105 protein-coding genes, 2 tRNA genes, 3 rRNA genes and 3 pseudogenes (1 of these 113 running past the window's edge) are annotated in these 114542 nt (G+C 61.9%); 68 read left to right on the forward strand and 45 right to left on the reverse strand.

Translation table 11 applies throughout. The features are described 5' to 3' along the window. Nucleotides 1–44 precede the first annotated feature (44 nt). Nucleotides 45–302, forward strand: coding sequence for a hypothetical protein (locus V5B40_RS12395; RefSeq protein ID WP_332354780.1), 258 nt, complete (start codon nucleotides 45–47; stop codon nucleotides 300–302). Nucleotides 303–511: 209 nt separating this feature from the next. On the opposite strand, the gene rrf is transcribed toward V5B40_RS12395, so the two are convergent. The 5 genes from rrf to tyrS all read right to left on the reverse strand — a co-directional run bounded on the left by rrf (nucleotide 512) and on the right by tyrS (nucleotide 7364). Then, nucleotides 512–625, reverse strand: a 5S ribosomal RNA gene (gene rrf / locus V5B40_RS12400). Nucleotides 626–731: 106 nt separating this feature from the next. Next, nucleotides 732–3618: ribosomal RNA gene (locus V5B40_RS12405) — 23S ribosomal RNA — on the reverse strand. A 399-nt stretch (nucleotides 3619–4017) separates the two neighbouring features. Further along, nucleotides 4018–4094: transfer RNA gene (locus V5B40_RS12410), tRNA-Ile, on the reverse strand. 62 nt (nucleotides 4095–4156) lie between these two features. Beyond that, nucleotides 4157–5694: ribosomal RNA gene (locus tag V5B40_RS12415) — 16S ribosomal RNA — on the reverse strand. Together the 16S, 23S and 5S rRNA genes with 1 tRNA gene alongside form the textbook arrangement of a ribosomal RNA operon. 470 nt (nucleotides 5695–6164) lie before the next feature. Beyond that, nucleotides 6165–7364: a tyrosine--tRNA ligase gene (gene tyrS / locus V5B40_RS12420; protein ID WP_332354781.1), complete on the reverse strand. Its 1200-nt coding sequence runs from the start codon at nucleotides 7362–7364 to the stop codon at nucleotides 6165–6167. A gap of 49 nt (nucleotides 7365–7413) precedes the next feature. Here tyrS and V5B40_RS12425 point away from each other — a divergent pair, with 49 nt between their 5' ends. Beyond that, nucleotides 7414–7926: a hypothetical protein gene (locus V5B40_RS12425; protein WP_332354782.1), complete on the forward strand. Its 513-nt coding sequence runs from the start codon at nucleotides 7414–7416 to the stop codon at nucleotides 7924–7926. Here V5B40_RS12425 and V5B40_RS12430 read toward each other — a convergent pair. Beyond that, nucleotides 7865–8236, reverse strand: a complete 372-nt coding sequence (locus V5B40_RS12430) for a hypothetical protein (RefSeq protein ID WP_332354783.1) — start codon at nucleotides 8234–8236, stop codon at nucleotides 7865–7867. The genes V5B40_RS12425 and V5B40_RS12430 overlap by 62 nt on opposite strands. 208 nt (nucleotides 8237–8444) lie before the next feature. Here V5B40_RS12430 and V5B40_RS12435 point away from each other — a divergent pair, with 208 nt between their 5' ends. After that, entirely contained in the window at nucleotides 8445–8771 is a 327-nt protein-coding gene (locus V5B40_RS12435; RefSeq protein WP_332354784.1) for a M23 family metallopeptidase, read from the forward strand. 102 nt (nucleotides 8772–8873) lie between these two features. On the opposite strand, the gene V5B40_RS12440 is transcribed toward V5B40_RS12435, so the two are convergent. From V5B40_RS12440 to V5B40_RS12460, 5 genes are read right to left on the reverse strand one after another with little or no spacing between them, the layout of a single operon-like run. Then, nucleotides 8874–9134, reverse strand: coding sequence for a YfhL family 4Fe-4S dicluster ferredoxin (locus V5B40_RS12440; protein WP_332354785.1), 261 nt, complete (start codon nucleotides 9132–9134; stop codon nucleotides 8874–8876). Nucleotides 9135–9147: 13 nt separating this feature from the next. Beyond that, the gene (coaD, locus tag V5B40_RS12445) at nucleotides 9148–9651 is read right to left on the reverse strand and encodes a pantetheine-phosphate adenylyltransferase (RefSeq protein WP_434735869.1); all 504 of its coding nucleotides are present in this window, start codon (nucleotides 9649–9651) and stop codon (nucleotides 9148–9150) included. An 18-nt stretch (nucleotides 9652–9669) separates the two neighbouring features. Next, a complete protein-coding gene (gene rsmD / locus V5B40_RS12450) occupies nucleotides 9670–10191 on the reverse strand; it encodes a 16S rRNA (guanine(966)-N(2))-methyltransferase RsmD (RefSeq protein WP_332354786.1) in 522 nt (173 codons plus the stop codon). A gap of 11 nt (nucleotides 10192–10202) precedes the next feature. Further along, the gene (locus V5B40_RS12455) at nucleotides 10203–11498 is read right to left on the reverse strand and encodes a M16 family metallopeptidase (protein WP_332354787.1); all 1296 of its coding nucleotides are present in this window, start codon (nucleotides 11496–11498) and stop codon (nucleotides 10203–10205) included. 13 nt (nucleotides 11499–11511) lie between these two features. After that, the gene (locus V5B40_RS12460; RefSeq protein WP_332354788.1) at nucleotides 11512–12867 is read right to left on the reverse strand and encodes a M16 family metallopeptidase; all 1356 of its coding nucleotides are present in this window, start codon (nucleotides 12865–12867) and stop codon (nucleotides 11512–11514) included. A gap of 226 nt (nucleotides 12868–13093) precedes the next feature. On the opposite strand from V5B40_RS12460, the gene ftsY reads away from it, so the two are divergent. From ftsY to ftsX, 3 genes are read left to right on the forward strand one after another with little or no spacing between them, the layout of a single operon-like run. Further along, a complete protein-coding gene (gene ftsY / locus V5B40_RS12465; protein ID WP_332354789.1) occupies nucleotides 13094–14122 on the forward strand; it encodes a signal recognition particle-docking protein FtsY in 1029 nt (342 codons plus the stop codon). Further along, a complete protein-coding gene (ftsE, locus tag V5B40_RS12470) occupies nucleotides 14119–14808 on the forward strand; it encodes a cell division ATP-binding protein FtsE (protein WP_332354790.1) in 690 nt (229 codons plus the stop codon). The genes ftsY and ftsE overlap by 4 nt, the downstream gene beginning before the upstream one ends. Next, complete coding sequence (ftsX, locus tag V5B40_RS12475) at nucleotides 14805–15704, forward strand: permease-like cell division protein FtsX (protein ID WP_332354791.1); 900 nt, start codon at nucleotides 14805–14807, stop codon at nucleotides 15702–15704. The genes ftsE and ftsX overlap by 4 nt, the downstream gene beginning before the upstream one ends. 49 nt (nucleotides 15705–15753) lie before the next feature. Here ftsX and V5B40_RS12480 read toward each other — a convergent pair whose 3' ends face one another. Further along, nucleotides 15754–16128 (reverse strand): diacylglycerol kinase, encoded by a 375-nt coding sequence (locus tag V5B40_RS12480; RefSeq protein WP_332354792.1) that lies wholly within the window; start codon nucleotides 16126–16128, stop codon nucleotides 15754–15756. A gap of 195 nt (nucleotides 16129–16323) precedes the next feature. Between V5B40_RS12480 and rpiA the strand changes: the two genes are divergently transcribed. Continuing rightward, entirely contained in the window at nucleotides 16324–16989 is a 666-nt protein-coding gene (rpiA, locus tag V5B40_RS12485; RefSeq protein WP_332354793.1) for a ribose-5-phosphate isomerase RpiA, read from the forward strand. A gap of 163 nt (nucleotides 16990–17152) precedes the next feature. On the opposite strand, the gene V5B40_RS12490 is transcribed toward rpiA, so the two are convergent. From V5B40_RS12490 to V5B40_RS12505, 4 genes are all read right to left on the reverse strand, one after another. Further along, nucleotides 17153–17425: an oxidative damage protection protein gene (locus V5B40_RS12490; protein ID WP_169065550.1), complete on the reverse strand. Its 273-nt coding sequence runs from the start codon at nucleotides 17423–17425 to the stop codon at nucleotides 17153–17155. Between the two features lie 97 nt (nucleotides 17426–17522). Next, a complete protein-coding gene (gene argA, locus V5B40_RS12495) occupies nucleotides 17523–18842 on the reverse strand; it encodes an amino-acid N-acetyltransferase (protein WP_332354794.1) in 1320 nt (439 codons plus the stop codon). 1 nt (nucleotide 18843) lies between these two features. Continuing rightward, nucleotides 18844–20442, reverse strand: a complete 1599-nt coding sequence (pap, locus tag V5B40_RS12500; RefSeq protein ID WP_332354795.1) for a polyphosphate:AMP phosphotransferase — start codon at nucleotides 20440–20442, stop codon at nucleotides 18844–18846. Next, complete coding sequence (locus V5B40_RS12505; RefSeq protein WP_332354796.1) at nucleotides 20435–21199, reverse strand: 16S rRNA (uracil(1498)-N(3))-methyltransferase; 765 nt, start codon at nucleotides 21197–21199, stop codon at nucleotides 20435–20437. Before V5B40_RS12505 ends, pap begins: the two co-directional genes overlap by 8 nt. A gap of 53 nt (nucleotides 21200–21252) precedes the next feature. Between V5B40_RS12505 and V5B40_RS12510 the strand changes: the two genes are divergently transcribed. Together V5B40_RS12510 and V5B40_RS12515 are read left to right on the forward strand one after the other, a co-directional pair. Continuing rightward, nucleotides 21253–21804: a thioredoxin family protein gene (locus V5B40_RS12510; RefSeq protein WP_332354798.1), complete on the forward strand. Its 552-nt coding sequence runs from the start codon at nucleotides 21253–21255 to the stop codon at nucleotides 21802–21804. A gap of 63 nt (nucleotides 21805–21867) precedes the next feature. Next, complete coding sequence (locus V5B40_RS12515; protein WP_332354908.1) at nucleotides 21868–22695, forward strand: inositol monophosphatase family protein; 828 nt, start codon at nucleotides 21868–21870, stop codon at nucleotides 22693–22695. Nucleotides 22696–22754: 59 nt separating this feature from the next. Here V5B40_RS12515 and V5B40_RS12520 read toward each other — a convergent pair whose 3' ends face one another. Further along, nucleotides 22755–23897 carry a PLP-dependent cysteine synthase family protein gene (locus V5B40_RS12520; RefSeq protein ID WP_332354799.1) on the reverse strand — a complete coding sequence of 381 codons (1143 nt, stop codon included), beginning with the start codon at nucleotides 23895–23897 and terminating at the stop codon, nucleotides 22755–22757. A 151-nt stretch (nucleotides 23898–24048) separates the two neighbouring features. Between V5B40_RS12520 and apbC the strand changes: the two genes are divergently transcribed. From apbC to hisD, 5 genes are all read left to right on the forward strand, one after another. After that, on the forward strand, nucleotides 24049–25140 hold the full coding sequence (gene apbC / locus V5B40_RS12525; RefSeq protein ID WP_332354800.1) for an iron-sulfur cluster carrier protein ApbC: 1092 nt from the start codon (nucleotides 24049–24051) through the stop codon (nucleotides 25138–25140). 156 nt (nucleotides 25141–25296) lie between these two features. Beyond that, nucleotides 25297–25863: a dCTP deaminase gene (gene dcd / locus V5B40_RS12530; protein WP_332354801.1), complete on the forward strand. Its 567-nt coding sequence runs from the start codon at nucleotides 25297–25299 to the stop codon at nucleotides 25861–25863. A 112-nt stretch (nucleotides 25864–25975) separates the two neighbouring features. Continuing rightward, entirely contained in the window at nucleotides 25976–28222 is a 2247-nt protein-coding gene (locus tag V5B40_RS12535; RefSeq protein WP_332354802.1) for an arginine/lysine/ornithine decarboxylase, read from the forward strand. A 138-nt stretch (nucleotides 28223–28360) separates the two neighbouring features. Next, entirely contained in the window at nucleotides 28361–29005 is a 645-nt protein-coding gene (gene hisG, locus V5B40_RS12540) for an ATP phosphoribosyltransferase (protein ID WP_332354803.1), read from the forward strand. Beyond that, a complete protein-coding gene (gene hisD, locus V5B40_RS12545; protein WP_332354804.1) occupies nucleotides 29002–30315 on the forward strand; it encodes a histidinol dehydrogenase in 1314 nt (437 codons plus the stop codon). Before hisG ends, hisD begins: the two co-directional genes overlap by 4 nt. A 53-nt stretch (nucleotides 30316–30368) precedes the next feature. Here hisD and hisC read toward each other — a convergent pair whose 3' ends face one another. Next, entirely contained in the window at nucleotides 30369–31445 is a 1077-nt protein-coding gene (gene hisC / locus V5B40_RS12550; protein ID WP_332354805.1) for a histidinol-phosphate transaminase, read from the reverse strand. 167 nt (nucleotides 31446–31612) lie between these two features. Between hisC and hisB the strand changes: the two genes are divergently transcribed. From hisB to tatC, 10 genes are all read left to right on the forward strand, one after another. Then, the gene (gene hisB, locus V5B40_RS12555; protein WP_332354806.1) at nucleotides 31613–32200 is read left to right on the forward strand and encodes an imidazoleglycerol-phosphate dehydratase HisB; all 588 of its coding nucleotides are present in this window, start codon (nucleotides 31613–31615) and stop codon (nucleotides 32198–32200) included. Next, the gene (hisH, locus tag V5B40_RS12560) at nucleotides 32200–32859 is read left to right on the forward strand and encodes an imidazole glycerol phosphate synthase subunit HisH (RefSeq protein ID WP_332354807.1); all 660 of its coding nucleotides are present in this window, start codon (nucleotides 32200–32202) and stop codon (nucleotides 32857–32859) included. Before hisB ends, hisH begins: the two co-directional genes overlap by 1 nt. Before the next feature lie 71 nt (nucleotides 32860–32930). Next, on the forward strand, nucleotides 32931–33674 hold the full coding sequence (gene hisA / locus V5B40_RS12565; protein ID WP_332354808.1) for a 1-(5-phosphoribosyl)-5-[(5-phosphoribosylamino)methylideneamino]imidazole-4-carboxamide isomerase: 744 nt from the start codon (nucleotides 32931–32933) through the stop codon (nucleotides 33672–33674). A gap of 39 nt (nucleotides 33675–33713) precedes the next feature. Continuing rightward, nucleotides 33714–34475, forward strand: coding sequence for an imidazole glycerol phosphate synthase subunit HisF (hisF, locus tag V5B40_RS12570; protein ID WP_332354809.1), 762 nt, complete (start codon nucleotides 33714–33716; stop codon nucleotides 34473–34475). Continuing rightward, a complete protein-coding gene (gene hisI / locus V5B40_RS12575; protein ID WP_332354811.1) occupies nucleotides 34472–34876 on the forward strand; it encodes a phosphoribosyl-AMP cyclohydrolase in 405 nt (134 codons plus the stop codon). Before hisF ends, hisI begins: the two co-directional genes overlap by 4 nt. Beyond that, nucleotides 34873–35193, forward strand: coding sequence for a phosphoribosyl-ATP diphosphatase (locus V5B40_RS12580; protein ID WP_332354812.1), 321 nt, complete (start codon nucleotides 34873–34875; stop codon nucleotides 35191–35193). Before hisI ends, V5B40_RS12580 begins: the two co-directional genes overlap by 4 nt. A 3-nt stretch (nucleotides 35194–35196) precedes the next feature. Continuing rightward, nucleotides 35197–35547 carry a histidine triad nucleotide-binding protein gene (locus V5B40_RS12585; RefSeq protein WP_332354813.1) on the forward strand — a complete coding sequence of 117 codons (351 nt, stop codon included), beginning with the start codon at nucleotides 35197–35199 and terminating at the stop codon, nucleotides 35545–35547. Between the two features lie 79 nt (nucleotides 35548–35626). Further along, nucleotides 35627–35881, forward strand: coding sequence for a Sec-independent protein translocase subunit TatA (tatA, locus tag V5B40_RS12590; protein WP_332354814.1), 255 nt, complete (start codon nucleotides 35627–35629; stop codon nucleotides 35879–35881). 101 nt (nucleotides 35882–35982) lie between these two features. Then, the gene (gene tatB / locus V5B40_RS12595) at nucleotides 35983–36411 is read left to right on the forward strand and encodes a Sec-independent protein translocase protein TatB (RefSeq protein ID WP_332354815.1); all 429 of its coding nucleotides are present in this window, start codon (nucleotides 35983–35985) and stop codon (nucleotides 36409–36411) included. A gap of 7 nt (nucleotides 36412–36418) precedes the next feature. Next, entirely contained in the window at nucleotides 36419–37279 is an 861-nt protein-coding gene (tatC, locus tag V5B40_RS12600; RefSeq protein WP_332354816.1) for a twin-arginine translocase subunit TatC, read from the forward strand. Between the two features lie 40 nt (nucleotides 37280–37319). Here tatC and V5B40_RS12605 read toward each other — a convergent pair whose 3' ends face one another. Both V5B40_RS12605 and V5B40_RS12610 read right to left on the reverse strand, forming a co-directional pair. Beyond that, a complete protein-coding gene (locus tag V5B40_RS12605; RefSeq protein ID WP_332354817.1) occupies nucleotides 37320–38144 on the reverse strand; it encodes a class II glutamine amidotransferase in 825 nt (274 codons plus the stop codon). Nucleotides 38145–38158: 14 nt separating this feature from the next. Then, a complete protein-coding gene (locus V5B40_RS12610) occupies nucleotides 38159–39343 on the reverse strand; it encodes a trypsin-like peptidase domain-containing protein (protein WP_332354818.1) in 1185 nt (394 codons plus the stop codon). 21 nt (nucleotides 39344–39364) lie between these two features. Between V5B40_RS12610 and V5B40_RS12615 the strand changes: the two genes are divergently transcribed. The 4 genes from V5B40_RS12615 to V5B40_RS12630 are packed head-to-tail and all read left to right on the forward strand — an operon-like array spanning nucleotide 39365 to nucleotide 42036. Then, nucleotides 39365–40111 carry a Nif3-like dinuclear metal center hexameric protein gene (locus V5B40_RS12615; protein WP_332354819.1) on the forward strand — a complete coding sequence of 249 codons (747 nt, stop codon included), beginning with the start codon at nucleotides 39365–39367 and terminating at the stop codon, nucleotides 40109–40111. Between the two features lie 24 nt (nucleotides 40112–40135). Further along, entirely contained in the window at nucleotides 40136–40819 is a 684-nt protein-coding gene (locus V5B40_RS12620) for a fumarylacetoacetate hydrolase family protein (protein WP_332354820.1), read from the forward strand. Between the two features lie 46 nt (nucleotides 40820–40865). Further along, a complete protein-coding gene (locus tag V5B40_RS12625; RefSeq protein ID WP_332354821.1) occupies nucleotides 40866–41429 on the forward strand; it encodes a Gx transporter family protein in 564 nt (187 codons plus the stop codon). After that, the gene (locus V5B40_RS12630) at nucleotides 41422–42036 is read left to right on the forward strand and encodes a flavin prenyltransferase UbiX (RefSeq protein ID WP_332354822.1); all 615 of its coding nucleotides are present in this window, start codon (nucleotides 41422–41424) and stop codon (nucleotides 42034–42036) included. The genes V5B40_RS12625 and V5B40_RS12630 overlap by 8 nt, the downstream gene beginning before the upstream one ends. Nucleotides 42037–42244: 208 nt before the next feature. Here the strand turns inward: V5B40_RS12630 and V5B40_RS12635 are convergent, their stop codons facing one another. The 6 genes from V5B40_RS12635 to V5B40_RS12660 are packed head-to-tail and all read right to left on the reverse strand — an operon-like array spanning nucleotide 42245 to nucleotide 48729. After that, nucleotides 42245–42682: a hypothetical protein gene (locus tag V5B40_RS12635; protein WP_332354823.1), complete on the reverse strand. Its 438-nt coding sequence runs from the start codon at nucleotides 42680–42682 to the stop codon at nucleotides 42245–42247. Nucleotides 42683–42726: 44 nt separating this feature from the next. Further along, nucleotides 42727–45831 (reverse strand): efflux RND transporter permease subunit, encoded by a 3105-nt coding sequence (locus V5B40_RS12640; RefSeq protein WP_332354824.1) that lies wholly within the window; start codon nucleotides 45829–45831, stop codon nucleotides 42727–42729. Between the two features lies 1 nt (nucleotide 45832). Next, nucleotides 45833–46984, reverse strand: coding sequence for an efflux RND transporter periplasmic adaptor subunit (locus tag V5B40_RS12645; RefSeq protein WP_332354825.1), 1152 nt, complete (start codon nucleotides 46982–46984; stop codon nucleotides 45833–45835). Beyond that, a complete protein-coding gene (locus V5B40_RS12650) occupies nucleotides 46981–47523 on the reverse strand; it encodes an LPXTG cell wall anchor domain-containing protein (protein WP_332354826.1) in 543 nt (180 codons plus the stop codon). Before V5B40_RS12650 ends, V5B40_RS12645 begins: the two co-directional genes overlap by 4 nt. Then, entirely contained in the window at nucleotides 47520–47993 is a 474-nt protein-coding gene (locus V5B40_RS12655) for a TolC family protein (RefSeq protein ID WP_332354827.1), read from the reverse strand. The genes V5B40_RS12650 and V5B40_RS12655 overlap by 4 nt, the downstream gene beginning before the upstream one ends. Next, complete coding sequence (locus V5B40_RS12660) at nucleotides 47914–48729, reverse strand: TolC family protein (protein WP_332354828.1); 816 nt, start codon at nucleotides 48727–48729, stop codon at nucleotides 47914–47916. The genes V5B40_RS12655 and V5B40_RS12660 overlap by 80 nt, the downstream gene beginning before the upstream one ends. Nucleotides 48730–48818: 89 nt before the next feature. Here V5B40_RS12660 and V5B40_RS12665 point away from each other — a divergent pair, with 89 nt between their 5' ends. The 7 genes from V5B40_RS12665 to V5B40_RS12695 all read left to right on the forward strand — a co-directional run bounded on the left by V5B40_RS12665 (nucleotide 48819) and on the right by V5B40_RS12695 (nucleotide 60253). Then, on the forward strand, nucleotides 48819–49100 hold the full coding sequence (locus V5B40_RS12665; RefSeq protein WP_332354829.1) for a hypothetical protein: 282 nt from the start codon (nucleotides 48819–48821) through the stop codon (nucleotides 49098–49100). A gap of 359 nt (nucleotides 49101–49459) precedes the next feature. Continuing rightward, nucleotides 49460–50950 carry a sodium/proline symporter PutP gene (gene putP, locus V5B40_RS12670; protein WP_332354830.1) on the forward strand — a complete coding sequence of 497 codons (1491 nt, stop codon included), beginning with the start codon at nucleotides 49460–49462 and terminating at the stop codon, nucleotides 50948–50950. Between the two features lie 218 nt (nucleotides 50951–51168). Then, on the forward strand, nucleotides 51169–54834 hold the full coding sequence (putA, locus tag V5B40_RS12675) for a bifunctional proline dehydrogenase/L-glutamate gamma-semialdehyde dehydrogenase PutA (protein ID WP_332354831.1): 3666 nt from the start codon (nucleotides 51169–51171) through the stop codon (nucleotides 54832–54834). 273 nt (nucleotides 54835–55107) lie between these two features. Further along, nucleotides 55108–56142 (forward strand): efflux RND transporter periplasmic adaptor subunit, encoded by a 1035-nt coding sequence (locus V5B40_RS12680; protein ID WP_332354832.1) that lies wholly within the window; start codon nucleotides 55108–55110, stop codon nucleotides 56140–56142. Beyond that, nucleotides 56142–57983, forward strand: coding sequence for an ATP-binding cassette domain-containing protein (locus V5B40_RS12685; protein ID WP_332354833.1), 1842 nt, complete (start codon nucleotides 56142–56144; stop codon nucleotides 57981–57983). The genes V5B40_RS12680 and V5B40_RS12685 overlap by 1 nt, the downstream gene beginning before the upstream one ends. A gap of 47 nt (nucleotides 57984–58030) precedes the next feature. Beyond that, nucleotides 58031–59137, forward strand: a complete 1107-nt coding sequence (locus V5B40_RS12690; RefSeq protein ID WP_332354834.1) for an ABC transporter permease — start codon at nucleotides 58031–58033, stop codon at nucleotides 59135–59137. A 6-nt stretch (nucleotides 59138–59143) separates the two neighbouring features. After that, the gene (locus tag V5B40_RS12695; RefSeq protein WP_332354835.1) at nucleotides 59144–60253 is read left to right on the forward strand and encodes an ABC transporter permease; all 1110 of its coding nucleotides are present in this window, start codon (nucleotides 59144–59146) and stop codon (nucleotides 60251–60253) included. Nucleotides 60254–60362: 109 nt separating this feature from the next. Here the strand turns inward: V5B40_RS12695 and V5B40_RS12700 are convergent, their stop codons facing one another. After that, nucleotides 60363–61286, reverse strand: a complete 924-nt coding sequence (locus tag V5B40_RS12700) for a cation diffusion facilitator family transporter (RefSeq protein ID WP_332354836.1) — start codon at nucleotides 61284–61286, stop codon at nucleotides 60363–60365. Between the two features lie 57 nt (nucleotides 61287–61343). Then, nucleotides 61344–61895 (reverse strand): cytochrome b, encoded by a 552-nt coding sequence (locus V5B40_RS12705; RefSeq protein ID WP_332354837.1) that lies wholly within the window; start codon nucleotides 61893–61895, stop codon nucleotides 61344–61346. A gap of 469 nt (nucleotides 61896–62364) precedes the next feature. Here V5B40_RS12705 and V5B40_RS12710 point away from each other — a divergent pair, with 469 nt between their 5' ends. Beyond that, nucleotides 62365–62718, forward strand: coding sequence for a hypothetical protein (locus tag V5B40_RS12710; protein WP_332354838.1), 354 nt, complete (start codon nucleotides 62365–62367; stop codon nucleotides 62716–62718). 220 nt (nucleotides 62719–62938) lie between these two features. On the opposite strand, the gene V5B40_RS12715 is transcribed toward V5B40_RS12710, so the two are convergent. From V5B40_RS12715 to V5B40_RS12730, 4 genes are all read right to left on the reverse strand, one after another. Then, a complete protein-coding gene (locus tag V5B40_RS12715) occupies nucleotides 62939–63565 on the reverse strand; it encodes a ParA family protein (protein ID WP_332354839.1) in 627 nt (208 codons plus the stop codon). 127 nt (nucleotides 63566–63692) lie between these two features. Beyond that, nucleotides 63693–64667 (reverse strand): quinone oxidoreductase family protein, encoded by a 975-nt coding sequence (locus V5B40_RS12720; protein WP_332354840.1) that lies wholly within the window; start codon nucleotides 64665–64667, stop codon nucleotides 63693–63695. A 207-nt stretch (nucleotides 64668–64874) separates the two neighbouring features. Then, nucleotides 64875–67070 (reverse strand): UvrD-helicase domain-containing protein, encoded by a 2196-nt coding sequence (locus tag V5B40_RS12725; RefSeq protein ID WP_332354841.1) that lies wholly within the window; start codon nucleotides 67068–67070, stop codon nucleotides 64875–64877. A gap of 101 nt (nucleotides 67071–67171) precedes the next feature. Beyond that, entirely contained in the window at nucleotides 67172–67987 is an 816-nt protein-coding gene (locus V5B40_RS12730; protein ID WP_332354842.1) for a hypothetical protein, read from the reverse strand. Between the two features lie 238 nt (nucleotides 67988–68225). On the opposite strand from V5B40_RS12730, the gene V5B40_RS12735 reads away from it, so the two are divergent. From V5B40_RS12735 to rarD, 4 genes and pseudogenes are all read left to right on the forward strand, one after another. Continuing rightward, on the forward strand, nucleotides 68226–69038 hold the full coding sequence (locus V5B40_RS12735) for a FecR family protein (RefSeq protein WP_332354843.1): 813 nt from the start codon (nucleotides 68226–68228) through the stop codon (nucleotides 69036–69038). 88 nt (nucleotides 69039–69126) lie between these two features. After that, nucleotides 69127–70905, forward strand: coding sequence for a CHASE2 domain-containing protein (locus V5B40_RS12740; protein WP_332354844.1), 1779 nt, complete (start codon nucleotides 69127–69129; stop codon nucleotides 70903–70905). Nucleotides 70906–70973: 68 nt separating this feature from the next. Then, nucleotides 70974–71234, forward strand: a pseudogene (locus tag V5B40_RS12745) (DUF599 family protein); the annotation flags it as partial. A gap of 58 nt (nucleotides 71235–71292) precedes the next feature. Further along, complete coding sequence (gene rarD / locus V5B40_RS12750) at nucleotides 71293–72561, forward strand: EamA family transporter RarD (protein WP_332354845.1); 1269 nt, start codon at nucleotides 71293–71295, stop codon at nucleotides 72559–72561. Here the strand turns inward: rarD and V5B40_RS12755 are convergent. From V5B40_RS12755 to V5B40_RS12765, 3 genes are all read right to left on the reverse strand, one after another. Continuing rightward, complete coding sequence (locus V5B40_RS12755) at nucleotides 72521–73696, reverse strand: NAD(P)/FAD-dependent oxidoreductase (protein WP_332354846.1); 1176 nt, start codon at nucleotides 73694–73696, stop codon at nucleotides 72521–72523. The two genes, rarD and V5B40_RS12755, sit on opposite strands and share 41 nt — an antisense overlap. Before the next feature lie 148 nt (nucleotides 73697–73844). Beyond that, nucleotides 73845–74330 (reverse strand): single-stranded DNA-binding protein, encoded by a 486-nt coding sequence (gene ssb, locus V5B40_RS12760; RefSeq protein ID WP_332354847.1) that lies wholly within the window; start codon nucleotides 74328–74330, stop codon nucleotides 73845–73847. A 189-nt stretch (nucleotides 74331–74519) separates the two neighbouring features. Next, entirely contained in the window at nucleotides 74520–75725 is a 1206-nt protein-coding gene (locus V5B40_RS12765; protein WP_332354848.1) for an MFS transporter, read from the reverse strand. 80 nt (nucleotides 75726–75805) lie between these two features. On the opposite strand from V5B40_RS12765, the gene uvrA reads away from it, so the two are divergent. The 13 genes and pseudogenes from uvrA to V5B40_RS12830 all read left to right on the forward strand — a co-directional run bounded on the left by uvrA (nucleotide 75806) and on the right by V5B40_RS12830 (nucleotide 90755). Continuing rightward, nucleotides 75806–78664, forward strand: a complete 2859-nt coding sequence (uvrA, locus tag V5B40_RS12770) for an excinuclease ABC subunit UvrA (protein WP_332354909.1) — start codon at nucleotides 75806–75808, stop codon at nucleotides 78662–78664. A gap of 239 nt (nucleotides 78665–78903) precedes the next feature. Beyond that, complete coding sequence (locus V5B40_RS12775; RefSeq protein WP_332354849.1) at nucleotides 78904–79188, forward strand: HU family DNA-binding protein; 285 nt, start codon at nucleotides 78904–78906, stop codon at nucleotides 79186–79188. Between the two features lie 152 nt (nucleotides 79189–79340). Next, nucleotides 79341–79961 (forward strand): hypothetical protein, encoded by a 621-nt coding sequence (locus tag V5B40_RS12780; protein ID WP_332354850.1) that lies wholly within the window; start codon nucleotides 79341–79343, stop codon nucleotides 79959–79961. 115 nt (nucleotides 79962–80076) lie between these two features. Then, a tRNA-Ala gene (locus tag V5B40_RS12785) sits at nucleotides 80077–80152 on the forward strand. Between the two features lie 641 nt (nucleotides 80153–80793). After that, nucleotides 80794–83142, forward strand: coding sequence for an EcoAI/FtnUII family type I restriction enzme subunit R (hsdR, locus tag V5B40_RS12790; protein WP_332354851.1), 2349 nt, complete (start codon nucleotides 80794–80796; stop codon nucleotides 83140–83142). A gap of 49 nt (nucleotides 83143–83191) precedes the next feature. Beyond that, nucleotides 83192–84976, forward strand: coding sequence for an N-6 DNA methylase (locus V5B40_RS12795; protein WP_332354852.1), 1785 nt, complete (start codon nucleotides 83192–83194; stop codon nucleotides 84974–84976). Further along, nucleotides 84973–85782: a DUF1016 N-terminal domain-containing protein gene (locus tag V5B40_RS12800; RefSeq protein ID WP_332354853.1), complete on the forward strand. Its 810-nt coding sequence runs from the start codon at nucleotides 84973–84975 to the stop codon at nucleotides 85780–85782. Before V5B40_RS12795 ends, V5B40_RS12800 begins: the two co-directional genes overlap by 4 nt. Next, complete coding sequence (locus V5B40_RS12805; protein WP_332354854.1) at nucleotides 85782–87461, forward strand: restriction endonuclease subunit S; 1680 nt, start codon at nucleotides 85782–85784, stop codon at nucleotides 87459–87461. The genes V5B40_RS12800 and V5B40_RS12805 overlap by 1 nt, the downstream gene beginning before the upstream one ends. Further along, nucleotides 87461–87803: pseudogene (locus tag V5B40_RS12810) on the forward strand (ATP-binding protein); the annotation flags it as partial. The gene V5B40_RS12805 and the pseudogene V5B40_RS12810, both read left to right, overlap by 1 nt. Before the next feature lie 194 nt (nucleotides 87804–87997). Further along, nucleotides 87998–88216 carry a Fic family protein gene (locus V5B40_RS12815; RefSeq protein WP_332354855.1) on the forward strand — a complete coding sequence of 73 codons (219 nt, stop codon included), beginning with the start codon at nucleotides 87998–88000 and terminating at the stop codon, nucleotides 88214–88216. 226 nt (nucleotides 88217–88442) lie between these two features. After that, entirely contained in the window at nucleotides 88443–89483 is a 1041-nt protein-coding gene (locus V5B40_RS12820) for a virulence RhuM family protein (RefSeq protein WP_332354856.1), read from the forward strand. A gap of 459 nt (nucleotides 89484–89942) precedes the next feature. Next, nucleotides 89943–90386 carry an esterase/lipase family protein gene (locus V5B40_RS12825; RefSeq protein WP_332354857.1) on the forward strand — a complete coding sequence of 148 codons (444 nt, stop codon included), beginning with the start codon at nucleotides 89943–89945 and terminating at the stop codon, nucleotides 90384–90386. Between the two features lie 165 nt (nucleotides 90387–90551). Then, complete coding sequence (locus V5B40_RS12830) at nucleotides 90552–90755, forward strand: hypothetical protein (protein ID WP_332354858.1); 204 nt, start codon at nucleotides 90552–90554, stop codon at nucleotides 90753–90755. Between the two features lie 33 nt (nucleotides 90756–90788). Here V5B40_RS12830 and V5B40_RS12835 read toward each other — a convergent pair. From V5B40_RS12835 to V5B40_RS12850, 4 genes and pseudogenes are all read right to left on the reverse strand, one after another. After that, nucleotides 90789–91560 (reverse strand): annotated as a pseudogene (locus V5B40_RS12835) (ParA family protein). 129 nt (nucleotides 91561–91689) lie between these two features. Beyond that, the gene (locus V5B40_RS12840; RefSeq protein WP_332354859.1) at nucleotides 91690–92196 is read right to left on the reverse strand and encodes a M48 metallopeptidase family protein; all 507 of its coding nucleotides are present in this window, start codon (nucleotides 92194–92196) and stop codon (nucleotides 91690–91692) included. A 2-nt stretch (nucleotides 92197–92198) separates the two neighbouring features. After that, nucleotides 92199–92903 carry an alpha/beta hydrolase gene (locus V5B40_RS12845; RefSeq protein WP_332354860.1) on the reverse strand — a complete coding sequence of 235 codons (705 nt, stop codon included), beginning with the start codon at nucleotides 92901–92903 and terminating at the stop codon, nucleotides 92199–92201. A gap of 166 nt (nucleotides 92904–93069) precedes the next feature. Further along, on the reverse strand, nucleotides 93070–94158 hold the full coding sequence (locus tag V5B40_RS12850; RefSeq protein ID WP_332354861.1) for an isocitrate/isopropylmalate dehydrogenase family protein: 1089 nt from the start codon (nucleotides 94156–94158) through the stop codon (nucleotides 93070–93072). Between the two features lie 255 nt (nucleotides 94159–94413). On the opposite strand from V5B40_RS12850, the gene V5B40_RS12855 reads away from it, so the two are divergent. The 4 genes from V5B40_RS12855 to V5B40_RS12870 all read left to right on the forward strand — a co-directional run bounded on the left by V5B40_RS12855 (nucleotide 94414) and on the right by V5B40_RS12870 (nucleotide 100917). Continuing rightward, nucleotides 94414–95622: an aminotransferase class I/II-fold pyridoxal phosphate-dependent enzyme gene (locus tag V5B40_RS12855; RefSeq protein ID WP_332354862.1), complete on the forward strand. Its 1209-nt coding sequence runs from the start codon at nucleotides 94414–94416 to the stop codon at nucleotides 95620–95622. A 994-nt stretch (nucleotides 95623–96616) separates the two neighbouring features. Further along, nucleotides 96617–97684, forward strand: coding sequence for a hypothetical protein (locus V5B40_RS12860; RefSeq protein ID WP_332354863.1), 1068 nt, complete (start codon nucleotides 96617–96619; stop codon nucleotides 97682–97684). A 6-nt stretch (nucleotides 97685–97690) separates the two neighbouring features. Beyond that, nucleotides 97691–98584 carry a hypothetical protein gene (locus V5B40_RS12865; protein ID WP_332354864.1) on the forward strand — a complete coding sequence of 298 codons (894 nt, stop codon included), beginning with the start codon at nucleotides 97691–97693 and terminating at the stop codon, nucleotides 98582–98584. A 5-nt stretch (nucleotides 98585–98589) separates the two neighbouring features. Further along, the gene (locus V5B40_RS12870) at nucleotides 98590–100917 is read left to right on the forward strand and encodes a hypothetical protein (RefSeq protein WP_332354865.1); all 2328 of its coding nucleotides are present in this window, start codon (nucleotides 98590–98592) and stop codon (nucleotides 100915–100917) included. Between the two features lie 335 nt (nucleotides 100918–101252). Here V5B40_RS12870 and V5B40_RS12875 read toward each other — a convergent pair whose 3' ends face one another. The 6 genes from V5B40_RS12875 to V5B40_RS12900 form a co-directional block, all read right to left on the reverse strand. Further along, nucleotides 101253–101696, reverse strand: coding sequence for a LacI family transcriptional regulator (locus V5B40_RS12875; RefSeq protein ID WP_332354866.1), 444 nt, complete (start codon nucleotides 101694–101696; stop codon nucleotides 101253–101255). Continuing rightward, nucleotides 101693–103051, reverse strand: a complete 1359-nt coding sequence (locus V5B40_RS12880; RefSeq protein ID WP_332354867.1) for a recombinase family protein — start codon at nucleotides 103049–103051, stop codon at nucleotides 101693–101695. Before V5B40_RS12880 ends, V5B40_RS12875 begins: the two co-directional genes overlap by 4 nt. Continuing rightward, nucleotides 103048–103548 (reverse strand): DUF2924 domain-containing protein, encoded by a 501-nt coding sequence (locus V5B40_RS12885; RefSeq protein WP_332354868.1) that lies wholly within the window; start codon nucleotides 103546–103548, stop codon nucleotides 103048–103050. The genes V5B40_RS12880 and V5B40_RS12885 overlap by 4 nt, the downstream gene beginning before the upstream one ends. Nucleotides 103549–103560: 12 nt before the next feature. After that, entirely contained in the window at nucleotides 103561–103824 is a 264-nt protein-coding gene (locus V5B40_RS12890; protein ID WP_332354869.1) for a hypothetical protein, read from the reverse strand. A gap of 128 nt (nucleotides 103825–103952) precedes the next feature. Continuing rightward, nucleotides 103953–104885 (reverse strand): ImmA/IrrE family metallo-endopeptidase, encoded by a 933-nt coding sequence (locus V5B40_RS12895; RefSeq protein WP_332354870.1) that lies wholly within the window; start codon nucleotides 104883–104885, stop codon nucleotides 103953–103955. A 10-nt stretch (nucleotides 104886–104895) separates the two neighbouring features. Beyond that, nucleotides 104896–105219: a helix-turn-helix domain-containing protein gene (locus tag V5B40_RS12900; RefSeq protein WP_332354871.1), complete on the reverse strand. Its 324-nt coding sequence runs from the start codon at nucleotides 105217–105219 to the stop codon at nucleotides 104896–104898. A gap of 206 nt (nucleotides 105220–105425) precedes the next feature. Here V5B40_RS12900 and V5B40_RS12905 point away from each other — a divergent pair, with 206 nt between their 5' ends. From V5B40_RS12905 to V5B40_RS12955, 11 genes are all read left to right on the forward strand, one after another. Further along, the gene (locus V5B40_RS12905) at nucleotides 105426–106655 is read left to right on the forward strand and encodes a hypothetical protein (RefSeq protein WP_332354872.1); all 1230 of its coding nucleotides are present in this window, start codon (nucleotides 105426–105428) and stop codon (nucleotides 106653–106655) included. Further along, on the forward strand, nucleotides 106618–107622 hold the full coding sequence (locus tag V5B40_RS12910) for a hypothetical protein (protein ID WP_332354873.1): 1005 nt from the start codon (nucleotides 106618–106620) through the stop codon (nucleotides 107620–107622). Before V5B40_RS12905 ends, V5B40_RS12910 begins: the two co-directional genes overlap by 38 nt. Nucleotides 107623–107798: 176 nt before the next feature. Continuing rightward, nucleotides 107799–108011 (forward strand): helix-turn-helix domain-containing protein, encoded by a 213-nt coding sequence (locus V5B40_RS12915; RefSeq protein WP_332354874.1) that lies wholly within the window; start codon nucleotides 107799–107801, stop codon nucleotides 108009–108011. Further along, nucleotides 108008–108487 (forward strand): hypothetical protein, encoded by a 480-nt coding sequence (locus V5B40_RS12920; protein WP_332354875.1) that lies wholly within the window; start codon nucleotides 108008–108010, stop codon nucleotides 108485–108487. Before V5B40_RS12915 ends, V5B40_RS12920 begins: the two co-directional genes overlap by 4 nt. Next, nucleotides 108484–109350 carry an ATP-binding protein gene (locus tag V5B40_RS12925; RefSeq protein ID WP_332354876.1) on the forward strand — a complete coding sequence of 289 codons (867 nt, stop codon included), beginning with the start codon at nucleotides 108484–108486 and terminating at the stop codon, nucleotides 109348–109350. The genes V5B40_RS12920 and V5B40_RS12925 overlap by 4 nt, the downstream gene beginning before the upstream one ends. 2 nt (nucleotides 109351–109352) lie before the next feature. Beyond that, on the forward strand, nucleotides 109353–109979 hold the full coding sequence (locus V5B40_RS12930) for a hypothetical protein (protein ID WP_332354877.1): 627 nt from the start codon (nucleotides 109353–109355) through the stop codon (nucleotides 109977–109979). 12 nt (nucleotides 109980–109991) lie between these two features. Then, nucleotides 109992–111665, forward strand: a complete 1674-nt coding sequence (locus V5B40_RS12935) for a DEAD/DEAH box helicase (protein ID WP_332354878.1) — start codon at nucleotides 109992–109994, stop codon at nucleotides 111663–111665. Next, the gene (locus V5B40_RS12940; RefSeq protein ID WP_332354879.1) at nucleotides 111662–112105 is read left to right on the forward strand and encodes a DUF6511 domain-containing protein; all 444 of its coding nucleotides are present in this window, start codon (nucleotides 111662–111664) and stop codon (nucleotides 112103–112105) included. Before V5B40_RS12935 ends, V5B40_RS12940 begins: the two co-directional genes overlap by 4 nt. Next, nucleotides 112105–112860 carry a hypothetical protein gene (locus tag V5B40_RS12945; RefSeq protein WP_332354880.1) on the forward strand — a complete coding sequence of 252 codons (756 nt, stop codon included), beginning with the start codon at nucleotides 112105–112107 and terminating at the stop codon, nucleotides 112858–112860. The genes V5B40_RS12940 and V5B40_RS12945 overlap by 1 nt, the downstream gene beginning before the upstream one ends. Next, nucleotides 112857–113180, forward strand: coding sequence for a hypothetical protein (locus tag V5B40_RS12950; RefSeq protein ID WP_332354881.1), 324 nt, complete (start codon nucleotides 112857–112859; stop codon nucleotides 113178–113180). The genes V5B40_RS12945 and V5B40_RS12950 overlap by 4 nt, the downstream gene beginning before the upstream one ends. Further along, nucleotides 113173–114542: the 5' portion of a phage/plasmid primase, P4 family gene (locus V5B40_RS12955; RefSeq protein ID WP_332354882.1), read on the forward strand. The gene runs 910 nt beyond the window's last position; 1370 of the gene's 2280 nt are visible here — the first part of the coding sequence; the start codon lies at nucleotides 113173–113175; its stop codon lies beyond the right edge, outside the window. The genes V5B40_RS12950 and V5B40_RS12955 overlap by 8 nt, the downstream gene beginning before the upstream one ends.

Genomic DNA, 114542 nt, shown 5'->3' on the forward strand with positions numbered 1-114542 from the left:
CGACCCCAATCCGGGCGGTGTTACGCGGTAACGGGCGAGCGCTCATGGCGACGACTTCGGCAGAAAGACAACGGGCCTATCGCGCCAGGCAATCCTGCGCCGGCGAGAACGGCGAACGCCGTTTGCAGACCTGGGTCTCGACCGCAGCGGCCCTCGCCCTCGGTCGCTTGGCACGCCACGCCGGGATGACTCGACCGACCTTCCTCGAAAAACTCGTTCTCGACGCCGATCAGGTCATCACACGGGCGATGAGCGACGAGACCTTCGATAAGTACCTCGCGTTACCGCGTAACAAACGGTAGTTCGCCCCTCTTTGGCCAGATCCACCGTGCCGAAACCCCCGCATCAAAACCCCGATCTATCGCTCGAACGACCGCACTGAACCGCCAATTGCCGCTCTCACGGCCACTCCTCACGCCCGAATTTCAACTGCCCAATTTCACCGAAATTCACGCTGACGCGCACAACAAAGCCCCCGACGGTTGGCTGTCGGGGGCTTTGTCAATGGGGAGCCTGGCGGTGACCTACTTTCACACATGAAGTATGCACTATCATCGGCGTACCTTCGTTTCACGGTCCTGTTCGGGATGGGAAGGGGTGGGTCCAAAGGGCTATTGCCGCCAAGCATAACTGTTTCGCACACCGCGGTTGGCGGGGTACGCAAAATGGGAAGAAGGTTTTTGTGCAGCGTTGTGATTGCGCTTCGTTTCTGAGTTGCTGCTTAAGGTTATAGGATCAAGCCTCACGGGCAATTAGTACTGGTTAGCTTAACGCATTACTGCGCTTCCACACCCAGCCTATCAACGTGGTGGTCTACCACGACCCTTCAGGGGGATCAAGTCCCCAGGGAAATCTTATCTCAAGGCGAGTTTCACGCTTAGATGCTTTCAGCGTTTATCTCTTCCGAACTTAGCTACCCGGCAATACGACTGGCGTCATAACCGGTACACCAGAGGTTCGTCCACTCCGGTCCTCTCGTACTAGGAGCAGCCCCCTTCAAATTTCCAGCGCCCACGGCAGATAGGGACCAAACTGTCTCACGACGTTTTAAACCCAGCTCACGTACCACTTTAAATGGCGAACAGCCATACCCTTGGGACCGACTACAGCCCCAGGATGTGATGAGCCGACATCGAGGTGCCAAACACCGCCGTCGATATGAACTCTTGGGCGGTATTAGCCTGTTATCCCCAGAGTACCTTTTATCCGTTGAGCGATGGCCCTTCCATACAGAACCACCGGATCACTATGACCTACTTTCGTACCTGCTCGACGTGTGTGTCTCGCAGTCAAGCACGCTTATGCCATTGCACTATCAGCACGATGTCCGACCGTACCTAGCGTACCTTCGTACTCCTCCGTTACACTTTAGGAGGAGACCGCCCCAGTCAAACTGCCTACCATGCACGGTCCCAGACCCGGATTCACGGGCCATGGTTAGAACCTCAAACAAACCAGGGTGGTATTTCAAGGTTGGCTCCACCAGAACTAGCGTCCCAGTTTCACAGCCTCCCACCTATCCTACACAGATTGGTTCAAAGTCCAATGCAAAGCTACAGTAAAGGTTCATGGGGTCTTTCCGTCTAACCGCGGGGAGATTGCATCTTCACAATCATTTCAACTTCGCTGAGTCTCAGGAGGAGACAGTGTGGCCATCGTTACGCCATTCGTGCAGGTCGGAACTTACCCGACAAGGAATTTCGCTACCTTAGGACCGTTATAGTTACGGCCGCCGTTTACCGGGGCTTCGATCAAGAGCTTGCACCCCATCACTTAACCTTCCGGCACCGGGCAGGCGTCACACCCTATACGTCCACTTTCGTGTTTGCAGAGTGCTGTGTTTTTATTAAACAGTCGCAGCCACCATTTCACTGCAACCCTTTCAGCCTACACCCGCGAGGGGCTTCAACTTATCAGGGCGCACCTTATCCCGAAGTTACGGTGCTAATTTGCCGAGTTCCTTCTCCTGAGTTCTCTCAAGCGCCTTAGAATTCTCATCCTGCCCACCTGTGTCGGTTTGCGGTACGGTCTCTCTGTAACTGAAGCTTAGAGGCTTTTCTTGGAAGCATGGTATCAATCACTTCGCGGTCAAAGACCACTCGTTATCACGCCTCAGAATTGATCTTCCGGATTTGCCTAAAAGACCTTCCTACACGCTTGAACCGGGACGTCCAACACCCGGCTGACCTAACCTTCTCCGTCCCCCCATCGCATTACAAAGAGGTACAGGAATATTAACCTGTTTCCCATCGACTACGCTTTTCAGCCTCGCCTTAGGGGCCGACTCACCCTGCGCCGATGAACGTTGCGCAGGAAACCTTGGGCTTTCGGCGAGGGAGCTTTTCACTCCCTTTATCGCTACTCATGTCAGCATTCGCACTTCTGATACCTCCAGCATCCTTCTCAAGACACCTTCAACGGCTTACAGAACGCTCTCCTACCATATCCTTACGGATATCCGCGATTTCGGTGCATAGTTTGAGCCCCGTTATATCTTCCGCGCAGGACGACTCGACCAGTGAGCTATTACGCTTTCTTTAAAGGATGGCTGCTTCTAAGCCAACCTCCTGGCTGTCTAAGCCTTCCCACCTCGTTTCCCACTTAACTATGGCTTGGGGACCTTAATCGGCGGTCTGGGTTGTTTCCCTCTTGACACCGGACGTTAGCACCCGATGTCTGTCTCCCAAGCTCGCACTCAACGGTATTCTGAGTTTGCAATGGTTTGGTAAGTCGCGATGACCCCCTAGCCATAACAGTGCTTTACCCCCGTCGGTGATACTTGAGGCACTACCTAAATAGTTTTCGGAGAGAACCAGCTATTTCCAAGTTTGTTTAGCCTTTCACCCCTATCCACAGCTCATCCCCTAATTTTTCAACATTAGTGGGTTCGGACCTCCAGTGCGTGTTACCGCACCTTCATCCTGGCCATGGATAGATCACTTGGTTTCGGGTCTACGCCCAGCAACTAATCGCCCTTATCAGACTCGGTTTCCCTACGCCTCCCCTATTCGGTTAAGCTCGCTACTGAACGTAAGTCGCTGACCCATTATACAAAAGGTACGCAGTCACCCCACGAAGGGGCTCCCACTGTTTGTATGCATGCGGTTTCAGGATCTATTTCACTCCCCTCCCGGGGTTCTTTTCGCCTTTCCCTCACGGTACTGGTACGCTATCGGTCGATTACGAGTATTTAGCCTTGGAGGATGGTCCCCCCATGTTCAGACAGGATTTCTCGTGCCCCGCCCTACTTGTCGCAAACTTAGTACCACAATCATGTTTTCGCGTACGGGGCTTTCACCCACTACGGCTCCACTTTCCAGAGGCTTCCGCTAACACAACTGCTATCACTTGCAGGCTGTTCCCAGTTCGCTCGCCACTACTTTGGGAATCTCGGTTGATTTCTTTTCCTCCGGCTACTTAGATGTTTCAGTTCGCCGGGTTCGCTTCCTCACGCCTATATATTCAGCGTGGGATACTCCTTGCGGAGTGGGTTTCCCCATTCGGATATCTCTGGATCAAAGCTTCATTGCCAGCTCCCCAGAGCTTTTCGCAGGCTTGTACGTCCTTCATCGCCTGTAATCGCCAAGGCATCCACCACATGCACTTATTCACTTGATCCTATAACCTTAAGCTCTCTTGCGAGACCTCAAGCTACAGGCAACTTCTTGTGCTCTCCCAAATCAACAGGGAAATCGATGCAATCACAACCGTATCACCGGCCTCTCCACGCATCAAATCGACTGCGTTTAACCAGTGATACGAACCTTCTTCCATTTTGTTAAAGAGCACGAGCCCCGTAAGGGGTCAGGCCTGAAGACTCCTAAAACTCTTCAGGCCTGACATCTCACAAGTTGCGGGTGGTGGAGGATGACGGGATCGAACCGACGACCCCCTGCTTGCAAAGCAGGTGCTCTCCCAGCTGAGCTAATCCCCAATGTTCCGGGTGACCACACCTCCCAACATCCCGCCAGAAGGGCCTCAATGGTCTTGCTCACCGTTGCCTTCCGCCAGATACGCTGGTGGGTCTGGTTGGAATCGAACCAACGACCCTCGCCTTATCAAGACGATGCTCTAACCGACTGAGCTACAGACCCATCCGCTTGTGCCGCTTGTGACAACCGATAGGTTGTGAGCTCTCGATCCAGCTTTTCTCTAGAAAGGAGGTGATCCAGCCGCAGGTTCCCCTACGGCTACCTTGTTACGACTTCACCCCAGTCACGAACCCTGCCGTGGTAATCGCCCTCCTTGCGGTTAAGCTAACTACTTCTGGCAGAACCCGCTCCCATGGTGTGACGGGCGGTGTGTACAAGACCCGGGAACGTATTCACCGCGGCATGCTGATCCGCGATTACTAGCGATTCCGACTTCACGCAGTCGAGTTGCAGACTGCGATCCGGACTACGATCGGCTTTCTGAGATTGGCTCCCCCTCGCGGGTTGGCAACCCTCTGGACCGACCATTGTATGACGTGTGAAGCCCTACCCATAAGGGCCATGAGGACTTGACGTCATCCCCACCTTCCTCCGGTTTGTCACCGGCAGTCTCATTAAAGTGCCCAACTCAATGATGGCAATTAATGACAAGGGTTGCGCTCGTTGCGGGACTTAACCCAACATCTCACGACACGAGCTGACGACAGCCATGCAGCACCTGTGTTCAGGTTCTCTTGCGAGCACTCCCAAATCTCTCCAGGATTCCTGACATGTCAAGGGTAGGTAAGGTTTTTCGCGTTGCATCGAATTAATCCACATCATCCACCGCTTGTGCGGGTCCCCGTCAATTCCTTTGAGTTTTAGCCTTGCGGCCGTACTCCCCAGGCGGTCAACTTCACGCGTTAGCTACGGCACTAAAAGGTTTAACCCTCCCAACACCTAGTTGACATCGTTTAGGGCGTGGACTACCAGGGTATCTAATCCTGTTTGCTCCCCACGCTTTCGTGCATGAGCGTCAGTATTGGCCCAGGGGGCTGCCTTCGCCATCGGTGTTCCTCCACATCTCTACGCATTTCACTGCTACACGTGGAATTCCACCCCCCTCTGCCAAACTCCAGTCTTGCAGTCTCAAATGCAGTTCCCAGGTTGAGCCCGGGGATTTCACATCTGACTTACAAAACCGCCTGCGCACGCTTTACGCCCAGTAATTCCGATTAACGCTCGCACCCTACGTATTACCGCGGCTGCTGGCACGTAGTTAGCCGGTGCTTCTTATTCGGGTACCGTCATCTACTCAGGGTATTAACCCAAGCAATTTCTTCCCCGCCGAAAGAGCTTTACAACCCGAAGGCCTTCTTCACTCACGCGGCATGGCTGGATCAGGCTTCCGCCCATTGTCCAAAATTCCCCACTGCTGCCTCCCGTAGGAGTCTGGGCCGTGTCTCAGTCCCAGTGTGGCGGATCATCCTCTCAGACCCGCTACGGATCGTCGCCTTGGTAGGCCTTTACCCCACCAACTAGCTAATCCGACATCGGCCGCTCCCAGAGCGCAAGGTCTTGCGATCCCCTGCTTTCCTGCTCACAGAATATGCGGTATTAGCGTAACTTTCGCTACGTTATCCCCCACTCCAGGGCACGTTCCGATGTATTACTCACCCGTCCGCCACTCGCCACCAGGGTTGCCCCCGTGCTGCCGTTCGACTTGCATGTGTAAGGCATGCCGCCAGCGTTTAATCTGAGCCAGGATCAAACTCTTCAGTTCAAATCCTAAAACCCTCGCTCGACGTTCTTCCATCAGCCCAAGTTCCCCAGACCAACAGTCTTACTTCCGTGCGAGTTACTCCATCTTTTTGGCAATCCGCCTAAGCAGATCACCCCAGACCAAGAACCCACACCTATCGGTTGTCTCATTTTTAAAGAGCTGGCAGAACGACCATTTGGCCGAACCGCCGTGCTGCCTGAGCAGCGAGAGGGCGCATTATACAGTCGTTTCCGGCGGCGTCAACACTTGCTTCGTGAAACTCGCCAAACCCGCCAACAACTCTTTGCTACGGCCCCGAAAGGCCCCCTCAAACCGCGCCAATACGACATAAGAACTTGATTTCTAAAGTTTTTATTTGTCGTGTTCGGCAGCGAAGGGGCGAATTATACAGGCTCAAAAATGGGCGTCAACCCTCTACTCAAAACAATTCGTGAATCAATCACACACCACCCATCCACGCGACAGCAGGCTCAGGCGATGCTTACCCGCGCAAACTTGCGCTTGCCCACCTGCAGCACGTAGCTGCCCTGCGGCGCCAGGACGAGCTGCCTGTCGTCGACCCGGCAACCATCGACCTTGACGCCTCCCTGGTCGATCATGCGCAAGGCCTCGGAGGTACTGCCCGTCAGACCCGACTGCTTGAGGACCTGCGCGATGCTCAGCGCCGAGTCACTGCCTGACAAGCACAGCTCGGGAATGTCGTCGGGGATCGCACCGTGCCGGAAGCGTGCGTCGAAATCAGCAAGCGCCTGCACGGCAGCGGGAGCGCCATGAAAGCGCTCGACGATTTCCTGTGCCAGGAGAACTTTGGCGTCGCGCGGGTTGCGTCCGTCAAGCACGCTGCGCCTGAGCTCCTCGATCGCCTCGCTGGCGCGAAACGACAACAGCTCGAAGTAGCGCCACATCAGCTCGTCCGAGATTGACATCAGCTTGCCGAACATCTCGCCCGGCAGCTCGTTGATTCCGACGTAGTTGCCGAGGGACTTGGACATCTTGTTGACGCCGTCCAGGCCTTCGAGCAGGGGCATGGTCAAAATGACCTGTGGCGCCTGTCCGAAATGCTTCTGCAACTCCCGGCCTACCAGCAGGTTGAATTTCTGATCGGTGCCGCCAAGCTCGACGTCGGCCTTCATGGCCACCGAATCATAGCCCTGGCAAAGGGGATAGAGCAGTTCGTGAATGGCGATCGGCTGCCCACTGCGATAGCGTTTGGCAAAGTCGTCGCGTTCGAGCATGCGTGCGACGGTATGCAGCGCGGCCAGACGAATCATGCCGGAGGCACCAAATGGCTCGAACCAGGTGGAGTTGAAACAGACCTCGGTCTTTTCGGGATCGAGAATCTTGAACACCTGCTCCTGATAAGTCCTGGCGTTTTCGAGTATCTGCTCGCGTGATAGCGGTGGCCGCGTGATGTTCTTGCCCGTCGGATCACCGATCATGCCGGTGAAGTCGCCAATAAGGAACTGTACGTGGTGACCGAGATCCTGAAAATGGCGGAGCTTGTTGATCAGCACCGTGTGCCCGAGATGGAGATCGGGGGCGGTGGGATCGAAGCCGGCCTTGATCCGCAGGGGGCGGCCGCTTTTCAGCTTTTCGATCAGCTCGGTTTCAATCAACAACTCTTCGGACCCACGCTTGATCAGCGTGAGGTCGTGGTCAACAGCGCGCATGCAAACCTCTACGGTTTCTGCCCAGAGAGCTTCTGGAGAGAAGGGTTTTTTGCTAGACTGCAGCGGTTTTGTCGCCGACAGTATCAAGGAGAGCCGGATTTTAACGCATTCACACCCAAGGAACGACCGACAGCGTCGTCACCGCTGGGCAGCCGCCGCCATCGGTGGCGCCTCACTGCTCGGCATGGTCGCCGCATTCGCCATTGCCCCACCGGCCAAGGATCCTGGCGTCGAGCTGACGACAGTTATCCAGAAACTGCCGGCGCCAAGCATCACCCTGCTGGATACTGGCAAACCGGTATTTCTGCGCGAAGAGCGTGTTCGCCGCAGCGACACGATCGCCAGCCTGATGAGCCGCTTGGGCATCTACGACGGGGAAGCGCTACAGTTCATTCGCAGCAACCAGCAAGCACGCGATATGGCGCGGCACCTGCAAGCCGGCACTACCGTCAGCGCCGAGACGGGCGCCTGGGGCAACCTGCACAGCTTGTACTGTGGAGCTACCCGGCAAGGACGCAATGCTGGTCATCGAACGCAGCGGCGACGGCTTCGTCGCTCGTGAGCAGCCGCTGCAACTGGAGAGCCGCACGGTCATCAAGTCGGGCGAAATTCGCCACTCCTTGTTCGCCGCCACCGACGATGCCGACATTCCCGACGCCATCGCCATGCAAATGGTCGAGATTTTTGGCGGCGAGCTTGATTTCCATCGCGACCTGCGCAAGGGCGACCGCTTTTCGCTGGTGTACGAAAGCTTCACTGACCGCGGCCAGCCCGTGCGCAGCGGACGCATCCTGGCGGCCGAACTGGTCAATGACCAGACGGTCCTGCAGGCCTACTGGTTTCAGCCGGAACAGGGAGAGGGCGCTTATCACGCGGCCGACGGCAGCAGCCTGCGCAAGGCCTTTCTACGCTCGCCGATAGAATTTTCCCGCATCTCGTCGGGCTTTTCCGGCGCACGCTTGCATCCCATATTGCGCACCTGGCGAGCCCACAAGGGCGTGGACTACGCGGCACGCGCAGGGACCGGCGTGATTGCCGTTGCCGACGGTGTCGTCGAAACAGCGGCGCGCCAGAGTGGTTATGGAAAGTCTGATCGTGCTCAAGCATCAAGGCAGCTATTCAACGGCTTACGGCCACCTCCAGGGCTTCGCCAAGGGAATTCGCGAAGGAACGCGGGTGCGGCAGGGCGACACCATCGGCTACGTTGGCCAAACCGGCCTGGCGACCGGCCCGCATCTGCACTACGAGTTCCGGGTCAAGGAAGAGCCGGTCGACCCGCTGGCCATTGCCTTGCCCATTGCCATTCCACTCGACAAGGCGCATCTCGCCCGCTTCAAGGCAGCCAAGCAGAAACTACGCCAACAACTGGCGATGGCCGGAGAAATGACCCTGGCCACAGCCGAATAGCCGCCGCAGCCAGCGTCGGCGAGAGGCTCTCGGGCGCTCGAAAAAAAGCCGTCCCTGAGATAGGGACGGCTCGTCGGCAAACTTGCGGCGTTCGACCAGCGTTCAGGGCCGCCCAGGATTGCCGGTAAGCTTTTCGTATTTGACCCACAGCACGTCTTCGCTTTCCTGATTGGCCGGATCCTTGGGAATGCAATCGACCGGGCACACCTCGACGCACTGCGGCGTATCGTAGTGCCCGACACACTCTGTACACTTGTTGGGGTCGATCTCGTAGATTTCCTCCCCTTGCGTGATCGCCTCGTTCGGGCATTCGGGCTCGCACACGTCGCAGTTGATGCATTCATCGGTAATAATCAGAGACATTCTTGTGCTTCCTTCAGATCGTTGAAATTTCTTGTACTCGTTTGGCCAGCCGCTCACAGATGGCTGGCTGTACGAACTTGCTTACATCGCCACCGAGCATGGCGACTTCTCGCACCATCGTCGCCGAAATGAACATGTACTGCTCGCCCGGGGTCAGGAATAGTGTTTCGACCTCCGGGAAGAGGTTTCTGTTCATCCCTGCCATCTGGAATTCATAGTCAAAGTCAGAGACCGCGCGCAAGCCCCGGATGATCACTTTGGCGCCCTTGTCGTGCAAGAAATCCATCAGCAGGCCATTGAAGCCACAGACTTCGGCGTTCGGATAGGGGATCAACAGCTCGCTAGCCATCTCGACCCGCTCTTCAAGAGAAAAGAATGGCCTCTTCGGCTGGCTCTCGGCGATCCCCACGATCACCCGGTCAAAGAGGCAGCTCGCGCGCCGCACCAGATCCTCGTGGCCCCTGGTCATTGGATCGAAGGTCCCGGCATAGATTGCCATCCGCCTATTCAGTGCCATCCGCTTCGCCTCGTCTCATCAGTGATAGAAAACCTGGCCGGCCCGCCCACTGCGCACCGTGCGCCAGTCGCCACAATGCTCCACAAGTCTTTCGGCCTCGACGTAGATGACGCCATCCGGGGCGACAATGGCCGCCACGCTCGCCGCCAGGCGCTCGATCCAGCCCGCATTGAACGGTGGGTCGAGAAACAGAACATCAAAGCGCTGCTGGCTGGAAGTTGCGAATCTTACCGCATCCGAGCGCACAATTTCCAGGCGCCCAGCCATCCCCAAAGTTCTCGCATTGAGCTCGAGCGCCGCCAGAACCTTCGGTGAATTGTCGACCAGCACCACTCGCTCTGCGCCGCGCGAGGCGGCCTCGAAACCGAGAGCGCCGCTGCCAGCGAACAGATCCAGACAGGAAAGGCCGCGCAGATCGTTGCCGAGCCAGTTGAACAGGGTTTCGCGCACCCGATCCGGCGTCGGCCGCAGACCTGGGGAATCGGGAAAGCGCAACAAACGCCGCCGCCACTCCCCGCCGATGATGCGTACCGTATTCAAGGCCGAAGTCCTTAGTCTCCGGCGACGATCACGGTCACCAGATGCGCGGGCCGCACACGACGCGCAAACGCCGCCTTGATGTCGGCGAGAGTCACTTTTTCGATGTTGTCAGGATAGCGGTCAAGGTAATCGAGCGGCAGCCCATAAAAACCGATGACGGCGACGCTGCCCAGAATCTCGCTATTGCTATCCAGACGCAACGGAAAACTGCCGATCAAATTCTGCTTGGCGGCCAGCAGTTCTCCTCTGCTCGGGCCCTGTGCCAGGAAGCTGGCGAGCACTTCGCGAGTCAGCTTCAGTGCATCCTGCGCCTGCTCCTTCTTGGTCTGCAGACCGATCTGGAACGGCCCCAACTGCGCCAGGGGCTGGAAGTAGCTATGTACGCTATAGGCGAGGCCCCGCTGGTCGCGCACCGCCTTCATCAAGCGCGAGACGAAGCCCCCACCGCCCAGCGTGTAGTTGCCGACGAGCAGCGGAAAAAAATCCGGATCGCCACGCTTGAGTGCCGGCAATCCCAGCAACAAGTGCGCCTGTACCGCCGGATGGGCAATACGCTGCTCGCCGGATGACGGCAATTCCGGGACGGCAATCGTCGTCATGCCTGGGCTGGCTGGCAGTGCCGCGGTCAGATCCTCGGCCACCGCCTCCGCTTGCGCACGCGAGAGATCGCCAACGATGGCCAGCGTTGCCCGCGGCGCGGTGTAATGGGCGGCATGGAAAGCGAGCACGTTCGCCCGTTCAAGAGCCGCCACCGACTCCGCTGTCGTCTGTCGTCCGTAGGGGTGCGCGGCGTACATGGCCGACCACAACGCCCGGCTGGCGAGCGTCTCGGGGCGGGTCAGCGCTTCCTTGAGCGCAGCCACGGAACGTGCCTTCTCACGCTCGAAAACAGCTGCCGCAAACTGGGGCGTACTCAGCATCGCGCGCAGCAAGTCGAGGGCCACAGTTCGCTTGTCGGCCATCGACAAGGTGCGCAGAACAAGCGACGCACGATCCCGGTCAACCTCGCCCGACAGCTGCGCGCCGACATCGGCCAGCCGGCTGGCAATCTGCGTCTCGTCCATCCCGGCCACGCCGAGTTCGAGCAGTTCGCGCGTCAATGCAGCGACACCCGCCTGCGCTTCGTTTTCATAAGCCGTGCCGGCGGCAAAATCGACCTGGATGTCGACAATCGGCAGCGCATGGTTCTCGACGAAGAGGACACGCGCACCCGCTGTCGTCTGCCAACGCTCGATCCGCGGAGCCGCGTTGGAAAGTGGCGTGGCAAGAGAAAGCACCAGCAGCAGCAAGCATTTGCAGGAGTTCATCGAGCGGCACTCATCAATGGCGAGCCGGGGCCGGCGAGCGCGCCGCCGACGCCAAGGGCTGCGGCACGAGTTCGGCAATCGTCAGGGCTTGGTCAGTAAAGTACCGGCGGGCAACCGCCTGAACCTGCGCGGCAGTCACTTCCTGCAGTTTCTCGAGCAAACGCCGCTTCTGTGTGTACGGAATGCCGACCGCTTCCAGCTGGCCGATCTCCATGGCCTGCGCAAACATCGAGTCGAGCTTGTAGATCTGGCCAGCAATCAGTTGCGCCTTGGCGCGTGCAAGTTCATCCGCGCTAACGCCGCTCTCCTGAACAGCGGCGATTTCGGCGCGCAATCCGGCTTCGAGTTCGCTGACCGACTTTCCCTCGCTGGGAGAAGCGCGCAGATAGAAGATGCCCGGCCCGCGTGCGGTCGAATCGTAATCGGCCTCGGCCTCGACGGCCAGCTGTTGCCTGCGCACCAGGCTCGTCGAGAAGCGCGCCGCGTCGTGGCCGGCGAGCACTGCGGCCAGAATTTCCAGCGCATAGGGGTCGACGTCCTGCTCGACATGGCGAATGACCGGCACTTTGTAAGCCATCATCAGCAGCGGCAGGTCGGCGGGTGCCTTGACGGACAGCCGCCGCGTCCCGAGCTGCGGCGGTTCGTCCTGCGGTTTTCTGACTGGCAACTGGCGCGCCTGCAGCGGACCGTAGTGCTGCGCGGCAAGCGCGAACACCGCCTGATGATCGACGTCGCCGACAACCACCACGGTGGCATTGTTCGGCGCATACCAGTTGTCGTACCAGCTGCGCGCGTCGGCAGGAGCCAGATTCTCGAGATCGTTCATCCAGCCGATAATCGGTACGCGATACGGGTGGGCTTGAAAAGCAGTGGCCGTCAGCTGCTCGAAGAGCAAGGATTGTGCTTGATCTTCGGTGCGCAGGCGGCGCTCTTCCATGACCACGCGGACTTCTTGCGCAAATTCCGCCGGGTCCAGGGTCAGATGGCGCATGCGGTCGGCTTCCAGCTGCATCATCTCGGCGAGTTTGTGCTCCGGCACCTGTTGGAAATAGGCCGTGTAGTCGCGACTGGTAAAGGCGTTGTCACGACCGCCGGCAGCGGCGACGCGGCGGTTGAACTCACCGGGCCCGGCATTCGGGGTGCCCTTGAACATCATGTGTTCGAGGACATGTGCGACACCGGTGCGGCCATTCGTTTCGTCCATGCTGCCGGCGCGATACCAGACCATGTGCACCACTGTCGGCGCCCGCCGGTCCTCCCTGACAATGACGCGCAGACCATTCGGCAGCTGCTGCTCGAAAGTCTCGGCCAGTGCTGGCGCGGCCAGGGTCAGAGCCAGCAATAGAGGAATCAGTCTCGTCTGACGCATGAGGATGAATCGCTTCTGATAAAATCCCGGGATGTGTCGGATACTTGCGCCGGCATCTTACCACCGGCCCGGTTCCTGACCGCCTTAATGTGAAAGTCGCGTCTGCGACTCACGAAGCTCCCTTCTCCTCTCGTGGGAGAAGGCTTGGGGAAGAGGGGAAACGGTCATGACTTTCATGATCGGGGGTATCTCGACAAGTCATGACCGTTAGAGACACGAAAGTCCCATGTTTGGTTTCCCCAAGAAAGCCCCCGCGCCGACGCCCACCCGCAGCACGCCAGACGCCGGCGAAGCGACCGATGCAGTCGCCGACGTAGCGACAAAGGTGGTCGCCGACGTAGCGGCGAGGGCTTCCTGGCGCTACCGGCTGAAAAGCGGCCTGTCGCGCACGCGCGCGCAGTTTGGCGGCAAGCTGAAATCGCTGTTCTTGCGCGGCAAGGTCGATGACCAGCTGCTCGAAGAGCTGGAAAGCGTGCTGCTGACCAGCGACGTCGGCATGAACGCCACTCAGTACCTGCTCGAACAGCTGAAAGCGCGTGCCAAGCGCGACAAACTGGCCACCCCGGAAGCGATAGAGAAAGCGCTGGCAGACGCCATGTGCGAGCTACTGCAACCACTCGAGGAACCGCTTGACCTGCAAGCACACAAGCCCTTCGTGATCATGATTGCCGGCGTCAACGGGACCGGCAAGACGACCTCGATCGGCAAACTCGCCAAGCACTTCCAGGCGCAGGGCCTCTCGGTTCTGCTCGCCGCCGGCGACACTTTCCGGGCCGCCGCACGTGAGCAACTGCAGACCTGGGGCGAGCGCAACAGGGTGACGGTGATTGCCCAGGAGTCCGGCGATTCGGCGGCAGTCATTTTTGACGCCATCGCCGCCGCCAGGGCGCGCGGTATCGACATCGTGCTCGCCGATACGGCCGGTCGCCTGCCAACGCAGTTGCATCTGATGAACGAAATCGCCAAAGTGCGGCGCGTCATCCAGAAAGCGGACCCGTCGGCGCCACACGAAACCTTACTGGTCATCGACGCCACTTTTGGCCAGAATGCAGTGCAGCAGGTCATTGCCTTCGACAAGGCGATCGCGGTCACTGGCCTGGTGCTGACCAAACTTGACGGCTCTGCCAAGGGGGGAGTCGTCGCCGCCATCGCGCGCCAGTGTCCGAAACCGGTTCGTTACATCGGTGTCGGTGAAGGCATTGACGACCTGCGACCTTTCCATGCCCGTGACTTTGTCGATGCGCTCTTCGAGTGATTACTGCCAACGCCCTCACCAAGCGCTACCCTGAAGGTCACGAAGCGCTCAAGAACGTGAGCTTCGAGATCACAGCCGGGGAAATGGTCTTCCTGACCGGGCACTCGGGCGCCGGGAAATCGACGTTGTTCAAGCTACTGGCAGCCATCGAGCGGCCGACCTCGGGGAGCATCGTGATCAACGGCCAGAATCTGGCAGCCCTGCGCAGGAACGCCATTCCCTACCTGCGCCGCAAACTGGGCCTAATTTTTCAGGATCGCAAACTGCTCTTCGACCGTACCGTGCTCGACAACGTACTCTTGCCACTGTCGATCGTCGGCCACCCGGTCAAGGATGCGCCACGCCGCGCGCAGGCGGCACTCGCCAAGGTCGGCCTGCCGAACCGCGCGAAAGCGTTTCCGATCACCCTTTCCGGCGGCGAGCAGCAGCGCCTGGCGATTGCCCGCGCGGTGGTCAATCGCCCAGCGGTCATTCTCGCCGACGAGCCGACCGCCAACCTGGACACCGCTTCGGCGATCGAAATCCTCGAGATTTTTCGCGCTTTTCAGCAGGTCGGGGTCACCGTCGTCATCGCCAGCCACGACCCGCTGCTCATGGCTCGGCTCAATCCAAGGATTCTGCGCCTCGACCAGGGCCAGATGAGTGAGCCGCTGTGCATGCCCGCCACCGACGGGGTCACGCCGTGACCACCTGGCTGGTACAACACCTGACCGCCATGCGCGACGCACTGCGTCGCCTGTTCGGTGCACCGCTGAACACGCTGCTGTCCTTGCTGGTGATCGGCGTCGCGCTGACTCTGCCGACCGCCGGCTGGTTGGCCATCGAAAACCTCCGTGCCGTCGCCGGCGATACCCCGGGCGTGCAGCAAATCAGCATCTTCCTGACACTCGATGCCAACCAGCCCGCGGTCGCCGAAATCGAGTCGCGGCTGCAGCAGGCCAAGCCGGGAAGCTGGCGCTACGTTGCGCGCGGCGAGGCGCTCAAGCAGCTGCGAGAGTCCGCAGGAATGACCGAAATCATTGGCAGCCTGCCGAAAAACCCACTCCCGGATGCCTTTCTCGTCACCCCCGCAGACGCGCAACCAGAATCTCTCGAACTGCTTGCGAAGACTTTCGCCAGCTGGCCGAAAGTGGCGCACGTCCAGCTCGATTCGGCGTGGGTCAAACGCCTGGACGCACTGCTTCGCCTCGGAAAATTGATCGTCGTGCTGCTCGCCGTGCTCTTTGCCGGCGCCCTGGTGGCCATCACCTTCAACACCATTCGCCTGCAAATCCTTGCGCAGGCGGCCGAGATCGAAGTCGCCAAGCTGATCGGCGCGACGAATAGCTACATCCAGCGCCCGTTGCACTACTTCGGCATGCTGCAAGGAGCTCTCGGCGGCCTGTGCGCAGCACTGCTGATCGGCACCGGCAGCTATTTCCTGACCCCTCCGGTCGCCGAACTGGCACAGCTCTATGGGGGGTCTTTCACCTTGCAGGGCTTGTCGACCACCGATATCGTCGCCCTGACAGCGATCGGCGGTGGCCTCGGTTGGCTGGGAGCCAAGATCTCGGCGCTGATACATCTGCGGCGCATCAGTTAAATGCCGCGCTGGCGCCTCGCCAGGCAGCAGCAAGCCTTGGCAGGGCAACTCAGCCGATCAGCACGCAAGCCCAGACGGCGAGGACATTGAGCAAAGCCAGCAGGACCGCTGCACTGCCAATATCCTTGGCGCGCTTGGCCAAGGGATGACGGTCGAATGAAATCCGGTCCACGGTTGCCTCGATGGCCGAGTTGAGCAGTTCGACGATCAGCACCAGCAGCACGCTCCCGACCATCAGCGCTCGGCCGACGCCATCGGGTGCCACGAAACAAGCCAGCGGTATCAGCAGCGCGGCGAGCAGCACTTCCTGGCGAAAAGCGTCCTCGGCAAGATAGGCGGCGCGCAGCCCAGCCAACGAATAGTGGAGGGCGTTCCAGACCCGCTGCAAACCGGTTTTCCCCTTGAACGGACTTTCGTCAAGCACAGCTTTTTCCCCCTGCCCTTAGGCGATGAACGACCAGTATACCGGTGCCGCCGACGATTGCTGCCATCAATGCTCCGACCTTCACTTGTGCTCAGGCCGTAGCCGACACTGTCATCACCGGCGGCACTTCGCTACAATGCCGGCCAATTCAAGCATCCATCCATCGATGTACCCACTGAAAGGCGGAGCCTAGCCATGACCCAGGACGAACTGAAGAAAGCCGTCGCCCGCGCCGCCCTTGCCTACCTGGTCGACGGTGAAATCGTCGGCGTCGGAACGGGATCAACCGCCAATTGCTTCATCGATGAGCTGGCCCGGATTCAGCACCGAATCCGCGGTGCCGTGGCCAGTTCCGAAGCCAGCCGGCAGCGACTCGAGGGCCACGGCATCCCGGTCTTCGATCTCGACAAGGTGGACGCCATCCGGGTCTACGTGGACGGTGCCGACGAGATCAACGCTGCGCTACAGATGATCAAGGGCGGGGGCGGCGCACTGACCCGCGAAAAAATCGTCGCCGCGGTGGCAGCGAAATTCGTCTGTATTGCCGATGGCAGCAAACTGGTAGCGGTGCTCGGCCAGTTCCCGCTACCGGTTGAGGTGATTCCGATGGCCCTCGGCCACGTCCGACGCCAACTGGCAGCGATCGGCGGCGGTACGCCCGTGCTGCGCGAGGGCTTTGTCACCGACAACGGCAATCTGATCGTCGACGTCAAGGGACTTTCAATCACTGACGCCACGGCGCTCGAAGCGCGGATCAACCAGATCGTCGGCGTGGTGAGCAACGGCCTGTTCGCTCAGCGCCCGGCCGATGTCTGTCTGCTCGCTACGGCGGACGGGGTGCAGACGCTAACCGCCGACTGACGGTCATGACTGCCCCTCTCTTCACTTGCAGTGCGCATTCCGGCTTGCACGCCGGAATCGTTCGACGGGCTGGGCGTATGCGCCCAGAATTCCCCGTCTCACCCCGGCCCTTGTCCCGCACAGGGAGAAGAGAGGTTCGTGAGTCGCCTACGCCACTTTCACATTAGGGCTTGGGCGGTACGTAACCCTGAACGGCATCGGCCCCACTGCCAAAAAAATGCCTCTCCAACTGCTCCGCCAGGTACTTGCGGTGTGCAGCATCGGCAAGATTGAGGCGATTCTCGTTAATGATCATGGTCTGCATGCGAACCCATTGCTGCCACGCTTCCTGGGAAACCTGTTCATAAATGCGCTTGCCCAGCTCGCCCGGATAGGGGGGAAAATCAAGACCTTCAGCCTCACGACCGAGCTTGATGCAGTTAACCATTCTTGCCATGCAACCGACTCCTTGAACACGCTGCGGAAAATCCGCCGCGGCAAACGTTATGCGTCCCCGCCAGCCCCGCGGACCCGGCGGAAAACACGGGAAAAAGCTAGAGATATTTGATCAGCACCTTGGAACGACGCTGCAGGTTGTAGACCAGCCGCTTCTCGGCCGGCAATTGATCGATCTGGCGGAGGACGAAGCCACGCTCCCGGAACCACTGCGAAGTGACCGTCGTCAGCACAAACAGTCGCTTGACTCCCGAAGCCGACGCCCTGGCCTCGATCCGCTTGATCAGGAGCGCACCGTAGCCCCAGCGACGGTAATGCGGATGCACCGCTACACAAGCCAGTTCGGCCTCCTCGGCACCGTAAGGATACAGCGCAGCGCAGGCAACGATCACCCCGTCGTGCTCAACGACCGAGAAACGCGAGATCTCGCGCTCCAGCAACTCTCGGGAACGGCGGACCAGTGAGCCCTCTTCTTCGAGCGGCTCGATCAGCGCCACCAGACCACCAATATCGTCGGGGCGAGCGTCGCGCAATACTTCAAGCGATTCGCGACTGATGACCGTGCCCACGCCGTCACGCGTAAATAATTCGCGCAGCAGCGTGCCATCCTCGTCGTAGCCGATGAGGTGCACGCGGCGGACACCGGCACGGCCAGCGCGCACCGCGCAGGGAAGATAGCGCTTCAGATCGCTCGACAGCCACTCGCCAAGACTGACCAGCCGCTCAGCCGCGTCCACCGTCAGCTCGTCGAGCAGCGCGCCGTCGATGTCGGTCGCACCACGGCTGTCGGTAAGAAAGATGAGCTTGTCGACCGGCAAGGCGGTGGCGACCGCTTCGGCAACCTGTTCCATCGACAGGTTGAAGATCTCTCCGGTCGGACTCGAGCCGAGGCATGACAGGAGAACGATGTTGCCAAGACCCAACTGCGCACGAATTCCTTCACCATCGACCTTGCGCACCTGACCCGAGTGCTGCAGATCGACGCCGTCAACCACACCAACTGGCCGGGCGGTGACAAAGTTGCCCCCTACCACCCGGATCGTGCTGTTGGCCATCGGCGTATCGGCGAGGCCCTGTGACAACAGGGCCTCGATGCGGACGTAGATACTGCCCACCGCGTCAATCGCGCAATCGAGAGCCCTGTCGTCGGTCACCCGATAGTTACCGTGATAGACCGACTCCAGCCCTTTCTGACGGAGCAATTCCTCGATCTGAGGCCGTGCGCCGTGAACCAGAATCAGGCGGACGCCAAGCGCCGCCAGGAGGTTGACATCGTAGGCCAGGGTACGCGCCAGCGTTCCGGCAATCGCCTTGCCACCAAAGGCGATCAGAAAGGTCTTGCCGCGAAACAGATTGACGTACGGCGCAACCGAACGGAACCAGCTAACGAAGTGGGCAGAGCTCAAGTCGTCGGGCATATCACTCCGAGGGATCCGCCTTCTCGCTGCCCTGCTCGTCGTTTGCCTCTTTCGCTTCTTTCGCCTCCAAGGCTTCCTTGGCCTTCGAAGATTTCGAGACCTTCGATTCCTTCAGCGGCTCGACCTGCAACTCCGTCTCGAGGCGCTGGCAGATCGTCCGGATGATCTTGACGCGCGCAAAATACTTGTCATTGGCCTCGACCACCGTCCACGGAGCGGTTCCAGAGCTGGTGCGGTCGATCATGTCGCAGACCGCCTCATGGTACGGCCCAGCTTTCTCACGGTTACGCCAGTCTTCCTCGGTAATTTTGAAACGCTTGTGTTCGATCTCCGCACGCCCCTCGAAGCGCTTGAGTTGCTCCTCGTCGCTGATCTGCAGCCAGAACTTGATGACAATGCCCCCAGCATGATTGATATCATGCTCGAAATCGTTGATCTCGGCGTAAGCGCGTGACCAGTCGGCTTCGCTGCAGAAACCTTCGACCCGCTCCACCAGCACCCTACCGTACCAGGTACGGTCGAAAATGGTCACCCGCCCGAGGCGCGGCATATGTCGCCAGAAACGCCACAGGTAGGGATGGGCGAGATCTTCCTGGGTCGGTGCGGCGACCGGGATGATTCGATACTGGCGGGCATCCATGGCGGACATCACGCGGCGGATGGCTCCTCCCTTGCCGGCAGCATCCGAGCCTTCGAAAGCGAGAATCAAGGCGCGTTTGGCGAACTTCGGGTGGCGCATCAATTCGGCCAGGCGCCCCTGCCACCTGGCAAGTTCGGTCGAATAAACGTCCTTGGGCAGGCTCTGCGAGAGGTCAAGCGCGCTGAGGATATCCAGACTGTCGATCCGCGGCGACAAGGGCGACGCCACCGGCGAACTCGGCTCGCTCTTGTCGGCCAGGCGCTTCTGCATCGCTTCAAGTATGGTCTTGCCGACGGTCAGCGAGCGGTAACGGTCATCGGTGCCCTCGACGATGATCCACGGAGCGCCGGGAGTGCTCGTCGTACGCAGCAGGTGGCCAGCAACCTCCTGCAACTTGTCGTAGGTCTTCAGGCGATCCCAGCTGGCCTTGGTCACCCGCCACTTGGTCAGCGGATTCGCTTCGATTGATTTCAGACGCTCCTGCTGCGCATCCTTTGCAAGGTGTATCCAGAATTTGAGGACCAGGGCTCCCTCATTGACCAGCATGGCCTCGAAACGATTGAGCTGGTCCATTTTCTGGTCGAAGTCGGCGCTCGAGATTTCCTTGGCGATGCGCTCGGCGATCGGGTGCGAATACCAGGAGCCAGAAAAAATCCCGACGCGTCCTTTACGGGGCAGCGCCCGCCAGTAACGCCACATCGACGGGCGCGCCTTTTCTTCGGCCGTCGGCGCGTAGAAAGCATGCGTCGACAGGTAGCGCGGATCCATCCACTCGTAGAGTGCATTGATCGTGTCACCTTTGCCCGAACCATCGACGCCACTGATGAGGATGATTACCGGGAAGCTGCCATTGCCGCGCAACAGCTCCTGCGTTTCGAGCAGGGCCGCGCGTAGCGCGGGCACCTCCTCGCGATACGTTGCTTTGTCGATCTTGTGTCCCAGTTCGGCCGATTCAAACATCAGTCATCTCCTCCTTCAAGTCACCCCACAAAAACTGGATTGCCGCCAGAGCGGCCAAACCAGCGGTCTCGGTGCGCAGAATACGCGGTCCGAGGCGTAGTGACAAAAAACTGCAAGCTGACGCCAGTTGCATTTCTTCCGCCGCCAGCCCACCCTCGGCGCCGATCAGCAGTTCGACACGCACATCAGCGCGTGGTGCTGGCACGCTGCTCAGGGAGCGTCCGGCAGCCGGCGCCAGCAGCAGACGCAGAACATTCGACTCGCGCCGGCGCTGCAGCCAATCGTCAACACTCTCCGGTGCGGCGACTTCCGGCAGACGGTTTCGTCCGCACTGCTCACAAGCGGCAGCGACGACACCCCGCCAATGCTCGAGCCGACGCAAGGCACGTTGATCAGCGAGGCGCACCACACTGCGCCGCGAAATGACCGGCACGATACGCTGAACGCCAAGTTCGACGGCTTTCTGCACCGTCAGGTCCATTTTTTCGCCCGCCTGCAGCGCCTGCACCAAGGTGATCGAAAGCGGCGATTCGCGCTCGACGGGCAGCCAGCCGAGCACCTCGACACTGACTCGCGAACGCTCGACAAACACTATTCGCGCTGAATATTCGCCGCCCGCGCCAGTGAACAGCGTCAAGGCAGCGCCGCTGCGCAGGCGCAAGACCTTGCTCGCATGATGTGCGACGCGGTCGGGCAAGTCGGCGCTGCTGCCGACCGCCAGCGGGATCGGGCAATGAAAACGGGGATTATTCACCATGCTATTATAAAAGCTTAGCTTTTCGATGGTCGTTCTTTGGAGGCAGGTTTGTCATGGCGCTCAACGCACCGGTGTGTGACTTCGGCTGGCGAGCCGTCGACTTCGATCTCGAGGACACGACGGGCTCAAGACACACCCTTGACTCCCTGCGTGGCCCGAACGGCTTGCTGTTGATGTTCATCTGTAACCACTGCCCCTACGTCAAGGCAATCATCGATCGCATCTGTCGCGACGCGCGCGAAGTGCAGTCGCTGGGCATTGGCGTCGCCGCGATCATGAGCAACGACCCCAGCGAATACCCCGAGGATTCCTTTGAAAACATGCAGCAACTGGCGCGCCAGCTCAACTTTTCCTTCCCCTACCTCTACGACGCGACGCAAAACGTCGCCCGCAGCTACGCGGCCGTTTGTACCCCGGACTTCTTTGCTTTCAACGACCGACTGGAATTGCAGTACCGCGGCCGTCTCGACGCCAGCGGTCGCCTGCCGGCAGCAGCGGACGCTCGACGCGAACTGCTGGAAGCCATGCGCATGCTCGCCGAGACCGGACAAGGTCCGCGCGAACAGGTCGCCAGCATCGGTTGTTCGATCAAATGGCGCGCCTGATTGACGATGAACAGTATCGATAGCGCGGCCAGCCTGGCGGCCGCTGACAGCGAACTCAAACGGATGCTCGACGCGGTTGTCGCTCAGGTCCGCGAAGTGGCGCAGCGCGAGATCATGCCGCGCTTCCTGCGCGTTGTTCACGATCAGCGCAAGGACGACGGCTCCTTCTGTTCGGAAGCCGACCTGGCTGCCGAACACTTTCTGCATGGCCGCCTGCTGGAGATCCGCGACTGCCCGATCATCGGCGAAGAAATGACCGCAGCGACGCAACGCGAAGCTTGGCATGGTGGCAGCAAGGGCAACAATGGCTTGTGGTGCATCGACCCGATCGACGGTACCACCAACTTTATCAACGGCCTCCCCTTCTTCGCCGTATCGGTGGCCTGGATACGCGCACGACGGACGCGCCTGGCGGTGACCTACAACCCGATCACCGACGAAATGTTCTATGCCCGCGAAGGCAACGGCGCCTACCTCAATGGCCGCCGCCTGCCGCTGCGCGAAGTCACCACCGACATCGGGCGCGCCGTCGGCGGCGTGGACTTCAAGCGCATCCCGAAACAACTGGCAGATCGCATTGCCGTCAACCCGCCGTTCTATTCACAGCGCAACTTCGGCAGTTCGACCCTCGACTGGTGCAACCTCGCCGCCGGCCGTCTCGATCTCTATCTGCACGGCGGCCAGAAGCTTTGGGACTACGCGGCTGGCAGCCTCATCCTGCGCGAATCGGGCGGGCGGGTGTGCACCCTGACCAATGACGACTATGACGCTGAAGACGTCTGGCGCCGCTCGGTGATCGCCGCGCTCAACCCGACGGTGTTCGAGACCTGGCGGAACTGGGTACGAGCGAATAGTTGTCCGGCGGCGGCAGCGACAGCAGCGCAAAGGTGAGCGGCGGCAGAGCCCAGTGGCCGGGGTGCTGGGCTCTGCCGCGGAAACTGCGTGCGCGGCTAATCACCGTCCGATAGATCTCCTGCGGTCTGCCAACTGGCAGCGAGCGGCGTGGCAATCTCACCCGAATCGAGCGAGGCCGCCACCGCGATACGCTCACCAGCGCAATTCAGGCCGGCGCGCTGCAGCCAGCCTTCGCTGTAATAGGTATCCGCGTAGCGCTGCCCGGCATCACAAAGCAGGGTCACCACCGAGCCGCTTTCGCCGCTGGCGCGCATCGCGTCCATGCACGCCAGCGCGGCAATCAGATTGGTGCCCGTCGAAGGGCCGACACCACGTCCCAGGCGCGCCGACAGCTCGTACATTGCCGCCACTGACCACACATCCGGCACCTTGACCATGGCGTCTATCACTTCGGGCAAGAAGGACGCCTCGACGCGTGGCCGGCCAATACCCTCGATTCGTGAGCCTTCGTACAAACGCAGCTCCGGGTCGCGCGTGCGATAGTGCTCGAAAAAAACCGAGAACTCCGCATCTGCTGCACAGACACGCGTTGGCCGCGCGCGGTAGCGTACGTAGCGGCCAAGCGTGGCGACCGTGCCACCGGTACCCGCACTCGAGACCAGCCAGCTCGGGACAGGGTACTTTTCGAGCCGCATCTGCTCGAAAATAGACTCCGCGATATTATTGTTGGAACGCCAGTCGGTCGCCCGCTCGGCATAGGTAAACTGGTCCAGGTAGTGGCCGCCGAGTTTGTCTGCCATCCGCTGCGCCTCGTTGTAGATGCTCATCGGATCATCGATGAGATGGCAGCGACCGCCCTGGAACTCGATGGCCGTGATCTTTTCGCGCGAGGTCGAAGCGGGCATCACGGCGAGAAACGGCAAGCCGACGAGGCGGGAAAAATAGGCTTCGGAAACGGCCGTCGAGCCGCTGGACGCCTCGACGACCGTGCTGCCCTCGCGCAGCCAGCCATTGCACAAGGCGTAGAGAAACAGCGAGCGCGCCAGACGGTGCTTGAGGCTGCCCGTGGGGTGACTCGATTCATCTTTCAGATACAGATCAACCCCGGGAAAACCGGCCAGGGGCAGAGGGATCAGGTGGGTATCGCTGGAGCGCTGGAAGTCGGCTTCGATGCGGCGAATGGCAGCCAGCACCCACGCCTTGTCCGCGCGACGCGCGAGCTGAGCAGGTGTTTTCATGCCGGGAGCTTAACAGGCAGCGGGCATGAAACAAAGGCACACGTCACGTCGCCACAGCATGACGTCGACGCCACGGGGCGTGTGCTGCTGCGCTTTTTCGGGTAAACTTTACTAAATTACTCAGGTATACATCACAGGAGCTCTGGCAACCATGGCTGTAACGATAGAAGCCGTACAGGCGGCACTGAAGGATCTGATTGATCCGAACACGGAAAAAGACTACCTGTCGACGCGTTCGGCAAAAAACATAAAAGTCGCAGGGGCCGACGTTTCGCTCGACATCGAACTCGGCTACCCGGCAAAAACACAAATCGACGAAATCCGTCGGACGGTGATCGAAAAGCTGAAAACGATCCCGGGAATCGGCAATATCAGCGCCAACCTCAGCGTCAACATCGTCGCTCATACCGTGCAACGCGGCCTGAAGCCGCTGCCCGGCGTCAAGAACATCATCGCCGTGGCCTCGGGCAAGGGTGGCGTCGGCAAGAGCACGACGGCGGTGAACCTGGCTCTGGCCCTGGCTCAGGAAGGCGCCACGGTCGGTCTGCTCGACGCCGACATTTATGGTCCTTCGCAGCCGCAGATGCTCGGTCTGACAGGCCAGAAGCCCGAGTCCGAGGACGGCAAGACAATGGATCCGCTGCGCGCACACGGCCTGCAGGCGATGTCGATCGGCTTCATGATCGATATCGATTCGCCGATGGTCTGGCGCGGACCAATGGTCACTCAGGCTCTCGAACAGCTGCTCAAACAGACCAGCTGGGACGACGTCGATTACCTGATCGTGGATATGCCGCCGGGAACCGGCGACACGCAGCTGACCCTGGCGCAGAAGGTTCCCGTGACCGGCGCGGTGATCGTCACCACCCCGCAGGACATTGCGCTGATCGACGCCCGCAAGGGGCTCAAGATGTTCGAGAAAGTGGGCATCCCGATTCTCGGCCTGGTCGAGAACATGAGCATTCATATCTGTACGCAGTGTGGCCACGAAGAACATATTTTCGGCCAGGGCGGCGGTGCGCAGATGTGCAAGGACTACGACACCGAGTTCCTTGGCGCCCTGCCACTGGAACTTTCGATTCGCGAGCTGACCGATGCTGGCACGCCGACCGTCGTCGGCGCACCCGATTCCCGCGCCGCGGAAATCTACCGGACAATCGCCCGCCGTCTGGCGGTCAAGGTCGCCGAGCGCAGCCGCGACATGAGCGCCAAGTTCCCGAGTATCGTCGTTCAGAACACCTGAGCGCTGCCGCAGCAGGCAGGCCGCTTGCGCTGCGTTCGTGCGCACGGCCCTGCTGGTGCTCGCCTGGCAGCCCCAGCAGTGCTTGCTGGTTTCTTCTCCCGGCCGGACGCCGTAGAATGGGCACCTTTAGCACGCGCAGGGTTAAGGTGACCAGCAATGTCGATCAAGTCGGACAGGTGGATCCGCCGCATGGCGGAAGAGCACGGCATGATCGAGCCTTTCGAAGCACACCAGGTGCGCGAGATTGACGGTCGCCGGATTGTCTCCTATGGCACTTCGAGCTACGGATATGACATTCGCTGCTCGAACGAATTTAAGCTGTTCACCAACCTCAACTCGACGATCGTCGACCCGAAGAACTTCGATCCGAATTCCTTCGTCGAGGTCAAGAACGACTTCTGCATCATCCCTCCGAACTCGTTTGCCCTGGCCCGTACCGTCGAATATTTCCGTATCCCGCGCAGCGTGCTGACCGTCTGCCTCGGCAAGAGCACCTACGCGCGCTGCGGGATCATCGTCAACGTGACGCCGTTCGAACCCGAGTGGGAAGGCCACGTGACGCTGGAATTCTCGAATACGACCCCACTGCCGGCGAAGATCTACGCCAACGAGGGCATCGCCCAGGTCCTGTTTTTCGAATCCGACGAGGAATGCGAAACCTCGTACAAGGATCGTGCCGGGAAATACCAGGGCCAGACCGGCGTGACGCTGCCGAAAATGTGACTCGTGCCTGACGCCAGCAACATCGTCGGCCTCAGGCAACAAGCGCCGCCAACGCTCTCCCAGGTTCGCCGTGCTCGCGTCCTATCTCTCTTGATTTCGTACTGGACTGGCCATGCATTTCGATTTCCCGGTAATCATCATCGACAAGGACTACCGTTCGGAGAACACCGGCGGTCTGGGTATCCGGGCGCTGGCCAAGGCCATCGAGAAGAAAGGCTTTGAGGCCATCGGCGTCACCAGCTATGGCGACCTGACCTCGTTTGCACAGCAACAGAGCCGCGCCTCGGCGTTCATCCTGTCGATTGACGACGAAGACTTCAGAGACCGCAAGGCCGATGAGACGGTCGCCAGCCTGCGCGCCTTCGTCAAGGAAATCCGTTGCCGCAACGAGGACATTCCGATCTTCCTGTACGGCGAGACACGAACCTCGGTGCACATCCCCAACGATGTGCTTCGCGAGCTGCACGGTTTCATCCACATGTTCGAGGACACCGCCGAATTCATCGGCCGTTACGTCATCCGCGAGGCCAAAGCCTACCTCGACAGCCTGGCGCCGCCTTTCTTCCGCGCGCTGACCCATTATGCTGAAGATGGCTCTTATTCGTGGCATTGCCCGGGCCACTCGGGCGGGGTGGCTTTCCTGAAAAGCCCGGTTGGCCGCATGTTCCATCAGTTCTTCGGCGAGAACATGCTGCGCGCGGATGTTTGCAATGCGGTCGAGGAACTCGGCCAATTGCTCGACCATACCGGCCCGGTCGCCGCCTCGGAGCGCAATGCGGCGCGCATTTTCAGCGCCGACCACCTCTTTTTCGTCACCAACGGCACTTCGACATCGAACAAGATCGTCTGGCACTCGACCGTCGCGCCAGGCGATGTGGTCATCGTCGATCGCAACTGCCACAAGTCGGTGCTCCACTCAATCATCATGACTGGCGCGATCCCGGTATTCCTGATGCCGACCAGAAACCACTACGGAATCATCGGCCCGATTCCCAAGGAACAGTTCCGCTGGGAGAATATCCGCAAGAAGATCGAGTCACACCCCTTCGCCCGCGAGGTCAAGGCCAAGCCACGCGTACTGACGATCACCCAAAGCACTTACGACGGCATCCTCTACAACGTCGAGGAAATCAAGGAAATGCTCGACGGTGCGATCGACACCCTGCACTTCGACGAAGCCTGGCTGCCACACGCCGCCTTCCATGACTTCTATGGCGACTACCATGCCATCGGAGCTGACCGGCCGCGCTGCAAGAACACCATGATCTTCTCGACGCAATCGACGCACAAGCTGCTGGCCGGCCTGTCGCAGGCATCACAAATTCTGGTACAGGATTCGCAAGAGCGCAAACTCGACCGCGACATCTTCAACGAAGCCTATCTGATGCACACCTCGACCTCGCCGCAATACGCGATCATCGCCTCCTGCGACGTTGCCGCGGCGATGATGGAGGCGCCGGGAGGCACCGCGCTGGTCGAGGAATCGGTTGCCGAAGCGCTCAACTTCCGGCGCACGATGCGCAAGGTCGAACAGGAGTGGGGTGCCGACTGGTGGTTCAAGGTCTGGGGGCCGGACGATCTCTCCGAAGAAGGCATCGAGGAACGCGCGGCGTGGATCCTCAAACCCGGCGAACGCTGGCATGGCTTCGGCATGCTCGCCGAAGGCTTCAACATGCTCGATCCGATCAAGGCAACGATCATTACGCCCGGGCTGGACGTCGATGGCGACTTCGCCGATTGGGGAATACCGGCGGCCATCGTCACCAAGTACCTCGCCGAACACGGCATCATCGTCGAGAAGTGCGGCCTCTACTCGTTCTTCATCATGTTCACCATCGGCATCACCAAGGGTCGCTGGAACACGATGGTCACCGAACTGCAGCAGTTCAAGGATGGCTACGACCAGAACCTGCCGCTGTGGAAAGTGATGCCGGAGTTCCTGGCCAAGAACGCCCGTTACGCCGGCTACGGACTGAAGGACCTGTGCAAGCAGATTCACGGCATCTACGCCGCCAACGACATCGCCCACCTGACCACCCGGATGTATCTCTCCGACATGGAACCGGCGATGAAGCCGACCGACGCTTTCGCGAGCATGGCGCACCGCGAGATTGACCGCGTACCGATTGATGATCTCGAAGGGCGGATTACCAGCACCCTGCTCACCCCCTACCCGCCAGGAATTCCGCTACTCATCCCGGGCGAGCGTTTCAACGCCACCATCGTTCGCTATCTCCGCTTCGCGCGCGATTTCAATGAACGCTTCCCGGGCTTCGAAACCGACGTCCACGGCCTGGTCAAAGCGGTGGTCAACGGCAAGCCGGTTTACTCGGTGGACTGCGTTCGCGGCGCTCTCTGACCTTCCTGCAGCGCCTGCCCGTCGACCGTCCGATCCGCAGCTTACACACCGCAGAGAACTCAGACGGTGCCGCGCAAGCGGCCTCGGCGACGGCATTGCGGTAGAATGCGCGCTTCGTTGTCGCGCAGGAAACGCACCGTGAATGGCATCACCATCGCCCTCTCGAAGGGCCGAATTTTTGAAGAGACCCTGCCACTTCTGGCGGCCGCCGGCATCGAGCCACTCGAGGATCCGGAAACCTCGCGCAAGCTGATCATTGCCACCAGCCGCGACGATGTGCGCCTGGTCATTGTCCGCGCCACCGACGCGCCGACTTACGTGCAATACGGCGCTGCCGACCTCGGCGTCGCCGGCAAGGATGTCCTGCTCGAACACGGCAGCGACGGCCTCTACCAGCCGATCGACCTGAAAATCGCCAAATGCCGGATGATGGTCGCCATCCCGGCCGGTTTCGACTACGCCAACGCCGTCCGTCAGGGCGCGCGACTCAAGGTGGCCAGCAAGTATGTCAATATTGCTCGCGAACACTTCGCCGCCAAGGGCGTGCATGTCGACCTGATCAAACTCTACGGTTCGATGGAACTGGCGCCGCTGGCCGGTCTCGCCGACGCCATCGTCGACCTGGTGTCCACCGGCAGCACGCTGAAAGCGAACAACTTGATCGCCGTCGAGCACGTCATGGACATTTCGTCGCGACTGATCGTCAATCAGGCCGCGCTCAAGCTGAAGCGCGAGACGCTGGAGCCGATTCTCGACGCCATCGCCGCGGTGGTCGAGCGATGATCGGAATCAAACGCCTGAACAGCGCCGACGCCGATTTCGCAACGCAACTCGACGCGCTGCTCGCTTTCGAGGCCACTCAGGACGAGGCCATCGAGGGCACGGTCGCCGCCATCCTTGCCGACGTCAAAGTCCGCGGCGACGCCGCCGTGATCGAGTACACGCAAGCTTTCGACGGCCTGCAGGCGAATTCCATGGCCGAACTGGAAATCCCGCAGCAAGCGCTGCAAGAAGCCCTGGCCAATCTCCACGGCGAGCAGCGCCAGGCGCTCGAAGCAGCGGCCAGGCGCGTGCGCAGCTACCATCAGCGGCAGACCGTGCATAGCTGGCAATATGAAGAGGACGACGCGGAAACGCGCGGCACCATGCTTGGCCAGAAGATCACCCCGCTTGACCGGGTCGGCCTCTACGTGCCTGGCGGCAAGGCCTCGTACCCGTCGTCGGTACTGATGAACGCCATCCCCGCGCGCGTCGCCGGCGTCGGCGAGTTGATCATGGTCGTACCCACGCCGGCCGGGGAACAGAACCCGCTGGTACTGGCTGCCGCAGCACTGGTCGGCGTCGACCGGGTATTCACCATCGGCGGCGCGCAGGCGGTCGCGGCGCTGGCCTATGGCACGCAGACCGTTCCGCAAGTTGACAAGATCGTCGGCCCCGGCAACGCCTACGTCGCCGCCGCCAAGCGCCGCGTCTTCGGCGTCGTCGGCATCGACATGGTCGCCGGCCCATCGGAGATCCTGGTGATCTGCGATGGCCATACCGACCCCGACTGGGTGGCGATGGACCTCTTTTCTCAGGCCGAGCACGACGAACTGGCACAATCGCTGCTGCTTTGTCCGGACGCAGCGTACATCGAGCGCGTCGCTGCGGCACTCGAAAAGCTCTTGCCGAGCATGCCGCGCCAGCGCGTGATCCGTGCCGCGCTGGAAAATCGCGGCGCGCTGATCCAGGTGCGCGATCTCGACGAAGCCTGCCGCATCGCCAACCGCATCGCTCCCGAACACCTCGAACTGTCGCTCGACGACGCCGAAGCCTGGGTAGACAAGATCGACCACGCCGGCGCAATTTTCATCGGCCGCTACACCTCGGAGTCGCTGGGCGACTACTGCGCGGGTCCGAACCACGTTTTGCCGACCTCCGGGAGCGCGCGCTTCTCATCACCGCTCGGCGTCTATGACTTCCAGAAACGGAGCAGCCTGATCCGCGTTTCGCAGGCGGCGTCGAAAACGCTGGGGCGCATTGCGGCGACGCTGGCCTACGGCGAAGGCCTGCCGGCACACGCCCGCTCAGCCGAGTACCGCATCGAGAGCTGAGCGGCAGCGCCTGCCCTTCAGCACCGCAGTCAAAATCTCAAAATCTCAGGCACTCAAGCGAGAATCTCGCGCAACGCTTCGATCAGCAGTTCGCCCTGCGCGTCGGTACCGATGGTGATGCGCAGGTGCTGGTCGATGCGCGGCAACTTGAAGTGGCGCACGATGATTCCGCGCTGACGCAAGGCCGTCGCGAGTTCAGCCGCATCGCGTTGCCGGTGACGCGCAAAGACGAAATTGGCCGCCGACGGCAAGACCTCGAAACCCAGCCCCGACAAAGCACGGCACAAGACCTCGCGGCTGTGCATCACCGCTTGCCGCGTGCCGTCGAAATAGGTCTGGTCGCCGATCGCGGCGACGGCGCCGACAATCGCCAGACGATCGAGTGGATACGAGTTGAAGCTGTTCTTGACGCGGTCCAGCGCCTCGATCAGTTCGCACTGGCCGACCGCGTAGCCGACCCGCAGGCCGGCCAGCGAGTGCGCCTTGGACAGGGTACGCACGACCAGCAGGTTCGGGTGTGCATTGACCAGCGCCATCGCCGACTCGCCGCCGAAGTCCACGTAAGCTTCATCAACGACGACGACCGACTGCCGATGCCTGGCCAGCAGGGAGGCGATCGCTGGCAGCGGCAGCAGGCAGCCGGTCGGCGCATTCGGGTTCGGAAAAATAATGCCGCCGTTGGCTGCCACGTAGTCGTCGACACGGATCGCAAAACTTTCATCCAGGGGCACCGTCGCATAAGCGACCTCGTACAAACCGCAGTAGACCGGATAGAAGCTGTAGGTGATGTCGGGAAAGAGAATCGGTCGTTCGTGCTTGAGCAGCGCCATGAACACATGCGCCAGCACTTCATCCGAGCCGTTGCCGACGAAGACCTGCTGCGCCGTGATGCCGAAATCGGCAAAGCGCGCGGCAACGGCTTCCTTGAGGCGATCGGCGCTCGGATCCGGGTACAGGCGCAGCCTTTCGCCGCCGTTCATCAACTCTTCGACAATCGCCGCGAACACGCGCGGGGATGGCGGATAGGGATTCTCGTTGGTGTTCAGCTTGACCAGCTTGGCCAACTTCGGCTGCTCGCCAGGAACATAAGGCGTCAGGCGATGAACAAGGGAACTCCAGTAGCGGCTCATGAAAGGCGGCTCAGTTCGGATGCAAGGGAAGCATGAAATGGTATCATGCGCCTCTGTCGGTCAAGGCGACGTTCGCCGATTGGTGGCACTCTTGCAGTGCCCGCACGCGAAGCGCGAAGATTTTCTTCAAACCCGACATTTTTTTGCCACCCTGCGATGGTCTCCCGATGCGGCAAGCAGAAGTTTCCAGGAATACACTCGAAACCCGGATCACCGTTCGCCTGAACCTCGATGGCAGCGGCCAGAGCAGCTTCGCCACCGGTGTCCCCTTTCTCGATCACATGCTCGAGCAGATTGCCCGGCACGGCCTGATCGACCTCGAAATTCAAGCCGACGGCGACCTGCACATCGACGCGCACCACACCGTCGAGGATATCGGCATCACCTTCGGCCAGGCGCTGGCCAAGGCATTGGGCGACAAAAAAGGGCTGCGCCGCTACGGGCACGCCTATGTGCCTCTCGACGAAGCCCTTTCGCGCGTGGTGATCGACCTTTCCGGCCGCCCGGGCCTCGAATTCCATGTCGATTTCAAGCGCGCGATGATTGGCGCTTTCGACGTCGATCTGGTGCATGAATTCTTCCAGGGCCTGGTCAATCATGCCTTGCTGAGCCTGCACATCGACAATCTGCGTGGCGACAACGCGCACCACCAGGCGGAAACGGTATTCAAGGCCTTCGGACGCGCCCTGCGCGCCGCCGTCGAAATCGATCCTCGCGCCGGCGCCAGCATCCCGTCGACCAAAGGCACGCTCTGATGGCCACACTCGCTGCAGCCAGGGGGGCGATCGTCGTGGTCGACTACGGGATGGGCAACCTGCGTTCGGTCTGGCAAGCGCTGGCCCACGTCGCCGACGGTCGCCAGGTGCTGGTCTCGTCGGATCCGGCCACGGTCGCTGCCGCCGAACGCGTGGTCTTCCCCGGGCAAGGCGCCATGCCGGACTGCATGCACGAGATCGAGACGCGCGGCCTGCGTAGCGCGGTGCTCGAAGCCGCCCGCAACAAGCCCTTTCTGGGAATCTGTATCGGCCAACAAATGCTCTTCGAGCATAGCGACGAAGGAAATGTCCCCGGCCTGGGCCTGATCGCCGGCCACGTGCGCCGCTTTCCCGCCGAGAAAATGATCGACGCCATGGGTCGCAAGCTCAAGGTGCCGCACATGGGCTGGAACGAGGTCAGGCACAGCCGCGAACACGCGCTCTGGAAAGGCATTGCCAACGATGCGCGCTTCTATTTTGTGCACAGTTACTTCGTCGAACCGCAGGATGAGGACTACGTCGTCGGCAGCACCCGCTACGGCATACCCTTTACCAGTGCAGTGGCTCGGGATAATATCTTTGCCATTCAGTGCCATCCGGAAAAGAGCGCCATTGACGGGCTCGCCATGCTGGCCAATTTCGTCGCCTGGAAGCCTTGACCGAGTCCCGGTCTGCCTGCTTCCAGCGCCCTGCCCACCCCCTCCTTACAACTCACTTCAAACACTCCGACATGTTGATTATCCCCGCGATTGACCTCAAAGGCGGACAGTGCGTCCGGCTCAAACAGGGTCTCATGGAGCAGGTAACCGTCTTCTCCAGTTCTCCCGGCGAGCAGGCGCGTGCGTGGCTTGCCCAGGGCGCCCGGCGCCTGCACGTGGTCGACCTCGACGGCGCCTTTGCCGGCAAGCCGAAAAATGAGAACGCCATCAAAGAAATCGTGCAGGCGGTCGGCAGCGACATCCCGGTCCAGCTTGGCGGCGGCATTCGCGATCTCGACACCATCGAACGCTGCCTCGACGACGGCGTCAGCTATGTGATCATTGGCACCGCTGCGGTCAAGAATCCCGGCTTCCTGCATGATGCCTGCGGCGCCTTCCCCGGCCACATCATCGTCGGCCTCGATGCCCGCGACGGAAAAGTGGCGGTTGACGGCTGGTCCAAGATGACCGGACACGACGTCATTGATCTGGCAAAGAAGTACGAGGACTATGGTGTCGAGGCGATCATCTACACCGATATTGGTCGCGATGGCATGCTCTCGGGATTCAATATCGAGGCCACCGTCAAGCTGGCCCAGGCACTGCTGATCCCGGTCATCGCCAGCGGCGGTCTGTCGAGCATCGACGACATTCGGCAGCTTTGTGCGGTCGAGCAGGAAGGCATCAGCGCCGCCATCGCCGGCCGCGCCATTTACGACGGCTCGCTGGATTTTGCCGTCGCGCAAGCGGAAGCGGACCGTGCGGCGCATGCCTGAGTGCGCCGCCAGCTGGCAAGATCAAGGCGCTGACTGAGCATGGGCCTGGCCAAACGCATCATCCCCTGCCTGGACGTGACTGCCGGTCGTGTCGTCAAGGGCACCAATTTCGTCGAGTTGCGCGATGCCGGTGACCCGGTCGAAATCGCTCGCCGCTATGGCCAGCAGGGGGCCGACGAAATCACCTTCCTTGACATCACCGCCTCGTCGGATCAGCGCGACATCATTCTGCACGTCGTCGAAGCCTGTGCTGCGGAAGTCTTCATTCCACTGACCGTTGGTGGTGGCGTGCGCTCGGTTGCCGACGTCCGGCGCTTGCTGAACGCGGGCGCCGACAAGGTGAGCATGAACACCGCCGCCGTCGAGAACCCGGACCTGGTCGCCAACGCCTCGGCCAAGGTCGGCAATCAATGCATCGTCGTCGCCATCGACGCCAAACAGGTGGCAGCGGGTGAATGGCAGGTGTTCACCCATGGCGGACGCCGCAACACCGGCATCGACGCCATTGCCTGGGCGCGCCGCGTGCAGCAGCTTGGTGCCGGCGAAATCCTGCTCACCAGCATGGATCGCGACGGCACACGCAACGGTTTCGACCTGCCGCTGACGTGTGCCGTGTCCGACGCCATCGACATTCCGGTGATCGCCAGCGGTGGCGTCGGCAATCTCCAGCATCTCGTCGACGGTGTCAGCGACGGCCGCGCCGATGCTGTTCTGGCGGCGAGCATCTTCCACTTTGGAGAATTCACCGTTCACCAGGCCAAGACCTATATGCGCGAGCGGGGGATCGAGGTCCGCCTGTGAGTGATCTGGACCCCGGCCAGGACTGGCTGGACGCCCTCAAATGGGACGAGCAGGGAATGCTTCCGGCAATTGCCCAGGATGCCAGCAGTGGTCGGGTGCTAATGTTCGCCTTCATGAATCGGCAATCACTGCAGGAGACGGTAAACAGCGGGAGCGCGGTATACTGGTCGCGTTCTCGTCAACGCCTGTGGCGCAAAGGAGAGGAATCCGGTCATGCGCAACGCGTACGCTCGATTCGCACCGACTGTGATGGCGACGTGCTGCTGCTGTCGATCGACCAGGAAGGCGGAATTGCCTGCCACACCGGTCGCGAGAGCTGTTTTTTCTATCAACTGCAGAGGGAAACGTGGGTAACGGCCGACCCGGTGCTCAAGGATCCCAAGGAAATCTACGGTAAATGAACATGGACATGCTGCACCGGATCTCAGAAACGCTGCTTGCGCGCCGCAAGGCCGACCCGGAAACCTCGTATACGGCACAGTTGATGGCCAAGGGGCCGGACGCCATCCTCAAGAAAATCGGCGAAGAAACCGCCGAATTGATCATGGCCGGCAAGGAAGGCAACCGCCTGCATGTGGTCTGGGAATCGACCGACGTGCTCTATCACACGATGGTACTGCTCGCCTTCTACGGCCTGTCGATCGAAGACGTACTGCAGGAAATGCGGCGCCGCGAAGGCGTCTCCGGAATCGACGAGAAAAAGGCGAGGAAAAGCTGAGCCATGGAGGACTGCCTGTTCTGCAAGATCGCGGCCGGGCAAATCCCGGCGCGCAAGGTCTACGAAGACGATGAGCTCTTTGCCTTCCACGACATCAAGCCGGCTCGCCCGGTGCATGTTCTGGTGATCCCGAAACGCCACATCACCTCGCTGGCGAGTACCAGCGAGGCGGATCTGCCGGTTCTCGGACGCATGCTGGCCATCGCCAACCGCCTGGCGACCGAGCAAGGCAGCCCGGACGGCTTCCGCCTGATCATCAACACCGGCGTGATCGGTCATCAGGAAGTGCAGCACCTGCACGCGCACATCGTCGGCGGGCCAGAACCGGTCGGGCCAATGCTCAAACGAGTCTGACGGCAAGCTCTAGTACGCGTGTCGTCGGTCGGGCCGTGACGGTTGCCGAAGCCGTATTTCACATTAATGGAGACCTGACATGGGTTCTTTCAGCATCTGGCATTGGTTGATCGTTCTGGTCATCGTCCTGCTGGTTTTCGGAACCAAGAAACTACGCGGACTGGGCTCCGATCTCGGCGGTGCGGTCAAGGGTTTCAAGGAAGGCATCAAGGAAGCGAGCACCGAAGACCAGGCCGCCACCGACAGCACACCGCCGCCACAGCAACAAACACCGCAACAGGTCAAGGACGCGCAAACCATTGAGGGCGAGGTCCGCGAAAAAACCAGGAGCTAGCGCTGGTCGAGCCGCCAGGGGCGTGAGCGCCCGGCCGCCGGCCAGGGGCTCCGCTGCTCTCGCTGCTTGTTTCTCATCGCTCATTCACTCACCGACGGCCAATGTTTGATATCAGCTTTACCGAGATGATCCTCATAGCGGTCGTCGCGCTGGTGGTGATCGGTCCCGAGCGACTCCCGAAAGTGGCACGTGCGGCGGGGCACCTGCTCGGACGTGTGCAACGTTACGTCAGCGACGTGAAATCCGACATCAGTCGCGAAATGCAGCTCGACGAGCTGAAGAAACTGCGCGCCGAGATCCAGGATTCCGCGCGCAGCGTCGAGCAGTCGCTGAGCAGCGAAATGCAGGCCGCACGCCAGGCCATGACGCAAACCGCGCAAGCGGTCAGCGGCGACGCAAGCACCCCAGCCGCCGCAAACACTCAGCCGAGCATAAGCTCGACCGAGCCGACGCAGCCGGCCGCAGCAAGCGCTGCCACGCCAGCAGCGAATGCGCCCGGCAGCCCCGAAAAACCGGCCGGAACAGTCTGATCAAACAATGAGCGAAGAAACCGGGGATTCATTCCTCTCACACCTGGTCGAGCTACGCGACCGTCTGATACGCGCGCTGATCGCCATCGGCGTTGTCTTCCTCTGTCTGTTCCCCTGGGCAAAGGAACTCTATTCGCTGTTGGCCCAGCCTTTGCTGGAGAAACTCCCGCAAGGTGGCCAGATGATTGCCACCGACGTGATTGGTGTTTTCCTGGTGCCGATGAAAGTGGCACTGATGGTCGCTTTCCTGATCGCCCTGCCCTACGTCCTCTATCAGATCTGGGCTTTCATCGCCCCGGGTCTCTACGCCCACGAGAAGAAACTGGCCTTGCCACTGGTCGGAGTGAGCGTCTTCCTGTTCTTCGTGGGCATGGCTTTCGCGTATTTTCTGGTCTTTCCGACGGTTTTCGGCTTCATGGCCAAAGTGGCGCCCGAAGGCGTCGCCTGGATGACCGACATCGAGAAATACCTGTCATTCGTGATGACCACCTTCATGGCCTTTGGCGTGACCTTCGAGGTGCCGGTGCTGGTCGTCGTCCTGGTGTATGCCAACATCGTCGATCTCGCCAAGCTCAAGGAATGGCGCCCCTACGTCATTGTCGGCTCGTTTGTCGTCGCTGCCGTCCTGACACCGCCGGACGTCATTTCGCAGTTGCTGATGGCCATACCGATGTGCCTGCTTTTTGAACTCGGGCTGGCGCTGGCTCGCTTCGTCACCAAGCGCTCGGCACGTCAGGAGAGGCCCTACGATCAGGAGGCTGCCGCCGCGGCCGAAAGCGAATGGAAGGCGCTGAGTGCCGACGAGATGAACAAGGCTGTCGCCGACCTCCATACGCAAGCAGGACGAGACCAGAAGCCAGACGCCTGAACGCCGCGGCGGTGTGCGGCAAAGCCCGGCAGCCGCTTTTTCAGGAAGGCGCGTTTTCCTCGTTACTCACTCTCTCCGGCCCGGCGACGGTCAGCCGATGCCGCACCGGTGCTCCCTCTTCGAACAGCCACAGACTGCCGCTGGGCAGCGTCGTCCATTGCTCGTTGTCGGTCAGCGGCACAGTGGCGATCACCGCAACGCGATCCTCCGGCGTCGTCACCGCGCTGAAGTCGATACTCACATCCTGGTCGCTCAGATGGGCAACGGCAAACGGTGCCTGGCGAATGATGTAGGTCAGCTGTGTGGAGCAGTGCGCGAACAGGCAGTCGCCATTCGACAACAGGAAATTGCACGCCCCTTGCGTAGCAAGCTCGAGAGTCAGCTGATGCAGGGCCTCGAAAAGCAGCGCCTGGCTCGGCGCATGACTGCCAAAGCGCTGCCGTAAATTCTGTAACAGCCAGCAAAACGCGCGTTCGCTATCGGTGTCGCCAACGGGGGTAAAGCTGCTGTCGAGCTGCGGCGAAAAATCCGGCAAGTGGCCGTTGTGCGCGAAAATCCAGTACCGTCCCCAGAGTTCGCGCATGAACGGGTGGGTGTTTTCGAGTGCCACAACGCCCTGCGTCGCCTTGCGAATATGCGCAATGACATTTTGCGAGTGGATCGGATAGCTGCGTACGAGCTCGGCCAGCGGTGAAGAACACGAGGGCTGTGGTTCGAGGAAAACACGCGTACCGCGACCTTCGAAGAAAGCAATTCCCCAGCCGTCGGAATGGACGTCGGTCGCGCCTCCACGTGCCTGGAATCCGGCAAAAGAGAAACAAATGTCGGTCGGCACATTGCAGTTCATGCCGAGTAGCTGGCACATGGCTCGCCTCCTGGCTAGTCGTCCTCGCGGCTCTGCGGCGCGCGCTTGCCGATCTTGACCGTGATGTCGAACAGCTTGTTCTGGCGACGCAACTGGAAGCTGACCGCTTCGCCCGGCTTCTGGCCGGCGATCAGATCGAGCATCCCATGCGGATCCTCGACCGCGCGACCGGCGACGGCGAGCAGGATATCACCCGGCTTGATCCCACCGGCATCGGCCGGGCCGCCGCGCAGGACACCGGCGATCAGCGCACCGCGAGTATCGGGCAGGCCGAAGGACTCGGCGAGATCGACGGTAATTTCCTGCGCCTCGACGCCAATCCAGCCGCGCGTAACGGTCCCCGTCTCGATGATCTGCTCCATGACATTACGCGCAATCGAGATCGGAATCGCAAAGCCGATGCCGAGCGAGCCGCCGGAACGCGAGTAGATGGCGGTGTTGATGCCGATCAGGTTGCCGCGACTGTCCACCAGCGCGCCACCCGAATTGCCCGGATTGATCGCCGCGTCGGTCTGGATGAAGCTCTCGAAAGTATTGATCCCCAGGTGCGAGCGGCCGAGGGCGGAGATGATGCCCATGGTCACCGTCTGACCGACGCCGAAGGGGTTGCCGATGGCCAGGGTCACGTCGCCGACCAGGACGTCGTCCATCTGCCCAAAGGTGATCGCCGGCAACGGCAAGGCCAGCGCCTTTCCGTTGTCGGCGGTGATCTGCAGCACCGCCAGATCGGATTCCGGGTCGCTGCCGACGAGGCGCGCATTCAGGTTGCGGCCATCGCTGAGCGCGACCTCGATCTGGTCGGCGGATTCGACGACGTGGTTGTTCGTGAGAACATAGCCGCCGGAGCTGACAATGACTCCCGAGCCTAGGCCCGAACTGCTCGGCCCGTCACCGCCCGGATCGTCACCGAAGAAGTGACGGAAAGCCGGGTCGTCGTACAGGGGATGACGACGCGCCCTGACCTTCTGTGCGGTAAAGATATGCACCACCGACGGCAGCGCCTTCTTCGCCGCCTGGCGATACGACGGCGCAACGAGCGTCGGCGCCTCGCCCAGCGTCGCCGACTCCTGCAGGGCAACGATACTGGTGCCGAATACCGGTGCCTTGCCCAGCCATTCCGGCTTGAGGGTGCTGACGACGAAAAGAAGGGCGACACCAAAGGTCACCGTTTGTGCAAAAATCAGCCAGAGCCTGCGCATGGGCGAAACCGGAGCCAGTGAATGAAACGCGAAGAATTGACACGCTACCTGGACGAGATCCTGGACGCAGGCCGCTTCAAGGATTATTGCCCAAACGGACTGCAAGTGGAAGGACGGCCTGAAATCCGCAGCCTGGTCGCCGGCGTCACCGCCAGTCAGGCACTGCTCGACCTTGCCGTGGCGCGTGCCGCCGACGGCATCCTGGTCCATCACGGCTGGTTCTGGCGCGGTGAAGACGGTCGCGTCACCGGCATCCGCCGAACACGTCTGCAAACCCTGCTGCACAATGACATCAACCTGATCGCCTATCACCTGCCGCTCGACAGCCATCCCCAGTTCGGCAACAACGCGCAGCTCGCCAGGCGCTTCGGGTGGCTGCCCGAAGGCCGCTTCGGCGAGCAGGACATCGGCTGGCACGGACGACTGGAAAAGCCGGCCAACGTCGCCGCGGTCAGCAAACACGTCGCTGCGCTGCTACAACGCGAGCCGCTGCTCATCGGCGACGGCGAGCGCCCGGTCAAGTGCGTCGCCTGGTGTTCAGGCGGTGCGCAAGGGCTCTTCGAAGAGGCCATCGCGCTGGGCGCAGACCTCTACCTGAGCGGCGAAATCTCCGAACAGACGGTGCATCTGGCGCGCGAATCCGGCGTCGCCTACCTGGCCGCCGGGCACCATGCCAGCGAACGCTACGGCGTGCAGGCGCTCGCTGCACACCTGGCCGAACGCTTCGGCCTCGACTGTCATTTCGCCGATCTCGACAACCCTGTTTGAAGCCTTAAACCACAAGGAGCAACTATGGCTTACGTCTTTCCACCCGCCGCCCAGGTGTGTGTTCCCGTCGCAGGCAGCGACGCCCTCTTCCCGGTTCGCCGGGTCTACTGCGTCGGGCAGAATTACGCCGCGCACGCAGCCGAAATGGGTGCCGACGGTCGCCAGCCACCGTTCTTCTTCAGCAAGCCTGCCGACGCACTGGTGCCTGGCGGCGGCGATGTCCACTATCCGCCGGGCACCAGCGATCTGCAGCATGAAGTCGAACTGGTGGTCGCGCTATCCGCTGGCGGTGCTGCGGTCTCACCGGCAAAAGCCCTCGACTGGGTCTATGGCTACGCCGTCGGGCTTGATCTGACCCGTCGCGATCTGCAGCGCGCGGCAAAGGAGAAGGGCCAGCCCTGGGACATGGCCAAGGGTTTCGATCAAAGCGCACCGATCGGCGCCATCCAGCCGCGGGCCCGCATCGGTCATCCCGAGCACGGCGCCATCTCGCTCAAGGTCAATGGCCAGCTGCGCCAGAACGGCGACCTCGACCAGATGTCGTGGAAGGTCGCCGAGGTGATTGCCAATCTGTCGACCTACGTCGAGCTGGCGCCCGGTGACCTGATTTTCACCGGCACCCCGGCCGGCGTATCGAAGGTACAACGCGGCGATGTGCTGGAAGCGAGTGTCGCCGGCATCGGCGAGCTCGCGGTGAAACTCGTCTGAAAGCCGTAGTCAGCTGGTCGAGCGCAGCGGCAGCATTGCCGCCGCCTTGCCGACCACGCCGCTGCGCGAGGACCGGCAACTGATACGCCTGGTTGCGACGCCTGAAGACCACCGCATCGCGCAGCTTGCGGCGGCGGCGATCGGGCTGTCACTGATCGATGCGGCGATCCCGCTTCCCCTGCCGGGGGTCAAACCCGGCCTGGCGAACATCGTCACGCTGATTGTCCTGGCCCGTTACGGCTGGGCGGCGGCGGCCTGGGTCACCGGCCTGCGCGTCTTTGCCGGCGGCCTTCTGCTCGGCTACTTCCTTTCGCCTGGCTTCTTCATGAGCCTCACCGGCGCGCTGTTCAGCCTGCTGACGCTGGGCCTGGCCTACCGCTTACCGAGACGCTGGTTCGGCCCGGTCAGCTGGAGCATCCTGGCCGCCTTCGCGCACATCGGCGGCCAACTCGTGCTGGCACGACTATGGCTGATTCCCCACAATGGCCTGTTTCTGATGGTCCCGTTTTTCGCCGTCGCCGCGCTCGTCTTCGGTATCATCAACGGCCTGCTGGCGACGCGCCTGCTGACGGAGCTGTCGGCTAACCAAAGCGAGGTTGAAAATGCCTGAAACCATCTGTCTGGCCTTCACCGGCGCCTCCGGAATGCCCTACGGCGTGCGTTTGCTCGAATGCCTGCTGGCCGCCGACTGCCGCGTGCAACTGCTCTACTCACAGGTCGCACAGATCGTCGCCAAGCAGGAAATGGGGCTGGACTTGCCGGCACGCGCCAGCGACGCCCAGGCCACGCTGCAGGAACGCTATCGAGCCCTGCCCGGCAGGCTGGAAGTTTACGGCCGCGAAGAATGGTTTGCACCGCTCGCCAGCGGCTCCAACCCACCCGACGCGATGGTCATCTGCCCGTGCTCGATGGGAACCCTGGCGGCGATTGCCCAGGGACTGGCCAGCAAGCTGATCGAGCGCGCGGCCGACGTCGTCCTCAAGGAGAACCGCAAGCTGATTCTGGTACCGCGCGAAACACCGCTGTCCGCCATCCATCTCGAGAACATGCTGCGCCTGGTGCGCGCTGGAGCGGTCATCCTGCCGCCCAACCCCGGTTTCTATAACCATCCGCAGTGCGTCGAGGACATGGTGGACTTCGTCGTGGCGCGAATCCTCGATCAACTGCGCGTCGCGCATACGCTAATCCCGCGCTGGGGCGCCGTCGCCGGCGAATGAGCGCCGGAGTCGTTGCCGAACAAGTACGCCTCGCGCGCCCCTGGAAATGCGGCGACATGGCACCGGTTCCCGGCCTGACCCCGGACGACGTCGCGCAGATCACCGCCCTACGTGCAACTGGAGCAGCACAAGGTCGGCATTCGCGAGCTCCAGCGACGGCGATCCGGCCGAGGAGAAACACCAGACAGCGCTGCCATCTGCTCGCCGCCTACTTGCTCCCCGCCAGGGGCGTAAAGCGCGCCTGCTCGGCCGCTTTTCCGGCCAGGGTGATCGAGACGACGACCTTCATGTCCGGCGACGACGCGTATTTGGCGCTGCCTTGCATGCGGTTGTCGCCGTCGGCGGTCAGCGTGGCAGTGCTCTTCTCCTTGCCAGCGAGGATGGTCGCCGTACCGGTCGCGCCGGCGGTCGCGATCTTGGCGCCGGCATGGTCGGTGACATGCACGACGACCGCGCTGTCCCTGGCTTCCTTGTTGTCACCGGCGACCACCAGCTCGAAATGGTAGGGGCCAGCCATGCGCAACTGGCCGCCATTGGCCCCTTTCTGGGTATCCAGATACGCGTCGGAGTGAGCGAGCAAGGGCTGGCTGGCGAGAATGAAGGCGCTGCTGGCGGCGGCGAGAATCAGGGCTTTGATCGGTGGCATGGGAAACTCCTTGTGGGTTGAAACAGGTTCAGCAATCTCGGGGTTCAAAAACTCTCACTCTCGTGGGCGGCGAGCAGGCGCTCCAGCGCCGGCTTGCCCCACAGCCAGAACATCAGCGGCGTCAGCAGGCTGTCGAGCAGCGTCGAGCTGATCAGCCCGCCGAAGATCACCACCGCCACCGGGTGCAGCACTTCCTTGCCCGGCGCGTCGGCCGAGAGCAACAAGGGCAGCAACGCGAAGGCCGCCACCAGCGCCGTCATCAGCACCGGCGTCAGGCGCTCCAGCGAACCGCGGACGATCATGTGCTGGCCGAAGCTCTCGCCTTCGAAGGCACACAGATTGATGTAGTGGCTGATTTTGAGAATGCCGTTGCGGGTGGCGATGCCGGTCAGGGTGATGAAGCCGACCAGTGCAGCGACTGACAGCGGCTGCCCGGAAATCCACAGCGCGATGACGCTGCCGACCAGCGCCAGCGGGATGTTGCCCATGATGATCAGGGTCAGCGCGGTCGAGCGGTAGCGGCTGTAGAGGACCATGAAGATCATCGTCAGGGAGATCGTCGCCAGCAGGCTGATCAGCCGCGCCGCCTCCTCCTGCGCCTGGAACTGCCCTTCCAGCGCGGTGAAATAGCCATCGGGCAGCGGTCTGGCGGCGAGTTCGCTGCGGATGTCGGCGATCACTTGCGACATGTCGCGACCGTCGGTGTTTGCCGAGAGCACGATACGGCGCCGCGAATTCTCGCGGCTGACCTGGTTCGGACCGTCGCTCTCCTCGACGGCAGCGACTTTCGACAGCGGCACGTGCCCGCTCGGCGTTTCGATCAGCAGATCGGCGAGCGCCTGCGGGACGCGCGCACTTTCCGGCAGGCGTACCAGCAGGTCGAAGCGACGGTTGCCCTCGACGATTTCGGTGATCCGCTCGCCTTCGATCATCTGTTCGAGGCTGCGCAGCAGGTGGCCGGGCGCGACGCCGTAGCGCGCCGCCTGCTCGTAGTCGAGGTGGATCTTCACTTGCGGGATGAGCACCTGTTTCTCGATCTGCAGGTCGGTGACGCCAGGGATCTGTGCCAGCCGCGCGCGCAGTTCAGCGGCCAGGCCGCGCAGGGTGTCGAGGTCGTCACCGTAGATCTTCAGCGCGATCTGCGCGCGCACACCCGAGAGCAGGTGATCGAGGCGGTGCGAGATCGGCTGTCCGACGTTGGACGCCGCGGGCAGCGTGCCGAGACGCTGCCGGATGTCGGCGATGATTTCGGCCCGGTTGCGTTCGGAGGCCTTGAGGTCGACGTCCATCTCGGTGTAGTGCACGCCTTCGGCATGTTCGTCGAGTTCGGCGCGCCCGGTACGCCGGCCGACCTTGGTCACCTCGGGAACCTCGGCCACCAGCTGCTCGGCGAGCGTGCCAATGCGGTTCGATTCGCTCAGCGAGGTACCCGGGTTGAGCAGCACATTGACGGTCAGCGTGCCCTCGTTGAACGGCGGCAGGAAGGAACGCGGGAAGAAGGGCACGCTGGCGGCGACCACCACTACCAGCAGCAGCGCGCCGATCAGCAGGCCGCGGGCACGCGCGAAAGACCAGTGCAGCAGGCGCGCGTCCATGCGCTTGAGCCAGATCACCAGCGGGCTGTCGCCGGCGTGCAGTTGCTTCATGCGCGGCAGGAGGTAGTAGGCCATCACCGGGGTCAGCGTCACCGAGACGATCATGCTGGCGAGAATCGAGACGATGTAGGCGACGCCGAGCGGCGTGAACAGGCGCCCCTCGATGCCCGGCAGGACGAACAGCGGCACGAACACCAGGACGATGATCACCGTCGCGTAAACAATTGCCGAGCGCACTTCGAGCGTCGCCGCGGCGATCACCTCGACGACCGGGCGCGGCGTGCTGGCGGCGCGGTTGAGCTTGAGGCGGCGCAAGACGTTTTCGACGCCGACGACGGCGTCGTCGACCAGTTCGCCGATGGCAATCGCCAGCCCGCCGAGGGTCATGGTGTTGATCGACAGGCCGAAGTAGCGAAAGACCAGCGCCGTGGCCAGCAGTGATACCGGAATGGCCATCAGCGAGATGATCGTCGTGCGCACGTTGAGCAGAAACAGGAAGAGGATTACGGCAACGAGGATCGCCCCATCGCGCAGTGCCTCCGCGACGTTGTTCACCGAGTGCTCGATGAAATCGGCCTGCTTGAAGAGGAAGGACGGCGCTTCGATGCCTTCGGGCAGGCTCCTGGCGAGCTCATCGATGGCTTTCTCGACTTCGCGGGTGAGCAGCACGCTGTCGGCGGCCGGTTGCTTCTGCACCGACAGAATGACCGCCGGCTTGCCCTGGAAACTGCCGTCACCGCGCTTGATCGCCGGCGCCAGCTTGACGTCGGCGAGCTGCTTGAGAACGATCGGCTGGCCGTTCCTGACGGTGACCACCAGGTTCTGCAGATCCTCGATGCGCGCGCTGCGGCCGATCTGGCGAATCAGGTATTCGCGGCCCTGCACTTCGAGAAAGCCGCCGCTGGTGTTGGCGCCGAAATCGCGCAGCGCGGCTTCCAGCTTCTCGCGCTCGACGCCCAGGGCCTGCAGCTGCGCCGGGCGCAGTTCGACGCGGTACTGGCGCACTTCGCCGCCGATCGGGATCACCTGCGCGACGCCCGGGATGGTCAGCAGGCGTGGCCGCATAACCCAGTCGGCATACTCGCGAACAGTCATCGGACTGATCCTGGCGGGGTCGGCGGGAATGGCGATGAGCAGGATCTCGCCCATGATCGACGAGATCGGCCCGAGCTGCGGGACCACCCCCGGCGGCAACTGATCGCGGACCAGGTTCAGGCGTTCGGCGATCTGCTGGCGATTGCGGTAGATGTCGGAACCCCACTCGAACTCGACATAAATGATCGACAGGCCGATTCCCGAGACCGAACGCACGCGCGTCACCCCGGGCATGCCGTTCATTCCCGATTCGATCGGGAAAGTCACCAGCTGCTCGACTTCCTCCGGCGCCATGCCGCCGGCCTCGGTCATCAAGGTCACCGTCGGCTTGTTGAGGTCGGGGAAGACGTCGACCGGCATCTGGCGCAGGGTGATCGCGCCGTAGATGATCAGCAACAGCGAGATGCCGAGGACGATCAGCCGTTGCTTGAGGCTGGCGCGGATAATCAGTTCGAACATGTCAGCGCACTTGCGAGAGCAGGCCGGCGCCCTCGATCACGACGCGATCGCCGTCGTGCAGGCCGTCGCTGATCGCGACCGTGTTCGCATCGAGCGCTTGCGGATGCACCCGGCGGGCGACAAAACGTTCGGCTTCGGTATGCACCCACACCGCCGTTTCGCCGGCACCAATGCGCGTCAGCGCCGAACGCGGCACGGCGGCGCCCTCGATCTCGTGCGCCGTGCGCACGATCACCTTGAGTGGTTGCCCGACGGCGACCAGCGTGTTCGGCGTGACGATGCGAAACAGCAGGGGCAGCGCCTGCTCACGCATCTGCCGGCCACCGCCGACGAAAGCGAGCTCCAGCGCGCTTTGCTCGGACAGGGCGCTGGCCGAAATCAGCGTCGCGCCAATGCCGGCCTGGTAGGCCAGTGCCTCCACCGCCAGGCGGGCGGGGTCGATGATCTCGAAGAGAATTTCCTTGGCATCGACGACCTGACCGGCGACCAGGCTGCTGGCGCTGATCACGCCGGCCGCCGGTGCGCGCAGGGGTTCGGCGCCGTCAATGCTGGCGCTGGTCGCCGCCAGGCGCTTGCGCAGCGCGCTGCGTTCGATGCGTGCGGCTTCGATTTCCTTGTGCGCCACGGCGCCTTCAAGCGCTTGCAGCCGGCGCACGCGCGCTTCGGCAATCGCCAACTCGCCGGCCAGTTCGGCCTGCTGCGCCCTCTGGTTAGCCCGCTCGATGGCACTGCTGACCGGGCGCAGGTAGGCCAGGATCTCGCCCTTGCTGACTTTTCTGCCGGGAACCGGCATGCCTTTGGGGCCTGGTTCGACGCTACCGGCAAAGGTCGCCTGCACGCGGCCGCCGGTCTCGGGGTCGGCGATCACCTGGCCGTTGAGTTCGATCGTCGCGGAGAGCGGAGCGATGACGACGCGCTGGCTGCGCACGCCGATCTGCCGCTGCAGCGGTTTGGGGACGAACAGGCTGCCGTCGGGCAGGCGCTGCGGCGATGTGGCGTGGCGCCCGTTCGCCGTGGCGCCGTCGCCTGGCGTGCTGGCCGGCGCTGCTGCCGCGGCTTTGTTGTCCTGGCTGTGATCCTCGTCGCCATGCGCCAGCGCGGCACTGGCGAAGCAGGACAGCGTGACGGCGGCGAGAATGCTGTGCAAATTCATGCCTGGTGGCCTCGCGGGGATCGGTGTTGCCGGCGGCGCCGGAGCAGGAGCAAGGCGGCGCCGGCGAACAGCAGCCCGGCGGCCAGGAGCCAAATCGCCCACTCGCTCCAGTCATGGCTGTGCGGCGCAGCGGTGCCTGGCGGCTGCGAGGTATCGAGAACCAGCGATAGCAGGTCAGCATTGTCGCTGGTCTCGATGCTGATGGTCAGCGGATGCCTGGCCGCCGGAAAGTCGGCGGCGAGTTGAATGACGTAGGTACCGCGGGAGGTTTCGCTGGCCAGGCCCTGCACGCCGGGCACATCAGCCTCGACTTCAACCCTGGCACCTGCCACCGGCTCGTTGCTGGCGAAGCGATCGACATAGACCAGCAGTTTCCGGTCTTCGAGGACGGCGACGACTTCGAAGTCGGCGGTGGCGGCACTGGCCCGCGGCGCGACGCTCTGGCTGAGCGCCGGGGGCGGCGCGCCATGATCTTCACCGCCATGGCCAAAAGCCGAAAACGTGATCACCAGCAAGGCAGTGGCCAGAAGCTGCTTCACGGCAGCACTCCCAGGGTCTGATTGAGGCGTGAAATGGCCTCCGCACGGGCGATCTGCTGGCGGCCGAGAAAAGTATCGGCAGCGTCGGCGGCAGCACGAATGCGCAGCAACGTTGCCAGGTCGGCTTCGCCCAGGGCGAAACTCTTTTCCGCCAGGCGCAGGCTGTCGCTGCTCAGCGTGCGGCGCTGCTCGGCGAGTGCGTACTGGCGCTCGGCGGCCTGCAAGTCTTGGCGGGCACGCATGGCGTCGAGCTCGACGCGGCTCTCGAGGCGCTGCATTTCAGCGTCGCTCTGATCGGCCTCGGCCTGCGCCGCCGAGCTTTCGCGGCGCACCAGAGCTCCTGAAGAAAAGGGGATCTTCAGACGAATGCCGATGCTGTCCGAATACGCTTCATTGAACTCGCTGCGTTCGCGAAGCGCGAGCAAGCTCACTTCGGGCGCGGCGCGCCGCGACTCTTCGGCGACCTTCACCTTGGCGCGGGCACTGCGCGAGGCGGCTGCGGCGGCGGTCAGCTGCGGGTGCAAGTGTGAATGTGAATAGGTCTCCGGCGCCAACTGGCTCCGTGCCGCCATGGCCTGGCGTCGCCGGCCGTTCGGCGCTGATCGACGACGGCGCGGGAGCCCCGGTAAGTGCGCGAAAGACATGCTCGGCCTGCAGCAGCGAGCTGTCGGCGTCGATCGACTCGGCTTCGGCGGCCTGCGTTTCGATTTGTGCGAGGTTGGCGTCGATCCGCGACAGATCACCGGCCTGATAGCGACGCTGGACTTCGCTTGCCAGCGCGCGCGCCGTCTCCAGGCGACGCGCCGCCAGGCTGGCGCTATTGCGCGCTGCGGCCAGCGTCCACCACGCCTCGCGCAACTCGCCGGCGAGTTCCAGCCGCAGGGCGGCGCGCCTGGCGCCGACTTCGTCGAAGCGGCTCTCGGCCTCGGCTTCGCGCGCCGCTTTCTGTCCGGGCAGCCACAGGTAGGCGTTCAGCTCGACGGCGACCTCGCGTTTGCCGCGATTGCTGTTCAGCTGGTCGTTGAGCGCGCCGACGCTGACCGACCCCGGCTCCGGTGTCAGACCGGCGGCCAGTTCCTGCGCCGCGCGCGCTTCGCCCTCGCGGGCGTCCAGTGCTTTCGCCTGCGGATTTCTCAGCCATGCCTGTTCGAGCCAGAATCCCAGGCTGCCTTCCGGCGCCGGCGCAGGCGAAGGAGGAGCGGCCATTCCCGACAGGCTCAGCAGCAAGCCGAGCAGGCCGCAGCCAGGCGCAGTGGGCAGCGTACAGGCGTCATGACAGAGTTCGGAGAGTGCGCTTGTTGATTGACTGCTGTCATTCCGTGACTGGAAAAAAACGCGGCTGGAAGCCTTGCCGTGTGGCACAGACCAACTTGCGCCCGCATACCCAGCTTCTCGCGGTCGTCAGGCACACTTTCGACCCTGGGGCTGGTCACCTCAAAACCCTTTCCGCCAAGATCCTCGGCCCAGCCGTCACCACAATCGCAAGTGGCGCTCTTGAAAACCTCGACGCGCTCAGCGCGCTGGGCGAATGCATGGGCGGACGATACGACGGCGGGCGCGACGAGAAGGCGAAATGACTTCATGACAAGATCCCGTTCCGGGAGACGAGTTGAACTGACAAGTGACGTCTGGTGGCGCATTCTGCATAACTTGCCCGCACAGCAGGCTGACGCGCAGATTACATTCCTGTAATTTTTGGCGAGCGGCAATTCTCGCCGCGGAAGCCGGGCGACCGCCTACTGCAGAACGCTACTCATCATTTCGACCCGGAAGCGACGCTCAGACCCTGGGAAAGCAATTGTGTAAGCAGCCGCAATATTTGGAGTAAGCTGGAGCTGCATTTGCTCATCCACTTGGGCAGCAGACGGTTTTTCAGGGAACCTCAGCTGCGCTAGCCTGTCGGTAATAGTTACGTCCTAATGACTGGAGAACTCTCATGGCTATTGGTGTTTGGATCAGTCTTTTTGCTTACTTTGCGCTCATGATCGCCATCGGCTTTTATGCTATGCGTACCGCCACGTCTTCGTCTGAAGATTACATGCTGGGTGGCCGAGCCCTCAGTCCACAAGTGGCGGCCCTGTCGGCCGGTGCTTCGGACATGAGCGGATGGTTGCTGCTGGGTTTGCCCGGGGCAATGTTTGTCTCTGGTTTGGGTTCGGCCTGGATCGGTATCGGTCTGCTCGTGGGTGCGTTCTTTAACTGGACTCTGGTTGCACCACGCCTTCGCGAACAGACGGTTCACTATGGTAATGCGATTACCATTCCACAATTCCTGGCAAACCGCTTCCCGACTCAGGCAATGTCGCTCAGAACGGTATCCGCGATGGTCATCGTTCTCTTTTTCGCCGTTTACACGGCGTCAGGTTTGGTGGCCGGCGGCAAACTGTTTGAGACCGCGTTTTCGGGAATTTTCAACTTTGGCGGCTTGAGCGACTACGCCGTGGGTATCGTGATTACCCTGGGCGTGGTGCTGGTCTACACGGTTGTCGGTGGCTTCCTGGCCGTGAGCATGACGGACTTCGTGCAAGGCTGCATCATGATGCTGGCACTGGTTCTCATGCCGGCGGTTGTGCTCTATGGCGAAGGTGGCGGCGGGTTCTCTCAGGCGTCACAGACCCTGAATGCAGTCGATCCCACGCTACTATCCTGGACGGCAGGGCTGACCTTTATCGGCTGGCTGTCTGCGGTTACCTGGGGGCTGGGTTATTTCGGGCAGCCGCACATCATCGTGCGCTTCATGGCCATCCGGAGTCTGAAGGATGTTCCAATTGCCCGTAACATCGGCATGAGCTGGATGCTCATCTCCCTGATCGGCGCAATCTCTCTGGGTCTGTTCGGTCGGGCCTATGCGATCCGTAATGGTATGGATGTCCAGGATCCGGAAACCATCTTCATCATTCTGGGGAAACTTCTCTTCCATCCGCTGATCACCGGTTTCCTCTATGCCGCACTGCTTGCTGCGATCATGAGTACCATTTCCAGCCAGCTTCTGGTGTCGTCTTCATCGCTGACTGAGGACTTCTATCGCCTGTTCCTGCGTAAAAATGCTACGGATAAGGAGCGCGTCGGCGCAGGCCGGGTTTGTGTCGTACTGGTTGGTCTGGTTGCAACCGTCATTGCGTCTGACCCAAACTCTCAGATTCTGACGCTGGTCGGTCACGCCTGGGCGGGCTTTGGGGCGGCGTTCGGCCCACTGATTATCCTGTCGCTGATGTGGTCGCGCACGAACGGCACTGGCGCCATCGCGGGCATGGTTGTCGGTGCCGCCACCGTGATAATCTGGATTTCGCTGGGCTGGAACGGAGAGTTCATGGGTGGTCCCGGTGTGTACGAGATTATTCCTGGCTTCATCGCTTCGTTCATTGCGATCCTGGTGGTGAGCAGCGTTACTGCCGATGCTGGTGAATATCAGCACATCGATCGCTGAAAATAGAGCGCATAACGCACTTTTTTGCCCGGCCCTTGAATAGGCTGCTCGCGCTCGCCCTGAGCTTGTCGAAGGGCATTTCCGGCACCGGGCTTCGACAAGCTCAGCCCGAACGGAGTGAGTGAATCAAAGGGCCGGGTTAATAGCTTTCGCCAGGAAAAACAACATGCGAGCCGACGCGTCAACGCTTTGTGTCGGATGGCCAGGAGAGATTGAGCATGAACAAAGCAAACCTTCATCCGCAGCGTGAAATTAGTGAGCTACGCGCGCGCATCCGCGACAACTATTCCGCCGACGAGGCAGCGGTGCTGCATCGGCTCGTCGAAGGTATCAAGCTGTCGGAGGACGACCGCCGAAAGGTGGCCGCCATCGGCGCCAAATACGTGGAGCGTGTGCGCAAGGAAACGTCGCCCTCGATGATGGAGGCGTTTCTGGCCCAATACGGACTCTCCACCGCCGAGGGCGTCGGCCTCATGTGCCTGGCAGAAGCGCTGCTGCGTGTTCCCGATGCGGAAACCATTGACGACCTCATCCACGACAAGATCGAACCGTCCGACTGGGGCGCACACCTTGGCAAGTCCTCTTCGTCGATGGTCAACGCCTCGACCTGGGCACTGATGCTCACCGGCAGGGTGCTGGAAGGCGATCCCAAGGGCCCGGCGCGGGCGCTGCGAGGCTTGGTGCGCCGTATGGGCGAGCCGGTGGTGCGTACCGCGGTCGGCCAGTCGATGAAGATTCTCGGACGCCAGTTCGTGCTCGGCCAGACCATCGAGGAGGGCATGAAGAATGCCCGCGAGCTCGAGAAGCAGGGCTACACGTATTCCTACGACATGCTCGGCGAGGCGGCGCGTACCGATGAAGATGCCGTCCGCTATCACGCGGCCTACGCCAGGGCGATCACCGCCATCGCCAGGCAGGCCAAGGGCGATGTGCGATCCAGTCCGAGCATCTCGGTGAAGCTCTCGGCGCTGCATCCGCGCTATGAATACACCCACCGCGCCACGGTGATCGCGGAACTCGTGCCACGCGCGCTGGAACTGGCGAAGCAGGCGGCCAAAGCCAATATCGGCTTCAACATCGACGCCGAAGAGCAGGACCGGCTGGATCTGTCACTCGACGTGATCGAGGCGCTGCTGTCCGACGCCGGACTCGCCGGCTGGGACGGATTCGGCATCGTGGTGCAGGCCTACGGGCGCCGTGCCGCGCCGGTGATCGAGGCGCTCTACGACCTTGCCGAGCGGCTCGACCGCAAGATCATGGTGCGGCTGGTGAAAGGCGCCTACTGGGACACCGAGATCAAGCTGGCGCAGGAACTGGGCGTAACGACGTTCCCAGTCTTCACCCGCAAGGTCAATACCGATGTCAGCTACATGGCCTGCGCGCGAATGCTGCTCGATCGGCGCGACCGCATCTATCCGCAGTTCGCGACCCACAATGCCCATACCTGCGCCGCCGTGGTGGCCATGGCAGGTAATGACAAGGACAGCTTCGAGTTCCAGCGCCTGCACGGCATGGGCGAATCGCTGCACCAGATCGTCAAGCAGTCGGAGGGGACGCATTGCCGGATCTACGCGCCGGTCGGCGCGCACCGTGACCTGCTGGCCTATCTGGTCCGCCGTCTGCTGGAGAACGGGGCGAACTCCTCGTTCGTGAACCAGGTGGTGGACAGCTCGATTCCCGCCAGCGAGATCGCGCGCGACCCGGTGACCGAGATGCAGCGCCTGGGCGACGCCATCCCCAGCCCGTCGATCCGCCTGCCCGGCGAGCTGTTCGCGCCCGATCGCAAGAACTCCCGTGGCTACCGGATCAACGAACCCGCCTCGATCCTGCCACTGCTGAAGGCGCGCGAGGCGTTCGCCGACACGACCTGGACCGCCGGGCCGATGCTGGCGGGAAGCCCGGCGCCGCGGGGACCGGCTCGCGATGCCGTGTCTCCGGCCGACGCTTCGCGGGTGATCGGCAAGGTGCATGAGGCGACTCCGGATGAGGTGGCGGCCGCCCTCGACGCCGCCGAGGAAGGCTTCCGCGACTGGTCTGCGCGTCCGGCGGCGGAACGGGCCAAGGTGCTGCGCCGCACCGCCGATCTCTACGAGGAACACATCGCCGAGCTGACCGTGATCACCACCCGCGAGGCCGGCAAGATGATGTTCGATGGCATCGCCGAGGTGCGTGAGGCCGTGGACTTCCTGCGCTACTACGCCAACGAGGGCGAGCGGCTGGAAGCGGAAGAGCCCGGCAGTGCCCGCGGCATCTTCGTCTGCATCAGCCCGTGGAACTTTCCCCTGGCCATCACCACCGGCCAGATCGCCGCGGCACTGGCGGCCGGCAACGCGGTGCTCGCCAAGCCCGCCGAGCAGACACCCCTGATCGCCGCCCGTGCCGTCGAGCTGATGCGCGAGGCCGGCCTGCCGGAGGCGGCACTCCAGCTGCTGCCCGGCGACGGGCCGACGGTAGGCGGGCTGCTGACCAGCGATCCGCGCATCGCGGGCGTCTGCTTCACCGGCTCGACCCCGGTGGCGCAGATCATCCACAAGGCCCTGGCGCAGAACGCGGGACCGGATGCGGTGCTGATCGCCGAGACCGGCGGACTGAATTCCATGATCGTGGACTCCACGGCGCTGACCGAGCAGGCGGTGCGCGATATCCTGATCTCGTCCTTCCAGTCGGCCGGCCAGCGGTGTTCGGCGCTCAGGATGCTGTATGTCCAGGAAGAGGCGCGCGATCGGCTGCTCAACATGCTCTACGGCGCCATGGACGCGCTCACCATCGGCGATCCCTGGAATACCGACACTGACGTGTCGCCGGTGATCGACGCCGACGCCCAAGGCGAAATCAGCGCCTATGTGGCGGCGCATGAAAGGGCCGGCAAGGTGCTGAAGAAGCTGCCTGCGCCCGACGTCGGCACCTTCGTCACCCCCGCCGTGGTTGAGGTAGGGGGCATCGAGGATCTCGAGCGCGAGATCTTCGGCCCGGTCCTGCACGTGGCCAGCTTCAAGGCACGAGACATCGACAAGGTGGTCGACGCAATCAATGCCAGGGGATACGGGCTGACCTTCGGACTGCATACCCGGATCGACGACCGCGTGCAGCAGATCGTCGAGCGTATCCATGTCGGCAACGTCTACGTCAACCGCAACCAGATCGGCGCCATCGTCGGCTCCCAGCCCTTCGGCGGCGAGGGCCTTTCGGGCACCGGGCCCAAGGCCGGCGGCCCGCTCTACGTCACCCGCTTCCGCCGCACCGCCACCGTGGAGTGCCACGACGCGCCGAAGGGGAAGGCCGTGACACTCAGGGACCTCCAGTCGGCTCTCGACGGGCTGGACGCACGCAACTGGGCAGCGCGTCGCGATCGGGTCGAGGTGCTGCGCAAGGCGCTGAGCGGCAAGGGTGGCCTGACCCGCAAGGCGCTCAACGAGACCGCGGCCCTGGACATGACAGCGCAGACGCTTCCAGGGCCGACGGGGGAAAGCAACCGCTTGTCGCTGTATCCGAAGGGACCGGTACTCTGCCTCGGGCCCACCCTGGATATCGCCCTTGCCCAGGCAGCGCAGGCCCTCGGTGCGGGCTGTGCGGCGCTAATCGTCGCGCCGGACGCGAAGCGGTCCGTGCAGCCGCTGATCGATGCGGGGGCGCCCGTCGCCGCGCTCGACGGCAGCGTCTCGGCCGCGACGTTGAGCGCGGTAAAGGGCATCGCGGCGGTGGCCGCGGCCGGCGCCAGCGACTGGACCCGGGAACTGCGCATCGCGCTCGCCAAGCGCGACGGTGCCATCGTGCCGCTCGAGACCCAGACCATCTCGCCGGAACGCTACGTGGTGGAACGTCATCTGTGCATCGATACCACGGCGGCGGGTGGCAACGCAAGCCTGCTGGCGACGGCGGAGTAGACGCCCGGACAGCTTAAGGCGATTTCTGTCAAACAACCTACCATCTTGCTTGTCTTTTCGCCCGTCTTCTGTGTCACGACAACAGTTACATAGTTCGACTTTGCGCCTGTTGTCGCGCCTTGAAACCGACCGAAAATCCGGCGCAATCTGGTACGTTCTTTTCCGGCAATCGCCTTAGCGTTCCCAAGGCATGCTGGCGCGCGATACTTGAGCTGCCGCTTTTTGCGTTCTATTCAGTATCAGGCAGATTCAAATACCGATGATCGAGACCCCATGAAACGCAAAAGGCTCTTTGCATTGCTTGGCATCGCGATAATTGCCGGTGGTGCTTTCTACTGGCAGCGTAGCCATCGTCAGCAAGCGTCCACGACAGCCCTGGCGCTTTATGGGAACGTCGACATTCGGCAGGTCCAGCTGGCTTTCAACGGATCGGCCCGGATCGATCGCATGCTGGTCAGTGAAGGAGAAGCGGTTCGCCAGGGGCAGTTGCTGGCGACGCTCGACAGCACCCGGCTGGAACAGAATGTCGCGCTGCTGGAGGCGCAGGTCGCTGCGCAGCAGCAAGTCGTAGCGCGCCTTCAACGCGGTAACCGGCCGGAGGAAATACAGAAGGCGCGTGCCGACGCCGAGGCCGCCCGGATAGACGCTCAAAACGCCGAACGAACCTATCGTCGACTCGCGGATCTGGTCGCCCGGCAATTTGTCGCCCGCCAGCAGGCAGACGACGCCAAGGCCGCGTCCGACGCGGCCCAGGCCAGGTACGAGGCCGCGCAGGCGACGCGTCACCTGCTCGAACTCGGTGCGCGCGTCGAGGATGTCGCCGCCGCTCAGGCGACGCTCAAGGCCAACGAGGCGGCGCTGGCGATTGCCCGCGAACAACTCGCGGATGGGTCGCTTTATGCGCCAGCCGATGGCGTCATTCAAGACCGCATCCTCGAGCCGGGCGACATGGCTTCGCCGCAGCTTTCGCTGTATACGCTGGCCCTTACCGATCCGATCTGGGTGCGCGCCTATGTGTCAGGAGTGGACCTGGGGAAGATCTACAGCGGCATGCGCGCCGAAGTCGGCACCGACAGCTATCCCGGCAAACGCTATCGCGCGTGGCTGGGATACATCTCCCCGAGCGCCGAATTCACGCCGAAATCGGTGGAAACAAGCGACGTGCGCTCGAACCTGGTCTATCAAGTGCGGGTGTTTGTCTGCAATCCACAGAATGAACTGCGCCTCGGCATGCCGGCAACGGTGATTATTCCCCTCGATCAAGCCGAATCCGGCAAACCCGCGGCCCCTCCTTGCCCGGGCCAGTGATGCCGCCAGGTGCCGCTGCCCAGCCGACAAAACTGGACTCACCGGTGGACCAGGGCGAGCCTGTCGCGCTGACCATCAAGCAGCTATCCAAGGCCTTTCATGCAGGCAACGGGCGCGTCGTTCAGGCGCTCGACAAGGTCAGCTTTCGCGTTCGGCACGGCCGGGTGAGCGGCCTCATCGGCCCGGACAGCGCCGGCAAGACGACGCTCATGCGCCTGGCTGCCGGCTTGCTGCTTGCCGATAGCGGCAGCATCACGGTGCTCGGCAAGAATGCCGGCACCCAGTCGCTGCAGGTTCAGGGCAGCATCGGTTACATGCCACAACGCTTTGGCCTCTATGAAGACTTGACGGTGCAGGAGAACCTCGACCTCTACGCCGACCTGCAAGGCGTTCCGCTGACTCGTCGTGGCGATCGCTATCGGGAGTTGCTGCAGATGGCCGGGCTTGCACCATTTACCCGGCGCCTGGCCGGAAAGCTCTCCGGAGGGATGAAGCAGAAGCTGGGGCTGGCCTGCAGCCTGGTCCGCCAGCCAGCCTTGCTGCTGCTGGACGAACCGACCGTCGGCGTCGATCCGCTGTCGCGACGCGAGCTGTGGGCGATCGTCAATCGCCTGGTGCGCAACGAACGGACCACCGTGCTGCTAAGCACGGCGTATCTCGATGAGGCGGAACGTTGCGACGAGATTTTTCTGCTGCATGACGGGCAGCTCCTGGATCATGGCGATCCGAAGATCCTGCGCGATCGCCTGCAAGGCAAAACATTTGCCGTGACTGCGGAGCATCTGTCCAAGCGATCGCTGCAGGCGAATCTGTCGCATGCCCCCGGCGTGGTGGACGCCGTGATCCAGGGCGAGCGAGTGCGTCTGGTAATGACAGCGGCGACGCTCCCCAATCTCGCTGCGCTGCTACCAGGGATTCAGAACGCCCACGTCAGCGAAGTGCCGCCGCGCTACGAGGACAGTTTCATTGCCCTCCTCAAGGACCAGCCCCAGCCAGACCGTCCGGATGGCGCCTCACATTCGCAAACCGCCCAGCCGGATGCGCGGCCACCGCCGAAGACGGAAGGTGCCGCGGGGATCATCGAGGTGGATCAACTGGAGCGCCGTTTCGGCACTTTCCGCGCCGTCAAGAACGTCAGCTTTGCCGTCTCGTCGGGCGAGGTCTTCGGTTTGCTGGGCGCCAATGGCGCCGGCAAGACGACGACCTTCCGCATGCTGTGCGGTCTGTTGCCGCCCAGCGGCGGCAGCCTGCGGGTGGCCGGCGTCGATCTTCGCCACGCGCCGGCCGCGGCGCGTGCCCGCATCGGCTACATGTCGCAAAAATTTTCACTCTATGGCCACCTCAGCGTCAGCGAGAACCTGCGCTTTTTCAGCAGCGCCTACGGCCTGTCGCGTCAGCGCGCCGAACAGCGCATACAGTGGGCGATGAGCGAATTTGCACTCGCGCCGCTGGCGGCAGCGGTCAGCGGCGACCTCTCGCTGGGCTACAAGCAGCGTCTGGCCTTGGCCTGCGCCTTGATGCACGAACCGGATATCCTGTTTCTCGATGAACCCACCTCGGGCGTCGATCCGCTCGCCCGCCGGGAGTTCTGGCAACGTATCAATACGCTTGCCGAACAAGGCGTCACCATCATGGTGACCACCCATTTCATGGAAGAAGCGGAATACTGCGACCGGCTCGCGATCATGGTCTCCGGCGAGATCCTGACCATCGGGACGCCGACCGCGATCAAGCGGCAGGCGCGTAGCGAAGCCGTGCCCGACCCGTCGATGGAAGATGCTTTCATCGGACTGATCGAAGCGCACAGCCGGGCCGAGAGTCAAAGGGCGCCCGGATCGTGAACGATCGCTGGCATCAGAACCGCTCGGAAGCATCGGGAAAATCCGCCATGCGCCTGCGCGGTTTGATGCGCAAGGAGTTCCTGCAGATTTTCCGCGACCCGAGCAGCATCGCCATCGCCTTTCTGATGCCCGTGGTGTTGCTGCTGCTGTTCGGCTATGGCGTGTCTCTGGACTCGGAATCGATACCGGTGGCCCTGGTCGTCGAACAGCCGAGTGCGGATACCGCCAGCTTCACCGCGGCCTTCAACAACTCCCGTTATTTTGTGCCCACGTCGTACGCCACCACCCGGGCTGCCGAAACCGCGATGATGGCCGGCAAGGTGAATGCCGTCGTCGTGTTGCGTCAGGATTTCGCGCAGCGTCTGCACGGATCGGGCAGCGCACCGATTCAATTGATCGTCAATGGCGTCGATGCCAATACGGCAAGAATCATTTCCGGCTATGTCGAGGGCGTCTGGGGGCGCTGGCTGGAACACCTCGCGCTGGCACGCGGCGAGTCGCTGGCCACGCCCGTCCGGATCGAGCAGCGGGTGTGGTTCAACAGCGAGTTGCGCAGCCGAAATTTCCTGGTGCCGGGCCTGATCGCGATCATCATGACCCTGATCGGTGCCTTGTTGACGGCGATGGTGATGGCACGCGAATGGGAGCGCGGCACCATGGAAGCGCTGATGGTGACGCCGGTGAGCATGCGCGAAGTGATTCTCGGCAAGCTGATTCCCTACTTCATTCTGGGAATGGGAGGCCTGGCACTTTCCGTGGCCATGGCACTGTGGCTCTTCGATGTGCCGCTGCGCGGCTCGCACTGGTTGTTGTTCAGCGCATCGGCGCTGTTTCTGCTCACCGCACTGGGTATGGGCCTCTTTATCTCGACCATCGCCAGGAGCCAGTTTGTCGCCGGGCAGATTGCCATCATCACCACCTTCCTGCCGGCTTTCCTGCTGTCCGGATTCATCTTTGATATCGGCAGCATGCCCCCCGTCGTGCAAACGCTGACGCATGCCATTGCTGCCCGCTACTACGTGGCGATCCTGCAGACGGTGTTTCTCGCCGGCAATGTCTGGAGCGTGATTCTGCCGAACGTCTTGGGGCTCTGCGTATTGGCCGTCATCTTCCTCGCTCTGACGATCCGTAAATCGCGCAAGCGGCTGGAGTAGAGGCACATGTGGAGACGCATTTTCGCCCTGGCGATCAAGGAGTTCCTGACCCTGCTCAAGGACAAGCGCAGCCGGGTGGTGATCTTCGTCCCGCCGCTGATTCAACTGATGGTCTTTGGTTACGCCGCCACTTTCGATCTCAAGCATGTGCCGTTTGCCGTCTTCAATGAAGATCGCGGCACGGTCTCGCGCGAGCTGGTCGCCGCCTTTCACGGCGCGCCCAGTTTCGAGGAAGTGGCGCGCCTGACGCAGGACCAGGAGATCGCGCCGATGATCGACAGCCAGCAGGCTCTGATGGTCATCCGCATCGGTCCGCGCTTCAGCGCCGACCTGCTGAGCGGGCGCTCCGCGCCGCTGCAGGTGATCGTTGACGGGCGCAATTCGAACACCGCGCAGCTGGTGGTCAACTATGCGCAAGCGATCGTCAAGGGCTTCAACAGCGACTGGATCGCCAGCCACGGCGGCCGACCGCCACCGGCGGTGATCGAGACGCGGGCGTGGTTCAATCCCAATCTGGAAAGCCGCTGGTTTTTCGTGCCCGGCATCGTGGCCCTGTTGACCTTGCTCGTCACCATGCTGGTGACGGCGCTGTCGGTGGCGCGCGAGCGCGAACAGGGCACCTTCGACCAACTACTGGTCACGCCTCTGCGCCCGGGCGAAATCCTGCTCGGCAAGGCCTTGCCGAGTTTTGTGATTGGCATGGGCGAAGCCACGGCGATCATTCTGGTCGCCGTCTTCTGGTTCCATGTCCCGCTGTTGGGCAACTTGCTGACGCTGTATACGGGCGTCGTGTTGTTCCTGCTGTCGGCAATCGGGCTGGGCCTGATGATTTCATCGCTCGCCGTCACCCAGCAACAGGGATTGCTCGGCGCCTTCTTCTTCCTGGTGCCCGCCATCATCCTGTCCGGTTTTGCGACCCCAATCCAAAACATGCCGTCGCTGGTCCAGAATCTGACCCTGCTGAATCCCATGCGCTATTTTCTGGTGGTGTTGCGCGGCGTGTTTCTCGAAGGCACGCCGTTCGATCTGCTGATCCAGCCGTTTGTGGCGATGGCGGCGATTGGGGCGGTAGCGCTGGCCATCGCTACCTGGCTCTTCCGGCACAGGATGTACTAATTGAGCAACAGCTCAATCGCGACAGGAGGAAGCCGCAGGCCCTCGCCCTTCTTGACGACCGTGCTGTATCTGAAGAGAAGGAGATCCTTGCACCCAACCCTGGCTGTAATCAGAACCTGGGTCGGTCAAGCGCTTGGTCGTCCATTGACACGGGGTCCTCCAACGGCTCCAGGTGGGTCGTGACGTGCGCGCGTGGCAAGAAATGATGAATCTCGACCTCGATACGCTCCGCCCAGGTGTGACCTTTCTGTACCGTCCAGTTCCCCGGCACCAGGACGTGCAAGACCACGAAGGTACGACTGCCTGACTGACGCGTGCGCAGGGCATGAAAATCCAGCCCCTGCTGGCGATACCCCGCAAGCAGCGCTTCGATCTGCTCAAGCTTTTCTAGCGGCACGGAAACGTCCATCAGACCGGCGGCCGAACGCCGCATCAGTTGCAGACCGGTCCAGATGATGTTTGCCGCCACCAGCAGGGCGATGACCGGATCGAGCCAAAGCCAACCGGTCAGCCAGACCAGGCCGACACCGGCAATGACCCCCGCGGAGGTCCACACATCGGTCATCAGGTGATGTGCATCGGCTTCCAGAGTGATCGAATTGTGCTCTCGACCCGCACCCATCAAGATTCTCGCGGTCGCGAAGTTGATCACGGAGGCGACCACAGAAACCAGCAGTCCGACCCCCACTGCTTCGAGCGACTGAGGATTCATCAGGCGGACAATGGCCGTATAGCCAATGCTGACCGCCGCCAACAGGATCAGGAAACCCTCGAAAGCGCTGGAGAAATATTCAGCCTTGCTGTAGCCGTAGGCGTGATTATCGTCCGCGGGACGCGCCGCCAGGGTCAGCATCCAGAGCGCCATCAACGCCCCCGCCAGGTTCACGAAGGACTCGATGGCGTCGGACAATAGCCCGACCGAACCGGTCAGCCACCACGCCACACCCTTTAACAGGATGGTGGCCATAGCCGCCGCGATCGACAGCCAGGCGTAGCGTGTCAGCGACGGGGAAAGTATGGCAGCGCTTTCCATTACTCGGACGGCTTCACAATGATGGTGACGACCAGCTGGCTGGGGAGCGGGGGCGGCTCAATCGTGGTTCGGAAGCATCCGCCGTAGCGTGTTATCTCGAAGGACGTAGTGGTGAAACAACGCAGCAGCGGCATGGAAGCCGATGAGGAAATAACCCACCGTGCCGCCGACCTCATGTATCTCCTTGATCAGCGTCGCCAGGCTTTTGCTCTCGCCGACGAGCGCTGGCAACTCCAGAGCGAAGAACGGGATCGGCTTTCCTGCTGCGCTGAGAAGAAGCCATCCTCCCAGCGGCATACCGATCATCAGGAAGTACAGTGCAAAGTGCATAAGCCTGGCCGACAACTTTTGCCACTTCGGAGGATCCGGCTCAGTTAGGGGAGCGGGTCCAGCCAGGCGCGCTGCCAGCAGGCGCAGCCAGACCAGAACAAAAACAGACAAGCCGAGCATGAAATGCCAAGTCTTCAGTGCCTCACGAGGATCGCTACCCTTCGGGTATAACTCACGTAGTTCAATACACGCGTACACCGCCACGAAAAGTAACAGCATTAACCAGTGAAGCCCAATAGAAAGCGAACCGTAGTGGTATTTGGTATTACGCCAGCTCATTCTTATGCTCCCAAGGAAAGAAAACGTAAACGCCGTGCTGGAAGTTGTCTGGCCTCTGCTGGCGGTAGCCGTTCGACCGAGACGCGGTAGCTTTCCGGGCGAGGCGCATGCAACAGCGAATAGCAACCGACGATTTGTTCGCTACCCCCAATCGTCGGCAGATAAAAGGCGGAAGGTCAGGAACCGTAGTCTTCAGAAACATCTTGATTCCCTTCCCCTGTCGGCTACAGTGATTTTATCAGCCGCAGGTGAACAGAGCCTGAACGAAGGCCTCACCAGAGCAAGCGGTGCATGCTTGCTGGTTTTTTTGGTCGGCGACGTGATGCCCATCGAGAAGAGTGCTTGGCATCAGCCGCCGGAAGCGCACCATCTGCGCACTTGTCGTTTTGCAAGGATCAGGCCTATCCACTGAACAGGGTTGCGGTGGCTACGCTCATCCGCTCCAGCCAACCCAGCACAGGAGTAAATCATGAAACGGAAAACGTTGGTTTTATCGGCATTGGTAAGCGCTTTGTCACTGTCTGCCGGGTACGCATTGGCAGCCGAGCCGCAAGCGGCCAAGGAAAAGGCTCAAGTTCAGACCCAGAAACAGGTCTATGGCAGCCAACTCATGACCCAAGACGAGCAGGTGGCATATCGCGCCAAGATGCGGGCCACGAAAACTACCGAGGAACGAGAGCAGCTCCGCACGGAACATCATGAGCAGATGCAGGAGCGCGCCAAGGCGCGTGGTGTGACACTGCCAGCCGAACCACCGGCCAGAGGTGGCGGCATGGGTCCGGGTGGCGGTGGCATGGGGCCTGGCGGTGGTCGTGGTTTCTAACTGGGCAGTAAATATCGCGTAACAACAGCCACACCTACCAGCGATGCCGTGGTCGAGCAAGCTCGTTGTCAAACGTACGCGATCGATCCGGTAGCGGGGCCGGCGACTCTGCGCGACACGATGAAAGACAGATGCTTCTCCCCTCGCGGGAGAAGGGTCAGGGGAAGAGGGGGACGGTCATGGCTTTCATCATCAGGGGTGTCTCGACATGTCATGACCGTTAGCCCTGGTTGATCCAGTCGATGATCGGCTGCCACTGCTCGAGGTCCTTGGCCGCACGCGACGCGGAAATGTCGAAGATCGTCATGCCGTGCATCGCCGTCTGTACGTAGAGCTGAGTAGTGCGCAGATGCGTCAGCACCGGCAGCTCGAATTTGGCCAGAAAACGCTCCAGCTCGGCGGCCGCACGCGTGCGTGGATCGACGCGCATGCCGACCGCGGCGATGAGGGTCTGCTCCTTGCGTACCGCTTTCTCGGCCAGTAAGGCCTCGAGAAACTGGCGTGTCGCGAGCATGTCGAAGAGCGACGGCTGCACCGGAATGAGCACCCGACTGACCTGCTTGACGACGTTATCGAGGGCTTTGCCGTGCAAGGCCGCCGGCGTGTCGAGGACGACGTGCGTCGTGCCCTTCGGCGGTCGGGCGGTTTTCCCCGGTTCGATGTCCCAACAGCTAATCTCCGGCAGCGCGCGCGGGCGCATGCGCAACCACTCCCGTGACGACTGCTGACGATCGACGTCGCCGAGCATCACATGATGGCCGCTGCACGCGAGGTGGCCGGCCAGATTGATCGCCAACGTCGATTTCCCGGAACCCCCTTTTGGATTGGCAATCAGGAAGGATTTCATGTTTTTTTTGTCCTTGTCATGTGTGGTTACAGGCCGGAAAAGCTTCTCACGAAGCTGCTTGACGTGCTCGCGCACTTTGTCACGCAGATCGGCAAAAGCCAGCGAAAAGCGGCGCGCCGACCCTCCCTCACGGCAGCAGGATGGTCGACCCGGTATGCTTGCGTGCGGCCAGATCGTGATGCGCCTGGGCCACGTCGGCAAGCGCATAGCTCTGGTTGACCTCGATCCTGACCTTGCCCGAGCCGACCATCGCGAACAGTTCGGCAGCCAGCTCGGCCAGCTCGGCGCGCTTGGCGATGTAGTGCATGAGAGTCGGCCGCGTCAGGAATAGCGAGCCCTTCTGCGAAAGCAGCAGCGGGTCCAGGGGCGGCACCGGCCCCGAGGCATTGCCCAGACAGACCATCATCCCACGCGTCTGCAGGCTGTCCAGAGACGCGGCAAAAGTGTCTTTGCCAACCCCGTCATAGACCACCGCCACCCCCTCGCCGCGGGTGATCTCGCGAACCCTTGGCGCGACGTCCTCGCGCGTGTAGTCGATCACGTGATCGCAGCCGTGGGCGGTCGCCAGCGCTGCCTTGGCCGGGCTGGAAACCGTACCGATGACCGTTGCGCCCAGGGCCCTGGCCCACTGGCAGGCGATCAGACCGACGCCGCCGGCAACGGCGTGGATCAGGATGGTTTCGCCGGCCTGCACGCGATAGGTACGGCGCAGCAGGTAGGCGCTGGTCAGGCCCTGCAGCATCATCGCCGCCGCGGTGCGAAAACCGATCGCCTCGGGCAGTTTCAGCAGCCGGTCGGCGGGCAGACAACGCAGCTCGCTGTAAGCACCCACCGGACCACCGGCGTAGGCGACGCGATCGCCGGCGCACAGCTCCGTGACGCCCTCACCGACGGCCTCAACCACCCCGGCGCCTTCCAGGCCGAGGCCGCTCGGCAGCGGCAGCGGATAGAGTCCGCTGCGATGGTAGATGTCGATGAAGTTGAGCCCGACTGCTTCGTGACGCACTCGTGCCTCGCCAGCCGCTGGTTCGCCGACCGACACCTCTTCCCAGCGCATCGCTTCCGGCCCACCGGTCTGATGAATACGAATGGCGAAAGGCATGGCGATCTCCCTGCTTGGTTAGGCCTGATAGTCTAGTGCGCTGCCTGCTTTTTGAGCAAGCGCAAAAAAGGCCTGTCCAGCCTGGCACTGGCCGAATGAAGCAACAGACGTTCCACAGGCTTATCCACAAAAGTCGTGCGTAACTACAAATCCCGCACCGAAACCAGCACCGCGATGACGCGCAAGCTGTGGACAACCCGCCGCAGCTCAGGCAGGCGTCAGCTTGGCGTACTCGAGCGCCAGCCATTTCATGCCGCCGGCACCAAAATTGACCTGTACGCGCGCCTCCGGCCCCGCCCCTTCGCTGGCCACGATGACCCCGACGCCGAAGCGAGCGTGGCGGACGTTCTGACCAATGCGCAGAGCGTTGGCAGCCGCCGGCTGCTGCCAGGCAGCACCAGCGACGGCGGTCGAACGCGGCGGAGCGAGCGGGGCGCTGCTGAGGCCACGGTTGATTTTGCGCAACAGTTCCACCGGCAGTTCTTCAAGAAAACTCGAGGGCAGACAGTAGCGCGTCTGCCCGTGCAGCATGCGCGTCTGCGCGTGCGTCAGGTAGAGGCGTTTGCGCGCTCGCGTCACCGCCACATACATCAGCCGGCGCTCCTCTTCGAGGCCTTCGCGCTCCTGCGCGGCGTTCTCGTGGGGAAACAGGCCTTGTTCGAGGCCGGTAATGAAAACGATGTCGAATTCGAGACCCTTGGCCGCGTGCACGGTCATCAACTGGATGGCGTCCTGCCCCTCGCCGGCCTGGTGCTCGCCCGCTTCGAGCGAGGCGTGTGCGAGAAAGGACGCCAGCGGACCACCATCGGGCACGACTTCGTCACCGTCAAGCAGCGGCACGCCATCGTCTTTCAGGAAACTGCTCGCGGCGTTGATCAACTCGTCGAGGTTCTCGAGTCGATCCTGGCCTTCCTTCTCGGCAAGATAATGCTGACGCAGGCCGCTGCGCTCGATGAGCTGGTCGATCACTTCCGGCAAAGGCAGCTCCCGGGTCTCGACGCGCAGGCTCTCGATCAGCGCGATGAACCTGGCCACCGCGCCGCCGGGCTTGCCGGCCAGACTGGCGGCAGCGTTATACAGGCTGGAGTTGGTCTGCCGGGCAGCCTCCTGCAGCGCCTCGATACTGCGCCCGCCGATCCCGCGCGTCGGGAAATTGACCACCCGGGCGAAAGCCGTATCGTCGTCGGGATTGGCCAGCAGCCGCAGATAAGCGAGCGCGTGCTTGATCTCCTGGCGATCGAAGAAGCGCAGGCCGCCATGAACGCGATACGGCAAGCCCTGCTTGAACAGCTGGTGCTCGAGCACTCGCGACTGCGCATTCGAGCGATAAAGGAGCGCCATCTGCTGGCGCGAAACGCCGTCGCCGGCCAGTTCGCAAATTTCCTCGACGATGAACGCCGCCTCGGCGATGTCCGAATAGCCCTCGAAAACGCGAATCGGTTCGCCGGCGCCGGCTTCGGTCCACAGGTTCTTGCCGAGACGACCGCGGTTCTGTTTGATCAGGGCATTGGCCGCGTCGAGGATATTGCCGTGCGAGCGATAGTTCTGCTCGAGGCGAATCACCTCCGGCAACTCGAACTCGCGCTGCAGGTCGCGCATATTGCCGATCTCGGCACCGCGAAAAGCGTAGATCGACTGATCGTCGTCGCCGACCGCGAACAGGCAGGCGCCGGCGCTCTCGGACTTGACACTCCCGCGTCCGGCAAGGAGTTTCAGCCAGGCGTACTGGAGGCGGTTGGTATCCTGGAATTCATCGACCAGGATGTGCCGAAAGCGCGCCTGATAATGCTGACAGAGCGGCTCGTTGCGCTGCAGAAGCTCGTAGGAACGCAGCAGCAGCTCGGCGAAGTCGACCACCCCTTCGCGCTGGCACTGGCCTTCGTACTCGGCATACAGTTCGACGCGGCGGCTGGTATAGGCGTCGTAGGCTTCGGCCTGCGCGGCGCGAATCCCCTGCTCCTTGTGCGCGTTGATGAAATGCATCAGCTCGCGTGGCGGATACTTCTCGTCGTCGATGTTGAGGTTCTTGAGCAGGCGCTTGATCGCCGCCAGCTGGTCCGCCGAATCGAGAATCTGGAACTGCGGGGTCAACCCCGCCTCGCGGTGGTGAGCGCGCAGGAAGCGGTTGCAAAGGCCGTGAAAGGTCCCGATCCACATGCCGCGGGTATTGATCGGCAGCAGCGCCGCCAGGCGGGCCTGCATTTCCTTGGCCGCCTTGTTGGTGAAAGTCACCGCCAGGACCCCCTGCGGACCGACCTGTCCGGTGGAAATCAGCCAGGCGATGCGCGTCGTCAGCACCCGCGTCTTGCCGCTACCGGCGCCGGCCAGGATCAGGGCGTGCTGCGGCGGCAGGGTGACCGCGGCAAGCTGTGGCGGATTGAGATGGGCGAGCAAATCGGACATGAATCAGAATCCCCTGGCGAATAGCCCCCGATTATAGCCGGCAGGCGCAACCGAATCGGCGCCAAACCGCGCCACCGGGGTGCAGGGCCTCGGCGCGCTGACTACCTCCGGCTCACCGCGAAAACAGCACGCGCCAGGCCATACAGACCCGAGAGAAGGAGGAGTGGAATCACGACAGTTTGCAGCAGAAAAACCACGATCAAGGTGATGATGTGCTCGGTCGCCTGCTCCGCCGCCTGTTGCAGGGCGTCGAAACGCGCTTTCACCTCCAGATCCTGCCCCCACCAGCCCTTGATTCTGTCCAGCAGGCCTTGCTCCCCGGCAGGCAACGGCTGCGGCGGCGCGTCAAGCCTGGCAACTTGCGCCGGGGCAGCGCTGATCACCTGCTGGCTGGCGTCATAGTCACCGACGAGAAACTTCTCGAACAGCAGGTCGCTGCCGATGGTCACCGCAGGCACGGCGAAACGGAGCATCAGGAGGACGACGAGCGTCCGCGCGAGCCATGCCGGAAGCACCTGCTGATGGAAGTGAAACCACGCCCAGCAAAGGGCTGCGCCGCTGATCAGCAAGGAGATCAGCCAGTAGCCGGCCATGCTGATGAGCATCTTCTGCACACCGAAAGCGACGCTGGCGGCGAGCATCACGTTCGAAAACTGCTCGACAAGATCGTTGACCGGGTCGAGCACCTGCCCGGGGGAGAGGACGACGCCCATGCCGCCGGGCTGCACCGCGATCTCGGTTCCCTGGGCGACCGAAATCGCCGCGTTCAGAGCCCTGGCGGTCGCAAAGCTGAGCAGTGCCCGCTTCAGACCGGCGTCTGCCTGCTGGGTGGCGGTCGAGTCCAGCGGCGCCAGCCAGGAGCAGGCGACCAGGCCGGCAACAAGCACCGCGAAAATGACTTGGCGCGCGATCTGCATTTCTCGACTCCTCCTCGGAGCTCTGAGCGTTACTGAGGTTTGCGGGGGTTTGCGGAGGTTTGTTATTGCCGACCGCTGTGAATATACTCCTGCTGTCGTTCCTCGACTCCCCATGCGTCCGTCGCACTTACTGGCATGCAGGGCGGTCGAACCCACTCAACCCGGCCTGGATTCGTGCGAGCTGCCCGCGACCATTCGCGCAGCCCCAGGGCTAAACCGCGGTAAGGAGGGCGTTCTCATGGCGTCAAGCACACAGAGAAACACGACATCTGGCTGGCTGGCATGGCGACACTTGCTCGAACATGGCCGTGCCGCCCCGCTTCTCGTCCTTCTCTTCCTTTTCTGCTTCGCCGTCAGCGGCTGTGCGTCGATCACGCTCGGTGTCGTGCAGGGAGGGCAACTGGTCGACAGCGCGGCGATCGCTGGCGTCGACGTCGTTCGCCAGGGCGCACCCGCGCAGCCGAAACATAATATGTCGCTGGAGCCGGGTGACGAGATCCGAACCGACGCGCAGTCGACCGTCGTGCTCACTTTTGCCGAGGGCGCCCGAGTTTACGTGCAGCCCAACACGCACGTCCGCCTGGGTTCGATCTTCGTTTTCATCGGCGAAGTCCTGGTCAAGGCCAGAGGCCTCTTCAAAGTCAAGACCGAGTACGCCACGGCCGCTTCGGAAGGCACCGAGTACCTGGTGCGGGTGGACCCCGACGCGCACGTCAGGGTGGTCGTCGCCGAAGACCGCGTCGCGCTGACTTCGAACACCGCGCAGTGGGCCAAGACCTGGCTGGAAGTCGGGCAATCGGCGACCATCGTCGGCCCCGATCTTCTCGAAGTCGGGCGGGTGAGCAGCGGCGAAGTCGAGCAGATTCGCACCCGCATCAGGAATCTCGATGCCTTGGTGCCCAACACCTCCAACCTCGGCACCGCCGCCCTGGCGGCGGGATTGTTCGCTATCGGCGTGGGGGTGATGAGCAGCCGCTCGAACGACGGCCACGACAGCGATCGGCACCCACCCATGGAGCCACCACCAACGCGCAGTGACAAGCTTCGCTAATTGGCCGCCGCTTTGAGCGACGGCTGCAAGCGCCGTGCAGAGGCTACTGCCGTTCAGCGACGCACGACCGAAAACAGGCCCAGCCCAATTGGTAAAGACCGCATCCCGGATTTTCATCAGTTATCGCCGCGAAGACAGCATCGCCTACGCCGGACGACTCTACGATCACCTGAGTGCGCACTTCGGCGCCGAGCAGGTGTTCATGGACATCGGCCAGATCGAAGCCGGCGACGATTTCGTGAACGTTCTCGACCGCGAGATCGACGCCTGTGACGTAGTCATCGCCTTGATCGGCCCGCGTTGGCTGAACGCCAGCAACGAGAACGGCCGACGGCTCGATCAGCCCGACGATTTTGTCTGCCATGAGCTGGCCGCAGCGCTCGCACAGGGCAAGCGCCTGATCCCGGTGCTGGTCGGCGGCGCGACGATGCCCGACGCCAGGGATCTACCGGCGACGCTTGCCGAGCTGGCTCGCCGTCAGGCGCACGCGCTTGACGACAAGCGTTTCAAGTTCGAGCTTGATGCCTTGATCCGCAGCATCGAGCAGCGGCCATCCCTGCTCAATCAATTCGTGCAAGTGATGAATGCCGAACGCCTGCGCAAATGGCGACGCTACAGTGGCGCCGGCGTCGCGCTGCTGATGTTCTTCCTCGGCTGGGTACAGTTGTTCGACGCGCTGGGCATCGATACACGGATCGAAAGCTACACCATGGCACTCGGCGACATGGTCGCCAGCGTGCCGGTCAGCGAGCGCATCGTGATCGTCGGTTTTGACGAGAAGTCCGAAGCGCGCCTCGGCAGGTTCGGACCCGATTGGCGCCGTGAGCACGCGCGAGCGCTCGACAAGCTGGTCGCCGCGGGCGCAAAAGTGATTGTCTTCGACCTCTATTTCGAGAAAGCGAATCCGGCCGACGCCGAGCTGATCGCCGCCATCGAGCGTGCCAGGCAGGGTGGCAGCGAGGTCATCGTCGGCGTCAATCAGCTGCTCGACGAAGGCCCGGCGGCGATCCCGGAACTGCTCAAGGCAGTCAGTGCCTGGGGCCTGCTGTGCGTCGGCGGCCGCCTGGGTTACGCCTCGGTCGCGCCAATCGCCGCCGTCAAGCTCGCCGCTGCAGCAGACACCGAGCAGCCACCCTTTGAACGCATCGGCGACAAGATCGCCGCCATTGCCAGCCTCGCGGTCGGCGGCAGGACTCTGGCCGTAGACGAGCAGCTGCGCGAACTGACAGTGGTCAGCGCCACCGGCAGGACGCTCTGGCGCGGACCGCTCAAGCCCTTCCAGCCAGGCGTCGAAGCCTCGGGGCAGGTGCGCAACGACTGCCCGCTGTTGAGCAACGGCGATCGGGTCGCAGACGCCCTGATCCGCCTGGCACCGATCGAGATCTGGCGGCAGCCGCCACGACGCTACGACTACGAGCAGTTCAGCGGACCCGCAGCGACGATCGCTGCCGGCGAACTGGCCGGAAAGATCGTCCTGATTGGCGATGCTCGTGCCGGCAAGGATCAATTCCGGGTTCGGCGCGGCGTCGGCGCGGAGTTTCGCCACGGCGTCGAGTTGCACGCCGATGTTGTCAACAACCTGCTGCAGGGGGTGCACTTGCGCGGCCTCGACCCCTTGCTGCAAGTCCTGGCGATGGCAGCGCTGGCCGTCGCTGGCGGCGGGCTGCGCCTGTTCAGGCCAGCCATGCCAGCGCTCTGGCGGCGCCTGCTGCTGGTGGCCTGCCTGCTCTTCTACCTGGCGCTGACGGTGCTGATCTATGTCCAGTTTGGGCTGCTCTTGAACACCGCCTATCATATCGGCGCCTTCCTGCTCAGCTACTGGCTGCTCGGCAAACTCAGCGCAGCCGCGGCCCCCGGTTCGGCCTAGGACTGCCCAGTGCCTGGCCAGTGCCTGCCGCCGTGTGTGCGCGCGGCATTCTGTGGCAAGATGGCTCGATGCGCGCACTTGCGAACTTATCGACCATCGATTGGCTGGCCCTTTCCGCCTTCCTGCTTTGCTGGGCAGGCTACACCTGGTTTTCCGAGCATAGTCGCTGGTGTTGCAAGGGCCTGATCGGACACCTGCACAGCTATCGTAAGGACTGGGCCTACCACATGCTCGAACGCGACTTGCGGATGACCGACGCGGCGCTGATCGGCAATCTGATGACCAGCGTTTCCTTCTACGCCAACACCACCATCTACATCATCGCCGGCCTGGTCGCCGCCCTGGGCGCGGCCGACCAGTTGTTGAGCTTCTCCGCCGACCTGACGCTTGGCGGCAGCCAGCAGCCGCGAACAGCTCGAAATCAAGCTGATCCTGGTTCTCGCCAGCTTCGTCTACGGCTACTTCAAGTTCACCTGGGCGCTGCGCCAGTTCAATGTATTGTCGATCCTCATCGGCGCGGCGCCAACGGGCCAGCGCGACGAGCCGAAAGTCGACGCTTTCGCACGCCGTGTGGCAGGCGTCCATAACCTCGCCGGAGACGACTTCAATCGCGGCATCCGTGCCTACTACTTTGGCCTGGCAGCGGCCGGCTGGCTGCTCAGCCCGGTGGTCCTCGGCGTCCTTTCGCTGAGTGTCCTGATCGTTCTCTATCGGCGCGACTACCGCTCGGCGACGCTCGACGTCCTGCGCCCCCGGAACCGTGAAGCCGTGAACGCTGACCGCCAGGTGGCCGGCATCGGCTTCGGCCTGCTGGCCTACGGCATGTGGGGCTTCTTTCCGCTCTTCTTCCACCAGCTGTCGCACGTCTCGCCAATGGACGTGCTCAGCAACCGCGCTGCCTGGGCCTTTGTCTTCGTCGGCCTGCTGCTCAGCCTGCGCCGCCAGTGGGGCAAAGTGGCCACGGTTTTCAGAACCTGGCAGCACCTGGCGATGCTGGCGCTTGCCGCCCTGCTGATCGGCACCAACTGGCTGGTCTTCCTGTGGGCCGTCGCCAACCAGCAGGTCGTTGCCTCGAGCCTCGGCTATTTCCTGACCCCGCTGGTGAGCGTCCTCCTCGCTCTGCTGGTGCTCAAGGAACGGCTGAACCGGCTGGAGTGGATTTCGGTGGCCCTGGCGCTGATCGCCATCGCCAACGACGTCATCGCTCTCGGCAGCCTGCCCTGGGTATCGCTGGTTCTCGCCGGCACTTTCGGTACCTATGGCCTGGTGCGCAAGAAACTGCCGGTCGACTCGACCTCCGGGTTGTGGCTGGAAACCCTGGCCATGTTGCCCGTGTGCGCGATTTACGCACTGTGGCAGGCACAGAGCGGCCATGCCGTATTCACCGGCCACGACCTGCGAACCACCCTGCTGCTGGCTTGCGCGGGTGCGCTCACGGCGCTGCCGCTGATCGCCTTCGCCGCCGCCGCGCAGCGCCTCGACCTGGCCAGTCTCGGCATGCTGATGTATATCAATCCGACGCTGCAGTTCCTGACCGCGGTCTGGATCTTCGGTGAGCCGATGCAGAGTGAGCGGCTGTTGAGTTTCGCGCTGATCTGGCTCGGCCTGCTGGTCTTCAGCTGGAGCGCGTGGAAGAAGTACCGGCAAGCGGCATGAGCCGCTGCGGACTCAGCATTGCCGCAGAAAAGCCAAAATCGGCAAGGCACGCCGGAATCGGCTGGCCACGTAGCAGCGCCGCACAGCTTTCCCCCATCGCCGGCGAAGTCTGGATTCCGTAGCCGCCCTGGGCGGCGATCCAGAAAAATCCGCGGTGGAGCGGATCGAAGCCACCCACCAGATCGCCATCGGCGACGAAGGATCGCAAACCCGCCCAGCGGTGGCTGGGACGGCGAATACGCAGCGTCGTCGCCTGTTCGATGCGGTAGATGCCGGTTGCGATGTCCAGTTCTTCGGCTTGCACGTCGTGCGGCGGAACCGGATCGGCGTTGGCCGGCGATCCCAGCAAGAGGCCGGCGTCCGGCTTGAAATACCAGTCTTCGGCCACACCAATGGTCAATGGCCAACGCGTCGTGTCCACGTTTTCGGGCGGCGCGAAGAGAAACGCCGCTCGACGTCTGGGTTCAAGTCCGATGGGGGCAATAGCTGCCAGGGTGGCGATCTGGTCCGCCCACGCACCGGCAGCGTTGACCAGCACTGGCGCGGCATATTTTTGCCCACCGGCGTCGAGCCACCAAAGGTCCTGGCTACGCTGCACAGCGCTGACTTCGGCGTCGCAAACGACAAGCCCGCCGTTCCGACTTAGCCCACGCAGGTAGCCCTGATGCAGGGCATGCACGTCAATGTCGGCGGCGTGTGGGTCGAAAATCGAGCCGATCACGTCTTCCGGGCGCAACACCGGCAGCATGGCACAGGTCTCTGCGGGCGGAAGCAGACGCAGCGTTTCGCCAAGGGTAGAAAGCGTTTGCCATCTGGCACGCAACAGATCTTCCTGGCCGCGCATCGCGACGATCAAGGCCCCACGCGCCGAGAGCAGCGGATGATCGCAGAATCCTTGCGGTGGAGCGTCGAAGAACGCCCGGCTGGCGCGAGTCAGAGCGCGTACCTGCGGCGTCCCGTAACTCTCGGCGAAGAGTGCCGCCGAGCGGCCGGTCGAGTGATAGCCGGGCTGCTCCTCGCGTTCGAGTACCACCACCCGGCCATGGCGGGCCAGCCAGTAAGCGACCGAAGCGCCGGCGATACCGGCGCCAACGATGAGAAAATCGGCTCGATTGGCGGCTGCGGCGTCGGTCATCCCCTGCTCCTGTGTGCTCGGGTCGGTCTACCCGGGTCTGTGCGCCAGCGATCGCCGCGCGAATCAGGCTTGCCTGAGAGGCGCGGCGCCGGTCAAGGCGAGGTGCCAGGCGCGCCGGAGTCGGCGCGCAGCGAACCGGGGGATGGACTTAGAACGGGATATCGTCGTCCATGTCTTCGAAGCTGGGCTTCTTCTTGGCGGGAGCCGCCGCGCGGGCGCCGCCGGAGTCGCCGGCCGACGATGGCATGCTGCCGCCGTACTCGCTTTCGTCACTCGACGAGGATGGCGAACCCATGCCTTCGCGACCGCCAAGCATCTTCATCTCGTTGCCGACGATTTCGGTGGTATAGCGTTCGTTACCATCCTTGTCCTGCCACTTGCGCGTCTTGAGGCTGCCCTCGACGTAGACTGACGAGCCTTTCTTCAGATACTGCCCGGCGATCTCCGCGAGGCGCCTGAAGAACACGATGCGGTGCCACTCGGTGGCTTCCTTCTTGTCGCCGGTCTGTTTGTCCTTCCACGATTCCGAGGTCGCGATCCGGATGTTGCAGACGGCGTCGCCGTTCGGCAGGAAACGGGTTTCCGGATCGGCACCCAGATTGCCGACGAGAATCACTTTATTTACCGAAGCCATGTTGCCTCCCTGGATGGTGTGCGAAAAAAGAAAGCGCGATTATAGGGCTTAAGCGTCAGGGCTTAACGGTCATGACCGTCGAGATACCCAGATCATGAAAGTCATGACCGCCCCCTCTTCCCCCGGCCCTTCTCCCGCGGGGGGGAGAAGGGAGGTTCGTGAGTCGCGTGCGCGACGTTCACGTAATGCTTAAGCGGTCACCTGCCGGCGACGCAGGGCCGGCAAGGTCATGGTCGTGGACAACGACAGCCAGATCACGGTGAGCAAGCCGCCACAGGCCCAGACGGCGGCCGGGCCCAGGTACTTGGCCAGCGCGCCGCCGAGCACCCCGCCGACAAACAGGCCCAGGGCCTGAGTGGTATTGTAGACGCCGAGCGCCGCGCCCTTGGCGTGCGGCGGCGCGATCCGCGAAATAAGCGACGGTTGCGTCGCTTCGAGAATGTTGAAGGCCACGAAGAACAGCGTCAGCCACAGCGCCAGCCCGTAAATGCTCGTCGAGAACAGGCCGAAACCAATCTGAACGAGCAGCAGCAGGAGTACCGCCGTATTGAAGACCAGCTTCATGCGGCCATATTTTTCGGCGGCAATGATCGCCGGCACCATGATCACGAAGGACACCAGCAGCGCCGGCAGATAGATCTTCCAGTGTTCGGCAACGGGCAGATCGCCGATCGAGATCAACTGCGCCGGCAGCAACACCCACATGGCAGTGAGCATCAGGTGTAGGGCGAAGACGCCGAAGTTCAGGCGCAGCAACTGCCGATTGGAGAGCACTTCAACAAAACTCGGCCAGGTCGGCCGGCGCGGCACGGTCGGCGCGACGGGGACCACCTTGAGAACGACGAAAATCGCCAGCAAGGCCAGGCCGCCGGTCAGGCTGAAGATGCCAGGCATGCCGATGCTGACGAAAAGCAGCGGCGCGGCGACCATCGAGACGGCAAAGACCATGCCGATCGACGAGCCAATCATGGCCATCACCTTGGTCAGATGCTGTTCGCGCGTAAGGTCGGCAGCCAGCGCGGTAACGGCAGCCGAAATGGCACCGGCGCCCTGCAGCACGCGACCGGCAATGACGGCGTAGATGTCGCCGGCCGAAGCGGCAACGAAACTGCCGACGGCGAAGAGAATCAGCCCGAAAACGATCACCGGCTTGCGCCCGAAGCGATCGGACGCCGCTCCGTAGGCGATCTGCAGGAAGGCCTGCGTCAGCCCGTAGGCGCCGAGCGCCATGCCGACCAGCGCCACATCGTGGCCGGATGGAAGGTCCTGCGCGTAGATCGCAAAAACCGGCAGGATCAGGAACAAGCCAAGCATGCGCAAGGCAAAGACAGCCGCCAGGCTGATGCCGGCGCGCTTCTCCTGGCTGCTCATTCGGTCGATAGTTGGGGCGGACATGGGATTTTGGTGCCGGACTGCGGAATTGCGTATATTAGCAGGTTTGCCAAAGCCCCTCGGGCTCGCAGCCAATGGACGAGATCAACGAAATTCGCATCCGCGGTGCGCGTACGCACAACCTGAAGAACGTCAATCTCGACCTGCCACGTAATCGCCTGATCGTGATCACCGGTCTTTCCGGTTCCGGCAAGTCGTCGCTGGCTTTCGACACCCTTTATGCCGAAGGGCAACGACGCTACGTCGAGTCGCTGTCGGCCTACGCCCGGCAATTCCTGCAGCGCATCGAGAAACCCGACGTCGATCTGATCGAAGGCCTGTCGCCGGCGATTTCGATCGAGCAGAAAGCGACCAGCCACAACCCGCGCTCGACGGTCGGAACGGTCACCGAGATTCACGACTACCTGCGCCTGCTCTTCGCCCGTGTCGGCACACCCTACTGTGCCGAACACCAGCAGGCCCTCGAAGCGCAGACCGTCTCGCAGATGGTCGATCACGTTCTCGCCTTGAGCGAGGACAGCCGGCTGATGATCCTGGCGCCGGTCGTCGCCGACCGCAAGGGCGAGCAACTCGAACTCTTTGCCGAGTTGCGCGCGCAGGGTTTTGCCCGCCTGCGGGTCGACGGCCAGATTTACGAGATCGACGCCCTGCCCAAGCTCGCCAAGACGCGCAAGCACAGCGTCGATGTGGTCATCGACCGCCTGAAAGTGCGCGCCGACATTCGCCAACGCCTGGCCGAATCTTTCGAGACCGCCCTGCGCCACGCCGACGGCCGCGCCATCGCCTACGAAATGGACAGCGAACGCGAGCATTTCTTCTCGGCCCGCTTCGCCTGCCCGGTGTGTTCGTACTCGCTACCCGAGCTTGAACCGCGGATTTTTTCCTTCAACAGCCCGCTGGGCGCCTGCCAGAAGTGCGACGGCCTCGGCGTCATCCAGTTTTTCGACCCCAAGCGCATCGTCGGCCATCCCGAGCTGTCGCTGGCGGCCGGCGCGATCCGTGCCTGGGACCGGCGCAACCCCTTCTATTTCCAGATGCTGTCGTCGCTGGCTGCGCACTACGGCTTCGATGTCGAAGTGCCGTTCAGCGAGCTGCCCGAGCGTATCCAGCAAATCATCCTCTATGGTTCCGGGCGCGAGCAATTGCCGTTTAGCTACGTCAACGAGCGAGGCCGGCACAGCGTTCGCCAGCACAGCTTCGAAGGCATCGTGGTCAACCTCGAACGGCGCTACAAGGAAACCGACTCGCAGGCCGTTCGCGAAGAGCTGGCACGCCTGATCAGCAACCAGAGCTGCCCGTCCTGCCACGGCAGCCGCCTGCGCGAAGAAGCGCGCAACGTGCGCGTCGGCACCCTCGCCAGTGCGCGCACCCTGCACGAGCTCAGCCGCCTGCCGCTGGCCGAAGTGCGCGACTACTTCGTCGCGCTGAAGCTGCCGGGGAACAAGGCCCAGGTCGCCGAGAAAGTGCTCAAGGAAATCGTCAGCCGACTGCAGTTCCTGATCAATGTCGGCCTCGACTATCTGTCGCTCGACCGTTCCGCGGAAACGCTCTCCGGCGGCGAAGCGCAACGCATTCGCCTGGCCTCGCAGATCGGTTCGGGGCTGACCGGCGTGCTCTATGTCCTCGACGAACCGTCGATCGGCCTGCACCAGCGTGACAACGAACGCCTGTTGAAGACGCTGCAGCAGCTGCGCGACATCGGCAACACGGTGATCGTCGTCGAGCACGACGAGGAGGCGATCCGCAGCGCCGACTACGTCGTCGACATCGGCCCCGGTGCCGGCGTCCATGGCGGCCACATCGTCGCCGAGGGCACGCCGGCAGCGATCATCGCCAACCCGGCGTCGATGACCGGCGACTACCTCGCCGGCCGGCGGCGAATCAGCATGCGGGATAAGCGGCGCCAGCCCGATCGCGCGCGGATGCTGAGCATCGTCGGCGCGCGCGGCAACAACCTGCGCAACGTCAGCGTCGAGCTGCCGGTCGGGTTGTTTACCTGCATCACCGGAGTTTCCGGTTCGGGCAAATCGACGCTGATCAACGACACCCTGTACGCGGCGGCGGCCAGGCATCTCTACGGCTCGAACGCCGAACCGGCTGAACACGACACCATCGTCGGCCTCGATCACTTCGACAAGGTGATCAACGTCGACCAGAGCCCGATCGGGCGCACACCACGCTCCAATCCGGCCACCTACACCGGCCTGCTGACACCGATTCGCGAGCTGTTTTCGGGAATTCCGGAAGCCCGCTCACGCGGCTACGGCCCTGGCCGTTTCTCGTTCAACGTCAAGGGCGGTCGCTGCGAGGCCTGCCAGGGCGATGGCGTGATCAAGGTCGAGATGCACTTCCTGCCCGATATTTACGTCCCCTGTGACGTTTGCCACGGCAAGCGCTACAACCGTGAGACGCTGGAAATCCAGTACAAGGGCAGCAACATCTACCAAATCCTGCAAATGACCGTCGAAGTGGCGCGCGAGTTTTTCGACGCCGTGCCGGTCGTCGCCCGCAAGCTGCAGACGCTGGTCGATGTCGGGCTGAGCTACATCACCCTCGGCCAGTCGGCGACCACCCTCTCCGGCGGCGAAGCACAGCGCGTCAAACTGGCACTCGAACTGTCGAAACGCGACACCGGCAGGACGCTCTACATTCTCGACGAACCGACCACCGGCCTGCACTTCCAGGATATCGAGATGCTGCTCACCGTCCTGCACCGGCTCGTCGATCACGGCAATACGGTGCTGGTCATCGAACACAACCTCGACGTCATCAAGACCGCCGACTGGCTGCTCGACCTCGGCCCCGAAGGCGGCGCCGGCGGCGGCCGGCTTCTCGCCGCCGGCCCCCCGGAGCAGATCGCCGAGCTCGCGGAGAGCCACAGCGGCCGTTTCCTGAAGCCGCTGCTCGAGCGTTGCAACCCGGCCGCTGCGACCACCCCGTGAACTGCCAACGCCACCCGCCGCGGGCCAAACAGCCGGCGTCCCAGACAGCTTCACCGGCCGCCGTTTCGGCTGTCGAACGAAGGCGTGCCATGGTATCGCCAAGCCTTCAGCCCCAAAAATTTGTTTGGCCAGACAGGAATCCATGCCAGAATTGCAGCCTTTGGCGCCCCCTTCCCGGTGCGCCAGTGAAATGCAAGAATGCGCCTGAATGAAGGCTCGTAACCACCAAAGGAGATAATATGAACAAATCTGAAATGATCGATGCCATCGCCGACCGCACCGAACTCTCCAAAGTCGCCTCCGCGAAAGCCCTTGACGCCGTCATCGACACCATCGTCGAAGCGGTTGCCCGGAGCGAAGCAGTGACGCTGGTTGGTTTTGGCTCCTTCAAGGCCAGCCCGCGCGCTGCGCGCGAGGGCAAGAATCCGAAAACCGGCGCGAAGATCCAGATCGCGGAAACCATCGTCCCCAAGTTCACCGCCGGCGCGACTTTCAAGGCGAAAGTCGCGGGCAAGGCCGAGTAGGACTGGCGAACTTGTCACACTTTGTGCTGGCCATACTGGCGGGCCAGAACCGGAAAAGGAAACGCTTGACAATGCGCAAGCTCTTCCCTTTACCGCCGCATCCCAGCGCGTAGACCTCTTCAACCATCCCTCGTCAACCATCGGAGTTATCCATGCGCAGTCATACCACTCGCACCACTCGCAGCCTGATCGCGAGCGCCGCACTCACCACACTCGCCCTTCTGCCATTTGCCGCATCCGCGCAACAAGCGCCAGAGACCGCGGCGATGACCGCGACCGCTCCCGGCGAGTTCGTCGGCATCGTCGAGACGCAGGTGTCGCGGGTCGTCAAGGCGGTCGACAAGGCAACGCGTGCCGTCGTTCTCCAGAACGAGAAAGGCGAAGAGACGGTCATCACGGCCAGCGATGCCGTCAAGAATTTCGACCAGATCAAGGTCGGTGACCACGTCGTTGCCAGCTTCACGCAAACTCTGGTGATGAAACTCAAGAAGGGCGGTGGTGATCTTCGCGTGCGTGTCGACAGCAGCAGCCAGCAAACCGCCAAGCCGGGTGACAAGCCCGCCGCCGCCGTCGTGGACGATGTCGCCTTCATCGCTGACGTAGAGGCCGTCGACAGCAAGACGCAAATGATTACCCTGCGCGGCGCCAAGAAAACCGTCAAGCTGAAGATCAAGGATCCGGAACAACTCAAGTTGATCAACAAGGGCGACCAGATCGAGGGCGTCTATTCCGAAGCTGTCGCCGTCTCGGTCATCCCAGCACCCGCCAAGTAGTCAAAATAGGCCCATCGACTCCCTGCCGGCGACCCTGCGACGACCCAAGGTCCATACAATCGCCGGCAGCAAGATTGACGCTTCAAATCATGCCGCGTAGAATCCGTGCGGCTGCGGGGGCATAGCTCAGCTGGGAGAGCGTCTGGTTCGCAATCAGAAGGTCGGCGGTTCGATCCCGCCTGTCTCCACCAAGACATCAAAGCCCGGACTGGCTCCGGGCTTTTTTGTGCCCGCGAAGGCGCCGCTCGGGCGAGGATTCGCAGGCGCAGTGAATTTCGGTGATCGGCGAATGGCGCCGATTCTTTCCCTCTGGCCGCCAGAATTTGCCCTCTTTTCTCTACTCGTGCGTTGCCGGATCGGGGCCAGCACCTTCCAAGCACCCGCCTTTCGTTGCGGCTGCCTACATCGCGCATCGCTTCGTCGCCGCAATTCGAAACACACTTTCACGGCCGCCTTGCTCCAACCGGATAATCGCCCTGCGCAGCCCCTTCCACTCCTCTGGAAATGCTTTCTCGACGTCCCCTATCTGGCCTGATAAATTGCAGCATTCACTCCTGACTGCGATTTTATGCAGCTCACTGAACCGCAGCCTGACTACCAGCATTAGTGAGCCTTGGGCGTCTATTGAATAGATCGCCGAGCATCTGGGTGTGACGCCCGAGGCATTTTTCCAGTGGATCGAGAGCGAGAGCCTTCCGGCTCATTGGATCGAACGACGGGGAAAGTTCAAGGTGTCAGCGGTCGACGATTGGGCGCGCGCTGCGGGAGCCGACGAGACGAACAACAGTGAACAACACATCGGCAGCTTGCTTGCAGCGAGAAAGGGCTTGAGGTGGACAAATACCAGCTCAGCGAGCGCGACATCTGCACCAAGTTCATTACCCCTGCCATCCAGCAATCTGGGTGGCAGCAACACCAGTTCCGTGAGGAAGTGAAGCTGACCGATGGCCGCGTCATGGTGCGTGGAAGACTCGCTGCGCGCATCCGCAACCCGGAAGCCAAGGGTGGCCCCAAGCGTGCAGATTTCGTGCTCTATGCACGACCGACTCTACCGATCGCTGTGGTCGAGGCCAAGCAAGCGCGATTCGCGGTGGGCCACGGCATGCAACAAGCGCTCGTCTACGCCGAGATGCTGGATGCGCCTTTCGCCATCAGCAGCAATGGTGACGGCTTCCTGCTGCACGACCGCACCGGCCTTACACACCCCATTGAACGCGAACTTCAGCTTGGCGAGTTCCCCTCGCTGGACGAACTGTGGCCGCTGTATCGGCAGTGGAAGGGCTTGGCCGAGTCAGAAGCCGTCAAGCTCGTCGAGCAAGCTTTCTACGCCGACGGCAGCGGCAAAGAGCCGCGCTACTACCAGCGGGTGGCCATCAACCGTGCCATCGAGGCTGTTGCCAAGGGGCAGCAGCGCATCCTGTTTCTGGCGGACCGCAATATCCTGGTTGACCAAACCATGCAGCAAGACTTCGCTCCCTTCGGCGAGGTGATGCAGAAGGTCAGCAACCGAGAGATCAAGAAGAACTATGAGGTCTATCTCGCGCTCTACCAGGCCGTGACCGGCAAGGAAGAATGGAAGCAGATCTACCGTCAGTTTCCGGCCGATTTCTTTGATCTGGTCGTCATCGACGAATGCCATCGTGGCAGCGCTGCAGAAGATTCTGCCTGGCGTGAGGTGCTCGACTACCCCAGCAGCGCCACGCACCTGGGCCTGACTGCCACACCCAAAGAAACCAGAGACGTCAGCAACAGCACCTACTTCGGCGACCCGGTGTACACCTACTCGCTGAAGAAGGGTATTGAAGATGGATTGTTTGCCCCGTACAAAGTCATCCGCATCGCCACTGATGTAGACGCCGTTGGCTACACGCCGGAAAAAGGCAAGATCGACAAACTCGGCCAGAGCGTCGAGCAGCGGCAGTACAACAGCAAGGATTTCGACCGCAATCTGGTGCTGGAAAAGCGCACCCAGCTCGTGGCCAGCAAGGTCTGGGAGTACCTCAAGGCCATCGACCGAATGGCCAAAACCATCGTCTTCTGCGACGATCAGGACCACGCCGAGCGCATGCGCCAAGAGCTGGTCAAGCTGATCCCCGCCGCCGCCAACAACCGCCGCTACGTGATGCGCATCACCGGCGACGACAACGAAGGCAAGGCGCAACTCTCCTACTTCATCGACAACGACGAGCCTTACCCCGTCATCGCCACGACGTCGAAGCTGCTGACCACCGGCGTGGATGCCAAGACCTGCAAACTGATCGTGCTGGACCAGACCATCAACTCCATGACCGAGTTCAAGCAGATCATCGGCCGTGGTACACGCCTGCGTGAGGATTATCAGAAGCTCTACTTCACGATCATGGATTTCAAGGGTGCGACACGCCTGTTCGCCGATCCCGACTTTGATGGTGAGCCTGTAGTCATCTACGAACCCAAGCCCGACGAACCCGTCGTACCGCCGGAGATCACCAACCCGCCTGGCGTCGAAGAACCCAAACCGCCGCCCTTCGGCCCCGCTCCCGAGGGCAGTGACGATGCGGATTCCGGAGACGACACCGGAGGAGGCGGCGGCGGCGACGGTCGAGTCAAATACGTCATCGCCGACGTAAGCGTGCGCGTGGCCGTCGAGCGTTCGCAATACCTCGACGCCGACGGCAGGCTCATCACCGAGAACTACCGCGTGCTGCTCAAGGACGACATCCGGAAGGCCCTGCAATCAGAGTTCGGCAGCCTTGGCGATTTCCTGCGCCGCTGGAACGCCGCCTCGCGCAAGCAAGCGGTGCTGGAAGAGCTGGCCGAACACGGCGTGCCGCTGGACATTCTGCAGCAAACCGTGGCCAATGGCACTGAACTCGATGTCTTTGATCTGGTCGCCCATGTCGCCTTCGACCAGAAGCCGCTGACCCGGCGCGAGCGCGCCAACAACGTCAAGAAACGTGATGTGTTCGGCACGTACGGCGAGCAGGCCCGCGCCGTGCTCGAAGCCCTGCTCGACAAATTTGCCGACCACGGCGTACAGGACATTGAAGATGCCAAGGTGCTGGAACTCCCGCCCTTCGACCAGTTCGGCAGCAAGACGCAAATCCGGCGCGGCATCTTCGGCAGCGTCGAGCAATACACCCAGGCTGTGCACGCGCTCGAACAGGCACTCTACGACACGCCCGAACAGAAACAGGCCTGAGCCGATGACGACAAGCCGACGCTCAGGCTCTCGATAAGAGAAGCACACGATGAATCTCAGCAGCACCATCAAGTCCATCCAGGACATCATGCGCAAGGACGACGGCGTCGACGGTGACGCCCAGCGTCTGGGCCAGCTGACCTGGATGCTCTTTCTCAAGGTCTTCGACCAGCGCGAAGAAGAGTGGGAAGACGACAGCGCCGCTTATCGGTCCCCCTTGCCGGAGCGCTACCGCTGGCGTAACTGGGCCGCCTACAAGGCCGACAACGAGGGCAAGAAGAAACCTCAGTTTGCCGGCAGCGAGCTGATCTCTTTCGTCAACAACGAGCTCTTCCCGGCGCTCAAGGATCAGGTCGACGCCAACCGGAGCCCCTCGCACAAAGTCATCAAGCAGGTCTTTGAAGACGCCAACAACTACATGAAATCCGGCCCGCAAATGCTGGCCGTGATCGAGAAGCTGGAAGATGCCATCGACTTCCATGACTTCAAGACCCGTGCCAGCCTGGGCGACATGTACGAGCAGTTGCTCAACGATCTGCGCGGTGCGGGCAATGCCGGCGAGTTCTACACGCCGCGCGCCATCACTGCCTTCATGGCCGACCGTGTCAATCCGCGTCTCGACAAGCGCGAAATGGTGATGGACCCGGCTTGCGGCACCGGCGGCTTCCTGACCGCCGTCATCGACCACTTCCGCAACCAGCTCAGCGCCAAATCGAGCGCCGAAGACCGGCGCGCCATCGAAGCACTGATTCGCGGCATCGAGAAGAAACAGCTGCCGCATCTGCTATGCACCACCAACATGCTGCTGCACGGCATCGACGTGCCCAGCCAGATCGAGCACCGCAACACGCTGGGCATCGGCTGGAACGAATGGAGCGCCAACGACAAGGTCGACTGCCTGATCACCAACCCACCTTTTGGCGGCTACGAGGATGACGGCGTCGGCAGCGATTACCCCGCCGACCTGCGCACCCGCGAGACCGCCGACATGTTCATGGCGCTGATCGTCAAGAAGCTGTTGAAGGAGAATGGCCGTGCCGCCGTGGTGCTACCCGATGGCTTTCTCTTTGGCGATGGCATCAAGGGCACACTGAAGAAACTGCTGCTGCGCGACTGCAAGCTGCACACCATCGTCCGCCTCCCCAAAGGCGTGTTCGCGCCCTACACCACCATCAAGACCAACCTGCTGTTCTTCACCAGGGGCGCGATGGTGGACGACGGCAGCGAGCACTTCCACACCGACACGATCTGGTTCTACGAGCACCCCTACCCGGCGGGTTACAAGAGCTACTCGAAAACCAAGCCGATCCGGCTGGAAGAGTTCAAGCCCGAGCAGGACTGGTGGGGGTCGGAAGCCAACGACTTCGCCGACCGCGTGGAAAGCGAATTTGCCTGGAAGGTGGACTTCAGAACCAGGCGCGAACAGGCCGAAGCTGGCGCCAAGCCGCATTGGCAGCGCGCCGAAGAGCTCAACAACGCCGCGGCCAGACTGGAAGGCGAAGCGAGCGAGCTGCGCAAGAGCCTGGTCGGCACCAGCGACGCCGCGTACCGCGAAAAGATAGACGCCCGGATTGCCGAACTGCGCACTCAGGCCGAACCGCTGCGCCTGCAAGCCCGCGACGCGCAGGCGGCGGGCAACCGCATTTACTGGCCGATCTTCAACCTCGACATCAAGAACCCCAACGCGCCGGAAGAAGAAACCCACGACCCGGACGTGTTGCTGGAGAAATACAAAACACTGCTGGGCGAAATCGAAGAAACCGAAAACCAGCTCAAGAGCGAACTGGCTGCCGCGCTGGCGCATCACTTCGGCCCCGAGGCAATGGCAGAATGAGCAAAGCACCTGCCGCCCCCGCCAATACCCAGCTGCTGGGTGATATCCGCCAGATCATCGAGCAGGGCCGCCAGCAACTGGCGAGTACCGTCAACAGCGCACTCACCTTGTTGTACTGGCAAATTGGCCAGCGCATCCACAGCGAATTGCTCAAGGGCGAGCGCGCCGCCTACGGCGAGCAGATTGTCTCCGCAGTGGCGAGACAATTGGAGGCCGAGTACGGCCGGGGCTTCTCCGAGAAAAACCTGCGCCACATGCTGCGCTTTGCCGAAGCCTTTCCCGATCAGAACATTGTCTCCGCAGTGCGGAGACAATTGAGCTGGACGCACATCAAGACCCTGATCTACATCGAAGACCCGCTCAAACGCGACTTCTATCTGCAGATGTGCCAGCAAGAGCGCTGGAGCGCCCGCAGCCTGCAAGAACGCCTGGATTCCCTGCTGTTCGAGCGCACTGCGCTCTCGCGCCAGCCCGACCAACTGATCGCCAGCGAGTTGGCCACGCTGCGCGACAGCCGCGAGCTCAGCCCCGCGCTGCTGCTGAAAGACGCCTACGTGCTGGATTTCCTCGGCCTGCGCTGGCTGGCCAAACACGAGCAGGAGCCCGGCGAGGCGCCGCCGCTTGGCATCATCTTGTGCAGTGGCAAGAAGCAGGAGCAGATCGAATTGCTGGAGCTGGATCACACCGGCACCCACGTCGCCAAATACCTCACCGCACTGCCCCCCAGAGAGCTGCTGCAAGCCAAGCTGCATGAAACCATCGCACTCTCACGCGCCCGGCTGGAAAACCGTGGGGAGGATGCCTGATGGATGCGCAGCAGTTTTTGGCGGAGTTCGGGCATATTGCCAATGCGCCGGGGGGTCTTCAGCAGCTCCGTGAAATGGTGTACCAGTTGGCAATTACAGGCACATTGACATCTCAACTCGATACTGACGGTGATGCGCATGAGTTACTCGACGATATCTCAAGATTAAGGGATCAGCTAATTCGCGAAAAAGCGTACAAGCGCCGGCCAAAGCTGGAGGCTGAAGCGCTTGATATTCCGTCAGCCATAGAGCTCCCTGTCTCATGGTGTTGGACTCGTCTTCTTGATATTGGAGAAATCGGCCCGAGAAACGATGCGCCTGACGAAGCTGCCGCGTCGTTTATTCCCATGAGCGGATTCTCAGAATTCCATATGAGGGCGTTGGCACCTCAGGCTGAAAAGTGGGCGCACATAAAAAAAGGTTTCACTCACTTCAGAAATGGCGATGTCGTAGTTGCCAAGATCACGCCATGTTTTGAGAATGGCAAGGCGGCAGTTATTGATGGCTTGGCGCACAGCATCGGCGCAGGCACGACCGAGCTTCACGTATTCCGGCCGATTCACCCTGGCATATTGCCGGGGTACATCTACCTGTTCTTGCGGTCGCCGTATTTCGCTATTGAGGGCGAACAAAAGATGACAGGCACCGCGGGTCAGAAACGATTGTCCACAGAATATTTTTCGACCCGAGCCTTGCCGCTGCCACCGTCCACCGAGCAATCCCGCATCGTCGCCAAAGTCGATGAGCTGATGGCCTTGTGCGACAAGTTGGAAGCGCAGCAGCAGGCCCGCCGCAAACTGCAAAACAACCTGCGCCAGTCCACCCTGCAAGCCGTCGCCAGCGCCACCAGCCCGCACGAACTGCAAACCACCTGGGCACGCCTGGCCGACAACTTCGGGCGGCTGTTTCATGCGCCGGAGGATGTGCGCATGCTGCGCGACGTGATCTTTGATCTCGCGCTGAGAGGAGCCCTTCTCCCGGATGTAACGCACGAGGATTCGGCAGACTCCATAGCTGATGGTGCCACACCACTCCCCGACGGCTGGGATTGGAAGACCCTCGCAGAGTTGTCCGAGTACATCACCAGTGGCTCAAGAGGATGGCAGTCCTACGTATCCAGCATAGGTTACTCGTTCATTCGGTCGCAGGATATCAAGCACGATGCGCTGATCTTCGAGAATCCTGCCTTTGTATCGCTGCCAGCGAAGGCCGAAGGGAAACGCACTCTTGTGCGACAAGGAGACTTACTACTAACAATTACAGGTGGGAATGTTGGCAAATGCGCGACCGTTCCTGCGCTGAATCAAGACGCATACGTCAGTCAACACGTTGCTCTGATTCGTTTGCGAGAACCTTGGCTGGCTGAATTCATCCACATCTGGATGATCAATGCGTTTGGCGGGCAGCACTTTCTGGCTCGATACATATACGGCGACAAGCCTGGGCTCAATCTAGCGCAGGTAGGGAGCATTCCCATACCAGTGCCAACTCTGTCAGCGTGCGTTGCAGTCTTGGAGCGGCTGCGCACTTATCAAGCCATGTGCGAAAAGCTCGAAAGACAGTTGAAGGTGAAACAGGAAATGGCTGCGGCGCTGGTTTTAGCTGCTGTTTCCAGTCTCACCGGCATCGCCATCGAACAAGAAAACGTCACAAATCCTTCGGAAGCTGAGACAGTCTAATGACAAAACCCGGATTGCGATTTCAGGTCGATTCCCGGCTGGCGACATTGGTCAGCAAAGAATATGCCTCTTCCGAAAAAGCGCTGAAAGAACTGGTGGATAACGCCTGGGATGCAGATGCGGAGCAGGTGCTCGTCTCATTGCCTCGACCGATGGGCGACGAGCGAGCCCATCGTGATTACCGATGACGGCTGTGGTATGACGGAGGAAGAGTTGCGTCGGCATTACCTGTTCATTGCCACTGATCGACGCTCGCGGCGCGGCGACAAAACTGCTGGCAAGAACCGCTGGATAAAGGGGCATAAGGGGATTGGGAAATTCGCCGGCTTGATGACCGCAAATGGCTCGCCCGCGCCGCTGTTTGAATCGGATGATGACCGACTTTCGTTTGTGATCCGCTTGCCCGTTCTCCCCCTGGCCCGGCCGGAGCCCCCCGAAGTCGCCCCTGAAGTCCCCCTGAAGTCACCCCTGAAGTCACCCCTGAAGTCACCCCTGAAGTCACCCCTGAAGTCACCCCTGAAGTTGGGCGGGTCGTGGTGGCATTACAGGATGGGTTGTCCCGAGCAGGCCTGCAGCAGGCACTGGGTCTGAAGGACGAAAAGCATTTCCGCAAGGCTTATCTCTTGCCAGCGCTCGATTCCGACCTAGTGGAAATGACCCGACCCGAAACACCGCGCAGCAGCAAGCAGCGTTACCGCCTAACCGCCCTTGGGCAATGCTGGCTGGATGCGCATGCCGATGGTAGAGCGACTTGAAAAAAACTAGAGCCCGCAAGGTGTGGCAGCAAGTGGACAGATTGATCGAGGACTTCACGAAAGCGAAAACCCACTGCGGCCCAGGCAATAACCCGGCGGCCAAAGCTAAGCGGCGCCAGGTGCGAGCCCGTATCCGCGGGATGACCAACCCGGAGGCAGAACTGTCCGCGGTCGCAAGGTGGTGCCGCCTGGTGTGCAACGACCGGCAACTTTCAAGGCGGGTGGGATGATGTCCAGCGAGAAAAAACTGATCCGCAACAGTACTGCCGAGTTCCTGATCTTCACGACTCAGGCCGGCGAGCAAAGCATCGAGGCCCGTTACGCAAACGAAACGGTGTGGCTGACGCAGAAGCTGATGGCCGAGCTTTTTGCCGTTGACGTACGCACGGTCAACGAGCACTTGAAGAACGTTTTCAGTAGTGGAGAGTTGAGTGATGAAGCAGTTATCCGGAAATTCCGGATAACTGCCGCCGATGGTAAAAGCTACCTGACCCAGTTCTACAACCTTGATGCCATCATCTCGGTCGGCTACCGGGTCAACTCGGTGCGTGCCACGCAGTTCCGTCAGTGGGCCACCGGGGTGCTGCGTGAGTTCGCCATCAAGGGCTATGTGCTGGACAGGAAGCGTCTGGAGAACGGTTCTTTCCTGGGCGAGGATTACTTCGAGCGCTTGCTGGCAGAAATCCGCGAGATTCGCCTTTCCGAGCGCAGGTTCTACCAGAAGATCACCGATATTTACGCCACGGCAGTCGATTACAACCGCGACGCGCCGAGCACCAAAGCCTTCTTCGCCAAGGTGCAGAACAAGCTGCACTTCGCCATCCACGGTCATACGGCAGCCGAACTGATCGCCCGGCGCGCCGACAGCAACACGCCGCACATGGGCCTCACCTCGTGGGAACGTGCGCCCGACGGCAAGATCCTCAAAACCGATGTGGCCGTAGCAAAGAACTACCTTACCCGCGAAGAGTTGACGGCCCTGGGCCGCATCGTCAACGCCTACCTCGATCTGGCCGAAGAGCGCGCCACGCGCAAAATCCCGATGAGCATGGAAGACTGGGCCAAACGGCTGGATGCCTTTCTTGAGTTCACCGAGCGCGACGTGCTGCAGGACAGCGGCAAGGCATCAGCCGAGATGGCCAAGGCGCACGCCGAGAGCGAGTTCGAGAACTACCGCATCGTGCAGGACCAGCTCTTTGAAAGCGACTTTGACCGGGTGATCAAGCGCTTGACTGACGGGGACAAGCCTGGCAGCGTCGATGAATAATGGGTTAACGTAGTGGAAACGCCTCAAGCCCGGAGCACACATGGCCGCTGACAGAAAAGTTCCCGCCCCCCCCGCGCCGAGCACCGGCTATAGCCACGCGGCGAAAACCGTGGTCCAGGAAACGACGCTGCGCGTCCAGGAAATGCACGGCGCCATCGCCGGCACCTGCTTCGATATCCTGCGCCGGCTGCCGCTGATCTCCGGGCCGGCACGACTCGTACGGGGCGCGCACGACACCATCGCGGCCGGCGTCTACGGCGCGATCCGTCACGGCAGCGGCGGCTTGCTCGCCGCCGCGGCGTTGGTCGAGAAGCGGACGACAGGCTTTGCCCCCGGCAAACCGCCCGGACGCCTGGCGAGCGGAGTGCGCGGCGCACTCAATGGCGCTTTCGGTGACTATCTGGCGGCGAGCAACAATCTGCTGGCGATACGCATGGCGATTTGCGCGAACGGCGCCGCTTGGCACTCGATGCCGCTTCGCTGCAGGCTGCTTTTCCCGATGCGGGCAAGCGCCTCTGCGTCTTCATCCACGGCCTCGGCTGTGACGAACATAGCTGGGAAATCAAGGACCCGGCGAGCGATATCCATTTCGGCCGGCAACTGCACGCCGACTTCGCTTGCAGCGCGGTCTATCTGCGCTATAACAGCGGCCTGCCGATTGCCACCAATGGCGGGCAGTTGGCGGGCTTGCTCGAAGACCTGCTGGCGGCGTGGCCGCAGCCTGATTGCGAACTGCTGATCATCGGTCACAGCATGGGCGGCCTGCTCGCGCTCGCCGCCTGCGAACAGGCTGCCGAACGCGCACTCTACTGGCCGCAGGCGACGCGGATGCTGATCTGCCTGGGCTCACCGATCCTGGGTTCGCCGGTGGAGCGCCTCGGGCAACTGACCACGCGGCGCTGAATCTCTGCGAAGATTACCGCGCCGCTCGGCACCATCGCCGGCACGCGCAGTCAGGGAATCAAGGACCTTCGACACGGTCCCGGCGCGCCACAGAACGCGGCCGCGCACGCACACATCGCCTTCCGTTTTCTCGGCGCCAGCCTGAGCGAAGACAAGGGGCATCCCTTGGGCAGGTTCCTCGGCGACGGCCTGGTGACGCCGGGCAGCGCGACCGCGCATGCGATCGACGGCGACGTGCAGAGCGCCAGTCTGGGCAAGCTCGGCCACATGCGCCTGCTCAAGGACGCGCGCGTCTATCGGCAGATCAAGGAATGGGTCAGCGCAATCGAGGACGGCGCGGCGAAAAAACGCGCTGCAGCTGCCCCGTAGCGAGCCATCTCGTTACCGGCCAACTACGCCCAGCTACGCCTGCGGCGACAGCAGCTCGTAAAGCGCCGTGAATTCAGCGCTCAGCTTGTGGCGCGGGTCGAGATGGATCATCGGCAGCGCCTGATGGTGCGATTCGCGGATCTTGACCGACGCCGACAGGAAGGCATCGAGGATCGGCAGGCCTTCGGCACGCAGTTCCTCGACCAGCTGCGCGGGCAGGTTGGCGCGCGCCTGATAGTGGTTGACGACGATGCCTTCGACGCGCAGCTCGCGGTTGTGGTCGCTCCTGATCTCGGCCACGCTAGCCATCAGCTTGTACAAGGCGCGGCGCGAAAAATCGTCGCAATCAAAAGGAATCAGGCAGCTGTCGGCGGCGATCAGCGCCGAGCGGGTAAAGAAATTCAGGGCCGGCGGAGTGTCGATGAAAATGTCGTCGTAAACCTGCAGCTTGTCGAGCGCCTCGCGCAGCTTGTACATCTTGTAGCGCGATTCGAGCTTGAACTGCAGTTCCTCCAGCCGCGGGTCCGCAGGCAGCACATCGAGATTGGGAAACGGCGAATGCACGACGTAGGCGCCAATCTCGTCGTGAAAGAGCTTCAAGGCCGAGCAAATCGTCGAAGAAATGCGCTAGCGTCTTCTCCTGCGTATCCAGCGCCTGACCGAGCAGATAGCGGGAAGAATTGGCCTGTGCGTCGAGGTCAATGAGCAGGGTCCGCCGCCCGCGCGCGGCGCCGACGGCGGCCAGATTGCAGGCGATCGTCGATTTCCCGACGCCACCTTTCTGATTGAAGACGACTCGGCGCATGACACTTCCCCTGTGCGTGATATGGATTAGGCACGAGTTTAGTCCTTAGTCATCCACGGGGAAAGCGGCCGCGGGCTTGAAGAGGGAAACGTAAGGCGTGCGGGCCGGCGTCACGTGCCTCCGATCAGGCTATCCGCCTGGCAAGCCAGTCAACTCGCGCTGCGTCAGATAGAGGCGCAAATCGAACTCGAGCTGGTGATACGCCGGCTCCATGTGGCTGCACAGCTGGTAGAAAGCGCGGTCGTGCTCACGCTCCTTGAGATGCGCGAGTTCGTGCACGACGATCATTTTCAGAAACTCGGGTGGCGCTTCCTTGAACACGCTGGCGACGCGAATCTCGTGCTTGCGCCTGATCTTGCCGCCCTGCACACGCGCCAGCTTGCCATTGCTTCCCAGGGCGTTGGCGGTGAGCTGCAGGCGGCTGTCGAAAAGCACTTTGGCGGGCGAGTCGGCGTTGCGCAGAAAGCGGTTCTTGAGCGCCAGGGTGTAGTCGTACAAGGCGCCATCGCTGCGCACCGCATGCGTGCCCGGATACCTGGTGCGCAGCATCGTTGCCAGCTGGTCCTGGGCGATCGCCGCGCGTACCTGCCGCTGCAGATCGTCCGGATAGCCCGCCAGGTAGCGCAACGGCAGCATGCTCAGCAAACGTCGGCGAGGACCTTGTGCAGCCAGGCTTCGATGTCCTGCAGCTCTTCGTAACAGACCGAGTGCTCGGCGGCATAGCTGTGCCACTCAACCGCGTATTTCTCCGCTTTTAGCAATTTGCTGGAACGCTTTCCGAAATCGAAGGGGATGACCGGGTCGTTCTGCCCGTGCGCCATGAAGATCGGCACGTCGCGGTTCGCTTTCGACGCCTTGGCAGCCAGCTTATCGGCCATCGGCAGATAGCACGACAGCGCCAGGATTCCGGCCAGCCGCTGCGGATGGCGCAAGCCGGCATGCAGGGCAAGCACGCCGCCCTGCGAAAAGCCGGCGAGAACGATGCGCGCGTCGGGAATTCCGCGTTCGTTCTCGCGCGCGATCAGCGCCGCGACCTGTTGCGCCGACTGAGCCAGGTCGTCGGCCTCTTCCCTGCCCGGCGCGAAATCGGGCGAAATGATGTCGTACCAGGCGCGCATCACGAAACCGCCATTGATGGTCACCGCGCGCATCGGTGCGTGCGGGAAGACGAAACGCAGCGCCGGCAACTGATCGAAATCGAACTCGTCGACGATCGGCTCGAAGTCGTGCCCGTCGGCACCGAGACCGTGCAGCCAGATCACGGCACACCTGGGAGATTCGCCGGTCTGGCGTTCAACGCATGGCAGCAACAGGTCGTCGGCGTGGCTCACTTCTGAAGTCATGGAATTGATCCTTGTTCGGAGAAACGGCCATCATTCTAGCAGGCTGCCTGCCGGGCATCGTCGCCTCGGCGACGGGCGGGCTCGCAAACGAAGCGGACGAAACGGACGAAGCGGGCAAAGCGGGCAAAGCGGGCAAAGCGAGTCCGACCGCCCGGCGTGCAGAAGATCAGCCGCGTATGTGCGCGATGAGCGCGCGGGTGATTGCCGCCGTGCCGTCCTCGCCACCGAACTCGATCGGCCAGACGGTGGACATCGTCTTGTCCACGGCGCGCTCGAGAATGCGGGCGCCGTGCGCCAGGCGCGGCTCGGCATGCTGATCGGCGAGCCAGTCGAGCATCAGGGCCGCCGCGAGGACCTGGGCGACCGGGTTGGCGCGGCCCTTGCCGGCACAATCGTCGGCGCTGCCATGGGCCGGCTGAAAGATTGCGTAGCGATCGCCAATGTCGGCCTTGGGCGCCAGACTCTGGCTACCGGCAAGCGCCGCCGAGAAATCGGCAAGAAGTCTGCCAAGAGCGTTCTCGGTGACCAGCACATCAAAATCCCAGGGGGCCCTGACGAGCTTGGCGGCGATCACGTCGCCGTGCGCATATTCCACTTCGACCTCGGGATGCGTCGCGGCAACTTCGCTGAACACCTTGCGAAAAAGGGCCATCGACGCCAGTAAATTGGCCTGGTCGACACAGGTCACCTTGCCCGGCCGGCGTTTGCTCTTGGCACGTCGACCGGCCAGTTCGAAGGCAAACTCGACCACTCGGCGGCTGCCGTGGCGTGAAACAACCATCGTTTCCCGCACCCGGTCGTCTTCGAGCGTTCCGCAACCGTGCGACGAGAGCAAGCCTTCGCTCTGCTCACGAACCACCACCAGATCAATCTCCGCCGCGCGTTGGTCGGCCAAAACCAGCGGCAACCGCGGATAGCCGCGGATCGGGCGCAGACCGGCGTAGATATCCATCGCCATGCGCAAATCAAAGTGGGCGGAGACTTCGGTTCCATCGGGGTAACAAACCCGCGGCAGACCCATGGCCCCGAGGAGCACGGCGTCGGCGTCGCGGCACTCGGCGAGGGTGTCGTCGGAGAAGACGGCACCGGTCTTTTCATAATGCCCAGCCCCCCCTTCGCGCTGCCGGAAGTCGAAACTGATGCCACCCAGGCGCTCGCAGAGCACCTCGAGGATGGTCAGGCAGGACTGTACGACTTCGGGGCCGATGCCGTCGCCGGGTAGAACGGCGATCCGGAAACGTGGATTGTTGTACATGTTCTTCTTCCCATTGGTTCAGAAGGCGCAGCGACCTGGGGGCCTGCGCAGAGGGACGTGCCAGCAAGCTGCCGACAAAATGCCCAGTGATTGCACGTCGGCAATCATTGACGGGCAAAAGGCGCTGGCGGTCAAGTGCTTTTGTCGGCTGATCTGCATTTCAACACGCAGGCGAAGGCTCGGGCGCCGGCACTTCTCCATGCACGCCTGGCGTGCTACGTTTGCCTTTCCCATCACCATCAGGAGGGTATCGACATGGCCTTCAATCCCGCATCTCGCGTCCAGGACTACCTCGTCTTCGGGGAATTCGGCGACGTCAATCCGTCAATCACCGACTCCTCGACCTATACCTTCCTGAGCCCGGAGCGAATGGAGGAGTTGTTCGAGCACGAGATCGAAGGCTGCTTCCTCTACTCGCGACACTTCAACCCAACCAACAAATATCTCGCCAGCGCCCTGGAGCGCATGGAAGACGGCGAATCGGCGCAGGTCATGGCCTCCGGCATGGGCGCGATCAGCACCACTCTGATGACCCTGTGCGGTGCCGGCGACGAGATCGTCTGCGGGCGCAGCATCTATGGCGGCACCTACGCCCTGCTCAAGAACCTGCTGCCGCGCTTCGGCGTCAACACCCGCTTCGTCGACCTCGGCGACCACGACGCCGTGCGCGCAGCGATGACGCCACAGACCCGCGTCCTCTACTGCGAGTCGCTCAGCAACCCGCTGCTCGAAGTCGCCGACCTGCCGTCGCTGGCCGCCATCGCCCACGAACACGGCGCACAACTGGTGGTCGACAACACCTTCACACCGATGATCCTGTCACCATTGCGCCATGGCGCCGACATTGTCGTGCACAGCCTGACCAAGTTCGTCAATGGCACCAGCGACTGCGTCGCCGGCTGCGTCGTCTCTGCGCACGACTTCATTTCCCGCCTCACCGACATCAACGCCGGGCCAAGCATGCTGCTCGGGCCGGTGCTCGACAGCACCCGCGCAGCGAGCATCCTGAAGAATCTGCACAGCCTGCACATCCGCCTGCGCCAGCACGGCGCCAACGCCCTCTACCTGTCCAGCCGGCTCGAAAAGCTGGGATACGCCGTGCATTACCCGGGCCTGGCCAGCCATCCGCATCATCAGCTGCTGACACAGCTGATGAACCCCGGTTACGGCTATGGCGGCATGCTGACTCTCGACGCCGGCGACCTCGCCGCCGCCAACCGCCTGATGACGCTGATGCAACGCGACAAGGTCGGCTACCTGGCCGTCAGCCTCGGCTATTTCAAGACCCTGTTCAACACCCCGGGGCACAGCACCTCGTCCGAGATCCCGCCCGCAGAGCGCGAAGCGGCCGGCTTGCGCGAAGGCTTGATCCGCTTCTCGATCGGCCTCGACGAAGATATCGCCCAGACCACCGCGCGCATCGAAAACTGCCTCAGCGAAGCGGAAGTCCGCGGAAGTCTGTAGAATCCCGTCCCGGGCCTGTAGCTCAGTTGGTTAGAGCAGAGGACTTAGCGAAGCCAGCCTGGACATCGTCAGATGAGTCGCTGGTTTCATGGGTTGCCCGTCGGCAGCAACACGCTGGTGGCGGGTAGAACTGGTCAAATTCGGTGGAAGCTGGGGCCTGCGGGCGACGCCAATACCGAGCCAAGCCCCCGCAAGTCGCGCGGGGGAAGGTGTAGAGACTAGACGGCCAGCCTGTAACGGGAAGGTATAGTCCAGACCACAAACTCGCCAGAGGCGGCGAAAGCCGTAGTGGTAAGCATAATCCTTTGGTCCAGGGTTCAAGTCCCTGCGGGCCCACCAGACAAAAAGACCAACCCCTCATCGGGTTGGTCTTTTTTTGCCTGCTCCCGCGTGTTTACGCGGGTTCGTGCGGGTTCCTCTGGACTTCAGCGTCTCGCACGGGCGCCCGGATTTGGCCGTTTCCACTCTCTCCGGGGCATTCTTCTCTCCGCCTCGATCTCCGTCGAAGGCCAGAAGTCCACGAGCGCTCCGAACTGGTCTGTTACAAATCAACGACTTATAGCTGGTCCAATCAAGCGGTTGATTCGTGGCATTGGTACGCGGTGGAAACAGCCATGCGTTGCGCTCCAGCACCCCATCGGAACGATGCCGTTGCCGTTGTCTCTGTGCTTGTCCATGTCGATGCCGGCGCGGCAGCGGAATGAGCGCCATCACCAGACGTTCGATCGCTAGCGGCCTGCGCATCAGGCTGACGCTACCGCCGGGAGCCGGCTCAACGCTCTTATAGACCAAGCGTTCTGAGTCGACCTCGCGGAAAACCCTCTGTCGCAGGTCGCTTCGCCGACAAGCGCTACCGAGCCTCATTCGTTTCGTATAAAATCCCGGAAGGCCAAAACACACCCCGACACCGACCATTCGACCGCAACCAGCAGGGCTTCACTCAGCCTAGAGCCTTTTCCGTGAATTCAAACGGGGCCACATGTATAGGGTAAGAATGCTTACAGATAGCGAAAAATCTGCGGTTCATAGTCTCCTGTCGAGATTCAACTCGATTCCAGAAGGCGAAACGGTAGTCGCGAATCTGTTGCGATCACTTGAAGGGGGAATTGTGGCGAAGCCCCTTGCCGAGATAGTTCTCAAAGCGTGGTGTGATCTGGTCCGAGATGCGGATACAGTTAATCAGGCGAATGGCCATGGCACGATAAGCGCGGAATCCGCTTTGCGGCTGACAGAATCTGAATTGATGTCCACCATACGACCGAGTCCACTTTGGACGGCTATTCGAACGGGGCCGGCAAATCCATTTACGCTTGCTCCGACGGGAACCGGACCGCTTTCTAACTTGAAGAGTCTGGCGACAGTGATGCAGCACCTATTGGGAATTCATGATCTTCCCGATCCTCATTCAGGTGCCCCGATTCCAATTTCTCACCATAATACGACTGCAATGCGAAAACGCCAAGCAGATCGAATACACAAGGCGCTTTCAGCATTAAAGACTCGTCCTTTGGCTACTGGAGCGCGAATCCATCACCGTCGATGGTTCTGGGTTACAACTTCGCGCAGCTTGAGAAATGTATTGAGCGGCTGCCTCAATAACCAAGCGGCGGCAAAGGCAGTTGATATGCTTGGTTTGGTTCATTTCTCTCGAAAGCAAGCGACCCAATCACCGACAGAGCGCTATGTCATCGAGGTGAAATTGCCAGATTCTTTTGGGCCAGAATGCGTTAAGCCTTCTTTCGTTTTTGCCGATCACAATCCGCGCTTTGTAGCTTGGACAGACTCTGTTGTGCGTACCGATTCCCATTGGGGACGAGCGGCTGATTTGGCCATATATTACAACCAGGTTCGACTGGAACATGGTTGCAAGGAAATGGTAAAGGCAACCCCAAATGATATTGTACACACAGATATCCTTGACTTTATCGTGCTTGGATACCTGGACGTAAATCGATGGGGTCTTGGCGACGTCGCAGAGGGAACTGAAGTTTTTGCGGATCGTTTGCGTCATGGGCGGTCAAAGGCTGACATGGTCGATAGCGTAGTGAGTTTTTTGGGATAATGGAACATGCGTGATACAGCGCTATACACGGAATGGTGGAGTGGTCTTCAAAGAGATATCCCGATGTCAATCGCGCTGGAAGAGTGGCTGCGAAGTAGCTTGCTGCGCGTTACTACCGTGTCTTCTACTGGGGAAAGCGCTGTTGGCCCGCAGCCTTTCCATCCTTTCGCAACTTACGTAGATGACGAGGAAGCAGTGCTTGTCTTGATGGCGGATCTAAGAGATCTCTCCAGTCTCCGATCCGACCTCGACGCGACACTTCTCCGAACTGCTGTCGCAAGAGTAATTTGCTCATGGGAGTTTGCGGATAAGACAGCCGTATCCGCGATACGGTTGTCGTTTCGCATTGGCTCAATCTTCGGTTGTGCGGAGGTTTGCGACGAGCTTGCGAAACGTATCCCACTACTGATTGCAAGCCCGATGTCAGTGATTACAGGCCTATCCGATATGGCGGTGACGTTCGCCAAAGAAGGTCACGATTTGCTTAGCATGCTAGTTGCCGAAAGTTCGGAATCCCGTCACGTGAACTATTTACCGTACCTAATGACACGCTTGATCGAATCATGTGTTCGGTCCAACAGAAGCGAACAACGCGATCTGGTCCTTGGAGTAATCGAGCGATACGGAGACGGTTTGAATTTGTGTGGAGATGCAATTGACGCAATTGAAGCGTTGACAGATGTTTTTGTGTCCAAATTGCGCTTGGTGGAAGCGGCATTGGATGCGCAGCAGGTCAGGAGACTCATGGATGTTTCCGTCTTCTTGGACGACGAAGGGATCATGACCATTCCTCAACTCAAATCTGCCTTTCAGGATCCGGAGAATCAGCGATTGCTGATCAATGAATCGATGAATGAAGCCAGCAACGCTGAACTTTTCTTGTTGTCGGCAGGGGGATAACTTCTATGAACCGCACGACTACTTCAAAGATTGCTGAAGCTGCGAAGCGCCTCATCGATGGCAGCGGGAAGTTAGCGCAACTCCGTCAGCGTTTCGGAGGCGGCCTTCATTTTGCCGTTGATAACGATGTTGTCATGGGTTACGTTAGCCCCCAACCAAAACATGCAAATGTGGTACAGAGTCTACTGAGGTCCCAAGATGGGTTTTCCACAAGAGACCAGGAATACAGTCTTGCCGAACGAGTGAGTGGACATATCTTGTTGGAAGCGAGCAATGCTGGTGACCGGAAGGTTTTCTCATTGCCTGGGCATCACAGCGAGTTGTGGAGCTCTCTGGCTGGCTCACTGCATGCGCGTTTGACCCAGGAGTTGCAAGCCGAAGGTTCTACAGCCGCAGTTGCTAAGCAAATGGAGCGGTTTCGTGACGAGTTCTATACAGTTGCGGTAACCGACAGCAAAAAACTGACGATTGAGCAGCTCGTTGCGGCAGTGCCAGACCAGTTTCGCGGGTGGCTTGGGCTGGGCACAGCGGCCCAGGAATGGAACCGCCTGAAATATTTAAAAGTAAAGAATGCACTTCAGCCGTTCCCGAAAGAGGTAGTTGATCGGCCCTATCTTGACCACGATACACATCGCGCGTTTATATCTCGGCTTGTTGAGGGTCGTGATAAATGGCAAACGCGTCTTCAAGAGGCTCATCAGGCTGAGGGAATTGCTGAGGGCAGGTTCGAAAGTCAGAACGCCTTGGCTGGTATGCGGTTTGATGCCGTCGCGCTTGCGTTCTGGGAAAGGCTGAATTGCGAGTATGACAAGCAGCCTGAGGAACGATTGGTACTGATTACATCATCTGAACGCATATTTCGAGCAGCCAAGAAGATTTCTGCTAGTGAGTTAGGCGGGAACGCTGAGGAAAGCGCGATTGAGTATATCTTGCATCCGTTTGATTTTCTCGATGAGTGTCATGTCCACCTTACCGGTGACCTGCGTCCTCAGAGTGATAGGGATAAGAGTGGGCGACTGAGCAGCGCGTTGGAGATGCTGGTGAACGCGGACTCACTGCCAAAAATGCAGCAGGCGGAAACAGAGTTTGGGGAGGTATGGGGCAAGTTTCTTCGGGCGAGTGTTCTGGAACGTGTGCAAAGGATAAATCGGGCTCACAGTACACATTTACGTCGCGTGGCGTTTGTATTTAGAAGAGTTGGGATTTCGTCTGAGCCCAGCCCGGGCAATCCGCTGGTTCTTGAGCTGGCAGAGCGGGGTTCAGAAATGCTAAGTGAAGCTGCGGATATTCGAATAGCTTCCTTGGCCCCTGATCAATTTACGCGAGGAGCTCCGTTGCTGCGTCTGGATAAACATCCTTGGGCGCAGAGAATTCAACTTAAGAGTCCCGGGAAATTTTGTGAGTTGGTGGTTGACCAAACAGAGCGGCGGAAACTACTTGCGGAAGCAGGCGATCATCGCTACACCCTTCACTTGTTGCAGGCTCGAGCGATGATTTGGGCAGGAGATTGGCGGACCGCACTTCGGCTTTGCGAGTTTTCTCTAACGATCCGGGACAAAATTCCGAAGACCAAGGATTCGAGCGTGCCTGATATCGATGGGCGGGAAGCGGTATTTCTTGCCGCCGTGTGCGAACGACATGCACACGGCGGTTCGACCAAAGCGTTGGACGAGGCAAAACGTTATTTGGAGGAATTTCTTGAACTTGCGAGGTCCGCTCATTTCGGAGAGTCAATTACCAAGATCGACCTACAAGTACATGAACTTCGTGAAAGTTCTGAAGAAAAAGCGATTGAAGTCACCAAGATCCTTACAGCTATGTTGGGTTCCACTGAGATTCGGCATGACGGAGATCTCTCAGGCACCCTTCTTAAACACTCGCTATGCGCGTTGTTCGAGAGCTTGGCTGGCATACGACTACTCGCTTTGGACACCGCTGCTCAAGCGTCGCAGGAAGGCGATGCAGAGTTCCTTCAATACATTTGTTTCCGTGTACTTCAGCAAGTATGGTGCAACGAATTCCAGATCAGATTATGTGCACCGGATGAGCTTGACTTGGTGAGTTCATCCGTACTCCAACGGCTTTCGGTTGAGTTGCAGGAATCGCAAAGATCAATAGCGAAGCTCGATCATGTGAAAATTCGTGATAGTTGGTATATTCAGACCTGCGCAGGCATTTTGGATTGCATGTTGGGTAATGCCAGCAATACATCTCGACAGGAAATTCTGCGGCGACTGTCGCGTGCTGAAATCGAGCATTCGGTCTTTCCATACGACAGAGCGCGAAGTGATCGGTTTCGGGATGCGATCGAAAAGACAGCTCCGTCAAATTGAGCATTTCTCCGCCGTCCCCGGTGCAATGCTTGGTGTTCGCGGGACGGCATTTGTTACTTTGGATGCGGAGGACAGCGAAGGCCTGCCGACGATGTGCCGTCGGCACCGGTGATACGGCGCCGAAATACCGCCCACACCGTCACCGTGCCCGCCAGTGCCTTAACCTCCGCCATCAGATCGAAGTTCGGGTTATGCGGCGATAGACATCGGCGGACTTGACCTGCTCCATAGACTCGGCCGGGGGGGAGCCCTCCCGATCAGCACCGTCGCCGTCGCGAGTTCACCGGACGAGGGATAAACTCGGGGAATCAGGCTGCAGCCGATCAGTCCAACCGTCACTCCTCGCCAACCACATCGATCCGTGACCGTTGCTCCTCCCACAACACCGGCGGACTGATCGCAAGCTCATGGACCGTCACACGCTGAGGCATGGTTTCATCCAGGATGGCCGCCACGATGTCGGGCGCGAGCGTGGTCAGATTGAGCATTCGGCACATGTAGCTGTTGTCGATCTTCTCCCGGGCGGCGAGCTCGGTGATGGACTTGGCTTCGCCCGATTCGAGCATTGCCAACCAGTGATGGCCGCGTGCCAGTGCCAGTTGCATCGGCGTGGCGGCGACATCCCAGGGCCTGGGCTGGGCGGCTTCACCGTTCGGCAAGGTAACCAGTTTCCGCCCGCTGCGGCGCTTGATTTGTATCGGCACCGACAGGGTCAACCTGCCGTCGCTGGCGGTGATGACATCGGGCGCGGCGGTCCTGCGGATCCGAATCCCGTTCATGCCAAAGCCCCCTGCCGCCGCTCGGTCGGCTCCGGACGCAAATCAAGCACCAGCCGTTCGATACCATTGGCACGCAGGCGCACTTCCAGATCGGTGGGTGAAACGATCACCTTCTCGACCAGAAGTTTGACGATGCGGGTCTGCTCGGCGGGGAACAACTGGTCCCAGATCACGTCGAGGCGCGTCATGGCCACGGTGACCTTGGCTTCGTCCAGGGTCGGATCCAGCTTGTTCGCCCGCGACACGATGTCGCCGACCAGGTCCGGCGCGCGCAGGATACCTCGTAGTTGTTCGAGCACTGCCGACTCCAGTTCTGCTGCCGGCAAACGCGGCAGCCCGGACGCGCCCGCCTGCTCCTTGGTATCGCGCATCGGGATGTAATACCGGTAGCGGCGCCCGTTGCTCTTCTTCGTCGTATGCCAGGGCGACAAGGCCCGCCCATCGTGGCCGAACACGATGCCCTTGAGCAGGAAGGGCACGACCGCCCGTGTGGCGTTGCCGCGCACCCGGCAATTGGTGGCGAGAATCGCGTGCACGCTATCCCACAACTCGCGTTCGATGATCGGCGGATGCGCCGCCGGAAACCACTCACTTTTGTGCCGCAGTTCGCCGAGGTAGGTGCGGCTGTGCAGCAACTTATAGATCATCCCCTTGTCGATCGGCTTCCCCTCACGGACTTTGCCGTCCTGGGTGGTCCAGGCCTTCGAGGTGACGCCGTCGAGCTTCAGCTCGTTGAACAGCGAGGTGCTGGAGCCGAGTTCGACGAAGCGCTGAAAGATGTGCCGGATGAGTTTGGCCTCGCCTTGGTTCGGGACCAGTCGCCGGTTGTCGACGTCGTAGCCCAGCGGCGGCACGCCGCCCATCCACATACCCTTGCGTTTGCTGGCGGCGATCTTGTCGCGGATCCGTTCGCCGGTGACCTCACGCTCGAACTGCGCGAAGGACAACAGGATGTTGAGCATCAATCGGCCCATCGAGGTCGTGGTGTTGAACTGCTGGGTCACCGAGACGAAGGAAACACCGTAGCGTTCGAAGACTTCCACCATTTTGGAGAAGTCCGCCAGGCTGCGGGTCAGGCGATCGATCTTGTAGATCACGACCACGTCGATCTTGCCCGCCTCGATGTCGGCGATCATGCGCCTGAGCGCCGGACGCTCCATGTTCCCACCCGAGAAAGCCGGGTCGTCGTAGTCGTCTGCGACCGGAATCCAGCCCTCGGCGCGCTGACTGGCGATGTAGGCATGACCGGCGTCGCGTTGCGCATCGATGGAGTTGTATTCCTGGTCCATCCCTTCGTCGGTGGACTTGCGCGTGTAGACGGCGCAGCGCACGCGCCGTTTCAGGGCTTCGCTCATCGTGGGGCTCCTTTCCTGGCGGAAGCTTCCGGCTTGGCAGGGCCTTTGAGCCCGAAGAACAGCGGTCCCGACCATCGTGTTCCGGTGATCTCGCGCGCGATCATCGACAGGCTCGGGTACATCCGGCCGTTGAACTCGTACTGCCCGTCCGCGGTGGCGACGACGCAGTATTCGATGTCGCGGTATTCACGCGTCAGCACGGTGCCCGCTGCCGGTCGGGTGTCGCGGTCGCGCTTCTTGACCTTGCCCGTTTCGAGAAGGGATGCGATTCGGCGCTGGTTTCGCTCCAGCAGTTTGGCGTCGACCTTGCGAAACTCGACTTCCTGCAAACGGTAGGCGATGCGGCGTTCCAGGAACAGCCGGTTATAGTTGGGCGCGTCGGCGCCGAACAGCTTCTGCCAAAGCGCTTTGATCTCTGGCATCGGCAGTTCGGGCAGGCGGGCGATCTGCGCCAGTGCCGACGGTGGTGTGGCGGGAATGCGCGTGGCGGTGTTCATCATGACTCCGTTCTATCTCTTGTTGACGGGGTGTGAATGAACGCGCTGGTGGCCGGAGAAGGCAAGCTCAAACCCGTTCTCTCGGGCCACGTTTGCCGCCTGCGGAGACTGCCCGGAACCGCGAAGGCGGATGAGCCCGTTGGCCAGCAACGACGCGATCTCGATCCGACGCTGCTCCGGCGTCATGCGCTCCGGGGGCAGGTGGCTGACCTGGCCGTCGCTTCGCGCCGCTTCGCTCTCGGCTCGTAACGAGGCACATCGTTTGATCTCACGCATCGGTATCGGTCCTCTCCGTCAAACTCGCTTGATGCGTAATTGTCCGGATGAACCGCCAGCGACACCATGAGGGCGTTTCGGGCGATTGCGGAGCGCTGAGGCGCCACGCGGGAAGGTCGGTCAGACGGCTACCGAATGATCGGCTGCCCGCAGCGCTCGAACCGGTCGATGGTGGATTCGAGCCCCTCGTCCTCCTCTTCGAGATCCTCCTGGCGCCGGTAGCGCCGCTCGGCGTCCGGCAACAACAGAATGCCCAGGGTGAGTCGATACTGGTCGGAGACGAAGCTCATTTCCGTCAGGGGCATCTCGGCCGGTTCGCCTGGAAACCAGCAGTTGGCCCGGATCTCATTGACCTCGGCCTGGGCTACCCGATTGCGGTTATCGAACACCGATCGCGTTGGCACCGCGATCGTCCGCTTGCGTGTCGCCAGATAGACCCCGGACTTGAACGCGGCCTCATTCGCGCGGGCCCAGAGCACGAAGTCGTCGCGAACGGCGAGCACGACGGCGCGCCTGGGAGCGAACTCGACCCACTTCAGCATCGCCGCCATCAGGGACACCTCGTAACGTTCCGCGCAGTGACTCAACAGCCCAAACGACGGCGGTTGGCCGCTGACTTGCTGGCGAAAATCGTCCGTCGGCATCAGGAAGGTCGCCGCAAACTCGTCGGCCTCCTTTTCGATACCGGCTTCGGCGGCATCCCATTCGACCATGTCGGCGTCACTGCACGAGAAGGCGTCGCGCTTCTGGCGATGCAGGAGATAGTGGCCAAACTCATGGGCCTGGGTGAAGCGGATCCGACCCGGCGAGGCGTCGGCATCGTTGTAGAGGATCTGCCACCGGGTGCGCGCCTTGTTCGGCCTCAGCATCCCTTCGAATCCGGGCAGGTCAGCGCCTTTGATCTCGGTAATGGGATCCGAGGGAAAGCGCTGTCGTGTGTAGTCAGTAATGATTTCTGCGAGCGGGATGGGCAGCGGGTAGCTCCCGCCAAAAGCCGGCTTGATGACCTTGGCCAGGAGATCGTTGGCTGTCGCCTTGGGCGATTTCGGTGCGTCACTCATTCTCGCAACCTTACTCGTCGTCGAAGGCGTCCATGATCTTGCGGATCTTCTTCTTCACGTCAGGTTCCAGCTTTCGGTACCGGCGGAAAAATGCTTCATCGACGATCTCGTCGTCCGGTGTCAGATCGTCGCGCTGATCCAGCAGGAATTCCGGCGTGACTTCCAGCGCCGCGGCAATCCGGCCGATCTTGTCGGCTGACGGATTCGGGACATCCTTGTTCTCCAACTCCCATATGTAACTCTTGCTGGATTCGGTGAGTTCGGCCAGTTGCTCGAGGCTGAGCTTCTTTTCCTTGCGCAGGGCTCGCATCTTGTCACCCAGGGGTGATGGCACCGCTTTCTCCTCAGTGGTCCGTATCAGGCCAAAAATCATACCATCGTACCGAACGTTTGCGTACCTGTTTGACAAAACACACAAGGCTCATGGATAATCCGAAGTGTTCGGCGCACCGAACGTAATCGGTCTACACACCCCAATGGCAAGAATGGGCTGCTCGGGCTGATAGTCACCTGATCAACACCTTGCAAAGGGGAATGTCGATGAACGATGCAGAAAATCTCTCCAAACTGCTCGGCCACCTGCCGCCGGCGGTCTTTAGTGAATTCATGGCCGATGAGTTCGATCTGGCGATGCCGGAGTTACATGGGAAGCAGGCCAAGCGGGAACAGCGGGCCGGCATGAACGAAGCCCTCTCGGCCCTCGCGGTCAGCGAGAGGCAGCCGATCGAAGAGGTGGCCGAACGTATCGTGCTGATGTCGGACGGTGCCGGGCAGGATGTCATCGAGGGTTTTCGCGACGACATCTTTGACAATGCCGGCCGTGAGGCCTTCGCCGCGATCCGCAACCAGTATGAACGCGCCCTGTGGCTTTACCTTCATGAGCCCGCGGTCTTCAAGGAGGCACTGGATGCCCGGCAGGCCGACGTCTTCCGCCAAAGCCCGTCGTGCTACTCCGGTTTCATGGCACCCAAGAGCCTCTGCATCAAGGACGACGAGGCCTCGAGGGTCGCTTTCCATCAGACCGCCGCCGAGCAACTCGGCTGTGCGACCGATGCCGTTGCCGTCCAGGTCTTCAAGCGCCTGCGCCCCGACACGCAGACCGGCGAGGACGTCGCCCTGTATCAGGTCAGCATTCACCACAACCGCCCGCCGGAGATCATCGACTGCGTCCATGACAGCGAACTCGTCGCTCAGGAGGTGATCAGGGCTGTCTCTTCGCACATCACCTACGAACCTGCCCAGGGTCATCTGGAAGTGCTGTCCAAGGACAACGATGGCCGCGAGACGCTGGCCCGGATCGTGGCAGATGCCTTGCTGCAATCACCGATCTCCGGCGAGAAGATTCCGCTGAAGCAGTACGACTATCAGAGTCTCGCCGCGCCACGCAACTTCGACCTGGCCGGGGAGAACGTGGCATTCGTCAAGGTAGTCGAACTCGGGTACGCAGCGTTGAACCACCGCTCGCTGCTGGTGAAGATCTGGTCGACGGATGCCGACGACATTCACGCCGCTGCGCGGGATCTGATCAGCCCCACGTTCGACTTTCGCCATCACCACCTGCACTACGCCAAGCTCTCCATCCGCCTGAAAAAAGTCGGCAACGAACGCGCACGGACGATCACTATCATCTTGCGCGAGGACAACAAGTGCAACATCAAGACCAAGCGTGAGAAGGACCGGGCATTGTGCGACCGCCTGCTCGCCAAGTGGCATCTGGTGAAGGAGATCGGCGATGTTACCAATGCCCCTGTCGACGCGGTCGCTGCTTGAGTTGCTCGACCTCTTCGAGCGATCCAGCCAGTCGATCAGCGATACGGCAGGCCAACGCCTGCGCGGCGTGCCCGGATGGGACATCTTCCAGAGGTCGTCCCTGTCCACCCGGGAACTCGCCGAATGGACGGAGTGCGTCGGTTATGCCGGGTGCTATCCAGCTTCCCGCGGTGACGAGCGAGTGCCGGTCGAACTGCATGAAGACAGCGATCCGACGCGCTACCGCTATCGGTGTCCGGAGACGTTTCGCAGGAAGTACGTCGCGGCGACGGAGGTGGCGGTCTACGCTGTGCCCGTGCCGATGCTCCTCCATGTTGTCGCCAACCTGCTCGACGTGCCGCAAACCCTTCGCCGGGGCATCGAGTCGCCGTTACTGAACGGCAATCTCTGGAAAATTGGCAAGGCCCGAATCGGGCCGGCGCATACCGACATCTGGTTCGTGCGCAGCCTTGCGTCTTGCATCGATGACGTGTTTCGCCATTTCCATGGGCAGACCCTGCCGGATCAGGGCCTCATCCTGTCATCCGGCATGCGGCCGCCGGACTTCGTACGGCCGCCGCGAAGCTACCGTTTTGCTTCCCTGCACGACGTGATCGTCGACTACGTCCCGGAACCACGCATGGACGTCGACCTCCTTCATCGCATTCTGACCAGTCCGGCCGACGGCACGCTTCGTCCCGTGCTGCCGGTGCACTTCGACGAGTACACGAACATGCTCACGATCCGCAGCAAGACCAGACCCTGGCACATCAAGGGCCAGCGCCAGGCTGCCGCGGTCAAGTACCTTTACCAGCAGGCGTGCAACGACCGGTGGCTCGTGGAAGCCAGGGAGATTCTCGCTGCTGCGTACCCGGATAAGGAAACCGGCAAGAGCACGCGGATGCAGAGCCTGTTCAGCGCCAATGGCGAATGGAAGGACTACATCGCCAACCCTGAAAAGGGGCGGTACGGATTTCGACTGGATTGACCCCGCCACAAGCAGTACGGACAACCGCCTTCGGGCGGTTTTTTGCTTTCTGGGACACGAATTTCCCCATCCAGCCGCGCCCGTACACCAGCCCGTACATGGCGGCGCTAGATGCCCGTACACCTCGACCCAAAAAATGACGGAACGTTTTCGCAATCACCAGAAAGGAGAAAAACGTGCCTGTCAAACACCTCAACCAAGGCCAACTGGCGGACCGATGGGACGTCAGCGAGGCCACACTCGAACGTTGGCGAAGCGCGGGCATCGGGCCCGTCTATCTGAAACTGCAAGGGCGCGTGCTGTACCGCGTCGAGGACGTCGAAGCGTTCGAAGCCGCCAGTCTGCACCGTAGCACCAGCGAGCGCGTCGCCGCAGGAGGTGCCGCATGAGTTCCGGCGCCCTCAATCAACTCCTGGCGACCCCCGCCAGCGAACTCGCCAAGCAGCCCAGCCAGGCGCTGTTTCAGATCAAGAGCGACGCCGCCGATCTGCTCGCGGCGGCCAAGACCATCGTCGAGCATATCGACCGCGCGGTGGAGTTGAAGTACGCCCCGCGCGCTCAGCAACTGCGGCTCGCCGCCGGCAAGGACAGCGGCGTCGTGCACTTCGACGACGACCCGGTTCGTGTCACCGCCGACCTACCCAAAAAAGTCGAGTGGGACCAGAAGCAGTTGGCCCACATCACCCGCCGGATCGCCGCCAGTGGCGACGACCCGTCCCAGTACGTCGAGGTCACCTACCGCGTCTCCGAAACCAAATTCAACGCGTGGCCGGAGTCGCTCAAGAGCGCCTTCGCCCTGGCACGCACCCTCAGAACCGGCAAGCCAGGATTCCGCCTTGCCCTGCTCAAAGGAGACATCGAATGAGCCTCCCCATCATCAGCGCCGATCAGCGCCTCGCAGAGAAACGCGGCGTCAAGGGCGTCCTCGTCGGCAAGAGCGGCATCGGCAAGACGTCGCAACTGTGGACCCTCAATCCGACGGCGACGCTGTTCTTCGACCTCGAGGCCGGCGACCTGGCGGTCGAGGGCTGGGCCGGAGACACCCTCCGCCCACGCACCTGGCAGGAGTGCCGTGACTTCGCGGTGTACATCGGCGGACCGAACCCATCTTTGCGCGAAGATCAACCGTACAGCCAGGCGCACTTCGATGCAGTCTGCGCACGCTTCGGCGAATCATCGGTCCTCGACCGCTACGACACCGTGTTTGTCGACTCGATCACCGTCGCCGGCCGGCTCTGCCTGCAATGGTGCAAAGGACAGCCGCAGGCTTTCTCCGAGAAGACCGGCAAGCCCGACAGCCGCGGTGCCTACGGCTTGATGGGTCAGGAGATGATCGCCTGGCTCACCCACCTTCAGCACACGCGCGGCAAGAACGTCTGGTTCGTCGGCATCCTCGACGAGAAGCTCGACGACTTCAATCGCCGCGTCTTCTCGCTGCAGATCGACGGTTCCAAGACCGGCCTCGAGCTACCCGGCATCGTCGATGAAGTCATCACTCTCGCCGAACTGAAGGCCGACGACGGAGCCAGCTACCGCGCGCTCGTCTGCCACACGCTAAACGCCTGGGGCTACCCGGCCAAGGACCGCTCCGGGCGACTCGATCCGATCGAGGAACCTCACCTCGGTCGCCTGATGGCCAAGATCGCCGGCCCGGCCAAGCCCGCAACCGAGCGCCTCGACTTCGCTCGCCCCGCTGCCACTTCATCCCTTCCGACTCAGGAGTCCTGATCATGAGCTATTTCGATTTCAACTCGGCTTCCGAACAAGCCAGCTTCGACCTGATTCCGAAGGGCACCCTCGTCCGCGTCCGGATGACCGTTCGACCCGGAGGCTTCGATGACCCCGCGCAAGGTTGGACCGGCGGCTACGCGACGCGCAACGCACAGACCGGATCGGTCTATCTCAACTGCGAATTTGTCGTCACGGAAGGAGAGTACGCCCGTCGCAAGCTGTGGTCGCTGATCGGACTCTCCAGCCCCAAAGGTCCAGAGTGGGCGAACATGGGCCGCAGCTTCATGAAGGCGATCCTCAACTCGGCACGCGGCATCCATCCCGCCGACAACAGTCCCGCGGCGCAGAACGCCCGTCGCATCGCTGGATTCGCAGAGCTCGACGGCATCGAGTTCCTGGGCAAGGTCGATTGGGAGAAGGATCAGCACGGGCAGGACAAGAGCGTCATCAAGTCGGCCGTCACGCCGGATCACAGGGACTATGCCGCGCGGATGGGTGCTGCCCCACGCGCACCCGCGGCGCCAGGCGGCTTTGGCAGCGGTGCGCCGGCCGCGCCGATGGCACCCGCAGCCTCCACCCCACCAGCGGCGTCCCGCGTTCCCGCGCGTCCCGCCTGGGCACAGTGAGGAGGCACGGCCATGATGCTCCGACCGCGCCAGCGCGAATTCGTCACCCGTTCTATCGAAGCCCTGCGAACCCACGGCAACACCCTCGGGGTCGCTCCTACAGGCAGCGGCAAGACGATATGCCTCTCCGGCACCGCCGGTGAATTCCTCACTCATCCCGACGCCAAGGCCTGCGTGCTGGCCCACCGCGACGAACTCACCGCACAGAACCGGAGCAAGTTCTCGCGGGTAAATCCTGGCATCGCGACGTCGGTGTTCGATTCCCACCAAAAATCCTGGGCCGGCCAGGCCACCTTCGCGATGGTCCAGACGCTGGTGCGCAATCTGGATCAGATGCCGACCCTGGACCTGCTGGTCATCGACGAGGCCCACCATTGCGCAGCGCCGACCTATCGGCAGGTCATCGACACGACTCTCGCCAGAAATCCCAAGGCGCTGATCTACGGCGTCACGGCGACGCCGAATCGCGGCGATGGCAAAGGCCTGCGCGAGGTGTTCTCGAACGTCGCGGACCAGATCCGCCTCGGAGAACTCATCCGTTCCGGCCACTTGGTGTCACCCCGCACCTTCGTCATCGACGTAGGCACCCGCGAGGCACTCGACGGGGTGAAGAAACTCGCCGAGGACTACGACATGAACGCTGTGGCCTCGATCATGAACAACGCCCCGGTCAATGAAGCCGTCGTGCGGCACTGGAAGGACAAGGCCGCCGGTCGCAAGACTATCGCTTTCGGCGCCACCGTTGCCCATGCCGAAGCCGTTCGCGACGCCTTCCTCGCCGGCGGCGTGGCAGCGGCCGTCGTGCATGGCGAGATGTCCGAGGCAGATCGCAAGGCGACGCTCGCCGCCTTCGAGACCGGGACTACCACGGTCCTCGTCAATGTCGCGGTGTTGACCGAAGGCTACGACTACACACCAACCGCCTGCATCGTCCTGTTGCGCCCGAGTTCCTACAAATCGACCCTGATCCAGATGGTCGGACGCGGGCTGAGGGTTGTCGATCCCGCCGAGCATCCCGGCGTGGTCAAGACCGACTGCATCGTCCTCGACTTTGGGACGGCCTCGCTCAAGCACGGCAGCCTGGAGCAGGAAGTCGACCTCGATGGATTCGAGACCGGTGGCGAGGCCCCGACCAAGACCTGTCCCGCATGCGACGCCGAGATCCCGCAAGCGTCGCGCGAGTGTCCGCTGTGCGGGCACCTCTTCGAACGGGAAGAGACGGGCGACGAGAAAGCCGCTCTCGAAGACTTCGTGATGAGCGAGATCGATCTCCTGAAGCGCTCGAACTTCTCTTGGTGTGATCTCTTCGGGGACGACTGTGCCCTGCTCGCCGCGGGTTTCAAGGCCTGGGCCGGAGTGTTTTTCCTCGAAGGCCGCTGGTACGCGGTCGGCGGCCAAGGGACAGTGCCGGTTCGGCTCCTGGGTGTCGGCGAACGCACGGTGTGCCTGGCGCAGGCCAACGACTGGCTCAACGATCTGGAAACGGATGACGCCGCCCACAAATCCCGGCGTTGGCTGAGCGAGGTGCCGACCGAGAACCAGTTGCGCTATCTGCCGCCAGCGCTGCGCGCCGATTTCGGCCTGACCCGCTACCAGGCGTCGGCACTGCTGACGTTCCGGTTCAACAAGCACGCGATCCAGCGGGTCGTTCATGCCGCCAATCAGCATCACCTGGAGGCCGCATGACATGTGCCGTCTGCTCTCGCGAAGCGCGCGGCTTCGGCATCTTCAACCCCGCGCTACACCGCACCGATCCGCGGCGCTTCCTGGAGCGCTGGGTGTTCTGTTCGATGCGCTGCATGGAGGCGTTCTCCAAAGTCATGGAACGGCTGACCGGACTTCAGGAGGGCGCCGTGCTTGATCCCTCCGATCTGGAAATTGCCGCCATGCGCTCGGCCCTGGCACCCCTCGGGGATTACGTCGCTTCGATCGGTATGGAGCGGCCTCTGGCCGACTACGGCAAGGCGGAAGTCCTGCGGCTCGTCGAGATCGTGATCGATGCCTATCAGGCGCACATGCTCATCGAGCACGAACGCCTGGCGGCGACCGATCGCGCCTTTCTCGAACAGCGCCTTGCTGCCCAACCCTTGCCGGTGTCCGGCACCCCTACAAGGATTCCCTTCTGATGATCGATCTGAACCACCAACCCAGGTTTCACGAAAAGGTCACCGCGCTCGTGGATGCCGCGCTGCAGGCGGAAAGCAGCGCACGGGAAAAGCGTCGGTATCTCGGCGCCTCCCGCCTCGGCGTGAGTTGCGAACGTGCCCTGCAGTTCGAGTATGCCGATGCGCCGGTCGATCCCGGGGCCGAGTTTGCCGGCCGCACGCTGCGCATCTTCGACGTCGGGCATGCGCTCGAAGAACTCGCCATTCGCTGGCTGCGACTGGCCGGGATCGATCTCCATACCCGCCGCAAGGATGGCGGGCAGTTCGGTTTCTCAGTGGCCAACGGCCGCATCCAGGGACACGTCGACGGCGTGATCGCTGACGCGCCCGCCGATCTCGGCCTGACGTTCCCGGCGCTGTGGGAGTTCAAGACGATGAACGACAGAAACTGGAAGGCCTGTGTGAAGTCCGGCGTCGCGGTCAGCAAGCCCGTGTATGCGGCGCAGGTGGCGATCTACCAGGCGTACATGGAACCGGCAATCCCGGGCATTTCCGACCACCCGGCGCTGTTCACCGCGATCAACAAGGACACCCAGGAACTCTGGTTCGAGCTCGTGCCGTTCGATGGTGGCCTGGCGCAGCGCATGTCAGACCGCGCGGTGCGGGTGATCCAGGCGACGGAGGCCGGCGAACTGCTGGCGCGCATCGCGACCGATTCGAGCTACTACGAATGCAAGTACTGCTCGTGGGCCACTCGCTGCTGGAGGGCGGCATGAACGCTCCCGCGTCCATGGCCGTGCTGAGCACACCCCGTTCCCGACCGCTGGTCGCAACGGGGACGGTCGAGCGACTGCTGCTTCGCCACGTCGATCACGTGAGCCCCGAGTCCCGGCTTTGCGCCGGGGTCATCAAGCAGGCCTTTGTGGACCTGCGCAGTTCGTCTTCGGGTACCCGGCGCGACGCACGACGCTTCTTTCGTGACGGCCGTCTGAATGCCTGGTGCGACGTGCTCGGCCTCAACCCGGACTTCGTCCGTGAGATCGCCCTGAAGACCGGCTATCTCCCCCTGAACTCGAAGGAAGAACCACATGCTTGACTACAACGATCCCGAATCGCCTACGTTCCAGATCGCCGACGGCGCCCGGGACGAACTGCGCGGGGCACTGCTCGCCCGTCTAGAAAGTGTGCTTCGGCACCTGTTTACAGCTGGCGAAATCCGGGGCGAACGATTCACGATTGGCGACGTGCTCGGCAACCCGGGTCGCAGCCTGGAAGTGGTGCTGGACGGTGACAAGGCCGGGCTGTGGACGGACCGGGCAACGGGCGAAGGGGGCGACATCTTCGATCTGATCGCCCGTCAGCGCGGCCTGGATTCCCGGAATGACTTTCCCCGGGTGATCGAGGAAGCGCGAGCGCTGGCCGGGTGTCCGGTCGTGGTGCCGCCGAAACGGCAGCGCAGGAAAGAGATGCTGGTCGATGATCTCGGCCCGGCGACCGCCAAGTGGGACTATTTCGCGGCCGACGGCAGCCTGATCGCCTGTGTCTACCGCTACGACCCGCCCGGAGGGCGCAAGGAGTTCAGACCTTGGGACGCCCAACGGCGCAAGATGGCGCCGCCCGACCCGCGTCCGCTGTACAACCAGCCGGGGATGGTCGGCGCCGAGACGGTGGTACTCGTCGAAGGTGAGAAATGCGCGCAGGCCCTGATCGTTACCGGCGTCGTGGCGACCACTGCGATGCACGGCGCGAAAGCGCCTGTCGACAAGACCGACTGGACGCCGTTGAACGGCAAGCGAGTAGTCCTCTGGCCCGATCTCGACAAGGCTGGGTGGGACTACGCGATGGCCGCTGCCGATGCCGCCTTGATGATCGGTGCGCTGTCGTGCGAAGTGCTGCTGCCGCCCGACAACAAAGCCCAGGGCTGGGACGCAGCCGATGCGCTGGCCGAGGGTTTTGATGTGCCCACGTTTCTGGCCAGCGGTCCGCGCATCACCATTCATCCACCGTTCCAGGAGGGTGCCGAGGAACCCGACGAGAATGCGGTCTGGGCGACCGACGACGCCTTGGCTCTGTCCTTCACTCGGCGCTATGCGCTGGACTGGCGCTACTGCGCGCAGTGGGGCAAGTGGCTGGTGTGGACCGGCAGCCGCTGGCAGCCCGACGAAACCTTGCTGGTCACTCATCTGATGCGGCAGGTTTGCCGCGAGGCCTCATTAAACGCGAACGCGCACCGGCTGGCCGCCAAGCTCGCCTCGAGCAGCACGGTGAGTGGCGTCGAACGCCTCGCACGCAGCGAACGAAGACATGCCGCGACGTCGGCCGAATGGGACGGCGATCCGTGGCTCGCCAACACGCCCGGCGGTGTGGTCGATCTACGCACCGGCCGACTGCGGCCGCACGACCGGGCCGACCGGATGACCAAGATCACCACGGCTACGCCGAACGGCGCTTGTCCGCG

This window comes from Candidatus Accumulibacter meliphilus (assembly GCF_036625345.1).
GTDB classification, from domain to species: Bacteria; Pseudomonadota; Gammaproteobacteria; order Burkholderiales; family Rhodocyclaceae; genus Accumulibacter; species Accumulibacter meliphilus.

Bases quoted from the DNA above. Each gene is read 5' to 3' on its own strand.
- V5B40_RS12515 (WP_332354908.1), top strand. From the start codon at position 21,868: ATGCTCGACGCGGTTGTCGCTCAGGTCCGCGAAGTGGCGCAGCGCGAG.
- V5B40_RS12505 (WP_332354796.1), bottom strand. From the start codon at position 21,199: ATGGTGAATAATCCCCGTTTTCATTGCCCGATCCCGCTGGCGGTCGGC.
- V5B40_RS12580 (WP_332354812.1), top strand. From the start codon at position 34,873: ATGAACATGGACATGCTGCACCGGATCTCAGAAACGCTGCTTGCGCGC.
- hisA (WP_332354808.1), top strand. From the start codon at position 32,931: ATGTTGATTATCCCCGCGATTGACCTCAAAGGCGGACAGTGCGTCCGG.
- pap (WP_332354795.1), bottom strand. From the start codon at position 20,442: ATGTTTGAATCGGCCGAACTGGGACACAAGATCGACAAAGCAACGTAT.
- V5B40_RS12725 (WP_332354841.1), bottom strand. From the start codon at position 67,070: ATGTCCGATTTGCTCGCCCATCTCAATCCGCCACAGCTTGCCGCGGTC.
- V5B40_RS12950 (WP_332354881.1), top strand. From the start codon at position 112,857: ATGAACGCTCCCGCGTCCATGGCCGTGCTGAGCACACCCCGTTCCCGA.
- dcd (WP_332354801.1), top strand. From the start codon at position 25,297: ATGTCGATCAAGTCGGACAGGTGGATCCGCCGCATGGCGGAAGAGCAC.
- V5B40_RS12690 (WP_332354834.1), top strand. From the start codon at position 58,031: ATGCGCCTGCGCGGTTTGATGCGCAAGGAGTTCCTGCAGATTTTCCGC.
- V5B40_RS12615 (WP_332354819.1), top strand. From the start codon at position 39,365: ATGAAACGCGAAGAATTGACACGCTACCTGGACGAGATCCTGGACGCA.
- tyrS (WP_332354781.1), bottom strand. From the start codon at position 7,364: ATGCGCGCTGTTGACCACGACCTCACGCTGATCAAGCGTGGGTCCGAA.
- V5B40_RS12850 (WP_332354861.1), bottom strand. From the start codon at position 94,158: ATGTACAACAATCCACGTTTCCGGATCGCCGTTCTACCCGGCGACGGC.
- V5B40_RS12765 (WP_332354848.1), bottom strand. From the start codon at position 75,725: ATGTCCGCCCCAACTATCGACCGAATGAGCAGCCAGGAGAAGCGCGCC.
- V5B40_RS12645 (WP_332354825.1), bottom strand. From the start codon at position 46,984: ATGAATTTGCACAGCATTCTCGCCGCCGTCACGCTGTCCTGCTTCGCC.
- V5B40_RS12535 (WP_332354802.1), top strand. From the start codon at position 25,976: ATGCATTTCGATTTCCCGGTAATCATCATCGACAAGGACTACCGTTCG.
- V5B40_RS12920 (WP_332354875.1), top strand. From the start codon at position 108,008: ATGAGTTCCGGCGCCCTCAATCAACTCCTGGCGACCCCCGCCAGCGAA.
- V5B40_RS12680 (WP_332354832.1), top strand. From the start codon at position 55,108: ATGAAACGCAAAAGGCTCTTTGCATTGCTTGGCATCGCGATAATTGCC.
- V5B40_RS12895 (WP_332354870.1), bottom strand. From the start codon at position 104,885: ATGAGTGACGCACCGAAATCGCCCAAGGCGACAGCCAACGATCTCCTG.
- V5B40_RS12780 (WP_332354850.1), top strand. From the start codon at position 79,341: ATGCGCAGTCATACCACTCGCACCACTCGCAGCCTGATCGCGAGCGCC.
- V5B40_RS12585 (WP_332354813.1), top strand. From the start codon at position 35,197: ATGGAGGACTGCCTGTTCTGCAAGATCGCGGCCGGGCAAATCCCGGCG.
- V5B40_RS12910 (WP_332354873.1), top strand. From the start codon at position 106,618: ATGTTACCAATGCCCCTGTCGACGCGGTCGCTGCTTGAGTTGCTCGAC.
- V5B40_RS12845 (WP_332354860.1), bottom strand. From the start codon at position 92,903: ATGACTTCAGAAGTGAGCCACGCCGACGACCTGTTGCTGCCATGCGTT.
- V5B40_RS12455 (WP_332354787.1), bottom strand. From the start codon at position 11,498: ATGAACTCCTGCAAATGCTTGCTGCTGCTGGTGCTTTCTCTTGCCACG.
- V5B40_RS12630 (WP_332354822.1), top strand. From the start codon at position 41,422: ATGCCTGAAACCATCTGTCTGGCCTTCACCGGCGCCTCCGGAATGCCC.
- ssb (WP_332354847.1), bottom strand. From the start codon at position 74,330: ATGGCTTCGGTAAATAAAGTGATTCTCGTCGGCAATCTGGGTGCCGAT.
- V5B40_RS12440 (WP_332354785.1), bottom strand. From the start codon at position 9,134: ATGTCTCTGATTATTACCGATGAATGCATCAACTGCGACGTGTGCGAG.
- V5B40_RS12885 (WP_332354868.1), bottom strand. From the start codon at position 103,548: ATGAACACCGCCACGCGCATTCCCGCCACACCACCGTCGGCACTGGCG.
- V5B40_RS12735 (WP_332354843.1), top strand. From the start codon at position 68,226: ATGGCGTCAAGCACACAGAGAAACACGACATCTGGCTGGCTGGCATGG.
- V5B40_RS12820 (WP_332354856.1), top strand. From the start codon at position 88,443: ATGATGTCCAGCGAGAAAAAACTGATCCGCAACAGTACTGCCGAGTTC.
- tatB (WP_332354815.1), top strand. From the start codon at position 35,983: ATGTTTGATATCAGCTTTACCGAGATGATCCTCATAGCGGTCGTCGCG.
- V5B40_RS12490 (WP_169065550.1), bottom strand. From the start codon at position 17,425: ATGGCAAGAATGGTTAACTGCATCAAGCTCGGTCGTGAGGCTGAAGGT.
- putP (WP_332354830.1), top strand. From the start codon at position 49,460: ATGGCTATTGGTGTTTGGATCAGTCTTTTTGCTTACTTTGCGCTCATG.
- V5B40_RS12805 (WP_332354854.1), top strand. From the start codon at position 85,782: ATGGATGCGCAGCAGTTTTTGGCGGAGTTCGGGCATATTGCCAATGCG.
- V5B40_RS12890 (WP_332354869.1), bottom strand. From the start codon at position 103,824: ATGCGTGAGATCAAACGATGTGCCTCGTTACGAGCCGAGAGCGAAGCG.
- V5B40_RS12935 (WP_332354878.1), top strand. From the start codon at position 109,992: ATGATGCTCCGACCGCGCCAGCGCGAATTCGTCACCCGTTCTATCGAA.
- V5B40_RS12880 (WP_332354867.1), bottom strand. From the start codon at position 103,051: ATGAGCGAAGCCCTGAAACGGCGCGTGCGCTGCGCCGTCTACACGCGC.
- V5B40_RS12620 (WP_332354820.1), top strand. From the start codon at position 40,136: ATGGCTTACGTCTTTCCACCCGCCGCCCAGGTGTGTGTTCCCGTCGCA.
- V5B40_RS12605 (WP_332354817.1), bottom strand. From the start codon at position 38,144: ATGTGCCAGCTACTCGGCATGAACTGCAATGTGCCGACCGACATTTGT.
- V5B40_RS12800 (WP_332354853.1), top strand. From the start codon at position 84,973: ATGAGCAAAGCACCTGCCGCCCCCGCCAATACCCAGCTGCTGGGTGAT.
- V5B40_RS12840 (WP_332354859.1), bottom strand. From the start codon at position 92,196: ATGCTGCCGTTGCGCTACCTGGCGGGCTATCCGGACGATCTGCAGCGG.
- hisF (WP_332354809.1), top strand. From the start codon at position 33,714: ATGGGCCTGGCCAAACGCATCATCCCCTGCCTGGACGTGACTGCCGGT.
- hisB (WP_332354806.1), top strand. From the start codon at position 31,613: ATGCGGCAAGCAGAAGTTTCCAGGAATACACTCGAAACCCGGATCACC.
- hisD (WP_332354804.1), top strand. From the start codon at position 29,002: ATGATCGGAATCAAACGCCTGAACAGCGCCGACGCCGATTTCGCAACG.
- V5B40_RS12905 (WP_332354872.1), top strand. From the start codon at position 105,426: ATGAACGATGCAGAAAATCTCTCCAAACTGCTCGGCCACCTGCCGCCG.
- ftsY (WP_332354789.1), top strand. From the start codon at position 13,094: ATGTTTGGTTTCCCCAAGAAAGCCCCCGCGCCGACGCCCACCCGCAGC.
- argA (WP_332354794.1), bottom strand. From the start codon at position 18,842: ATGCCCGACGACTTGAGCTCTGCCCACTTCGTTAGCTGGTTCCGTTCG.
- tatA (WP_332354814.1), top strand. From the start codon at position 35,627: ATGGGTTCTTTCAGCATCTGGCATTGGTTGATCGTTCTGGTCATCGTC.
- V5B40_RS12660 (WP_332354828.1), bottom strand. From the start codon at position 48,729: ATGGCCGCTCCTCCTTCGCCTGCGCCGGCGCCGGAAGGCAGCCTGGGA.
- apbC (WP_332354800.1), top strand. From the start codon at position 24,049: ATGGCTGTAACGATAGAAGCCGTACAGGCGGCACTGAAGGATCTGATT.
- V5B40_RS12755 (WP_332354846.1), bottom strand. From the start codon at position 73,696: ATGACCGACGCCGCAGCCGCCAATCGAGCCGATTTTCTCATCGTTGGC.
- V5B40_RS12460 (WP_332354788.1), bottom strand. From the start codon at position 12,867: ATGCGTCAGACGAGACTGATTCCTCTATTGCTGGCTCTGACCCTGGCC.
- V5B40_RS12720 (WP_332354840.1), bottom strand. From the start codon at position 64,667: ATGCCTTTCGCCATTCGTATTCATCAGACCGGTGGGCCGGAAGCGATG.
- coaD (WP_434735869.1), bottom strand. From the start codon at position 9,651: ATGGCACTGAATAGGCGGATGGCAATCTATGCCGGGACCTTCGATCCA.
- V5B40_RS12715 (WP_332354839.1), bottom strand. From the start codon at position 63,565: ATGAAATCCTTCCTGATTGCCAATCCAAAAGGGGGTTCCGGGAAATCG.
- V5B40_RS12945 (WP_332354880.1), top strand. From the start codon at position 112,105: ATGATCGATCTGAACCACCAACCCAGGTTTCACGAAAAGGTCACCGCG.
- V5B40_RS12695 (WP_332354835.1), top strand. From the start codon at position 59,144: ATGTGGAGACGCATTTTCGCCCTGGCGATCAAGGAGTTCCTGACCCTG.
- tatC (WP_332354816.1), top strand. From the start codon at position 36,419: ATGAGCGAAGAAACCGGGGATTCATTCCTCTCACACCTGGTCGAGCTA.
- V5B40_RS12870 (WP_332354865.1), top strand. From the start codon at position 98,590: ATGAACCGCACGACTACTTCAAAGATTGCTGAAGCTGCGAAGCGCCTC.
- V5B40_RS12705 (WP_332354837.1), bottom strand. From the start codon at position 61,895: ATGAGCTGGCGTAATACCAAATACCACTACGGTTCGCTTTCTATTGGG.
- V5B40_RS12795 (WP_332354852.1), top strand. From the start codon at position 83,192: ATGAATCTCAGCAGCACCATCAAGTCCATCCAGGACATCATGCGCAAG.
- V5B40_RS12855 (WP_332354862.1), top strand. From the start codon at position 94,414: ATGGCCTTCAATCCCGCATCTCGCGTCCAGGACTACCTCGTCTTCGGG.
- V5B40_RS12930 (WP_332354877.1), top strand. From the start codon at position 109,353: ATGAGCTATTTCGATTTCAACTCGGCTTCCGAACAAGCCAGCTTCGAC.
- V5B40_RS12435 (WP_332354784.1), top strand. From the start codon at position 8,445: ATGGAAAGTCTGATCGTGCTCAAGCATCAAGGCAGCTATTCAACGGCT.
- V5B40_RS12865 (WP_332354864.1), top strand. From the start codon at position 97,691: ATGCGTGATACAGCGCTATACACGGAATGGTGGAGTGGTCTTCAAAGA.
- V5B40_RS12510 (WP_332354798.1), top strand. From the start codon at position 21,253: ATGGCGCTCAACGCACCGGTGTGTGACTTCGGCTGGCGAGCCGTCGAC.
- V5B40_RS12710 (WP_332354838.1), top strand. From the start codon at position 62,365: ATGAAACGGAAAACGTTGGTTTTATCGGCATTGGTAAGCGCTTTGTCA.
- V5B40_RS12875 (WP_332354866.1), bottom strand. From the start codon at position 101,696: ATGAACGGGATTCGGATCCGCAGGACCGCCGCGCCCGATGTCATCACC.
- V5B40_RS12610 (WP_332354818.1), bottom strand. From the start codon at position 39,343: ATGCGCAGGCTCTGGCTGATTTTTGCACAAACGGTGACCTTTGGTGTC.
- V5B40_RS12925 (WP_332354876.1), top strand. From the start codon at position 108,484: ATGAGCCTCCCCATCATCAGCGCCGATCAGCGCCTCGCAGAGAAACGC.
- V5B40_RS12700 (WP_332354836.1), bottom strand. From the start codon at position 61,286: ATGGAAAGCGCTGCCATACTTTCCCCGTCGCTGACACGCTACGCCTGG.
- V5B40_RS12635 (WP_332354823.1), bottom strand. From the start codon at position 42,682: ATGCCACCGATCAAAGCCCTGATTCTCGCCGCCGCCAGCAGCGCCTTC.
- hisH (WP_332354807.1), top strand. From the start codon at position 32,200: ATGGCCACACTCGCTGCAGCCAGGGGGGCGATCGTCGTGGTCGACTAC.
- V5B40_RS12775 (WP_332354849.1), top strand. From the start codon at position 78,904: ATGAACAAATCTGAAATGATCGATGCCATCGCCGACCGCACCGAACTC.
- rpiA (WP_332354793.1), top strand. From the start codon at position 16,324: ATGACCCAGGACGAACTGAAGAAAGCCGTCGCCCGCGCCGCCCTTGCC.
- V5B40_RS12860 (WP_332354863.1), top strand. From the start codon at position 96,617: ATGCTTACAGATAGCGAAAAATCTGCGGTTCATAGTCTCCTGTCGAGA.
- putA (WP_332354831.1), top strand. From the start codon at position 51,169: ATGAACAAAGCAAACCTTCATCCGCAGCGTGAAATTAGTGAGCTACGC.
- V5B40_RS12640 (WP_332354824.1), bottom strand. From the start codon at position 45,831: ATGTTCGAACTGATTATCCGCGCCAGCCTCAAGCAACGGCTGATCGTC.
- V5B40_RS12520 (WP_332354799.1), bottom strand. From the start codon at position 23,897: ATGAAAACACCTGCTCAGCTCGCGCGTCGCGCGGACAAGGCGTGGGTG.
- V5B40_RS12940 (WP_332354879.1), top strand. From the start codon at position 111,662: ATGACATGTGCCGTCTGCTCTCGCGAAGCGCGCGGCTTCGGCATCTTC.
- V5B40_RS12395 (WP_332354780.1), top strand. From the start codon at position 45: ATGGCGACGACTTCGGCAGAAAGACAACGGGCCTATCGCGCCAGGCAA.
- hisC (WP_332354805.1), bottom strand. From the start codon at position 31,445: ATGAGCCGCTACTGGAGTTCCCTTGTTCATCGCCTGACGCCTTATGTT.
- V5B40_RS12685 (WP_332354833.1), top strand. From the start codon at position 56,142: ATGCCGCCAGGTGCCGCTGCCCAGCCGACAAAACTGGACTCACCGGTG.
- V5B40_RS12730 (WP_332354842.1), bottom strand. From the start codon at position 67,987: ATGCAGATCGCGCGCCAAGTCATTTTCGCGGTGCTTGTTGCCGGCCTG.